This is a genomic window from Parabacteroides sp. AT13 (assembly GCF_002272965.1).
Taxonomy (GTDB): domain Bacteria; phylum Bacteroidota; class Bacteroidia; order Bacteroidales; family Tannerellaceae; genus Parabacteroides; species Parabacteroides distasonis.
Map to the genome: position 1 here is coordinate 1,740,761 of NZ_NQMH01000001.1, position 115,343 is coordinate 1,856,103.

Annotated in this window: 87 protein-coding genes and 1 pseudogene (2 of these 88 running past the window's edge); 21 read left to right on the forward strand and 67 right to left on the reverse strand. The window is 42.4% G+C overall.

Translation table 11 applies throughout. From position 1 onward, the window contains the following. On the forward strand, positions 1–2,692 hold the 3' portion of the coding sequence (locus CI959_RS07345) for a pitrilysin family protein (protein WP_057317235.1). The gene continues 131 nt to the left of window position 1, outside the view; only the last 2,692 of its 2,823 coding nucleotides appear in the window; its start codon lies beyond the left edge, outside the window; it ends in the stop codon at positions 2,690–2,692. Between the two features lie 39 nt (positions 2,693–2,731). Here CI959_RS07345 and CI959_RS07350 read toward each other — a convergent pair whose 3' ends face one another. The 4 genes from CI959_RS07350 to CI959_RS07360 all read right to left on the reverse strand — a co-directional run bounded on the left by CI959_RS07350 (position 2,732) and on the right by CI959_RS07360 (position 5,871). Then, positions 2,732–3,634, reverse strand: coding sequence for a YitT family protein (locus CI959_RS07350; RefSeq protein ID WP_005860273.1), 903 nt, complete (start codon positions 3,632–3,634; stop codon positions 2,732–2,734). 696 nt (positions 3,635–4,330) lie between these two features. After that, entirely contained in the window at positions 4,331–4,549 is a 219-nt protein-coding gene (locus tag CI959_RS21775; RefSeq protein ID WP_255223111.1) for a hypothetical protein, read from the reverse strand. Positions 4,550–4,561: 12 nt separating this feature from the next. Then, a complete protein-coding gene (locus CI959_RS21780) occupies positions 4,562–4,786 on the reverse strand; it encodes a hypothetical protein (RefSeq protein WP_255223112.1) in 225 nt (74 codons plus the stop codon). Between the two features lie 293 nt (positions 4,787–5,079). Beyond that, positions 5,080–5,871 carry a prolyl oligopeptidase family serine peptidase gene (locus CI959_RS07360; RefSeq protein WP_005860277.1) on the reverse strand — a complete coding sequence of 264 codons (792 nt, stop codon included), beginning with the start codon at positions 5,869–5,871 and terminating at the stop codon, positions 5,080–5,082. Positions 5,872–6,057: 186 nt separating this feature from the next. On the opposite strand from CI959_RS07360, the gene CI959_RS07365 reads away from it, so the two are divergent. Next, on the forward strand, positions 6,058–6,333 hold the full coding sequence (locus tag CI959_RS07365) for a DUF2442 domain-containing protein (protein ID WP_005860279.1): 276 nt from the start codon (positions 6,058–6,060) through the stop codon (positions 6,331–6,333). A gap of 75 nt (positions 6,334–6,408) precedes the next feature. On the opposite strand, the gene CI959_RS07370 is transcribed toward CI959_RS07365, so the two are convergent. The 31 genes from CI959_RS07370 to CI959_RS07525 all read right to left on the reverse strand — a co-directional run bounded on the left by CI959_RS07370 (position 6,409) and on the right by CI959_RS07525 (position 50,255). Continuing rightward, the gene (locus CI959_RS07370) at positions 6,409–8,202 is read right to left on the reverse strand and encodes a family 43 glycosylhydrolase (protein ID WP_005860281.1); all 1,794 of its coding nucleotides are present in this window, start codon (positions 8,200–8,202) and stop codon (positions 6,409–6,411) included. Between the two features lie 18 nt (positions 8,203–8,220). Next, positions 8,221–10,497, reverse strand: coding sequence for a beta-glucosidase BglX (gene bglX, locus CI959_RS07375; protein WP_005860283.1), 2,277 nt, complete (start codon positions 10,495–10,497; stop codon positions 8,221–8,223). A gap of 14 nt (positions 10,498–10,511) precedes the next feature. Beyond that, a complete protein-coding gene (gene bglX / locus CI959_RS07380; protein ID WP_005863643.1) occupies positions 10,512–12,767 on the reverse strand; it encodes a beta-glucosidase BglX in 2,256 nt (751 codons plus the stop codon). Positions 12,768–12,779: 12 nt separating this feature from the next. Next, on the reverse strand, positions 12,780–14,174 hold the full coding sequence (locus tag CI959_RS07385; protein WP_057317233.1) for a glucoamylase family protein: 1,395 nt from the start codon (positions 14,172–14,174) through the stop codon (positions 12,780–12,782). Positions 14,175–14,183: 9 nt separating this feature from the next. Then, complete coding sequence (locus CI959_RS07390; RefSeq protein ID WP_057317232.1) at positions 14,184–16,340, reverse strand: family 43 glycosylhydrolase; 2,157 nt, start codon at positions 16,338–16,340, stop codon at positions 14,184–14,186. Positions 16,341–16,480: 140 nt separating this feature from the next. Further along, positions 16,481–18,646, reverse strand: a complete 2,166-nt coding sequence (locus CI959_RS07395) for a glucoamylase family protein (RefSeq protein WP_036651640.1) — start codon at positions 18,644–18,646, stop codon at positions 16,481–16,483. 115 nt (positions 18,647–18,761) lie between these two features. Continuing rightward, positions 18,762–20,258, reverse strand: coding sequence for a RagB/SusD family nutrient uptake outer membrane protein (locus CI959_RS07400; RefSeq protein WP_008773159.1), 1,497 nt, complete (start codon positions 20,256–20,258; stop codon positions 18,762–18,764). Between the two features lie 24 nt (positions 20,259–20,282). Beyond that, a complete protein-coding gene (locus tag CI959_RS07405; RefSeq protein ID WP_005863650.1) occupies positions 20,283–23,324 on the reverse strand; it encodes a TonB-dependent receptor in 3,042 nt (1,013 codons plus the stop codon). A 334-nt stretch (positions 23,325–23,658) separates the two neighbouring features. Continuing rightward, positions 23,659–26,517 carry a triple tyrosine motif-containing protein gene (locus CI959_RS07410; RefSeq protein ID WP_008773160.1) on the reverse strand — a complete coding sequence of 953 codons (2,859 nt, stop codon included), beginning with the start codon at positions 26,515–26,517 and terminating at the stop codon, positions 23,659–23,661. A gap of 91 nt (positions 26,518–26,608) precedes the next feature. Further along, a complete protein-coding gene (locus CI959_RS07415; RefSeq protein ID WP_008773161.1) occupies positions 26,609–27,439 on the reverse strand; it encodes a family 16 glycosylhydrolase in 831 nt (276 codons plus the stop codon). 413 nt (positions 27,440–27,852) lie between these two features. Further along, the gene (tyrS, locus tag CI959_RS07430) at positions 27,853–29,145 is read right to left on the reverse strand and encodes a tyrosine--tRNA ligase (protein ID WP_008773162.1); all 1,293 of its coding nucleotides are present in this window, start codon (positions 29,143–29,145) and stop codon (positions 27,853–27,855) included. Between the two features lie 103 nt (positions 29,146–29,248). Beyond that, positions 29,249–29,920: a TatD family hydrolase gene (locus tag CI959_RS07435; RefSeq protein WP_049762359.1), complete on the reverse strand. Its 672-nt coding sequence runs from the start codon at positions 29,918–29,920 to the stop codon at positions 29,249–29,251. Then, positions 29,904–30,125, reverse strand: coding sequence for a membrane protein insertion efficiency factor YidD (gene yidD / locus CI959_RS07440; RefSeq protein ID WP_005863660.1), 222 nt, complete (start codon positions 30,123–30,125; stop codon positions 29,904–29,906). The genes CI959_RS07435 and yidD overlap by 17 nt, the downstream gene beginning before the upstream one ends. Further along, positions 30,125–30,511 (reverse strand): ribonuclease P protein component, encoded by a 387-nt coding sequence (rnpA, locus tag CI959_RS07445; RefSeq protein WP_036630613.1) that lies wholly within the window; start codon positions 30,509–30,511, stop codon positions 30,125–30,127. The genes yidD and rnpA overlap by 1 nt, the downstream gene beginning before the upstream one ends. Continuing rightward, entirely contained in the window at positions 30,511–31,266 is a 756-nt protein-coding gene (locus CI959_RS07450; protein WP_029257164.1) for a uroporphyrinogen-III synthase, read from the reverse strand. The genes rnpA and CI959_RS07450 overlap by 1 nt, the downstream gene beginning before the upstream one ends. Next, the gene (locus CI959_RS07455; RefSeq protein ID WP_008773164.1) at positions 31,263–31,988 is read right to left on the reverse strand and encodes a DUF4271 domain-containing protein; all 726 of its coding nucleotides are present in this window, start codon (positions 31,986–31,988) and stop codon (positions 31,263–31,265) included. The genes CI959_RS07450 and CI959_RS07455 overlap by 4 nt, the downstream gene beginning before the upstream one ends. Before the next feature lie 36 nt (positions 31,989–32,024). After that, positions 32,025–33,371, reverse strand: a complete 1,347-nt coding sequence (lpdA, locus tag CI959_RS07460; RefSeq protein WP_036630615.1) for a dihydrolipoyl dehydrogenase — start codon at positions 33,369–33,371, stop codon at positions 32,025–32,027. A 10-nt stretch (positions 33,372–33,381) separates the two neighbouring features. Next, on the reverse strand, positions 33,382–33,786 hold the full coding sequence (locus tag CI959_RS07465; RefSeq protein WP_005860302.1) for a PH domain-containing protein: 405 nt from the start codon (positions 33,784–33,786) through the stop codon (positions 33,382–33,384). A gap of 151 nt (positions 33,787–33,937) precedes the next feature. Beyond that, entirely contained in the window at positions 33,938–34,642 is a 705-nt protein-coding gene (locus tag CI959_RS07470) for a hypothetical protein (RefSeq protein WP_005860303.1), read from the reverse strand. A gap of 142 nt (positions 34,643–34,784) precedes the next feature. Further along, positions 34,785–35,348, reverse strand: a complete 564-nt coding sequence (locus CI959_RS07475; RefSeq protein WP_005860305.1) for a DUF5025 domain-containing protein — start codon at positions 35,346–35,348, stop codon at positions 34,785–34,787. Between the two features lie 100 nt (positions 35,349–35,448). Then, positions 35,449–36,372 (reverse strand): hypothetical protein, encoded by a 924-nt coding sequence (locus tag CI959_RS07480; RefSeq protein WP_005860307.1) that lies wholly within the window; start codon positions 36,370–36,372, stop codon positions 35,449–35,451. Between the two features lie 24 nt (positions 36,373–36,396). Then, the gene (locus CI959_RS07485; RefSeq protein WP_010182623.1) at positions 36,397–37,350 is read right to left on the reverse strand and encodes an outer membrane beta-barrel protein; all 954 of its coding nucleotides are present in this window, start codon (positions 37,348–37,350) and stop codon (positions 36,397–36,399) included. 380 nt (positions 37,351–37,730) lie between these two features. Continuing rightward, positions 37,731–38,276, reverse strand: a complete 546-nt coding sequence (locus CI959_RS07490; protein ID WP_005860310.1) for a hypothetical protein — start codon at positions 38,274–38,276, stop codon at positions 37,731–37,733. Between the two features lie 359 nt (positions 38,277–38,635). Continuing rightward, a complete protein-coding gene (locus CI959_RS21500; RefSeq protein ID WP_154396539.1) occupies positions 38,636–38,788 on the reverse strand; it encodes a hypothetical protein in 153 nt (50 codons plus the stop codon). Between the two features lie 9 nt (positions 38,789–38,797). Beyond that, positions 38,798–39,154 carry a hypothetical protein gene (locus CI959_RS07495; protein ID WP_005860312.1) on the reverse strand — a complete coding sequence of 119 codons (357 nt, stop codon included), beginning with the start codon at positions 39,152–39,154 and terminating at the stop codon, positions 38,798–38,800. A gap of 68 nt (positions 39,155–39,222) precedes the next feature. Further along, complete coding sequence (locus CI959_RS07500) at positions 39,223–39,600, reverse strand: barstar family protein (RefSeq protein ID WP_005860314.1); 378 nt, start codon at positions 39,598–39,600, stop codon at positions 39,223–39,225. 69 nt (positions 39,601–39,669) lie between these two features. Next, positions 39,670–45,840: an RHS repeat-associated core domain-containing protein gene (locus CI959_RS07505; protein WP_057317229.1), complete on the reverse strand. Its 6,171-nt coding sequence runs from the start codon at positions 45,838–45,840 to the stop codon at positions 39,670–39,672. Positions 45,841–45,868: 28 nt separating this feature from the next. Continuing rightward, the gene (locus CI959_RS07510; RefSeq protein WP_008778959.1) at positions 45,869–46,255 is read right to left on the reverse strand and encodes a hypothetical protein; all 387 of its coding nucleotides are present in this window, start codon (positions 46,253–46,255) and stop codon (positions 45,869–45,871) included. Between the two features lie 47 nt (positions 46,256–46,302). Next, positions 46,303–47,340, reverse strand: coding sequence for a tail fiber domain-containing protein (locus CI959_RS07515; protein WP_227211263.1), 1,038 nt, complete (start codon positions 47,338–47,340; stop codon positions 46,303–46,305). Between the two features lie 177 nt (positions 47,341–47,517). Beyond that, a complete protein-coding gene (locus tag CI959_RS07520) occupies positions 47,518–48,456 on the reverse strand; it encodes a glycosyltransferase family 2 protein (protein ID WP_057317228.1) in 939 nt (312 codons plus the stop codon). A 134-nt stretch (positions 48,457–48,590) separates the two neighbouring features. Then, on the reverse strand, positions 48,591–50,255 hold the full coding sequence (locus tag CI959_RS07525; RefSeq protein WP_255223113.1) for a tetratricopeptide repeat protein: 1,665 nt from the start codon (positions 50,253–50,255) through the stop codon (positions 48,591–48,593). A 665-nt stretch (positions 50,256–50,920) separates the two neighbouring features. Between CI959_RS07525 and CI959_RS07530 the strand changes: the two genes are divergently transcribed. After that, a complete protein-coding gene (locus CI959_RS07530; protein WP_005863698.1) occupies positions 50,921–52,297 on the forward strand; it encodes an MATE family efflux transporter in 1,377 nt (458 codons plus the stop codon). A gap of 44 nt (positions 52,298–52,341) precedes the next feature. On the opposite strand, the gene CI959_RS07535 is transcribed toward CI959_RS07530, so the two are convergent. Both CI959_RS07535 and CI959_RS07540 read right to left on the reverse strand, forming a co-directional pair. After that, positions 52,342–54,009: a RagB/SusD family nutrient uptake outer membrane protein gene (locus tag CI959_RS07535; RefSeq protein WP_036616454.1), complete on the reverse strand. Its 1,668-nt coding sequence runs from the start codon at positions 54,007–54,009 to the stop codon at positions 52,342–52,344. A gap of 16 nt (positions 54,010–54,025) precedes the next feature. Continuing rightward, positions 54,026–55,531 (reverse strand): annotated as a pseudogene (locus tag CI959_RS07540) (TonB-dependent receptor); the annotation flags it as partial. Here CI959_RS07540 and CI959_RS07545 point away from each other — a divergent pair. Together CI959_RS07545 and nadB are read left to right on the forward strand one after the other, a co-directional pair. Then, positions 55,517–55,723 (forward strand): hypothetical protein, encoded by a 207-nt coding sequence (locus CI959_RS07545; protein WP_009016546.1) that lies wholly within the window; start codon positions 55,517–55,519, stop codon positions 55,721–55,723. The pseudogene CI959_RS07540 and the gene CI959_RS07545 overlap by 15 nt on opposite strands. A gap of 153 nt (positions 55,724–55,876) precedes the next feature. Next, complete coding sequence (nadB, locus tag CI959_RS07550; RefSeq protein WP_005860322.1) at positions 55,877–57,448, forward strand: L-aspartate oxidase; 1,572 nt, start codon at positions 55,877–55,879, stop codon at positions 57,446–57,448. Between the two features lie 61 nt (positions 57,449–57,509). Here nadB and rbr read toward each other — a convergent pair whose 3' ends face one another. Continuing rightward, positions 57,510–58,088 carry a rubrerythrin gene (gene rbr / locus CI959_RS07555; RefSeq protein WP_005860325.1) on the reverse strand — a complete coding sequence of 193 codons (579 nt, stop codon included), beginning with the start codon at positions 58,086–58,088 and terminating at the stop codon, positions 57,510–57,512. Positions 58,089–58,377: 289 nt separating this feature from the next. Between rbr and CI959_RS07560 the strand changes: the two genes are divergently transcribed. After that, the gene (locus CI959_RS07560) at positions 58,378–60,057 is read left to right on the forward strand and encodes a SulP family inorganic anion transporter (protein ID WP_005860327.1); all 1,680 of its coding nucleotides are present in this window, start codon (positions 58,378–58,380) and stop codon (positions 60,055–60,057) included. Positions 60,058–60,110: 53 nt separating this feature from the next. On the opposite strand, the gene CI959_RS07565 is transcribed toward CI959_RS07560, so the two are convergent. The 3 genes from CI959_RS07565 to CI959_RS07575 form a co-directional block, all read right to left on the reverse strand. Then, the gene (locus CI959_RS07565; protein ID WP_057317226.1) at positions 60,111–61,556 is read right to left on the reverse strand and encodes a PA14 domain-containing protein; all 1,446 of its coding nucleotides are present in this window, start codon (positions 61,554–61,556) and stop codon (positions 60,111–60,113) included. Between the two features lie 331 nt (positions 61,557–61,887). Further along, on the reverse strand, positions 61,888–62,343 hold the full coding sequence (locus CI959_RS07570) for a hypothetical protein (protein WP_057317225.1): 456 nt from the start codon (positions 62,341–62,343) through the stop codon (positions 61,888–61,890). A 112-nt stretch (positions 62,344–62,455) separates the two neighbouring features. Next, the gene (locus tag CI959_RS07575) at positions 62,456–63,010 is read right to left on the reverse strand and encodes a DUF5025 domain-containing protein (protein ID WP_008773181.1); all 555 of its coding nucleotides are present in this window, start codon (positions 63,008–63,010) and stop codon (positions 62,456–62,458) included. A gap of 261 nt (positions 63,011–63,271) precedes the next feature. Between CI959_RS07575 and CI959_RS07580 the strand changes: the two genes are divergently transcribed. Beyond that, positions 63,272–63,703, forward strand: coding sequence for a hypothetical protein (locus tag CI959_RS07580; RefSeq protein ID WP_005860338.1), 432 nt, complete (start codon positions 63,272–63,274; stop codon positions 63,701–63,703). A 78-nt stretch (positions 63,704–63,781) separates the two neighbouring features. Here CI959_RS07580 and CI959_RS07585 read toward each other — a convergent pair whose 3' ends face one another. From CI959_RS07585 to CI959_RS07595, 3 genes are all read right to left on the reverse strand, one after another. Continuing rightward, positions 63,782–65,362 carry a hypothetical protein gene (locus CI959_RS07585; protein WP_005860340.1) on the reverse strand — a complete coding sequence of 527 codons (1,581 nt, stop codon included), beginning with the start codon at positions 65,360–65,362 and terminating at the stop codon, positions 63,782–63,784. 79 nt (positions 65,363–65,441) lie between these two features. After that, positions 65,442–65,795: a DUF3244 domain-containing protein gene (locus tag CI959_RS07590; protein ID WP_005860342.1), complete on the reverse strand. Its 354-nt coding sequence runs from the start codon at positions 65,793–65,795 to the stop codon at positions 65,442–65,444. A gap of 173 nt (positions 65,796–65,968) precedes the next feature. Then, positions 65,969–67,714, reverse strand: coding sequence for a hypothetical protein (locus CI959_RS07595; protein ID WP_005860344.1), 1,746 nt, complete (start codon positions 67,712–67,714; stop codon positions 65,969–65,971). A gap of 321 nt (positions 67,715–68,035) precedes the next feature. On the opposite strand from CI959_RS07595, the gene CI959_RS07600 reads away from it, so the two are divergent. Together CI959_RS07600 and CI959_RS07605 are read left to right on the forward strand one after the other, a co-directional pair. Next, positions 68,036–69,142, forward strand: coding sequence for an acyltransferase family protein (locus CI959_RS07600; RefSeq protein ID WP_008773184.1), 1,107 nt, complete (start codon positions 68,036–68,038; stop codon positions 69,140–69,142). Between the two features lie 6 nt (positions 69,143–69,148). Next, complete coding sequence (locus CI959_RS07605; RefSeq protein WP_005860350.1) at positions 69,149–69,826, forward strand: ORF6N domain-containing protein; 678 nt, start codon at positions 69,149–69,151, stop codon at positions 69,824–69,826. Between the two features lie 78 nt (positions 69,827–69,904). Here CI959_RS07605 and CI959_RS07610 read toward each other — a convergent pair whose 3' ends face one another. The 5 genes from CI959_RS07610 to CI959_RS07630 are packed head-to-tail and all read right to left on the reverse strand — an operon-like array spanning position 69,905 to position 77,785. Further along, positions 69,905–73,528, reverse strand: coding sequence for a discoidin domain-containing protein (locus tag CI959_RS07610; RefSeq protein WP_009275467.1), 3,624 nt, complete (start codon positions 73,526–73,528; stop codon positions 69,905–69,907). 32 nt (positions 73,529–73,560) lie between these two features. Continuing rightward, positions 73,561–74,340, reverse strand: a complete 780-nt coding sequence (locus CI959_RS07615; protein WP_008778938.1) for a radical SAM protein — start codon at positions 74,338–74,340, stop codon at positions 73,561–73,563. A 33-nt stretch (positions 74,341–74,373) separates the two neighbouring features. Beyond that, complete coding sequence (locus tag CI959_RS07620; protein WP_057317224.1) at positions 74,374–76,434, reverse strand: helix-hairpin-helix domain-containing protein; 2,061 nt, start codon at positions 76,432–76,434, stop codon at positions 74,374–74,376. Between the two features lie 13 nt (positions 76,435–76,447). Further along, positions 76,448–77,257 (reverse strand): hypothetical protein, encoded by an 810-nt coding sequence (locus CI959_RS07625; protein ID WP_057317223.1) that lies wholly within the window; start codon positions 77,255–77,257, stop codon positions 76,448–76,450. Positions 77,258–77,278: 21 nt separating this feature from the next. Then, positions 77,279–77,785 (reverse strand): BRO family protein, encoded by a 507-nt coding sequence (locus CI959_RS07630; protein ID WP_011967105.1) that lies wholly within the window; start codon positions 77,783–77,785, stop codon positions 77,279–77,281. Positions 77,786–77,904: 119 nt separating this feature from the next. Between CI959_RS07630 and CI959_RS07635 the strand changes: the two genes are divergently transcribed. Continuing rightward, positions 77,905–78,510 (forward strand): DUF4294 domain-containing protein, encoded by a 606-nt coding sequence (locus CI959_RS07635; RefSeq protein WP_008773191.1) that lies wholly within the window; start codon positions 77,905–77,907, stop codon positions 78,508–78,510. Here CI959_RS07635 and CI959_RS07640 read toward each other — a convergent pair. Next, a complete protein-coding gene (locus CI959_RS07640) occupies positions 78,502–79,032 on the reverse strand; it encodes an RNA methyltransferase (protein WP_005860365.1) in 531 nt (176 codons plus the stop codon). The genes CI959_RS07635 and CI959_RS07640 overlap by 9 nt on opposite strands. A gap of 695 nt (positions 79,033–79,727) precedes the next feature. On the opposite strand from CI959_RS07640, the gene nadA reads away from it, so the two are divergent. Beyond that, a complete protein-coding gene (nadA, locus tag CI959_RS07645) occupies positions 79,728–80,714 on the forward strand; it encodes a quinolinate synthase NadA (RefSeq protein WP_008773192.1) in 987 nt (328 codons plus the stop codon). 581 nt (positions 80,715–81,295) lie between these two features. Beyond that, positions 81,296–83,716: a TonB-dependent receptor gene (locus CI959_RS07650; RefSeq protein WP_057317222.1), complete on the forward strand. Its 2,421-nt coding sequence runs from the start codon at positions 81,296–81,298 to the stop codon at positions 83,714–83,716. Between the two features lie 153 nt (positions 83,717–83,869). On the opposite strand, the gene CI959_RS07655 is transcribed toward CI959_RS07650, so the two are convergent. The 6 genes from CI959_RS07655 to CI959_RS07680 all read right to left on the reverse strand — a co-directional run bounded on the left by CI959_RS07655 (position 83,870) and on the right by CI959_RS07680 (position 92,311). Continuing rightward, a complete protein-coding gene (locus tag CI959_RS07655) occupies positions 83,870–84,943 on the reverse strand; it encodes an acyltransferase (protein WP_005860380.1) in 1,074 nt (357 codons plus the stop codon). 4 nt (positions 84,944–84,947) lie between these two features. Continuing rightward, positions 84,948–87,278 (reverse strand): T9SS type A sorting domain-containing protein, encoded by a 2,331-nt coding sequence (locus tag CI959_RS07660; RefSeq protein ID WP_057317221.1) that lies wholly within the window; start codon positions 87,276–87,278, stop codon positions 84,948–84,950. 1 nt (position 87,279) lies between these two features. Beyond that, the gene (locus CI959_RS07665) at positions 87,280–87,861 is read right to left on the reverse strand and encodes a non-canonical purine NTP diphosphatase (protein WP_009016536.1); all 582 of its coding nucleotides are present in this window, start codon (positions 87,859–87,861) and stop codon (positions 87,280–87,282) included. Positions 87,862–87,948: 87 nt separating this feature from the next. Then, a complete protein-coding gene (locus CI959_RS07670; protein WP_011967102.1) occupies positions 87,949–88,827 on the reverse strand; it encodes a YitT family protein in 879 nt (292 codons plus the stop codon). Beyond that, a complete protein-coding gene (gene leuS / locus CI959_RS07675) occupies positions 88,824–91,664 on the reverse strand; it encodes a leucine--tRNA ligase (protein ID WP_057317220.1) in 2,841 nt (946 codons plus the stop codon). Before leuS ends, CI959_RS07670 begins: the two co-directional genes overlap by 4 nt. A gap of 89 nt (positions 91,665–91,753) precedes the next feature. Continuing rightward, a complete protein-coding gene (locus CI959_RS07680) occupies positions 91,754–92,311 on the reverse strand; it encodes an ORF6N domain-containing protein (protein ID WP_022193008.1) in 558 nt (185 codons plus the stop codon). 406 nt (positions 92,312–92,717) lie between these two features. Here CI959_RS07680 and CI959_RS07685 point away from each other — a divergent pair, with 406 nt between their 5' ends. The 8 genes from CI959_RS07685 to mutS all read left to right on the forward strand — a co-directional run bounded on the left by CI959_RS07685 (position 92,718) and on the right by mutS (position 102,991). Continuing rightward, entirely contained in the window at positions 92,718–94,427 is a 1,710-nt protein-coding gene (locus CI959_RS07685; protein ID WP_005860394.1) for a lipopolysaccharide assembly protein LapB, read from the forward strand. A gap of 182 nt (positions 94,428–94,609) precedes the next feature. Further along, on the forward strand, positions 94,610–94,972 hold the full coding sequence (locus CI959_RS07690; RefSeq protein WP_005860396.1) for a DUF3244 domain-containing protein: 363 nt from the start codon (positions 94,610–94,612) through the stop codon (positions 94,970–94,972). Between the two features lie 20 nt (positions 94,973–94,992). Then, a complete protein-coding gene (locus CI959_RS07695; protein ID WP_005863763.1) occupies positions 94,993–96,066 on the forward strand; it encodes a DUF4848 domain-containing protein in 1,074 nt (357 codons plus the stop codon). 6 nt (positions 96,067–96,072) lie between these two features. Further along, entirely contained in the window at positions 96,073–96,699 is a 627-nt protein-coding gene (locus tag CI959_RS07700) for a hypothetical protein (protein ID WP_005860400.1), read from the forward strand. Positions 96,700–97,029: 330 nt separating this feature from the next. Beyond that, positions 97,030–98,307 (forward strand): DNA cytosine methyltransferase, encoded by a 1,278-nt coding sequence (locus tag CI959_RS07705; RefSeq protein WP_009016533.1) that lies wholly within the window; start codon positions 97,030–97,032, stop codon positions 98,305–98,307. 1 nt (position 98,308) lies between these two features. Further along, positions 98,309–99,460, forward strand: a complete 1,152-nt coding sequence (locus CI959_RS07710; protein ID WP_009016532.1) for a hypothetical protein — start codon at positions 98,309–98,311, stop codon at positions 99,458–99,460. 203 nt (positions 99,461–99,663) lie between these two features. Continuing rightward, positions 99,664–100,320 carry a fructose-6-phosphate aldolase gene (gene fsa / locus CI959_RS07715; protein ID WP_005860406.1) on the forward strand — a complete coding sequence of 219 codons (657 nt, stop codon included), beginning with the start codon at positions 99,664–99,666 and terminating at the stop codon, positions 100,318–100,320. 58 nt (positions 100,321–100,378) lie between these two features. Further along, on the forward strand, positions 100,379–102,991 hold the full coding sequence (gene mutS / locus CI959_RS07720) for a DNA mismatch repair protein MutS (protein WP_036632384.1): 2,613 nt from the start codon (positions 100,379–100,381) through the stop codon (positions 102,989–102,991). A gap of 35 nt (positions 102,992–103,026) precedes the next feature. Here the strand turns inward: mutS and CI959_RS07725 are convergent, their stop codons facing one another. The 7 genes from CI959_RS07725 to CI959_RS07760 form a co-directional block, all read right to left on the reverse strand. Next, positions 103,027–104,193: a 6-bladed beta-propeller gene (locus CI959_RS07725; protein ID WP_009016530.1), complete on the reverse strand. Its 1,167-nt coding sequence runs from the start codon at positions 104,191–104,193 to the stop codon at positions 103,027–103,029. A gap of 75 nt (positions 104,194–104,268) precedes the next feature. Continuing rightward, positions 104,269–104,733 carry a DUF4252 domain-containing protein gene (locus CI959_RS07730; protein WP_005860412.1) on the reverse strand — a complete coding sequence of 155 codons (465 nt, stop codon included), beginning with the start codon at positions 104,731–104,733 and terminating at the stop codon, positions 104,269–104,271. A 4-nt stretch (positions 104,734–104,737) separates the two neighbouring features. Next, on the reverse strand, positions 104,738–105,130 hold the full coding sequence (locus CI959_RS07735; RefSeq protein WP_005860413.1) for a hypothetical protein: 393 nt from the start codon (positions 105,128–105,130) through the stop codon (positions 104,738–104,740). Beyond that, on the reverse strand, positions 105,123–105,635 hold the full coding sequence (locus tag CI959_RS07740) for an RNA polymerase sigma factor (protein ID WP_005860415.1): 513 nt from the start codon (positions 105,633–105,635) through the stop codon (positions 105,123–105,125). The genes CI959_RS07735 and CI959_RS07740 overlap by 8 nt, the downstream gene beginning before the upstream one ends. Positions 105,636–105,646: 11 nt before the next feature. After that, complete coding sequence (locus CI959_RS07745) at positions 105,647–106,102, reverse strand: DUF4252 domain-containing protein (RefSeq protein ID WP_057317289.1); 456 nt, start codon at positions 106,100–106,102, stop codon at positions 105,647–105,649. Between the two features lie 211 nt (positions 106,103–106,313). Further along, positions 106,314–107,261 carry a fimbrillin family protein gene (locus tag CI959_RS07750; protein ID WP_011967097.1) on the reverse strand — a complete coding sequence of 316 codons (948 nt, stop codon included), beginning with the start codon at positions 107,259–107,261 and terminating at the stop codon, positions 106,314–106,316. A 502-nt stretch (positions 107,262–107,763) separates the two neighbouring features. Further along, positions 107,764–108,732, reverse strand: a complete 969-nt coding sequence (locus CI959_RS07760; protein WP_005860423.1) for a fimbrillin family protein — start codon at positions 108,730–108,732, stop codon at positions 107,764–107,766. 204 nt (positions 108,733–108,936) lie between these two features. On the opposite strand from CI959_RS07760, the gene CI959_RS07765 reads away from it, so the two are divergent. Continuing rightward, a complete protein-coding gene (locus CI959_RS07765; RefSeq protein WP_005860425.1) occupies positions 108,937–110,082 on the forward strand; it encodes an AraC family transcriptional regulator in 1,146 nt (381 codons plus the stop codon). Here the strand turns inward: CI959_RS07765 and CI959_RS07770 are convergent. From CI959_RS07770 to polA, 4 genes are all read right to left on the reverse strand, one after another. Beyond that, the gene (locus CI959_RS07770; protein ID WP_022193005.1) at positions 110,074–110,988 is read right to left on the reverse strand and encodes a TolB family protein; all 915 of its coding nucleotides are present in this window, start codon (positions 110,986–110,988) and stop codon (positions 110,074–110,076) included. The genes CI959_RS07765 and CI959_RS07770 overlap by 9 nt on opposite strands. A 95-nt stretch (positions 110,989–111,083) precedes the next feature. Next, entirely contained in the window at positions 111,084–112,187 is a 1,104-nt protein-coding gene (gene ychF / locus CI959_RS07775) for a redox-regulated ATPase YchF (RefSeq protein ID WP_005860429.1), read from the reverse strand. A 206-nt stretch (positions 112,188–112,393) separates the two neighbouring features. Continuing rightward, the gene (gene araJ / locus CI959_RS07780; RefSeq protein ID WP_005860430.1) at positions 112,394–113,542 is read right to left on the reverse strand and encodes an MFS transporter AraJ; all 1,149 of its coding nucleotides are present in this window, start codon (positions 113,540–113,542) and stop codon (positions 112,394–112,396) included. 210 nt (positions 113,543–113,752) lie between these two features. Further along, positions 113,753–115,343, reverse strand: the 3' portion of a protein-coding gene (polA, locus tag CI959_RS07785; RefSeq protein ID WP_022193004.1) for a DNA polymerase I. The gene runs 1,175 nt beyond the window's last position; the window shows 1,591 of its 2,766 coding nt (coding positions 1,176–2,766); its start codon lies beyond the right edge, outside the window; it ends in the stop codon at positions 113,753–113,755.

Below are 115,343 nucleotides of genomic sequence, written 5' to 3' on the forward strand. Positions count from 1 at the left end.
TAACGGATTGACCTACTACATCCGTCACAACGATCAGCCCAAAGACCGGGCAGACTTTTACATCGCCCAAAACGTAGGCTCCATCTTAGAGGAAGAGAATCAACGAGGTTTGGCTCACTTCTTGGAACATATGGCTTTCGACGGCAGTAGGAACTTCCCGAATAACGGGATGGACGAATATATCGAGAGTGTAGGTATGCGCAGCGGGGAAAACTTCAACGCCTATACCTCCTTTGATGAGACCGTCTACATGATTACCAACGCCCCTGTCAACAAAAGCGGCGTGGTTGATTCTTGCTTATTGATCCTTCACGATTGGTCCGGGTTCCTAGCCTTGACCGACTCGGCTATCCAGAAAGAACGTGGGGTCATCCGTGAGGAATGGCGTACCCGACAGGATGCCCAGACTCGTCTATGGGAGCAGCAACTACCCAAGATGTACCCGGGAAGCCGTTACGCGAACCGGATGCCGATCGGTTCGATCGACGTGATCGAGAACTTCAAGCCGGACGAGTTGCGGGCTTACTACAAAAAATGGTATCGTCCGGACTTGCAAGCGATTATCGTCGTGGGAGACGTAAATGTAGATCAAGTGGAGGCAACGATCAAAAAGATGTTCGCCGATGTCCCTGCCCCGGTCAACCCGGCAAAACGGGAACAAGTATCGGTTCCCGACAATGATCTACCTCTGATCTCGATCGCCAAAGACAAGGAGGCATCCAATACGATCCTTTATATCTTCTATAAACACGATAAATTGCCCAACGACTTGAATCGTACGATTGCCGGATTGGTAAAGGACTATATCCAGCAAATATGCGCATCGATCATGGACGAACGTTTCGATGACATCTTGCATCAAGCGAATCCTCCGTTTATCTATGCGGAAGCCTACGACGATGATAATTTCATGATCGCAAAGAGCAAGGGAGCATGGACCGTAGCCGCTCTTGCCAAGGAAGGCGAGATCGATTCCACACTGACCACGCTTGTCAAAGAGACTCAACGGGTAAAACAATATGGCTTTACGCCATCCGAGTATGAACGGGCACGCATCAACGTGTTGAAACAATACGAGTCCGCTTACAACGAGCGGAATAACCAAAAGAACGACGCTTATGTCCGTGAATACGTGAACCATTTCACCAACGGCGGTTATATCCCGGGCATTGAGATGGAATACACGCTATTGAACCAGATCGCCCAGAATATCCCGGTAGAGCAAGTCAACCAATATATCCAAGATATGATCGGAGAGGATAATATCGTGATCGGGTTAACCGGACCGGATAAAGAAGGTATAAAATATCCGACCGAGGAGAACCTGCTCCGTACATTCCTCAAAGCACGACAGATGCCGGTAGAGCCTTATAAGGAAACTGTCTCCAACGAGCCTTTAGTCCCGACCTTGCCGACCCCGGGCCAGATCACGGAGACAAAGACCGGCCAGCCCTTCGGAGCGACAGTATTTACCTTAAGCAATGGTATCAAGGTGGTATTAAAGCCTACCGAATTCAAGAAGGACGAGATCATCATGACCGCTACCAGCCCGGGAGGAAGTACCTTATTTGGCACGAAGGATATTGATAACTTAAAAGTTTTCAATGACGTGATCGAGATAGGTGGATTGGGCAATTTCTCCGCCACGGATCTAAGTAAGCGTCTGGCCGGAAAGAAGGTATCTTGCGCCCTATCGCTCAGTCAAGATAGTGAGAACGTGAACGGAATGGCCGCTCCTTCCGATTTGCGAACCTTATTCGAGTTAATTTACCTTAGCTTCACGGCTCCCCGCATGGACGAGGAGGCCTACGCATCTTTCGAGACACGGACAAAAGCGCAATTGCAGAATATGGAGTTAAATCCGATGGTCGCTTTCAGCGACTCTTTGTCTAAAGCGGTTTACGGAGATAATCCTCGTGCGTCACGTCTTCGTCCACAAGATTTCGAACATATCAGTTATCCTCGTATCATGGAGATGCGCAAGGAACGCTTCTCGGATGCTTCCGGTTTCGTATTCACGTTTGTAGGTAATATCCAGATTGATAGTATCCGTCCGTATATAGAGCAGTATTTAGCGACATTGCCATCCCAAGGAAAAATTGAGAAGGGAAATCCGGCGGAGGTTCCATCGATGCGTAAGGGAGACTATATGAATCGATTCAACCGCTCCATGGAAATCCCGAAAGTAACGGTAGCCAACCTCTATACCGGACAGATGGAGTACAATCTGGAGAATATCATCACCGCTACCGCATTGAAACAAGTTATGGACTTGGTATATTACGAGAAGGTACGCGAGAAAGAAGGAGGAACGTATGGCGTCGGTGTATCCGCTAGAATCTCACCTTTCCCGGAAGGAAGAACGACATTACAGATATTCTTCGATACGGACCCGGCCAAGTGGGAGCAGATGAACACGATTGTCCGCAATGAGTTGAAACGGCTTTCCGAGGTAGGCCCTCGTCAAGAAGATTTCAAGAAAACACAGGATAACCTGCTGAAACGTCATGCGGAAGTCTTGCAGGAGAACAGCTATTGGTTGAACGTATTGGATGATTATTATTACAAAGGATTTGATACTGATACGGATTATGAGTCGATTGTTAAGGCGCTGACTCCCGAGAAGATAAAGGCATTCGCCCAAAAGCTTTTGGGACAGGGTAACCGGGTAGAAGTTATCATGCAACCCTAGTTACTATTTTGAGAGGATGAGACGGGGCGTGCCCCGTCTCTACTTTGATTTCTTTAGTTTAAAATGATCGAATCCTTCCCCATAAACCCCGATTACGGCGCTTTGGGATACAAAGGCGGTCGGATCAATATCATTAATGATACGGAAAATCGTAGTGGATTGCCGTTTTTTAGCGAGCACGAACATCATCTTCTGTTCTTGCCCCGTATATAACCCGGTAGCATCGATCACCGTAACCCCTCGGTGCAACGCATTAATCTCCTTACCAATCTCTTGATACTTCTTCGAGATGATAAAGAATTGCACGGACTGGCGGGCACTGTTCACGATCTGATCCAGCACGAAACTACAAACATATAACGTTACGAAACCATATACCACTTTCTCCCAATCCTTTAGCACGAAATAACTGGAGGTGATAATAATCATATCGCAGATCATCATGACCCGTCCCAGCGTTATATCCCGGTATTTATTGATGATAGCGGCAATAATATCCGTTCCACCCGTACTACCGTTCGAGGAGAAAGCGATACCGATACCACTTCCGCAGAAGGAGGCTCCCAGCACACATGCCATAAATGGTTGATCTTGTAATAAATGCATCCCGGCTGTCAGCTCCTGGATAAGGGACAAGAAAAAAGTAAGCGTAAACACGGCGAAGATCGTCTTGATACTGAACTTAAAACCTAATATTTTCAAGGCAAGCATCAGCAAGACGGCATTAATGAGGAAGTAAGTGTACTGAACGGGAAATCCCGTAGCCCAGAAAACAATGGAAGCGATACCCGGCACTCCACCTGTCGTAATGTCATTCGGCAAAAGGAAAACGGTCCATCCGATACCGTAAAGGATCATCCCAAGAGCGATCATTAAATAGTCCCGTGTCTCCCGAAGCAGGACTTGTCTGGATAAGGAAGAAATTGATAAAGTAGATTTCATCTCATTTGTTTATTTTTAGCGGGCGCAAAGGTAATGAAAGTTATTGATAGGAAATGCTTCACCTTATATTTAGCCGGAAATATAATGGTTCACTTTCCCCTATTTACAGAGACGTAAGCAAAAGCCAAGGAATGTTAACTATTTATTAGTAATAACCCCTTTTATATAACATCACCTTTATTTAGAAAAGCTCTATAAACGAGAACATGAAGGAGAAAGCAGGCATTTATACGCCTTTTCCACGCAAAAAGAACCGTTTTTTGATAAGAATACCCTCGTTAGATTACACATATAGTCCCGTTCACCCACGCCTGTACAGGCGTAAACCCACACATATAGTCACGATAGGCTACACATATGGTCATAATGGGCGACATGACTACCTTATAATGGGCATTGTTGCCCCCTAACGACTGGGCCATAAGGCATAAGATATGAGATAGGATGAATTAATTTCGCTAGAATAAAAGCCCGTTTTTCAACAAGTCACTAGCGGATAGACGATTGCTGTTTTTTTCTTTCGTTTTTAGGAGCGAGACGTACTTTGGCCCGAAATAATCGATTCTCAAGGACTTTAGTTTACAAATTGTCACATTGATATTCTAACCGGAACACGCATAAGCCCTTTCACCCAATTGTAGAGACGGGGCGTGCCCCGTCTCTACAACCAAGTATGTATGAGCTGCAAATATAGACTTACAATCTCACATTCTCCATTTCCTCACACTTCTCTTCCCGCAAGCGTTGAATATCCTTGATCTGGCGATCGAAAAACGTGAGCAAGTCATTGATGAGCCGTCCGTTCTGGGATAAAAGCAAAACCCCATCCATCAATTGCGTTGACAGGTAGCGAACTTTCATATTACTTACATGCTGATCGGGACGCTGCAGATAAACGGCCATACATCTGTACAAAATTGGTGCTATTTATATCCACGGCAGTTTTAGACCTACCAACAGATTTTTAACGCTTTGCAACTGATGGTTCAGATAATCAAGGTCATCCGCATCTCTCTCAAAACAGAAAGCTTCTTTCAAGCGTCGTGCCTCTTCCTTAAAAAATACATCACTCAACATTTCCATGTTCGAAACCGGAGCGTCTTGCTCTGAACCGACAGGTTCAGTTACGGAATAGATCTTTTCCTCTTCCATAATATATTAGTTGTAAGCAGGCAGAAAAAAGAACGGTCCCGCCTGACCCGTTGATCAACACTTTACCAGAAAGCTGGAGGCACATTAATGCACTCCACGGGGGTACGGAACCGTCATATCGGATCGGTTACAGGCAAAAAAATGCCTGCAACCGAATAGAAGCAGGTATTCTACTCTGCTTTCTGGTTTTAAAATGTTGATCACAGCAAATATACTTCTTTTTCCGGATATACAACCTATAAAGGATAAATAATGTCTAGTAAGTAAAAAATCCGGAGATGATACCTCTGTTTTTACAAGCTATGCTGGAACATCCAAGCCAGATAATCCGGTTCGGCGAAAGCGTTATCCCAACTGTTATGGTCTACACCGGGAAATTCCTTATAACGGACATCAGCTCCTGCTTTCTTCAATGCTTCATTAGCGTCACGGGAGAATTGTACATCGACTACGCTATCGGAGCCGCCATGATAAATACTGAAAGCCGTCTTGCCCTTAAAGTTTGCCAAACGTTGCAAATTTGCTCCACCACAGATCGGGGTGGCAGCGGCAAACAGGTTCGGGTAACGCATCACGATATCGAACGTGCCCATACCTCCCATTGATAGGCCGGTTACGTAAATGCGTTTCGTATCGACCTTACCTTCCGCTATATAACTATCCAATAATTCCTTGACGGCGGCCATCGATTGTGTGGCCGGAGCATTCAACGGATAGAAACGCTTTCCTTCTTTTCCGGCGTTCAATCCCTTATATTCAGACCAAGTCTTCTCGGCCGGGCATTGAGGCGCTATAATGATAGCCGGATATTTGGTTTGATTCTCGAAAGAAGCGAACATATCGCCACCATGTATTAATTGGGCCTCATTATCCGACCCTCGTTCGCCCGCTCCGTGCAGGAACAGGATTACCGGGTATTTCTGCGCCGGATTATAATCTCGGGGATACAGAACCCGATAATTCAATTGATAACCATCACGAGCCGTAAACTGCTTTTTCAAAAAACTAGCCTTATCACCAGCATATCCAGCAACGGAGAGAAGAAGGCAAAGAGACAGAAAAAAAATACTTCTAAGTGTTTTCATAATCATATATTCAAATGTAAATACTATCTACTTAGATCGATAACTTCCGCAAATATAATTAAATAGTCTGTTAAGGCGTTGTATAATATCAAGATTAAAATTACTTTTGCAATAATAAGGATATAGGATATGAGTCCAAAGGCTATACTAATAAATGGATTTGATTAATTCAAACAATAATTGAACATGAGCGAGTTATCAAAGACAAATGGAACAACCACTTCGGCAAATAATAGAGCTGAGGTAACACATATTTCCCGCAATGGCTTAATATTGTGGGTAAAGGATCGGGAATATTATTTACCTTACGACAAATTCCCATGGTTCAAACGTGCTGCCGTAGATGACGTGTTTAATGTCCAACTATTAGGACGTGAGCGGATTCGTTGGGATGCTTTAGATGTAGATTTGAGCTTGTCTATCATAGCAAATCCAGATAAATACCCGTTAGTAAGTAAATAATCGAATATTGTATGTATTTTGTAGAGACAGATTGTCCTATCTCTACAAAATACATTTGAAAATGATACCGGAAGATTATTGGGCTTCCTGTATTTTTGTCGCTTCTGATACACCGTTCTCGTTGAATGCCTCGATGGTGAAATAATAAGGCTGGTCGGTGGACAGACTCTTTAAAAGTAATTCATTCTTTCCGTATAGGAGCCATGAGTTGTATAGTTTATCGGGAGCGATGCCCCAACGGATGTTGTAGCCTTGGCTGTTTTTGACAGCGTCCCAAGTGATCATAGCGTCACGGCGATCCGCTTGGCGAACGACCTTGAAGTTCTTCACCGTCGCAGGTTTCTTGCCCTCACCGATACCGAACACACGCAAGTCCGAGATCGCCAGATGAGGCGTCGGGACCTCTATATTCTTATAACGGACATAACGGACACGAGCCGGATTATCCACTTGTACGTAGTCATTCGGGACATCCTTATAATTATTCCGGCGATCCACCAACGTTACCCAATCCTGCCCGTCCAAAGAGCCTTCCACCGCATAACGGTGGCGTAAACCGGGAATACGTCCATACATATTCGATTGATGATCGTGATAATTCACTTGCACGGCATATACCATAGCGGGAGCCTCCAGATCGATCTCTACCCATTCGGTATCTCCATTCGTGCGAGCCATCCAGAATGTCTTACATTCCTCATCCGTCAAGTTGGCCGGAAGGAAATTGGCGGAAGTCTTGGGACGGTTCGATTCCGTGAATCCTTGCGCGGCGGGAGCGGAACCCTCCGCATACGAGGAAGCTTTCACCGGCTTTTTATAAGAAAGCAACATCCACCCCGTAAACTCTCCTTTCTTTCCCGGCTCGGCGGGAGCGTAATGCGGATAATCACCGAAGTTATTATCACAATACATAATGCCCTCCTTATCGAAGAAAGTAGGATACATGCAGAGGCGACGCTCCCAATTCACCGTAGCCGAGAGAGACATAGAGGCGAAATGCCAATAATTACCTCCCGGCCCCACCAAGGTACTTCCGTGTCCGGCACCATTCATGAAACCACCGGGCTTATAGCTTACCGGGTTATGCGATTGGTATTTATACGGACCTAATGGGGAGTCCGCCACATAAACACCATCGGCATATACGTTGAATTCCGTACCGGGGGCGGCATACTGCATATAATATTTACCGTCGTGCTTGGTCAGCCAAGCACCTTCCATATAGCCCCCCAATACCGTATCGGTATGGTTCTCGCCAAAACGTTCCCAGCCATGCTTCGGCATATCCAAGCCGAAAAGCTCGACCGTCTCACCCTCGATCAAGAAACGGTCATCCTTATTCAGTTTCTTGCCCCGAAGCGGATAAACATTGGAAGAGCCCCAGAATAAATAAGCTTGCCCGTCATCATCGATGAATAAATCCGGGTCTTGTAGGTCGTGGAGTATAGCAGGAGTAGCGTTCCAATTACCCGATTTCGGATCATCGGTATAAAGAACGCTCATGGAGCCGGACGGATCACCCATCACATAAAGCACGGAATCCTTATAATTATGAGCGGCGGGAGCGTTGGAACCCTGAGGATACCAGTTTTTACCGGGAGTGATAAAATCCCAGTTCAACAAATCTTTCGAATGCCAGTAGCCATGCGAACGGGTTACGAACATATAATACTCGCCCCGGAATTCTACGACAGCGGGGTCCGCACCCGAACGGTAAGACAGGTTGTTCGATGAGTTATAAATCATATACGTATAATCCACATTAAGCGGATTACAATACGTATTCGCCCGCATGGATTGAGCGGTGGCGGAACCTCCGGAAGCAGCCAAGAATAGAGCGGAAAAGATATATTTTGATAATAGTTTCATGTTGATATGTATTAATTTTTACCGCAGAGAGAAAGAAGACTGATTCGTCTCGTCGGCAGAATTCAAGCCTACCCAAACCGTGAAATCACCCGGCTCGGCTTTCTTCTGCATATCGATACCATAGAAAGCCAGCAAAGCTTCGTCAATCGTGAAAGAGACTTGCTTCTTCTCGCCCGCTTTCAAAGCCACCTTCTCGAAACCTTTTAGCTCTTTAACCGGACGGGTCACGCTACCCGCCAAGTCGCGGATATACATCTGGACGACCGTCTCGCCATCCACCTTACCCGTATTCTCTACCTCAGCCGTTACCGTGATCTTGCCCCCTTTCGTGAAAGAGTTCTGATCCAGCTTCATAGAGTTCACGGCGAAAGTCGTATAGCTCAAGCCATAACCGAACGGGTACAACGGTGTGTTAGGCACATCCATATATCTGGATTTATAATCCGTATCCGGAGCTTCCGGAGGAACCGGGCGGCCTGTCGGTTTCTGGTTGTAATACAGAGGCAATTGACCTACCGTACGAGGGAAAGACATCGTCAGGCGAGCGGACGGATTATAATCGCCACTGATCACATCGGCCATACCATGACCTGCCATCGTACCCAGATACCAAGCCTCCAAGATACCGTCGACATGCTGATCCTCCCAAGAAAGATCCAAAGGACGTCCGTTCACCAAGATCAAACCTAGAGGTTTACCCGTCTTTTTCAATTCTTTCAACAAGGCTTGTTGAGCGCCCGGCAATTTCAAGTCCGTACGGCAAGCGGCCTCACCACTCCAGTTGAAATCCTCGCCCATAGCCGCCAATACGATATCCGCACGGCGAGCCGTAGCGATCGCCTCAGCGAATTTAGATGAATCATCAGTCAAGAGATCACATCCCTCGGCATAAATGAACTTCACGTTCGTACCGGCATATTTCTCGGTCAGACCCTCGAACAAAGAGATACTCTCCTCACGCTCACCCCGGCCGGCCCACTCGCCATTCTGGTTGATCTTATCTTTTACCATCGGGCCGATCAAGGCTACCGTAATATGCTTATCCTTCGAGATCGGGAAGAAGTTATTATCATTCTTCAAAAGGACGATCGAGCGAGCGGAAGTCTCACGAGCCTCTTGCAAGAACTCCGGCTTCATGATCGTATTCTTCTCACGCTCATTGTCCAAGTAACGATATGGATCATCGAACAAGCCCAAGAGGAACTTCATCTCCAAGATGCTCGCCACGGCACGGTTGATATTCTCTTCCGAGACTTTACCCTCTTTCACGGATTGTACAAGATATTGGTTGTAGATGCCACCCGTCATATCCATATCGATACCGGCGTTCGCAGCCAGTTCCCCAGCCTCCTTGTCATTTCGCACGATACTATGGGCTACCATCTCATTGATACCGGTATAATCGGTAACCACGAAACCATTGAAGCCCCAGTCCTTACGTAACAAATCGGTCATCAACCATTTATTACCCGTGCTGGGCACTCCGTTGATCTCATTGAAGGAGGCCATGAACGTAGCGACTCCCGCTTCCTTAGCCGCTAAATAAGGCGGCATATAATAATTCATCAATGTATTTTGCGACAACTCGGACGTATTATAATCACGTCCGGCCTCAGCGGCCCCATAAGCGGCAAAGTGCTTGCAACAAGCCAAGACCGTATTCACGTCGGCCAACGAACGCCAATCGTTTCCTCCTTGGAAACCCTCGACACGGGCCTTCGCGATCAAGCTTCCCAAATACGGATCCTCACCGGCACCTTCCATTACACGTCCCCAACGGGCATCCCGGGAGATATCCACCATCGGGGCGAACGTCCAAGCGATACCGGAAGCGCTCGCCTCATCCGCCGCGATCGCCGCGCTTTTACGCATCCGCTCCAAATCCCAAGAGCAGGATTCCGCCAACGGCATCGGGAAAATCGTACGATAGCCGTGCACGACATCATAACCAAACAATACGGGTATCTTCAAACGGCTCTCGGACAGAGCCATCTCTTGCATTTTACGTACGCCATCTACCGTATATACATTAAACAAGCTTCCTACAAGACCTTGTTTCAGCAAAGTCTCATAATCCCCCGTCATAACCGGGCCGGTCACATCCCAGTTACAGGAGTATTGGGCCATCTGCCCCACCTTTTCCTCCAAGGTCATTAAAGAGAGCACAGAATCTACACGGCGTTCAATATTTTTGTCGCCGCTGAAGCTTTTCCAGCCACTTACAGCGGGTTGCTGGCATCCACCTAAGGTAGCGGCAACGGCCGCACCAGCGATAAAAGTCGTTAACCTTTTCATTATTCGTATCTGTATTATTTGTTCCAAGTTACCTGCGCCGATTTCACGTCCCGGGAGTTCGTACCTACGTAAATATTGAATAAGCCCGGTTCCCAGATGTATTCCAATGCGCTGTTATAAAATTTCAAGTCTTCCGGCGTAATCGTAAAAGAGACTTTTCGGCTCTCACCCGGTTTCAAGGAGATCTTCTGGAAGTTCTTCAACTCTTTCATCGGACGGGAGATGCTGGCAGCCGGATCGCCGATATATAACTGTACGACTTCCTCGCCCTCTAGCTTGCCCGTATTCGTCACCTGTACGCTGGCGGTCAATACACCGTTCTCTCCTTGCACACTCGTCTTATCCAGCTGAAGATCACCGTAAGAGAAAGTCGTATAACTCAAGCCATAGCCAAACGGATACAAAGGATCGTTCGTGATATCCAGATATTTAGAAGTGAAATGATCATCCGGATTCATTGGGCGGCCTGTTTTCTTAGCATTGTAATACAAAGGAATCTGGCCTACGCTACGAGGGAATGTAGTCGTCAATTTACCGGAAGGATTCACGTCGCCGAACAATACGTCCACCAATCCGCGAGCCGCGGCGGAACCTCCATGCCAAGCCTCAACGATCGCGGAGAATTGGCTATCCTCCCACTCCAAGGTCAACGGACGGCCGTTCGCCAAGACCAACACCACCGGTTTACCGGTCTCCAACAAAGCTCTCAACAGCTCTTTCTGGCTCTCCGGCAAACTAATATCCGCACGGCTGCAAGCCTCTCCGGACCAGTTATTCGGCTCACCCATTACGGCGATGATACGATCCGCATCTTTCACTTGCTCAACCGCTTCCTTCACCAAACGGGTATTCTCCACCGGATCAACCTTCAAGCCACTGGCTTTCGCCAACATCGGCTCGTTCGTCAAATTACATCCCTTGGCGAAGATCACACGGGCCTTATTGCCAACCATTTCCTTCACAGCCTGCACTACGGAAGCCGACTTCGCCGTATCGATACCACACCATGTCCCGAACAACTCAACCTTCTTATCCGCCAACGGGCCTACCACGGCGATCGTCCCTGTCTTTCGCAAAGGCAACAAACCCTTGTCATTCTTCAACAGGACAATGGATTTACCGGCGATATGGCGAGCCGTATTCATATGCTCATCCGTGAATGTATTCTTTTTCGCACGATCTGCGTCCAAGTAGCGATAAGGGTCCTCGAACAAGCCCAATTTATATTTTGCCTCCAATACACGGCGGCAAGCCTGATCGATATCCGCTTGAGACACACGGCCCTCTTCCAGCGACTTCTTCAAGGTCGTGATATAGCCGTTCGTCATCATATCCATATCCAAGCCGGCATGCAAAGCCAAGGCCGATACGGTCTGCGTATCACCCAGACCATGATTGGTCATCTCGCCGATCGAATTATAATCGGAAACGACAAACCCATTGAATCCCCATTGATCACGAAGCAAATCGGTCAACAACCAACGGTTACCCGTAGCCGGAATCGCCTCCACCAAATTAAAGGAAGACATAACCGTGGCACAACCAGCCTCTACAGCCGCTTTATAAGGCGGGAAATACTCATTAAACATCTTGATACGGCTCATATCCACCGTATTATAATCACGACCGGCCTCGGAAGCGCCATACAAGGCAAAGTGCTTCAAGCAAGACAAGATCGTGTTCTCTTTTGTCAAGTCATCTCCTTGATAACCTCTCACCATGGCGGCGGCGATCTTTCCACCCCACCAAGGGTCCTCTCCACTACCCTCGGCGATACGTCCCCAACGAGCGTCACGGGCGATATCCACCATCGGGGAATACGTCCATGTCACACCGTTTGAGCTGGCCTCGATAGCGGCGATACGGGCACTTTGCTCGATCAACGTCGTATCCCAGCTACAAGACAAAGCCAATGGGATCGGGAAGATCGTATGATATCCATGAATCACATCCAGTCCGAACAAAAGCGGAATTCCTAAGCGAGATTCCTTAACCGCTATCTCCTGCAATTTACGGAACGTCTCCAGCTCCGAGCCTCCCGTAGCACCCAGCCAGCCCCGACGAATCGTCTCGTCCGCTCCTTCCGAACCACTCAAGATGCCGGGAACACCCCCACCGGACAAGTTCAGCTGTCCGATCTTCTCATCCAAAGTCATTTTACCCATCAACTGATCGATAAACGTATCCATCGCTCTCGTATCTTGAACGGGCTTTTGTCCGTATGCCGCAAGTGCCAAACAAGCGGCGAATGATAATATAATCTTTCTCATGTTATTTAAATATTAAGATTCTCTCGCATTATGGATCGTGAAACCCAATTTCTTCAAACCGTCCTGGATTTCCGGACAGCTCATAAACAAACGCCACAGAAGGCCCGTACGGTAATTCTCGATCATCGGGGTGATCGTACATTGGTCTATCGCCAGATAACGACGCGGATACCAATTCTCGCCTTCACTGAAAGCGTCGTAAAAACCATACTTACCCCAGATGCTATCTCCCAGATTGAAATAGAAATGCTTCAATGCCTTCGAGGATTCCTCCGGTGTATACGGATAACTGCTCAAGGCGGCTGTCGGCGTAATTACCCCATGATCGTTGGAGGGCATATGCGCGTTATAGCCTTTCACGGAATAGCTGGCGGTCAATCCCCAGCAAGCGTCGCTATATCCTTTGAAGCCCTTCGGATTCTCCGCGCAATAACGGTAATCGATCAATACGTGATTCCGGTTCAAGTCCCAGTAGTTAGCGTATCGATCCGACAAGCCTACCGGACATAGGCCGATATAAGAATAATGCGCCCAAAACAACGGGCCGCCGTACTCCTCGGCATAATTATGTTTCAAGATCAAAGGTAAATCGTAAGCGACCGCATCGCTCTTGATCCCTCCTTTACGAGCCCATCCGTTATGATAAGCGGAAGCCGGGATCGGATACGTAGGCGAAGACGCCGCCAAAATATAAGTAATCAGACATTCATTGTAACCTTCCAAAGGGAAATTCATCTCCCACGCATAATTCGGGCTCCAATGCCAATACAATACATCCTGCCCGTTCAAATACCAAGTCCATTCCATCTCACGCCATAGCTGGTCAATCTTCGCGGCCAACGCTTTCTCGCTCTCATTACCATCCTTGAAATATTGGCGTACGCATAAGAGACCTTGCATTAAGAAAGCGCTCTCTACCAAATCGCCTCCGTTATCCTTCTGGCCGAAAGGCTTTACCTTACCCGTAGGTCCATGCATCCAGTGAGGCCAGACCCCGTGGAAACGATCGGCCTTCGCCAAGTAATCAGCGATTTGATGAAAACGGGCCACACCTTCCTCACGGGTGATAAAGCCACGCTCAATACCTACCAACAGCCCGGCGATGCCAAAACCACTACCTCCGGTGGTCACGATATCAGCGTCGTTCTCAGGATACACGCCATCCGTATGGATACGCTCACAGGCCAGTCCGGAGGTAGGCTCCGCACCTTCCCACATATAATTAAAATGAGCCTTTTGTATATAGGTCAAGAATTCATCATCCGACTGAAAATCCAACTTACGCTCACTGGCCGTAGACTCTGCGGATGTGTCACTTTTCTTGGCCTCATGACAAGCGGTCAACGAAAAGCCAAGCAACAGGGTAACAACGCCTGTACGGAAATAGGTATTCATAGATATATACATTTAAAATAGTTATCGTCTCAATACTTTACTCATCGGTGAACGACCGCTCTCTCCCAATGCCTCGATCGAGAAATAATAGTCCGTATCCTTATCCAAGCCCCTAAAATCGTACATCGTATCTCCCAGTACCGTGATACTGTTGTACAATTTATCCGGCGCTATACCATAATAGATATTGTAAGCGTACGCCTCTTTTACCGGCTCCCAAGTGATCATCGCATTCCGCTTATCCGCTTTTGAGCGTTCCACCTTTAAGTTCTTAACGGCGGCGGGAGCTTCTCCCAAACCATTTCCAAAAATACGAAATCCGGACATAGCGAAGTTGCCCGAAGGCACATGTTCGTTCACTATTTTCAAATAACGGGTTTTCAAAGGCTCACGCAACTCGATATAGTCGTGCGGAACGTCCTTGTCGTTATCGCTCTTATCGACTACCAATTCCCAATTTTGTCCATCTATAGAATGATAAATACGATATTGATGATACAAGTCCATCGCCTTATTATGCTGTACGGCTCTATGCTCGTAATAGTTCAACTGGATCGCACGTACCTCTTTCAATCCCTCTAAAGAGATCTGGAGCCATTCACCCGGCTCTCCCGAGCGGGCGGACCAGAAAGTACGCATGCTCTCATCCGTTACATTCTCTGGTACTAACGTACTATCCATGGAAGAGGCCATCACCGGTTTTCCATACGATAGCAACATCCAGCCGGAAAACGTATTCGCGATATCATCTACCTTCCCTTTCGGCGTAAGCAAAGGATAGTCCCCGAAAGCGGTGTTCGAATACATCACGCCATCCTTATCGAATGCCGTAGGGTACAAACCAATACGACGCTCAAACTTATATTTCAAAGAAAGCATGCAAGTAGCCACATGCCAGTAATTACCATACGCATCCTCGAAAGTACCACCATGGCCGGCACCTTGTACGAAACCTCCCGGCTTATAGCTCATCGGGTTATGTTTCTGGTAGGTGAACGGGCCCATCGGTTTGTCGGATACATAAACTCCATCCGCATAGACCTTGAACTCCGTTCCCGGCGCACCGTATTGGAAATAATATTTACCGTTATGCTTGGTCACGAAAGCTCCTTCCGTAAAAGGCGCTAAAGTCGTACTATCGTCATTGTTCATCCCGAAACGTTCCCATCCGTGTTCTTCCGGGCGCAGCATCATGATCTCTTGGATCTTGCTGATCGGGTGGAAATCACGGCGATCCAATTCCACTCCCTTCAAAGCGAACTCATTACTTGAACCATAGTACATATACAAACGTCCGTCATCATCCAGCAAAAATGCCGGGTCCCAGCTAGGAAGAGCCGTTTTCTCCACATACCGCTTGAACTTTCCGCTTTTCGGGTTCGTACTATACCAAATAGGCAATCCCACATAGGTAGAACCGGTATAGAACAAGGTATCTCCACTTACGAAAGCGGCCGGAGCGCACAAGTCGTCATCTTCCGGATAACGTTGGAAACCGGCGAATACAAACTCCCAATTACTCAAGTCCTTGGAATAATAGAATCCGGCTTGGTTCGTGGCGAAAAGGAAATATTCCCCTTTATACATGACCATCATCGGATCGGCCGTAGAGCGGAAAGAGCCATTCTTCACCAAATCCGGCAGATTCGCCCGGAAGCAGTAGCTCAAATTCATCGGGTTGCAATAGGTAGAGGGATGATCGGCCGTAGCGTCGAACCAGCGGGTGGCTTGCTGAGGAGCTTTTACCCGTACATCACGAGGATCGGCCTCCATCCGGATATCTATTTTCGTATCGTTATCGCCAAACGTGCGATAAGCGTACTTCATCCCCGGATAATACACGAATAACTCATGATCGTAGCGGCTTGCTTGTATCTTATAATAGCCTGTCGCATCGGTGGTATAATGAACCGGGCTAGCCGTGAACATCACTGTAGCGCCTTCCAAGGGCTTGCCGTCCGGTCCGGTAATCGTACCTTCCAGAAAATGCTCTGGGGATACGGTAATATAGTAATCGCTTACCTGCCCTTTGATCACGATCACGGAATCTCCCCGCTCGTTTACTTGAGCGTTTACGGTAGAGACCGCGAAGAAAGAGGCAAGGAGTGATACGAGCATACACTTATTGTAGGCTTTTAAGGAAGCGCTAGAAACTCCTACGTCTTTCCGGAAAAACATGTACGTGTTTTCCGAAAAAGACGTACATGTTTCCGAGAAAACACGTACATGTTTTTTCCAAGAAGCGATAGCCCTATTTATTCTATTACATGCCAGCATATTATGTTCAAGATAAGTTATTGTTGTTTTTTGTCGCATTATTATTTTATGGATTGAATCTTTTGGATACCTTTCTGGACATCCGGATGGCTCATGAAAAGGTTCCACAACAGATTCGTACGGTAATTCTCGATCATAACCGTTACAGGCGCTTGATTCAATCCCATAAATAAGGGAGATACCCAATTTACAGTCAAGTTGAAAGCATCCCGGAAACCGTACTCACCCCATAAGAAGCTGCCGTGGTTACGATAATAATTCCGCAAGGCTTTCATGGAAGCGTCCGGCGTATAAGGGAAAGAAGCCAGAGCGCCCGTAGGTGCCATCGTTCCGTTATCCCTGTGCGGCATCGGCTCCTGAGCTTGATAGTTCCAAGCGAAATCGCTGGCGGTCAATCCCCAACAATCTTCTCCATAACCAACATACCCCCCTTGATTCTCGATACAATACCGTTGATTGATCTTTGCCATTTTCTGGTTGTTCTCGAAATAATTCGTGTACTTATCCGTGAACTTATGTGGGTCCAGCCCGAGATAGGAGTAATGGATAAAGAAAAGAGGACCTCCATTAGAGACACCTACTTTCAAGTTCTCCCCATAATAAGTATTGCCATTCGTATACATCTTACCATCTTCTACACGCCCCCAATCGGCACGGTATTCTTGCGCATACTCCTCTTGGCTGGCCCAGCCGCTATAATACATCTCCGGAGAGATTCCGTATTTCGGCCCCATGATAGCCAACATATAGGTAATCATGGTCTCATTCCAGCCGATCAATTTATGATTGATCACCCACGCCTGATCTGGAGACCAGTGCCAATATAGATATGGGCTGTCCTTAAATTGCTTATACCAGCTCCATTCCACGTTTTTCCATAGATTATCGATGCTCTTACGGATTTGTTTCTCCTTGTCATTCTCTTGGTTGAAATATTGACGAGCCGTTAACAGCCCTTGGAATAAGAAAGAGGTCTCCACCAAATCACCTCCATTATCTTTCGGGCCGAAGAAAGCGACTGTCTTCCCGGTTGTCCCATCGATAAAGTGAGAGACCGCCCCATGGAATTTATCCGCTTTCTCCAAGAAAGAAGTGATTTTCAAGAAACGCTGTACGCCCTCTTCCCGGGTGATAAATCCCCGTTCGATACCCGCCACGATCGCCATGATACCGAAGCCGGAAGCCCCGGTAGCGATCATATCATTCCGTCCGGGAATATTCTCACGGGCAAGACCGCTGTTCGGCTCCGCTCCCTCCCAATAATAACGGAAGTTCGCTTCCTGTACCATATCCAGCAATTGCTCGTCCGTCATTGGATAGGTAGTGGCCGAGACTGTCTGGGAATCATTGGATTCATTCAGCGCATAATCCACGGCCGTCACCTTATAATAAGCCTTTTTACCAACCTCTCCCAAGAAATCAGTATAACGATTCATCCAAGGGCGGCGGACAGCGACCGGCTGGTAAGTGATCCCGTCGAAAGAACGGTAAATGCGATAGTATTTTATATCCTCCTTCGATTGAGGAATCCATTTGATATCGATATGACGCTCATACGCCTTGGCTTCCTGCAAGACCGGAGCGTTTAAGGCACTTACCGACGGGAGGGAAGCCGGCAAAAGCTCTATATCGTCCAGATAAATCGTATATTCGTTTCCATCGGCCGTACCGGGACGAAGGGCTACGGCCGCTAATTTCTTGATGTTCGTATCGTTCACGGCGTTTAATCCGAAATCCTTCAAAGGAATAGATACGGAATGCCATACGCCGGGACGTGTATCTTTCAGATAATTTCTCAGGTTTAGGTATTGGGTATACGTGCTGTCCGCATAACGAATAGCGATATTGGGAAGAGCGGCAGCATTCATGCTCTCTCTCAACCGCACTTGCATAGAGAGCGTAGAGGGCTCACGAAAGAAGTCATTGCCACGGACCGGGCAATATTGTATCTCGCTATACCAATCTCCACCGGGAGCGGATACATAGGTAAGCTCCAAGGAATTGCCGGGCGTAAAAGCGACAGAGCCGGCAACCGGAAGATGATGTCTCGCATTTTTAATCCAAGAGGGTGAGGTATATTTCGCTTGAGAATAAAAGTAATCCCCTTTCATCAAGCTATTCTCGAAGAAAACATAGTCGTAAGGTTTCTCCACCGCTTGCAAGCTGGCGGACAATAAGAGAGTAGTTAGTAATGCGATGTGTTTCATGATGCTGATATTTATATAAATAAACGATATGATTTGAGATAAAATAGGCGGTGCCAAACGGGTTGACACCGCCTTGCCAAACTACAAAGGTCTAGTAAATAATGAGAATCTTATATTACTCTGTTACTTCCGGCTCAAAAGGCACAGGCTCAGCTTCTAAGTTAGGATTCAAGTCAATTTGATCCTGTGGTATCGGATAATATTCGCTTTCTCCTTTCACAAAACCCGGAAGTTCTTGAGTGGCTCTGTCCGTACGGACTAAATCGAAGAAACGTTCGCCCCATTCCAATGCCAACTCAACTTGACGCTCTTCCAGAATTTGATCCAAAGTCGCATTTGCAATCGGAGCTAAACCAGCACGTTCGCGAACCAAGTTTAATGGAGCGTCTCCATTTTGTCCCTTACGAACTTTAGCCTCAGCGTTCATTAACAACACATCAGCATAACGGAATACACGGATATTATTATTATCGCCATATCCAGTACGTCCCGGAGTCATTTGATTAGCCGGTGTATAAGCCTTTCCATTATAAGCAGTCGGTTCACCCGGTTGAGCGACAGGAATATAATCACCGTCACGAGTAGTGGCATCCGTCATGAGGAACGTTGTTTCCGCACGAACCGATTCACCACGTTTAGAGAATAAATTACGGATTTTCTCAGTCGGCTCAATAAATGCCCATCCAGAGATAGGAGCCTCTCCACGAGGACCTTGGAACGCAAACCAGTTGTCAGAAGAAACGATATCACCACTTCCATTTCCAAAGTCAGTAAATTGATACTCTAGCAAAGACTCATTACACAATTTTCCCGGAATCTTAAACAACTCATAGAAGTCATTATACAACTCAAACTTTCCGCTATTGACGATATCCTCGGTCAAGGCCAATACCTCATCCCATTCATTATCATACATCTTCTGTTTCGCTTTCAACATCTCAGCGGTATATTTTGTAACCGCTCCCGGATGCTCAGACTCATTCGGACGAATAGCCGGTAAGTTTGCTATACAATAATCCAACTCGTCATAAATGTACTTCTTTACATCCTCTTTCGTATTCTTGAATACATTCAGTTCTTGATTGTCTAACAAAAGAGGCACATCGCCAAATAAATTTACCAACTGGAAATAAGCATATGCTCGGAAAAAGCGAACTTCAGCAGCATATTGAGCGTTTAATTGCTTGTCTGACTCACTCGTCAAATGTTTAGCATAATTCTCTAAAGACTCCAATGCTGAATTAGAAGTAGAGACAACATAATAGCAGTTTCCCCAAAGGCCACTTAATGCCCAGAAAGTAGTCAAACGATCATACTGGAATTTACTAGCATACTCATACTCAATCTGGTCCGTAGGAGATCCTCCTTTATTCACATCGTCACCGCGAACTATGATACATCCATACGAGGACCAAGACCCCAGATAACCACGAGCGGTCGCATATACACCGGAAACAGGCATATACATATTCGATTTATTCGTATAATCAATACCCTCTACCTCTACAGTATTCTCTGGAAGCTTATCCAAGTAATCACTACAACTGGATGTCAGCAATGAAAAGGCTAAAGGGATAGCCCATAAAATCTGTTTTTTTAATATATTTTTCATATACTTCTGATTAGCATTTAAAGATTAATAAATAATACGAAGACCTAACGTATAAGAAGATGCTAAAGGATATACACGCTCATCAAATCCATAAGAAGAAGATGCTATCTCACCTTTCTCGTTCTTACTACCCAACTCTGGGCTGAAGCTGTTTGCCTTGAAAACAGTCAAAGGACGATCAGCAGTCAAGCTCAAACGAATGCTCGGCATCTTGAATTTTCCAAAGTCTTTCTTCGGGAATGTATAAGCAACTTGTACATTCTGAATACGGAAATAAGAACCATCTTCTACATAGAATGAGTTAAAGTTAGAGATATTCCAAGGTTTTACAGAACCTTTCGCAGACATATATTCGTTAGTAGAGCCCTCACCTGTCCAACGATTCTCGAACTGATCTAAGTCATAGTTCAATTCAGAGTGCCAACGGCGGTCACCACGTTTACGGTTTACGATCTGGTTTCCAGCTACACCTTGCATAACCATAGAGAAATCGAAATTCTTGTAAGAGAATCCTAAGTTGATACCGTAATTGAAGTTCGGGATATAAGAACCCAATGTTACACGGTCTTTATTATCAATCTTACCATCCTTATTTTGGTCAACATACTTGAAATCTCCGGGCTCCAAACCATTTGCTACAGCAATCGGATCAGCAGCGATCTCTGCGGCATTCTGATAAACACCCTCAATATCATATCCATAGTAAGCATTCAACTCACCACCAACTTGAGAAATCGTACGGAACTCCGCAGAACCACCATATAAATAAGATAAACCATTCAAATCTTTTACCTCATTGTGCAAGGTTGTCAAGTTTGCTCCAATGTAGTAAGAGAAATCTTTACCGATCTTATCAGCCCAGTTAAAAGACAACTCAACACCTGTATTCAAAATCTCACCTCTGTTACCTAATAAGTTACCGGCACCCATTGGCAGAGGAGCGTCGATCACGGCATTTTGAGTCAAACGATAATACCAGTCTGCCTCTATTGTCAAACGGCTATTCAACGTACGAAAATCTAAACCGACGTTCGTCTCATTCACGACTTCCCAACCTAACCAACTAAAATAAACCAAGTTCGTATAACCAGGAACAGCGCTTCCTCCAAATATACCAGAGGTACCCATATCTTGCGTAATGGAAGCGAAACCATCACTAGCCGCAACCTTATCGTTACCTAACTTACCCCAGCTCGCACGTAATTTCAGATAATCAACCCATTTCTGATCTTTCATGAATCCTTCTTCTGAAATATTCCAAGCAGCACCTACAGAAGGGAAATAACCCCATTTTTCTTGGTATTTGGAAGAACCATCAGCACGCATTGTAGCAGACAATAAATATTTGCCTTTATAATCATAAGATACACGACCGAACCAAGAAACACCACGATAAGTCGTACCGTCATCGCCAGTTTTACGTCCATCCGCATTACCTTGATTCAAATAGTAATATTCCTCGTGTCCGCCCGGAACACCTGTAGCTTCTCCCCATAGGTTACGCCAGTTCTCTTCACGTACGGATTGACCCAACATCGCAGTTAAACCATGATCACCGAACGTATCTGTATAGGTCAATGTATTATCTAAAATCCAACTGTGATAAATATCATTCTTCTTATTCAAAAGGGGAGTCGAATTCAACTGAGTTCCACCAACCAAAAATTCTGGAGTATAAGCTCTTGTCTGGATAACATTGATATCTTGACTATAAGCCGTTTTAAAGAATAACTTATTCTCCGGCAAGAAGTCGAATTGCGCATAGAAAGAAGGCATTACGCGCAACATTGAATTTTTAGAATCATAATACTCCGCTTGAGCAACCGGATTGTAGTAATACTCACTCAAACCGATTTGGGCAGGAGAACCATATTTCGTAGGATACGGATTCAAGGAGCTATTTTCATCATATACAGGAATAATACCCGGTGTACGGAAAGCTGCTAACCAAACCTCGCCGTTTGGCAAGTTTTGCGTAGAGTTGCTCAAAACAACGTTAGCTCCTACTTTCAACCAATCAAAAGCCTTATAATCCGCTTTCGTACGCAAATTGAAACGAGAGTAATCATTTTTAGAATCCAAGATACCATCTTGATACAAATAAGAGGTACCCACAGAATAAGTAGCTTTTTCAGTACCTCCAGAAATGTCTAAAGAATGGTTGTGAGTTAAAGCTGTATGTAAGATCTCATCATACCAGTTTGTATTCGGAAGTGTTCCCCAAACATTTTTAGCGTTATTTACAACAGCCTGTAAGGTTTCATTACCCATCTCACTGATCATAGTCGCATATTGCTCACTATTAGCCATTTTCAATACATTCGTAGCCTTTTGAAAGCCAACATAACCATCATAAGTAACCGTAGCAGGACGATTCAACGCACCTTTCTTTGTCGTAACCAAGACTACGCCATTCGCCGCACGTACACCATAAATAGAAGCGGCAGAAGCATCTTTCAAAATAGACAAATCTTGAATATCACTATTATTCAAGAAATCAATATTATCAAAGAACATTCCATCTACAACATACAAAGGTTGGCTATCCGTATTCATAGAACCGATACCACGAATACGTACGGAAGGACCGGAACCTGGCTGGCCACTATTCGTAATCTGCACACCCGGCACTTTTCCTTGCAAAGCACTCATCGGAGATGATGTCGCATGTTTCGTAATCTCATCAGCCTTGATCACGGCAATTGGAGCTGTCAAATCCTTAGCCTTACTCGTACCATAACCGATAACGACAACCTCTTCCAAGTTTTGCGTATCCTCACTCATAAGAACATTTACTACAGTCTGTCCGTTAACCGGAACTTCTTGTGTAGTCATACCTACATAACTAAATACTAAAGTCGCATTCTTGGGAACATTACTCAAAGTATAGTCTCCATCCATAGAGGTTATGGTACCATTCGTCGTACCCTTAACCAAAACACTCACCCCGATAGCTGGGTATCCTGTGGCCTTTTCAGTTACCACACCGGTAACTGTCAGATTCTGCGCAAACATTGTTGTCGCGGCAAGTAACAGGCATAAACAAAGCATTAATTTAGCTTTCATTCATTCTAGTTTTAAAGTTGAACATTTGTTTTTACACTCATTATTAAATTTGAAGCAAATGAACACCCAAACCTAAAAAAGGGCAAATTTTTGTATACTTCAACACTACTGCAAGCCTTGCGCAAGCAGAAAATTACTACTTTTATACTACTGCAATACATATTAATTATCTTATTTTCAGTTATAATACATTTGTTAATTCAAAAGGAGAACATTATATGTTATTAAACACATCTCACTAAATATGGGAACACAAAAATGACAAGGAAAACTCATAGTTATGATTTTCTTATTTCATAGTTATGATATTTTTCATTCATAACTATGAAATTTCTTAGTGGAACTGGATCATGAAATCTACCAAGCTTTGCCCCTCCGGTAGATTTAGTTTTTTACGCAATCGATAGCGCGCCGCCTCGATACCACGTACGGAAAGATTTTGCATACGAGCCATATCCTTAGTTGGCATATTCAAACGTAATAAAGCGCATAATCGTAAATCGCCCGGAGTCAAATCGGGATACCGCTCTTTTAGATTCGTAAAGAACTTTTCGTGGATACGATCGAAATTAGTCTGGAAAATGGCCCATTCATCCTCGCCTGATATATTCTCTTCGATCATGCGGATGAGCTTATCGAAGAATCGTTTCGTATAACTTCCCGATAATTGTTGAGCTTGTATTTCCTTTTTTAGACCTTCAAGGAAATCATTATGAGAGATAACAGACAAAGTAGCACTGGCTAATTCCTTACTCTTATAAGTAAGGTCATTTTCTAATTTTTCATTCTCTAGCTTGACAATTAATTGCTCTTGCGCCCTCAATTGCTCTTCTTGCAATCTCTTTTGCTCCTCGTTAACTTTTTTCTCACGCATGACAATCCACATCGTATACATTCTCACTAATACGACCAGTATACATAAAAACAAAGCAAAATAGATGATCAGCGCCCACCAAGAGCTATAAAATGGACGTTCGATCTTGAATGGATAAGACAGAGAAGATAGCTCTTTTCCTCGATCGTCTTTCACAACCGCATGTAACACAAAATTACCATACGGTAAATTAGAATAAGTCCGTTGAAAATTACTGGTGCCTTCTATCCATTCATTATCAAACCCGTCCAGTTTATAATAGATCAGGAAACGGCGCCCCGTAAAATCCGGATACGAAAACTTAAAAAGAATCGTATTATAGCTATAACTCAATACGGACGCACCGGCTTCCGGTGCGTCCGCTCCCTTGCAAGGGAGCGGAGCGAACTCATTTTCATGCCGATTATAGGCCCTTACCTGCGACAAACTTAATGGAACTCGAGTCGTATCCACATAATTCCGGTATCTGTCATAACGAGCGATCCCCCCGTTTAGACAAAAATAAGACGTCCCGTCGGAAGCCACATAAATATTTCCCCTATCCTCTATGGTCGGATTATCAAACAAAGTAAAAGGAATACGCTGTTTTAACTGGAATCGCCCAGACTCATATCCTAACAATACATATTCCGAATTCCGGATAAACCAATATAAATCATTATTCAAGGAAACAACCCGATAGGTATCGCTTAACTCGGGAAAATCCTCATTCAACAAATCATAAGGAACGATCTTTCCAGTCAAATCCTCATAAGTATAAAACTTACTCCCATCCGAGAAAACAATACGTCCGCGTAATTTCATTACATTAATCGTACCACTCTCATTACCTTCCTCCAGTTTTCCGATATACTCCATCTCTTTCACGCTCCTCAAATCCTCATTCAAGCGAAGACGATAGATACCTTTATACATATGGCTAGCCCATATATTGCCGGTAGGGTCAACCTCAAACGATTTGATCAAATTAGAGAATCCTTCTACATTATGGCTAAATTTCCAACGATTAGTAACCATATCCCGGGTGAAAACACTGAGTGGACGGTAAGACATCTGGAGTAAAACTTCCTTTCCATGGATAATTGTCTTACGTAATGCGGTACCCCCTCCATTGGGCCCCGGTATCTGAGTAGCTTTTCGGCCCTCTAGCTGTAAGGTACCTGTATTATGTCCGGCAATCAGTTGATTTCCGACATCGGAGATATACCATGTCTGTTCTTGAGTACCGGGAATCAAGGTTGGATAACTATCATTCTCAGATAACGCATAAAGACCTTGGTTCGTAGCTAAATAAACAATACCCTTCTCTATCACCATATCATGCACCATACCAATCTGGGCCTCAAGCGGTTCATAAAAATAGATCGGAGAATTCACATGTATCTGCGCGATACCATTATCCAATGTAACCCATAAATTATCCGAATTATCAGCAAATACTCTCAATACCGTATTATTAATCAAGCCATTCTCCCGGTTGATATGCCACAAAGTTTCCCCCTGCTTATTAATCGCTACAACCCCATTAGAAATCGTACCCACAATAAAAGTAGAATCTTTCATCATGACTCCCCTGTTTGCGATCCCTTCCTTTAATATCTCATTGGCTGGTGTATTCCACACAGACAATTTTTTACGCACCTCATCATAGATAAAACATCCACTACGAGCCGAGACCAATAATAGCTGATGATCAAATGGCAAGACCGAAACCACATCATCCTCCAAAACCTTTTTCGATAGTAACTCTGTAAACTGGCCGTCATCCATTCGACAAAAGCTTCCTCCCTCCATGAACTGAACGTATAGATGATCGTCTAATGTGAAAATATACAATGGAGACAGGTCGGATACACCTTTTCTTACTTTTTCCCCGTCATAAATAAAAAAGCTCCGGAATGATTGAAAATAAATCTCACCCTTATATTCATTAATCGTCCAGAACTCATCATTATTAAGATAGACGTTCATCTCAGACGAACTGAGTGAATGATAAATCAGATCATTCTCGTCATCCATCTCAAAATACCCGAACTCCTCGAAAGAGCCAACATAAATACGTCCGTCCTTCGATATATACAAAGCACGGACACCTAGATTATTCGGTAATTTCACAAGATCCCAGTGAATACCGTCAAAAACCAAAAGCCCCCGGTTATTCCCAATATACATCTTTCCTCCCGGACCTTGGGAGACGGCCCAATTCTGGTTTCCCGCTTTGTAATCGCTTACGGAATAATTGATGATTTTAGGAATATAGGGTACCTTCGCATTCCCCGTTATACAAAACAACAAGGCAATAACGCAACAAATCAACATACGAACCAACGTCCTCTTAAGTATCTCCTTCACTATATAGTACAGAATGTTATGTACCACAAAAGTAAATAAAAAAACATCACGTTACACCCTACTTCTTATAAACTCTCACATAATCAATCTCAAACACATGTGGAAAAAGAGAATCATCAATACCCTTTTGGCCTCCCCAATTCCCACCGATCGCCAGATTCAGCAAGATATGAAAGCGTTTATCGTAAGGCCAAACCTCATAGCCTATCCCCTCGTTCTTAAATGTAAAGTATAATTGATCATCTACATAAAGCCGGTACTCATCTTCCTCCCATTCCAAGGCATACACGTGAAACGCTTTATAACAATCCGGACACGCAATTTTAGCATTTTTTTGAGTTCCGATCGCATGATTATATTTTTCCGTATGCGAAGAACCTACGATCGTATCAGGATCATAGCCCACATTTTCCATAATATCTATTTCCCCGCTTTTTGGCCAATCCCCGTATTCCCAATCCGTTGGAAGCATCCAGATGGCCGGCCATGTCCCTCGTCCGGTCGGGAGTTTCGCCCGAATCTCAAAACGTCCGTACAACCAATCCCCTTTTCCTTTCGTAATCAGACGAGCCGATGTATATGAACGACCTTCCATCGGTTCTTTCAAGGCCGTAATCCTCAATACCCCATCCGAGACCCAAGCGTTCTCCTTTCTGCCGGATGTATAATATTGAGCCTCGTTATTTCCCCATTGATATACATTACCTTCCGTATCATAAGACCATTTCGTAGAATCAGGAAATCCCGTATAGTCAAACTCCTCACTCCATATCAATTTCCACCCGCCTTTATCCATGGGTGCAGACAAATCGATATCACTAGCATTCGCCAGACTGCTCAAGAAAACACTATATAGGATAAAACCAAACAAAAGAAATGACCGTGACATAACAATATTGATTTAAATCAGAATTTCCACAAATATATAAAAAATAAATAAAAGTGTAGATGAAAAACACATCGCAAGGTTATCCCCGCAATTATACTGCGAATACCACAGGAGATATACTTCAAGTGGCAGAGAAGATATACTTCATGGCCAAAGTAAGTACTACCCCATTTTCCCTAGGGATTAATCGGATAAGCTATCTATACGAGAAAATGTCACAAAATAAAAAAGGGATGCCACAATTGACATCCCTCTCTCTGGATTGTTGAGTTGTCTCACGAGGATTCGAACCTCGACAGACAGAACCAAAAACTGTAGTGCTACCATTACACCATGAGACAATCCGATTGCTTTACTAAAGCGATGCAAAGGTAAGAATAAAATCTTACCTTGCAAATTTTTTGATTATTTTTTTACTTTGCGATCAACAAATAATAATTTTTCTTACCTCTTTGAACCAATAAATACTTATCGTCAAGCAGTGAAGAACAATCAATTACAGTATCAACCTCCGCTAATTTCTCTTTGTTAAAACTTACGCCACCACTTTGTACCAATTTACGCATCTCACCTTTTGAAGGGAAGATAGCGGCTTTTTCAGTACACAAATCAACAGCCTTGATTCCTGCGGCCAATTCATCACGGGAGATATCGAAATGAGGAACACCCTCGAATACGGCTAGTAATGTGTCCTCATCCAATTTCAACAAAGCCTCGTGAGTGGAGTTACCAAACAAGATATTGGAAGCCTCGACAGCGGCCTCATAATCTTCCAAAGAGTGAACCATAACAGTCACTTCTTTCGCCAAACGTTTCTGCAACGGACGCAAATGAGGAGCGGCCTCTTGCTCCGCCTCCAAAGCGGCGATCTCTTCTTGGCTCAAGTCCGTGAAGATCTTGATATACTTGGCGGCGTCAGCGTCGCTTACGTTCAACCAAAATTGATAGAATTTATACGGAGAAGTATAGCGACGATCCAACCAGATATTACCGGATTCCGTCTTTCCGAACTTACCACCGTCAGCCTTCGTGATTAACGGGCAAGTCAAGGCATAAGCCTCCCCTCCCAACGTACGACGGATCAATTCCGTACCAGTCGTGATATTACCCCATTGATCGGTACCACCCATCTGTAGACGGCAACCCTCATGCTCATACAAATACAAATAATCGTAGCCTTGTAGCAATTGATAGGAAAACTCGGTGAAAGACATACCTACACTGGATTCGCGGCTCAAACGCTTCTTCACAGAATCCTTAGCCATCATGTAATTCACGGTAATATGCTTACCGATATCGCGGATAAAATTTAAGAAAGAATAATCCTTCATCCAGTCATAGTTGTTCACCAACTTAGCGGCATTAGGAGCGTCGGAGTCAAAATCAAGGAACTTAGCCAATTGTTTCTTGATGCAATCCTGATTGTGACGAAGAGTAGCCTCGTCCAGCAAATTACGCTCAGCAGACTTCATAGACGGGTCACCGATCATACCGGTAGCGCCACCCACTAAAGCGATAGGACGATGACCGGCACGTTGGAAATGCTTCAGCATCATCACACTTACTAAGTGTCCGATATGCAAAGAGTCTGCCGTTGGATCGATCCCCACATAGGCCGATGTCAACTCTTTCTGCAATTGCTCTTCCGTCCCGGGCATCATATCAGCGATCATGCCCCTCCATCTTAATTCTTCTACAAAATTCATCGTATTAATTTATATCGTATTACATTAATATATTTGTCACTTTATCTCATACGAGGCAAAGGTACGACTTTTTAATTGAGAATCGAAAATTGATAATTGATAATTATCCGTTTAGGTGGAAGATAGAAACGTTTTTAGCGATTTGAATCCGCAGCTTTTCTTCCGGAATATCCAACGCTTCCGCTACATTTTGGTAGACCCCGCGGATATCAATCGATTTATCATCGGTCTCCAAGAAAAGGAAATCAGGCCATGCGGCACGCAAAGCCGACGGATTAAAACGATCTCCAAAAGAGAGATAAAACCCCAAGCGAACCAATTGGGAGGCAAGTTCACCATTACCTCGAAAGCCATGGATAATCCAAGGCATCTCCGGTTTCACGGCCTTTTTACAGGCAATGAGATCCGCCCACGCTTTTACGCAATGGATGATTAATGGCTTATGTGTTTCCTCCGCTAAATTGGCTTGTGCCAGAAACACCTCTTTTTGCAAATCCATTGGAGATTCGGCCAGTGTATCAAGTCCAGCCTCTCCGATCGCCACGACTCCCGAACCAGACACCAATACCCTAAGTAGATCCATCTGCTCCTTTACATTATATATATACCACGGATGAATACCATATGAGCGAATAACCGTATCAGGAAGTGAACCCGGCTGCATATCACCCATTGGACTCACGATCCTATTTATAATCGCGATATCCTCCTTATGGAAAGGCATCTGATGCGTATGTATATCATAATAACCCATGGCGTTACGGAACCGGATCATAACCGCTCCCACCCCAAGGATGGCAACGAAGTATTCGTTTAACCGCAAGATACAATCCTTTCACAGGGCCATATTTCTTCAAGGCTTGCACCGCATATTCGGAACAAGTGGGCGTATACCTGCACGAAGCCGGTGTCATAGGAGAGATACAATATTTGTAGAAATAAACCGGCAATAAGAGTAATGTGGTAAAAAAGCGTCTCATTATTCTTTATCCCGAAGGATATGGATCGCTTTCTTCATTGCCTTTTCCATCACAGCGTACGGATGGATCTCTTTATCGAGGTACAGGAAAGCGATTAACATGCCCTTATTCTTCGCTTCCAACGGTTCCAGTAAATCATATTTACGAACCCGGTAAGCCTCACGTACCTGTCGTTTGATCAAGTTACGCTTTACGGCTCTCTTAAATTTTTTCTTCGGTACACTCACTAAGAAGGAAGCACGGGCAGGCATCTCTTCCTCCATCGGTAAATAAACGACCCGCAGTGGAAACGCCACGAACGATTGTCCTTTTTCGAATAATAGGTCAATGTAACGTTTCCACGACAGGCGTTCTTCTTTTGAAAGGGTATACCTTTTTGTCGTCATTATTTTTTACCGTCTTGCTGTTTTTTCAGATATAAATCCAAAGCAGCAGTCATAGAAGGGGCTTCCACCGTGGGAGCCTCAACGTCCAAACGCAGACCCGCATCTTTAACAGCCTTTGCCGTAGTAGGGCCAAAACAGCCGATCTTTATATCGTCTTGCTTGAAATCCGGGAAGTTCTTCAATAAGGAAGAGATACCCGACGGACTAAAGAAAACCAACATATCATAATCGAATTTCTCGTCCTTCGCGAAATCATTGCTCACCGTACGGAACATCACCGCTTTCGTATAGTTGATTTTCTTCGCGTCTAACAAAGCGAATAGATCATCTTTATGTACATCGGAAACAGGTACTAGGTATTTCTCCTTCGCATGTTTGGCGATAACAGTCACCAAATCATCTGCCTTACCGGTCTGACCATAAAAAATCTTACGTTTTCTATAAACGATATACTTCTGGAGATAAACAGCGATCGCCTCTGTCATACAGAAATACTTCATCGTTTCCGGGATAGCCACACGCAATTCCTCGCATAAATGAAAGAAATGATCGATAGCCGTACGAGCCGTAAAAATAACGGCGGTATGATCCAAAACCGAGATTCGTTGCTGCCTGAACTCCTTGGAAGATAAAGGTTCAACCTTGATGAACGGGCGGAAATCTATTTCCACACCGTATTTTTCTGCAATATCGAAATATGGTGATTTCTCCGATGCAGGCTTCGGTTGTGATACCAATAATTTTTTAATATTCAATGCCATAGAGTACTTGACTCGATAAAGTTATACAAATAAATAATGCCTTCATACAGAAAAACTAAAGGCAATATTTCTTGGCCGCAAAGGTACAAACTAATATATAAAAAACTGCTATTTTTCCTGTGAAATATCCGTATGGTCTTATAAATTATCACAAAACGACACAGAATATAGAAAAATACAAACAACAAAACAGGAATCTGTATACTGCTCCCCACGAATACCAACCAAAGTGCCGGAATGTATAAACAGATCCCCCACGCTCCTATAATAGCGTTATAATTAGTCTTCCAAAACTTGTATTTCGGAGCGTCCGTAAAAACAACCCCCAATAAATAATAGAAACAGCGCTTACACCAATAAAACAGCATCAATACCATCATTATCAACCCAATAGATATCAATACCGTATTTTCTAGCAAATGGTTGAAATACCCATATGCCCTAGCGATAGCAAAAAGGCAAACGCTACAAAGAAACAAGGCTTGAAACGTCATGAAATTCCGGAAGAGCCATTCGCTCCCCCTCGTTACCTCAAATAAATTTTGACGTTCTTTCACATATACCACATCACGCATCATCTTCAGGAATAAACGATAATTGGTACGGAACACCAACGCAAAACACATAAATAAGACGAACAAAAGGCTAAAGACCACATCGTCCACCAATTGTCCGTCCCACAAACGAATCCCTACATATCCTTCAAATGTACCCATGTGCCGCTATTATCGGCACAAAGGTACATAATTATTTCAATAAAGCGCTTCCTTAATAATCTCTCCTACCGTAGGATGCGGGAACACAAACGACTTTAACTCATCCGATTTCATCCCCTTCTCAATAGCGATTCCGGCGATCACGATCAACTCCGAGGCCGGATTACCCAACATATGGGCACCGATCAACGTCTCATCCTCCGACAAGATCAACTTACAAACACCATTCCCCATCTCATTCTCCGCGACAAAACGCCCAGAGAATGCCATCGGTATTTTCTTCACGGTATACGAAATACCTTCTGCCTGCAACTCCTCCTCTGTCTTCCCGACACCGGCGATCTCCGGATTCGTATAAACGACACCCGGAATAGCCTTATAACTCATCGGGCGCAATTTGCCCAAGAGATGATCCACGGCCACCTCCGCCTCGCTAACTGCCGTATGCGCCAGTAAGGAGAAAGCGGTAATATCACCGCAAGCATATACATTTGGCAGGGAAGTCTGCATGTACTCATTCACCTTCACCCCATTACGGAAAGGCTCCGGAGCCAGTGTCTCCAAGCCAAAACCTTTCGTAACCGGACGACGCCCTACACTCAAAAGGACTTTATCGCCATGCAACGTGAATGTCTCCCCGTCTTTCTCTACAGAAACCTCGGTTCCATGCACCCCGGTCACTTTATGACTTAGATAGAACTTGATCCCCCGTTTAGTGTATTCCGCTTGCAACATTTCGGACAGCTCACGATCCATCGGGCCTAATATCTTATCCAACATCTCCACGACATGTACCTCTACCCCAAGGCTATTGAAGAAAGAAGCGAACTCCATACCGATCACGCCTCCACCGATTATCACCAAAGAGGCCGGAAGCTCCTTCGATTGCAACGCCTCCCGGCTCGTCCAATATTCCGTCTCCGCCAATCCGGGTATAGGAGGAATTACCGTTTCCGATCCCGTACAGATCAAAAGGTTCGCAGCCTCGTATAGCTCTTCTCCGGCGGCGATCGTAATCGTCCCGTCGGCCGCACGCCCTTGGATACAAGCTTCCGCCGTAACCATCACCACGCCATGCTCCGTCATTTTCATACGGATACCGGCTGTCAGCTTTTTCACGACCTTATTCTTACGGGCGATGATTTTCGGGAGATCAAAAGAAGGATTCTCCGCTTTCACCGCATACTTGGAAGCATGCTTGATATTATCATACGTCTTAGCGGAATAAAGAAGCGTCTTTGTCGGCACGCATCCCTCATTCAAACAAACCCCGCCCAATGCGTTTTTCTCAAAAAGAATCGTGGAAAGCCCACCCTGCGCCGCTCTCTCCGCGGCAGTATAACCGGCAGGACCTCCACCGATTATAGCGACATCGTATTTCATACTATTAGATCTATTTAAGTTGTATATTAGGATTTATCTTTCTCAACTGTTTGATAAAATCAGCCCGGTTGGTCGGAGATATGAGCATCCAAGGTTTCCCATTGCTCCATATGATCAGCCGATCCAACGAAAGGGCGTAGCTGGACACCGGCATCACGGTAGATTCCAACGCCTCTATATCAGCGATAGCGATCTTCTTCTCCGGGAAAATACTACAATGCGCTATCAACACATCATCTTCCGTTATCCGGTAATACGTATTAAAGAAAACATGAAGCACCCCCAACGCAGCGACCATCATACCCACTATAGCCGATATATTGGTACGCAAAAACGCAGCCACACAACCAATTACCACCATGATAATCACCAGATGATACCACCATCCCACTTTTGATTTATATTCTCTTTCCATTTTCCGAAATTTGCCGCAAGTTAACGAAAAACGTCAAACAAAAAGAAAATTGCCCAATCTTTCCCATAAAAGAAAATACGCTGTCACTTCTCAGCAACAGCGTATCCACTTAAACCGGTTAATACAAATCATAAGATTGTAGTCGCCTTTTTTATTTTAATTCTTCCAATACCGTATAGGATTGTAATACGTTATTCTTATCATATTGTTCTGTACGCACTAAGCCTACATTCGGGCTGTACCACTCATAGCCATACCCAGTGATTGTCTCCTTTGATTTAGGGGAACGTGTAGCGATATTATATTTTACCTTAGCGCAATCGAACGTACCGGCAGGAGTTGTTATGCTTTCCGTTTTAATAAACTCACGGTCCTTAATGGCCATATCCTTACGATTCTTCCGGTTCTTCTTATCGTAGATCTTTACGGAAGCCTCGTCGAAATACACGTTATTCTTATCGAAATTAGCCGCATACGGATTTGGGTAATTTATAAAGTTCTCCGTGATATCCACATTCGTATTCATTTCCGATACCACTCCCGGATAAGAGAGCGTCTCTTTCGAGTCGAGGAAAAATTCTCCATTCTGGCAGTATGCCTTGATATCTCCTTTGTTCACGATCGTACCGGAGGGATTAGTATATACGTAGTCCGCTTCCACCTCTTGGCCGGAAGGCAATGTTTCCACCTCATCCACTTGATAACTCATAACAGATTGTAAGTTTCCCTTCGCGTCATATCCTTTACGGACCCATACCGTTCCCTCTGTTTGCGGAAAGAAGAACGTACAATCTTGCGCCATCGCTCCTCCCGCGATCAATGAGATTAAAGCCGTGTATAATATTTTCACCTTCATAATTTTGACGTTTAATTAATTCACTACTAAATACATGCCGGATATCCAATGCTTTGTTAGAACAGAGTGAACCACTAAATGTTCAGAAGGTAAAAATTAAAAATAGCCAAAATATCGTAAGGCAGCGGTATATCATCCACTATCAATGGATACCGAATATAGCATCTTTTACGACGATAGAATCATTTACATCGTACCTATTATATAAAGTCCCTTCCATCTTTCCCTCAATATATGGCATCATGGACGATTCATGGTAACGAACACTATCCACATAGACCTTAAACGGTTTTTTTAAAGGACAATATTCCACCTTATTTAGTGAATCCGTTATCCGGATATAAGACGTTATCTCCTCTTGTGTCCGAATCCCCTTCTCTATATTATATTCTCCTTCTTGTAATGGGAGCAATACCACCTTCATCGCATAACGGCTTGAATGTTCGCGATCCAGTGGAATCGTCCAATGCGAACATCTCAAGACCTCCCATTCTCCCCTCCTTACTTCCGAATAAAATCCAGCATCTATATATCTCCATGAAGCCGACTTATTCCTAATAGAAATATCCTGTCCGTTTACCGCCCCCTCAAAATATCCCAGATAATAGGGTGTTTCTTTAGGTGTATCCTCTATTATCTCTTCTTTCTCGCAAGAGATAAACGCCAACTGCAAAAGAAATAGTGAAAAATAAATTAGGTATCTCATAACGCATATATTTTAGAAGTAAGACACTTATATTCAGAGCTATTTCCAAAGATACAAACTTTATCCGGATTTCAAACTAAAAAGACGTAGAATTGAAGTTCTATAAACCAAATACACACAAATCACTTCCTACATATGTACGAACCTCTTTACTATACAAGTTTCCATATATTATATTATCAGTTACATTTTTCTTAGATAAATTCAATCCCCAATGATATCTAAACATTAACCTATTCTCGCCTTCCTTAAACAATGGGGATGATACAATTACGGGGTAGTTAATCTCATAGACTAAACCGGACGGTATATTTTGTAACTGATCCGATTTTCCCTTCGACAATATGAAACTAGGAGGCATTATACTAGAACTCATTCGCATAGATTTTTCGTATATCATAATCACTCCTCCCGGATAAAACAGCTTATCCTTATCCGATATATTCTTAAATCGCAAGCTTACCCTTACAGTATCACCCATCAAAACAGTGTCTCGATCAGTTGCAATCACAAGGCTCATATTTTCTACGATATTCCCATCCGGCAATAATTTATCTTGTTCTTTCTCAAACATCAATGACTCCGAATAATGCCATTGTCCACTGTCCTTGCTTCTTTTAAGAACAAAATTATAGAAACTTTTAGCGGCCAAATCTCCATTTTTTGCTGAGATGAACCTAAATGATTTTGACAATTCCTGTATAGTATTCCTATCCTCTCCATCCATACCTTTCTCCCAAGAAGACGAGCTACAATAAGGTATCCCATTCTCATCTATCAAAAATGTTATAAAAAAATGGGTATCCTCATAATTAATCTCCGATAACTTCTCACAAATCAAATCCGCATATTTACCGGACGATCTCATCAAAACTGGTGGGACACCCCACCATGTCACTAGATGATTTTCCATCCATCTTCCATACCTATCGTAATATTCTTTATCACAATCAGAAGAAGTGTCTTGAGCAAATGCAGTTACACTGATAGACAACATCATCCATAAACATCCTATTTTCAACATCTTGATAACATTTTTTCGTCAATACTAGAAATGGAATCGTACCCCCGCATCAAAAGTCAAACGAAATAAGCCAGAGTAATCTCCTTTATCGTAAGAGACATTCTCTTGCTTGGGTAAGGAACCTCCTACATAACCGATATTCAAGCCCACTCCCACATGCTTTGACAAAAGATATTCTGCGCCTAATGAGAAATTATATCCTACACCGGATAAGGACTCGCTTATCCCCCTCGCCGATTCCCGGTAACTAAAATATCCTATACCTATTTTCTCTTCCACGATCCATCGGTTTATGATTTGTTTCATCACAAATTGAGGAGCGACATAAGTAAGCCCCACGTTAATATCTATTCCCGAATAAGTATAAGACGATTTATATCCCGAATACAATAAGCCAGCACCGAAACCGCTCCTTGATATCCAATCATACCCAACTTGCCAATCCAATCCGTTTTTAGGATGGCCAGACCCACCCGGTGGCAAATAAAATTTACTGGTCACAAAAGCGTAACCTATATTCGCATAAATCGTGTTATGCTCAAATGAAGACTTCTCCACGACAGCCTCTTCCTCCAAATCCAAAGCTTTCGATAGAGGAGCGGCCCGAAACGCCGCCGTGTCCGACACTAAAAGCATACTACCGGCTATCTGATGGCAACTACTACCCAATAATGAAGGTTTCCGATGGTCTGTCAACGCCAATGCGTTACCTCCCGCTTTTGCCGTTTCTTGTTTCGCCAACCAAACAACCTGATCATAATTACATTTAGTAGACACTCCGTTATCCACTACAGAAACATTGCCGATCCTCTCTGCCGAGGCAGGAACAGCCTCCCCCAGCTCATACAAACGAACCTTATCCGCAGTTACGCTTGCCGGGTAACTTTTAGAGATATTTGTAATGACTTTGGGCGCACATCCTGTCATTAGAAACAGAAAAGAGACAAATAAGACAGACAAACATTTAATCATTTTCATTTTTCATTTATAAGTTCAACATCCACTTTCTAAACTCCTCATTCTTTCTAAGTACCTAGATTTAATAATAAAACGTGCTTAGCCACAAAAAATTATTTATCACAAACCATTCTATCCAAACCATTGAACAAGCCCTTACCTTTTGCTGTATGAAACCAACATATCAATATACAAAAGTTCAAACAAAAAATAGGCTGTCTCATTTTCACTATGAGACAACCTATTCCTTTTAATTATCTTTCAAAACCGCTACCATATCATTCCCGATACCACCCGAAGAGCAACACCGAAAATACCTTGAACACAATCCTCCAAGCTCATCAACTGATCTCCTAAATACAGGGATATCTAACCTTCTATTTTAACAGAGGTTTTATTATTCAAGCAATTTGCTCAATACGACTTTCTTGGCACAAGGGATATGTTGCGACAAAAGGCTCTATTTTCTGTTTCATTTCGGAATAAGAATTTCCATAAAAATACAAGGCCGTGTATGCATCGCTCTCCCAATAGCTATATAAACCGCCGATTCCCTTCATTGCCAACTCCATTTGTTCAACCACATGATTAATGTCACAGGTTTCGTAGACTACATCGGGTAAATCTGTATTATTAAGATAATAAGCCAATCCCTCCAAAGTCCCAACTTCCACTCTAAATTTACGATCTATCCCTAGCAAGGCAGAACCATTGGGGATACCCAAGCGATTTAGTAAATTTACCAAAAAACTTACATGATCCCACTTATCACCAGCTAGATGGATATCTATATCACAACTTACAATCTCGCCGTCTGGATTTTGAACCGTACCACCCCCTGTTACTTCTCCCATTTGCTCCTTCTCAAGTACACCTTGAATCGCATCCTCTAATTCATGTCTATGCATCGGTTGCAAACGTGCGTTTAGTTTTAATACAACTTCCATATTCTTTCACTTTTATGAGATAGATGTGAGTTTTAGATACGTCTACAAATGTATACAAAATCTATGATTCCTATACTTAAAACGATAAAGTAGATTATCTCTCCCTCTATTTAGCCTGTTTTCATACTAGAAGTATGCTTTATACCTTTAAGGATATGATCATCCATAATCAAAAGCCACACCTAAAGTACCAACCCTAGACAGGACTACCCAGAATACCCAAGCCATAATTCTTCATACTCATGAGATGAACTCGATATCAGTACATATACAAAAACTCAAACAAAAAATAGGCTGTCTCATTTTCCATCACGAAACAGCCTATTTTTAAATAAACCCCTTCTTATTACCGCTTAAAATCAAGAGAATAACTCTGCATACATTTTGAGGTAGCGCTCCCGAAATTGCAACGCTATGCCTTTTCCCATCGCTCCGGCGCAATTACAACCATGAGCGTAACTGCGAACTCCATTCAGATTGAATATATCACCTTGCTTTATAAAATTAACCATAAATCACATCTATCTAATTTTCTCCAACACTCCATCATCAAATCCTACAGTTATATACTTAGTATGTAATAACCAAGCACTAACCTTCTCCAATGAAATAATGTCCAATAAGATCGTAATTACCTCATTTAAGAACTTATCCGGATCCACATCAACACCTTCAATATTTAGATACTTATCGACCGGCTCATAATCAACATCACAAGCCCAATCATCATCGTCCACATCATAACTTTCAGAGCCTATCAAATAAACACAATATCCATTTTCAGACTCAAAAATACCAAAATTCAGTGCTACTATATTTTCTGGTATCACTTCATTATGGCTTAATTCCAAAAGCCAGTCTTCTATCTGTTTCTTCATAGCATTTATTCTTTTAAAAATACTTCAAACATATAAAGCACATTCGATAAATTAAGTTAACACAAAATTTATTTCATTAAATCAACGACATCCATTATTCGTTTTTTATCTTTCTCTGAAAAAATAAAACATACAGAATGATCATTAAAACCAGCCCAAAATGAAAGAGTTATTTTAATTATTTTCAAATACATTCTTAAGTCATACTCATCTAACAATGATAAATCTTCATGTATTATTACAATATCATTATTAGATATCCAGTCAAAATCCCTATAAACTTCACAAAGAGCATCCCAATTTTCTCCAAAATAATTAGGAAACACTAGAGCTTTTGATAAGTTAAGGAATAAATCCATTTTGTCTCGTACTTTATATACATATCCAATAAATGTATCCTCCACTAGATACATTCTAGGATACTTTACAAAAAATATATTCTCCATCTAATAGTAGTTTTAGAATACAAATGAAAGAATAATATTATATATTCACATACTTATAACGAACTTTTTTCAAAATTTGATTTGAATCATTGTTCCATAATGATCTGGAGTAAACCACATCTTACTTCCTCCTGTGATAACTCTCATAGGCCCTGCTCCTCTTGTCAAACCAGGCGTAGGATGAACATACTCTTTATAAACACCATTTGATAAATTTGGCAACTTTCCTTCATTATTATAATAGATCGCCCCATCATGACGAAACGTAAACAACTTTCCAGACCGTATTCTATCAATAGTCGGTTGTAAATCATGAGTTACCCCATCTGGAGTTGTCACAAAACGAGTCGTACCCGAAGATTGACTAGAAGAAGCGACCTGAGATGATGTCTCTACCGGATTTAATTTAGGGGTATTACTAATATCCGGTTGCGTCACATTTAGCCCACTTCCTGGAGCCTCCATCAACCTCATCTCCGGTGCCGGTCTTGTTGCCGTGTTCTTGAACGAGAAGATTGTCCGTCCGAATTTAACGTCCTTACCTGTCCAGAAGTTATTACCTTTCAAGGCAGCAACCGTACCGTTTCCGATTCCACCTGTCAAGGCTCCACCCAGAATACCCAAACCATAATCCTTCAAGCTCATAAACTGATCCCCGAAATACAACGAGTTACCCGCACTTTGGACCGGCATCATCACCGCTGTACTCGCCGAACCTGCGGCGGCTCCAGCCAGAAAGCCTCCGATTCCCCCGGCGGCACCTCCGGCGGCGGCAAAGGCCAATCCCCCCGTAGCAGCACCTAAACCTCCGGCGGCGGCTCCAATACCAAATGCGGCAAATCCATCTTTGAAACTATGAAGTTGACCCGATACAGCCTTATAGATCAAATTTGCTGTTCCTCCGATAACCGCACCTATTATAATATGGATAAACTCTCCATCCTCGTCCACATACCTCAACGGGTTGTTCATGGCATAGCTGTAACGATTGAAGTTCTGGGACAAGTCCGGCATCTGGACAAACGGATCAGGAGCGAGGAAACGACCCAGAGCCGGGTCATACAGGCGAGCGTTCATATTTACCAAGCCAAACTCCTTAAGATGCTCATGGCCACTGTAGCCACGACCAAGGAACAATTCTACCTCCTGCCCCGAAGGGATGTAAACGTGACTGGATGAGTTACGTTGGCGACCCCATGCGTCAAAATTATAACTCGCGTATTTCGTCCCTGCCTCCGTGATGATATCCGTGATACTTCCCAGATAATCACGACCTATATAATAAAGTTTCCAGCTATTCGTATGATCCTTCACCAATACCGCCGAAGCGTCGTAGTAATTCTCTCCCGCCAAATACAACTTCTCCTTATTACCCGAGGGAGTCTCATCGATCTCATAGCAATCCCCCAAATAATAGCGGGTCAACAAACGGCTACCCCCTTTAGCCACCTGCATCTTCACACGCTGCTGATTGCCGTTATAGGTAAACGAGGCCACGTTACCATCTTGCGTAATAGCGTTCGGACGCTTGAAAGAGGTATAGCTAATAACCTGTGTGGCGGAAGACATAATACCATTTGCCACGCTAGAGGAAGATATGGCGTAAGGCTTGCCACTTGTATTATATGCGAATGTACCACTGACATCCCCTTTGGTTAAGATATTTCCTTTCGCATCATAAGTTGCCATAAGCCCTTTGTAGGAAGTCAGACGATTAAGATTATCATAAGAGAATTTCTCTTCTTGGGATACATTAATGTCTTTCCGGTAAGTCAAGTTCCGTTTAACAGGATCAAAAACATACTCCATATTCTGGAGGAATGTGGTCACCCCTGTTTTCTGTATCTTCCTGGAAGTAGGGAATCCATAACTGTCATATCCATAGGTACGAGATAAGGCACCGGAGCGTACCTCGGTAGGTAACCCCATGTCATTCTCTTTCGTGAGCTTAAATATGGATGTTTGGTTATTCAGCTTGGTCTCAACTAAATGACCATTCGCATAATTATAATTCTCGGTTGTCAAAACTCCGGATTGAGACGTATACTTAATAGAGCTTACATTTCCTCCGTTATAGGTATAATCCTTTCGTAAATATTTATTGTCTACCGCCGTCTCTGTCTGGCTCGACAGACGACCCAACGCATCATATACATAATCAATGGAAGTTCCGACAGAAGAAGAGACCTTCGTCAACTCATCGTAGCCATTATAAGTATATGTAGTCGTAAACTCTGGTAAAGTCGCCGTTTTAAGGCGATTATACGTATCATACGTGTAATTGATAACCTTATTATTTGCGTTCGTCTCTTTCAATAGGTTGCCGGATGCGTCATAAGCATAAGTTGTCGTACCAGAGCTAGGATCGCCCAAGCTAGTCCGACGGCCGAAACCATCATAACCAAATGAAGTAGTCACGTTACCCGGTGCGACGATAGAAGAAGGTTGTCCATCCGGACGCAGATTATAGGTAATCGTTCCTGCTGGGTCTACCACAGATATAAGATTGCCCAACGCATCATACGTCCGCTTGACAGAGATTCCATCCTCCACCGTTGTTATACTATTGCCGCTATAACCATGAGTCGTTTTTCTTCCGGAAGGTTCCGATATAGCGGTTAAGCGATCATACGTATCATAACTATAGATATTCCAAGCCGTAGCCGAACTACCGGCAAACGGACGAGAGACTTTTTGCACCCTTCCATAACTATCATAAATTTTATCCGTTTTTAGAAAACTGCCATTAAAACGAGTCTCGGCCGTTCTTACCTCTCTATTCAACGCATCATATACACTTTTAGTAGTAGGTTTACCCGTCACAGAACGGGTTATGGCATACAAAGCGTTTGTCCCTTCCTCCGACCATCCGTAAGATACAGTAGCGGTAGTATTATCAGGGAACGTGACACTTGTCTCCCGACCAAATGGATCATACGTATGCGCCGTAGACTTTCCCCGGTGGTCCTTCTCAGAAGACATACGCCCCTCCGTATTATAAGAAAACTCATTTGCAAGTCCTAATGGGTTTGTCACCTTTTTCAATCGACCGTTCGTATCATAAGCATATTCGGTCTTCAGCCCTTTATCCGAACCATACAAGAATAGCGTCTCTTTTGTGATATTACCCGGAGTATCATAAACATACTCGTAAGTTTTCGCTTTATTTCCATTCTTATAGAACACCTTGCTATTCGCATAGCCGTTCGTATGCGAAGGAATATTCATTCGCTCGGTATAAGTACTGCTATTACGAGTAGTAGTCACGCTCTGATCGGTCAAGAAACCAATAAGATATCCACTCTCTGCCGTATTGTTATAAAATGTGTTCGCCTTTTTTACCGTAATACCCCCAGTGTAAGTGATAGTCTCTTGCGTCGCATTTCCATAAGTATCATATACAAAAGCGGTAGTAGCCGTAATACCCTTAAGCAAGTCCTGCTCTGTCTTATTGCTTAAACGTATCTTGACCGTTTTATTGGCTTGAACATTAACGGCAAAATTATAGGTCAATTTCGCCTCAGGTGAAACCTCACTCTTCAATACGCCATATTTATAAGGATCAAAATATTGCTCCGTAAGCTGCCCTTTCAAATTCGTACGGAATATACTCTCAAATCCCCTAAACCCCAATCCTTGGCGGTGAATAACACCACCTCGGTACGTGAAAGTGAAATTATCAACCCGGCTACCTTTCATATAAGTACTGGAAAAGGCTATGACAGGAATAGACTCTTGAATGTCCACATACGGGAAAACAGCGTTCGCACCCTTAGCATAAGTACCGGAAGATATGGCCTCCTCATTCATCAACAGGTATGTGTTCTTTTCGACCACTCCCAAACTATTCGCCATACCCGTGGCCAAAACGCCTTTATTGTCATTCCTCTTGAATGAATATTTTGTAACCACTCCATTCTTCAAGCTGACCAATTGACTAAAATAATTATGACTGTTTATATTAGTCGGGATCAAGATTGATTTCGATGTATAATTTTGGGCACATTCAACCGAACCCACGTTATTTTTCTTAGCGAGGTAAGTGAAGAAACCGGAGCTATGATACCGGATCAAGTCTGTCATACCATCCCCGTTTACATCTTGTAGCAAAAAGCCATCCGTAGAAATCCCCGAGTTTTGAGTACCGGCAAACGTGGATTTATAAAATTGTCCATCTCCCATCGAGTTATAAGCGGCCCACGTATAGACTGGATCCTTTTTTTTCGGAGATACCAGCAAATCCATAAGCCCATCTCCGTTGATCTCCCCCAGCAACAGCGAGCGATCTTTTAGATCCACCTTTTTTAATCCGGTATAAGTAGAGACTTTTCGGCCCGTCCAAGTACTACCGGAAACATCAAAAGTATATATATTTATCCCGGAGTCATTAATAAGAGCGATGTCACTTTTCCCGTCTCCATCATAATCTAATACCAGAAGTCTATCTGTTTTCTGAAATGCGTCCTCAGGATCAGGCTGCTCCGTGCCTACAAAATTAACGTTATAGGGAAACAAGTAACTCTGATATAAGACCTTACCACTTTCCAAATCAAATATATAGCATTTAGAGGTCTTACTGGTCTCTCCAAAAGGATGATGGCAAGAGACCGCTAGTACTTCCTGTTTTCCATCCCCATTGAAATCCCCTGTATAATAAAACTTAGGATGTATGCTCTTTGCCCCATCCGCATCGGTCAATACGGTCGGGAAATTAAAAGTCCGTGTATATTTAGATACCAATCCCACAGTCAAACTGGCCCTATATACACGGAAAGTCACTTGATCATTATCACCGGAAACGCCATTGTTTACTTTTATGATATGCTCTTCTTGCTTTCCCTCCAAATCCGCACAAAAGATATCGATAAAATTAGCTCCGGTCGTAAGATTGGGCATGGGGGAAGCGTACTCGCTATTCAATCCGGCATAAAGATAGATTTTCTCTTCTCCGGTGAATTTATTGTCATATCTATTCTGGGAATGCTGAAAAGCCGTCGAATGTCTGTAATGCTCCCAATAGGGATTCTCATTAGGCAAAGAGATCAAACCATCTGCCCCCGACGCATAATCATACCTTCCTTTCACTACCTTGATACGAGCAGGATCCGTTGATTCATACCAATTATATAGCTGTGTGACAGAACCATTATCATAAGACCCATCTGTTATGCCTTCTCCATAGTAAAGCTTTATAGGGTTCAGAGATTGCCCGGAGGCGGAATAATCTATCTGGCTTAAAACTGAGCTATTGTTCTGGTTTTTATAGCTCAAGCTATACGTACAAAGCGCAGTAGAGCCTAATTTACTGATGATTTTAGCCAGCAAGTAGCTTTCCCCTGTCTTAAGCCCTCCTATAAAAGAGACCAAGGGGTCCGGTCGTGAGGCTTGATACTGAAATTCCACAGAGGCACCATTATAAGCAACTTTTGTCAATCTGTAATGGTTTTCTTGCTCGACATAAGTATATAGGATCTGATTATTTCGCAAGTCAGACAAAGAAACTATCGGATAAAAGATCTTATTGCTTGTATTTGAGGCATATCCAAATATGCCCTTGGTTCCATTAGGATAAAATACCTCAAAATATTTCACGACATCGCCGGACAAAAAAGCTTTTACTTTTATATTGCCTTGCTCGGACTCATAATTAATAGTTGTCGCATTCTCTGAGATCTTTATAAGACGCATCCCGTCTAACACGAACGCATCCGCTTTCGTACGTAAAGCTCCTTGGGGCTTACCATCATAATAAATATTCCTACTCGTACGCATGATCGATTGCACACCGCCAATACCCCATCCAATACCAACGATGCCATTTCCTTGCTGGCTATTATAAGCCAATGATAATTGGGGTTCAAATCCATTTATACCCGGATAAACCTGTATGGGAACCGTATAGGTTTTAGCTCCAGTCGGGGAAACACCTGTTTGTATCGGTATCTCTCCTACAGCTTTCGATTTATCTATTGTAACTGTAGTCGGAACGTAAGTATTATCAGATATGGCTTTAGGAACAAAAGCCTGAGGTTGCTGTGAAAACCTTTCCGGATTTTCTGCAGTTTTCGCTATAACCGGAGGATATAAAGCCTTCAATAAAGAATCCTCATAAGCCTTGTAATCACTTTCCTTCCAATCGAAAAATTGATTATTCTCAGCAACTCCTTGGGCACATAAATAAGAAGATGGGGACATAAACATGATAAATATCCCTATCGTATATAAATATATTAATTTCATCTATAAGTATACTTAAATTATATTTTGATCAATCCTCCTCTTGGTCTACGGGAACGGCCTCCAAAGATGAAGCCATCGCACTAAATTGCCGTGTTGTTCTATTTCCTGACGCATCATAAGTATAAGTAAATATCATTTGTTGGGATTGCCTAATATTCAAAATTCCGCCAGACTTTACCTCAAAAGGCCCATTAATCGTAATTTGCGCCGGAGCGGAAAGAGATAAATTACCATTACTTGCCACGGTTACATTTTGGACAGCCAACGTATTACAGCCCAAAACTGATACACTTGATGAAACTGTCTGATTTGTATAAGTACTCACACAGCTTCTCGTGTCAACCTCTTGTGATGATAACGGGGAAAATAAGCAAGTCAAAACGATACATGTAAAAAAGACGATTCTCTCTTTCATATCAAAGAATTTATGATTCTGTTATTTCTATTTTTAATTCCTTGAGATTACAGACTTACATACTTCTTCAAAGTATCCGCTTTCTTCCCATCCACAAAAAGAGTATAAATAAACGTTCCATAACCAAGTTCCGAACGGCTTACTTCTACCACATTACTACTTCCATTATCCAACTTAATAACTTTCACGGGTTTACCTGTGACATCAAATATCTGTAGACTAGCAGACACAAACGTCGCCGGTAAGGTATAAGAGACAGAAGCACCTTCCCTATTATATAATTTTGCGCCATCCAGAGCACTTATATTACTTGTGGAAGTCGTGTTCGAACGTAATTGAGATTGTACCTCCGGCGATAGTAGAGCTTGCAAATTATCAATCACCTCATTCTGTTGTTGGATCGTTTGTTGCATCTCCTTGATACTTTCTACGATAAGCGGAATAAAACCTATATAATCTATAGACATCATCCCGTTTTCATCCGTTTGTACAAGTTCGGGTAATACCTTTTGTATGTCTTGAGCCAAAAAACCAATTCGTTTACGACTAGCCTCCGCTGCCTCTCTTCGATCTATCTCTGCTTGGATTTGTTTGTCTCTATTTATCTTTGCGATAGTAGCGGCATCCATAATCTCCTCTGAATCGGAGGAACTTCCCGATATCCCATTATCCAATGTGGCAGAGAACTTAGACTCATCCTGCTCCCTATTCTCCTCAAGTGTAGAGAGGTTGTATGAATAAGAGACCCCATTCACTTGCTCTAAAAGAGCTAATGGATTTTGCAGCGACTCTACATTTTCCTTCAAGCGAGCGTCTGAAGTTATATTCACTCCATTCACACGAAGATTCGTATTGAACACGAAATTAGTATTACTAGCCGGATTGTAATACGCCACGACATTGTTAGCATAACCATTTGTAGTCATATAAATACCCAATTTCCCATGCAACCAAAGTTGATCCGTATCCGTGGTTCCATATTCTCCAGCAAACACATTCCAACCTTGATTCGCATATTGTCCAAAATCACCAAATGTTAATTTCGAACCTGCGCGTGCATCCCCTATCCGACCATATATCTGCATAGAGGTTACATTTCCTAAGTCCTCATTATTGTCTTTTAAAAGGCCTGCTTGTACTCGTCCATTTGAAAGAACCCGGAGTTGAGCATTTGCGTTTGATACTAAACTAATTAAAATTAAGAAAGAAAAAAGTCTTGTTGTTTTCATATAAGTTGTTCTAAAATATAAATAGATAAACATTCAAATAATACTTCTAAGGAACCCTGTACCATATCCAAACAATTGCGTAAAAGAGGCTATTACGGATAGCGATCCTACACGTAAATCACATTTATTGCGGAACATTGCGTCTACAAACAATAAAAGGGCATAAATAATAAGAGGCACCAGAAACAAGCGGAAAAAGAATGAACTGATAACCAATAGACAGACTGAAAACGTGAATAATGCCGGTAAGCAATGTACCAATTTCAATGAGCCGGGATGTTTCCGGTTCAACGCGATCCGGGCCTCCCCCGAATGACGCACCTGACGGAAGAACTGCATGAGATCCGTCCGCCTTTTATGATAAACCCATGCCGAAGGAAATAGCCGGGTCCGATAACCAGCCTCCATGATCCGTATGCTAAAATCAATGTCCTCACCATATCGCATGCCGGAAAAACCGCCCAGACGCTCATATACATCCCGCCTTATTCCCATATTAAAACTACGGGGATAAAATTTATCCAACTTTTTCTTCCCGCCGCGGATACCACCGGTCGTCAGGAATGAGGTCATGGCGTAATTGATCGCCTTCTGGATCGGGGAAAACGAGGCATGCGCCTTATCCGGACCACCGAACGCATCCACCGGATAATGATTCAACGAGTCGTGTATATGCTCAAGCCATGTAGTTGGCAATACCACATCCGAATCTAGTATTAACAAATACTCGCCACGCACTTGCCTAGCGCCATGATTACGCGCCATACCCGGGCCGGAGTTCGAAATCACATAATAATGAAGATCCAACCGCCCTTGGTATCGCCCAACAATCTCTTTCGCTGGTATCTCCGAACCATCCTCCACCACGATAACCTCAAAATGGACATAGGTTTGCTTGCAAAGGCTTGATAACAGATCATCAAGCTCATCCGGCCTGTTATAAACAGGAATAATAATGGAGTATAAACGCATATCTTTTGTATAAAAGTCTAGTACAAATGTAGACTCATTTTCATACATAGTCAAGGAACACACATGGACAAATCAAGACCAGATAGCACTGATAATCAATAAATTAAAAACACGCATATGGACATCCCCTGTTTTTAGTACTCTTTGAGATATTGATCTAGCAAGAAGCTTACGTCGGAAGGCATTCGTTTGCTTTTTTTGATTCGCTGTTTGATTCGCTGTTTCTGTTTGGATACAGACTCGGGGAGAGAGTTAGCAAAAACAGCTATTTGGGAAGAACTGAACCCCATCTTGATTAAACAGCAATATCGCTTATCTAATTCAGAGAAATCGGGGAAATCTTTCTCTAACCGTGTATAGAACTGATGGTATTGCAAGTTTGTCCAGTTTATGATTAATGACCAATCTGCATCCTTCAGATATCTAGGATGCTCTTTTAGGTCTTTCAATTTATCGAAATAAGGCAATTGCTCATCTAGTTTCTTATATGAGGATTTCAGTAGCTCTTCATATTTCTCTATCTCTTTATGGGACTCCGCATTTTGATCCAATAAACTTTTATTCTCTGAAACAATCTCATCGATTTCCTGCTGTTTATTATTTAACGTGGCGATCAATTGCTCATTTTCCTTTATACGATTCTCATTCTCTTTTATCGATTCCTTGTAAATTCGTATTTGCTCTCTAGCATGCGCTAAAGATTTTTCCTTCCGCAATACACGATATTGATAGACGATTATAAGAATCAACAGAACCGCAGTGACAAACAAGCCGATTATCTCTTGATTCGTTTTTTCTAGTTTTAGCTGGTTATTTATGTTCAACAATCTCTCATGATCATACCGAGCCTGAATTTCAGCCAATTCTCCAGCATGATTTATTACCTGTAGCGAATCTGAGTAAATAAGATATTGGTTATTATATTCTATGGCCTCCTTGTAAAGTTTTTGTTCTACACATATATAATATAACACCTCATAGGCTTCATTTAGCGTATATAAATTGTCTGTTTCTAACGATTTCTGAAAGTAAACCTTTGCAGAGTCTAGTTGCCCCAAACTCCAAAAAGCACTACCTATCTTGTAATATACTTGAGGAAGCTTATGTAAGGAAGATATTTGTAAACATAAGTCAAGCTCTTTTCTAGTGTAATGTAAAGCTTTTTCTCCTTGACTTAATTTATTATAAACAACGCCTAGCTCTCCCATAGCCATAGCTTCGAGCTCTATATTACCTAACCTTTGAGCATTATCTAATGATTTACCAAAATAGAACAAGGCACTATCCATTTCATTTTTATGCACATAAGTTCTTCCCAGCTCCGATAGAGCATAAGATATCCGTTCTCCATTTCCTGATCGTAATGCGTATTGATAAGCATCCTTTAATTGTACCAACGATTCTTCATAAAGATCTTGATAACGATACGTATTTCCTAATGATTGGCAAATCAGATAAGTAAAAAGCGGCTCATCCAACTTTGTCATCATTTCTTTAGATTTTAGAAAGAAAGGCATCGCTTCCGTTATTTTTTTCTGATCCTTCAATAACTGTCCCTTATAATAATACGTTTGCGCCATTCTTTTCAAATTTCCCTCCTTCTCGAAATAATCCATCGCATCTTGAACCAACTTATCCGAGGAAGGGATATTCAACGAATCCGGAAGGCGTTTACCATATACCTTATCCCGGGCTTGTGCCAACAATAGTGCCCAAGTAGCATAGTTCTTTCCGCTTGAAAGTGATGATTGAGGCATAGAACGTAATATAGATAGAGCGCTATCCGGATGCTCCCACATAACAGATTCCGCACGAGATAATTCCGCAGGTAATGGTTTTTCTTGGCGCATACAAGAAAAAAGGGTAGCGAAAAGTAGCAAAGTCAGTCCTAGTGTTCTCTTCATTTAGATTACAGTTTACAACTTAAACGCAAGTTATAAAATTTATTTTATAAATACCACTAAAATATTTGTTTTTCAATAGTGATTTTGAGATACAATCAGCCAGTAGGGAGATGCGGCACACTACGTATCTACTAGTTGTATTATGTATTTAAAATATTAGCATATAAGCATTTGCAGTTTTTATGGTAAAAAACAAAAGTTTATCAAGCAGAAAACTTTTGTTTCCCTATATAGAAACTAAAGTTTCTTCAGCACGAAACTTTTGTTTTCCCTAATAGAAACTACTTTTACATATATAGGCACTACGACACACGAACCTAAACGATAATTTGGTTTCTTGCGTTTTCTATCAAAACATGGTAGATAAAGAATGATAATTGTAGATATTTTCTATCTACAACCACTATATAAGATGTTTATTTATAAGGCATATAAGAAGGAATTGTAGATGTGGTAGATATTAAGTGTTTTTTATTAACTGGTAATTTATGGAACTCGATTATATAATCCAACAAGTTCTTGTAACTTTGCAGCCATTTTAATTGAAATCCCGATTGAATATGAAGAACAAATACGAGGCTAGGCTAGGTACGGAACGTATGCTACCGCTGGTTTTCAAAATGGCGCTTCCGGCGGTAGCGGCCCAATTTGTCAACTTACTTTATAATATCGTAGATCGTATCTATATCGGGCATATTCCCGAGATCGGGACAAACGCTTTGGCCGGTATAGGGGTGACCACCTCCATCGTGATCTTGATCTCTTCTTTCTCCGCTATCGTGGGAGCGGGCGGTTCGCCGTTAGCGGCTATCGCTCTCGGACAGGGCGACCGGGAACGGGCCGGAAAAATAGTGGGAAATGGATTTATATTGCTTATCCTATTTACTATATTCACTTCCCTCATCACCTATACCTTCATGGAACCGATCCTGCTTTTTACAGGAGCATCAAAATATACGTTAGGATATGCGGTGGATTATCTCTCTATTTATTTACTGGGCACTCTGTTTGTCGAGATATCCACGGGCTTGAATGCCTTTATCAACGCACAAGGGCGTCCGTCTATCGCTATGTGCTCGGTTTTGATCGGGGCTTTATTGAATATCGTATTAGACCCTATCTTCATTTTCTGGTTGGATATGGGGGTAAAAGGCGCCGCGCTCGCCACGATCCTATCGCAAGCTTGCAGTGCCATATGGGTATTGAGCTTCCTTTTCTCAAGACGTGCCTCCTTGCCTTTGGAAAGGCGGTATATGAGACTGGACCGAAGAATCGTACTCTCGATGTTCGCTTTGGGAATTTCTCCGTTCATCATGGCCAGCACGGAGAGTCTGGTGGGTTTCGTCTTGAATAGTAGTTTGAAAAATTTTGGTGATATCTATGTGAGCGCATTGGCTATCTTACAGAGTGCCATGCAATTCGCTAGCGTACCGCTGACCGGTTTCGCCCAAGGATTCGTACCGATCATAAGCTATAATTACGGACATGGAGACAAACAGCGGGTGAAAGATTGTTTTCGTATCGTGCTAATCGTTATGTTCTCTTTCAACTTGATACTCATGCTATTCATGATCTTATTCCCCTCAACCGTAGCCTCCGCTTTTACAAGCGACGAGGAGTTGATCGATACCGTCCGTTGGGTCATGCCCATCTTCTTGGCGGGTATGACGATTTTTGGCTTACAACGAGCTTGCCAGAATATGTTCGTAGCGTTGGGACAAGCTAAGATATCTATCTTTATCGCCTTGCTTCGTAAAGTAATCCTCTTGATTCCTTTGGCATTACTATTACCTCATTTTATGGGGGTAACCGGCGTATATGCGGCAGAAGCCGTATCGGATGCCACGGCCGCTATTTGCTGTACGTTGTTATTTATATGGAAATTCCCGAAGATACTAGGGAAAATCAAGCAAAAAGAAGAAAGGGCTGCCCAATAACGGACAGCCCCCTGATAAAGCCTTAAAGATTAAAATGAATCGTATTAATATCCCGGATTCTGTGTCAAGTTAGGATTCAGGCTAAGGATATCGGCATAGATGGAGAATACCGTTGTATATCCCGTCTTATCCTCTTGATAATCCAGTGAGCTGGCGGAATGTTTCACGCCTACATAGCGGTCTACCGTAGCCTCGGTAAACTTGCCGAAACGGATCAAATCCTGCCGGCGTACGCCTTCCCACGCTAATTCAAGCATACGCTCGTCTAATAGCGTATCCAGCGTTACGTTTTGTAGCGGTTTGGCGCCTACACGGTTGCGAACTTGGTTCACCTCATCGTCTCCATTCTGTCCCAAACGAATCTTGGCTTCCGCCTTCATCAGCAACGCATCGGCGAAACGGAAGATCACGCAGTCATTTCCATGCAAGTTTCCACCATCCTGAGCATTCTGGTCGAACTCATATTTAGCCATACGAGCTCCGGCGGTCTTCACCAACAAACCATCGGAGGCATCCATATATACCTTCGGGGCGTTCGGCTCATATTTCAAAGGAACTTTCTGTCCGTCCCATTCCGTATAGATCGTCTTTCCGTCCGGGCCGGTCACCTCGCCCGTAAAATAAGTAAGCTTACAACGAGGATCCTCATCCGCCGTACCGAACTTAAATACGTTCATCGCCTTCACCGTAGCGCAAGAGCCATTCCATCCGGATTGGCCGTAAGCGGTTGCATGATCATAATGGCGGGTACGTACCAAATTGTAGTCCTTAGCGTCCGGATAAGCGACCGGGTCCATAGGAACCGTGAAAATATTCTCAACCGAGGTCTCGTTCGCTACGGCGAAATTCTCCGAGAAGTTTCCCTGCAATTTATAGCCCAAAGCCTCCAGCTTATCCACATAAGCGATCGTAGCTTCCCAAGCGTTCATCTCTTTACCGTCAACGGTAAACTTGATGTTCTTTCCAGCCGGACGATTGCCGTCCGTCCAATTGTCGTCCGCATAAACCTCCGCATTCAACGCCAACTTAGCCAAGATCATATAAGCCACCGGCTTGGTAATACGCCCGTAATACTCGCCCTTTTGGTTACTGCGGTTATCTGAAAGATAAGGCAACGCCTCCTCCAACTCCGAACGGACAAAGTTAAATACAACGCTACGCTCAGATTGCTTTACCTCAGACATCGGTGTCGTAGAGGAAGTTACCAACGGAACACGAGCGAACAAATCCAACAACTCATAATAGAAAAACGCACGGACCGCACGGACCTCTTCCAGATAAACCTTGAAATATTCCACGTCCGGTTGTTCCTCGGCAAAGGCTTGCAACTTATCAACACTCTGGTTGCATTTTCCGATCTGCTCATACAAGAAATCCCAAGAGTTCTTGGTCAAATCATTCATCGTGCCCCAACGGTGTAAGAAAATATTCTGCCATAAACCGCCATCTTCCCAGTCGCCGATACGACAAGGGAGCATAGCCTCATCGCTGGAGAAGGTATTCAAGTCATATACATGACGGTCGTTACCCATGATCTTAAACATATTATTGTACAAGCTCGCAACCGTGTTTACATAGACCAACGTAGGGCTTTGGAACGCGGTCTCCTCATCAAACGCGTCTGTAGGACGCTCTTCCAAAAAATTAGAACAGGAAGAAAATGCCGCGGCGGCAGCGGCTATCATAAAGCTATATATAAATTTCTTTTTCATGACTCTTTAAATGGATTTAGAAGTTAACACTCAAACCTAATGAATACGTACGGGATAACGGATAGAAACGTTTGTTATCCATACCTAGGTCATTATTATCTTTATCGACCGTCGTACTGTTAATCATCGGAGACAAACCGGAGTAACCCGTGATCGTAGCTACGTTGTTCACCGAGAATGTCACACGGATATTCTTCACGTATTTCTCGATCTTTTTGCAATCGATGTTGTAACCCAACGTAATATAATCGATATTCAAATAATTACCCTTTTCCAACCAATAATCAGAGATCGACTGGTCGTAGATCTTGCTTTCCGGAGCCTTAGCCAATGCGTTGTATGTAGGGAACTGGCTCAAGTTCATATAAGCTAGCGATGTACCGTTGAAGATCTTATGACCGAAAGCGCCGTTCATCTGCGTCATCAAGTCAAAGCGTTTGTAGCGGAAGCTGAAGTTCATTCCCAGATAATATTTCGGCATGGCTTGTCCGGCGATATAACGGTCGCCACCATCATTGGTATCCAAACCCTCTTTTCCATCGATCGTCTGATCCAAGTTGTAGATATAGCGGCCTTCGATAGCGTTTCCATTCTCATCCAAAGCCGGAGTCAAGCCCAAGCAACGAGGAATGTAGAACACTCCGACAGGATAGCCTACCATCTGATAAACCACACGGTTGTTTCCTACGAAACCGGCACCACTCATACTGGACAGATCCATATATTGTTTCGCCTGCAACTCTTGTCCCATATAAGAACCGCTCAAGGAGTTCAATTTATTCTTCTGGTAAGAGAAATTCACGCCCATGTTGAAATCGAAATCCTTTGTCTTCACGATACCACCGCTTACAGCCAATTCCACGCCGGAGTTGGTCATCTCTCCCAAGTTCGCCAATAATTCCGGATATACGAACGGAGGAACCGGAACCGCGTATTTATACAACAGATCCGTAGTCTTGGAAGTATACCAATCGGCAGTCAACGTAAAGCGGCCATCGAGGATACCGGCGTCCACACCCACATCGAATGTCTTTTTCACCTCCCAACGCAAGTCCGGGTTCGAGTTACGTGTAAAGCCATAGGTAGCGGTAGAATTTCCATTGACGGAAGTCACACCGTTCGGGCTCATCAAAGCCAACGAGTTATAAGCCTCGATAGCATCTTGGTTACCGGTCAGACCATAACCCGCACGTAGTTTCAACTGGCTCAGCCAATCCACGTCTTTCAAGAAAGCCTCCTCATTCAACACCCAAGCGGCGGAAGCGGAAGGGAAGAAGCCCCATTTATTATTCATACCCAATTTAGAGGAACCGTCCGCACGTAAGTTCACGGTGGCGATAAAACGGTTGTCATACATATAATTGAAACGACCCATGAATGAGGCCAGACGATTCTCGTTTTGGAAAGAAGTCACGTCTCCGTATTTCACTGTACCACCCGCTTTCAGGTTGTTATAACCGAAGTAATCCGTCTCAAAGCCACGGGCACCGGCGCTAAATCCCGTATAATGATATTTTTGTCCCCTCTCCCAGACAATAAATGGATTCAATCGTTACGCTGCTATTTCTCGGTAAATAATGTATTTACACTTACCGGATATACCGGAGGCGATCCCGCTAATATCAACGTGAATGGCGTAGAACCCGGTATCGAGACCACTTCCATCTATCCTGTAGCCCGTACCTTCACGTTGGGATTATCCGTCCAATTCTAAAGACCTCCACTGCAAGCCGGGTTGCAGTAACACAACCCGCAAGGCTCTATCCGGAAAACCTGTAGTCTATATTTATTTTGTACGAAAAGCAAGCGCAAAAGGAACAACCTAATCAGTTAATCCCTAACTTTGTGAGCCTAAACAGTAGAAAACATGGTACAAAGATTCGATTACTTAGTGATAGGCTCAGGAATCGCCGGTATGAGTTTCGCTCTGAAAGTAGCCAATGAAGGCAAGAGCGTAGCACTTATCTGTAAAGCCGGACAAGAAGAAGCCAACACATATTTCGCGCAAGGAGGTATCGCTTCCGTAACCAACTTGAAAGTAGATAATTTCGAGAAGCACATAGAAGACACGATGATCGCCGGCGACTGGATCAGTGACCGGGCAGCCGTGGAGAAAGTCGTGCGCGAGGCCCCTGCCCAGATCGAGGCGCTTATCCGATGGGGAGTTAATTTCGATAAGAAAGAAAGCGGAGAATTCGATCTGCATAAAGAAGGAGGACACTCCGAGTTTCGTATCCTGCACCATGCCGACAATACAGGAGCCGAGATACAGACGAGCTTGATAGAAACGGTAAACAACCATCCCAACATCGCCGTATTCACGAACCATTATGCGGTAGAGATTATCACCCAGCACCATATGGGCATTATCGTCACCCGCCATACCCCCGGTATCAAATGTTTCGGTGCCTATGTATTGAACGAGGATACGGGCGAGGTACATACTTTCTTGTCAAAGATAACCGTTATGGCGACAGGCGGTTGCGAGGCCGTTTACCGGAATACGACAAACCCGCTGGTAGCTACCGGAGACGGTATCGCCATGGTTTACCGTGCGAAAGGCTCCGTAAAAGATATGGAGTTCATCCAGTTCCACCCGACCGCCTTGTATCATCCGGGCGACCGTCCCTCTTTCCTCATCACCGAGGCGATGCGCGGATATGGAGCTGTATTGAGAAACCTTGGCGGAGAGGAGTTCATGCATAAATATGATCCCCGTCTTTCCTTGGCTCCCCGTGATATCGTAGCCCGTGCGATCGATAGCGAGATGAAACAACGGGGTGAAGACCATGTCTATTTGGACGTGACGCACAAAGATCCGGAAGAGACGAAGAAACATTTCCCCAATATCTATAAAAAATGCCTCAGCTTAGGGATCGATATCACGAAAGATTACATCCCGGTAGCCCCTGCCGCCCATTATTTATGCGGAGGTATCAAGGTAGACTTAAACGGGCAATCCAGCATCCGCCGGCTATACGCAATCGGAGAATGTTCTTGTACCGGCTTGCACGGTGGTAACCGATTGGCCTCAAACTCATTGATCGAGGCAGTTGTATATGCCGATGCCGCAGCGAAACACTCATTAAGCGTCATGGATCGCTATGAGTTCAACCAGGATGTACCGGAATGGAACGATGAGGGAACGATCACCAATGAAGAGCGTGTATTGATCACCCAAAGCATGAAAGAGGTAAACCAGATCATGGAAGCGTATGTAGGTATCGTTCGTAGTAACACACGTTTGATCCGTGCGTGGAACCGTTTGGATATTTTATATGAGGAGACAGAGAGCCTTTTCAAACGTTGTAAGGCATCCCGTGAATTATGTGAGTTGCGTAATATGATCAATGTAGGTTATTTGATCACTCGTCAAGCGATGGAACGGAAAGAGAGCCGGGGATTACATTATACGATTGATTACCCACCGATTAAATAATTGAAAATTGAGAATTGAGAATTACTAGCTATGTTAATTCTCAATTCTCAACTTTTAATTATCAATAGTTCTGTTTCATCGGTTCAAAGTAAGCTTGCGGATGAGCGCATGCCGGACAATTAACCGGAGCCTTCTTACCCTCGAATACGAAACCACAGTTACGGCATTGCCAGAAGATAGCCTCATCTTTCTCGAATACTTTACCTTCCTCTACGTTAGCCAACAATTTACGATAACGTTTCTCGTGTTCAGCCTCTACCTTTGCGATCATCTTGAAAGCTACGGCAATAGCGGGAAAACCTTCTTCCTCCGCAATCTTAGCGAACTCAGGATACAATTCAGCCCACTCCTCATTCTCACCAGCTGCCGCGGCTGCCAAGTTCTCAGCGGTTGTTCCGATTACGCCTGCAGGATAAGAAGCGGTAATCTCAACCATTCCACCTTCCAAGAATTTAAAGAAACGTTTAGCGTGTTCCTTCTCTTGCTCGGCTGTTTCCATGAAAACACCTGCGATTTGCTCGTAACCTTCTTTCTTGGCTACGCTAGCGAAAAATGTGTAACGACTTCTTGCCTGAGATTCTCCGGCGAATGATTTCAATAAATTCTGCTCGGTACGTGTACCTTTAATACTTTTTTCCATAATGCTAATTTTATGTAGTAAATTAATGAGTCTGTTTTGTATATCGTTTTTCTCATGACCGATCAAAAGTAAGAATTTGTTTCCAGATATCGATTACGCAAACATTAAATAATATCTATCTCTCAATAGATATCACTTATTTATCAAGGAAAAACTTCTCCTCCTTTATACAATGAAACAACAAATCCTCCTAAATTGTTTACACAAAACCGGAATGCGTCTTTAGATTTTTTGCATCTTCTTTATTTTATTAACTTTGCATCCTCAAATCAAACAGGCAAGAAGAAAAATGAAGAACAAATTTGATTTTCAGCCCAAACTCTTTACGGCGCTGAGAAATTATTCCAAAGAGAGATTCATGACGGATCTCATGGCGGGTATAATTGTCGGCATAGTTGCCCTACCACTCGCCATCGCTTTTGGTATCGCCTCCGGGGTAAGTCCGGAGAAAGGATTGATCACGGCTATTATCGGTGGATTCATTGTCTCCCTTTTAGGAGGCTGCAACGTACAGATCGGCGGACCTACCGGAGCGTTTATCGTGATCGTTTATGGCATTATACAGAACTTCGGTATCGAAGGGCTTGCCATCGCTACCGTCATAGCGGGTATTATTCTGGTATTGATGGGCGTGCTGAAGCTCGGTACCGTGATTAAGTTTATCCCCTACCCGATTGTCGTAGGTTTCACGAGTGGTATCGCTATCACTATCTTCACGACACAAATGAAAGACTTATTTGGATTGACTATGGATAAAGTCCCCGCCGATTTCATCTCTAAATGGATCGCATATTTCGGGGCGTTCGATACGGTTAACCCTTGGGCATTCGTTATCGGTATCATTAGTATCCTGATCATTACGTTAAGCCCGAGGCTAACGAAGAAAATTCCGGGTTCCTTGATCGCTATCGTCATCATGACGATCGTTGTTTACATTATGCGTAATCATTTGGGTATTACAGGTATCGAGACGATTGGAGACCGGTTTACTATTAACGCTTCCTTGCCAGCCCCGGCTCCGATCACGTTTAATATGGAGACAATCAACTTATTGCTTCCCTCCGCCTTTACGATCGCTATCCTTGGGGCTATCGAGTCTTTATTATCCGCTACGGTAGCGGATGGTGTGACAGGCGACAAGCATAATTCAAATACGGAACTAATCGCCCAAGGTGCGGCGAATATCATCGTTCCTATTTTTGGCGGTATTCCCGTGACCGGCGCCATCGCCCGTACAATGACCAATATAAATAATGGTGGACGAACTCCGGTTGCCGGTATTATTCACGCCATCGTATTATTATTGATTTTGCTTTTCCTCGGACCGCTTACCAAACACATTCCAATGGCTTGTCTGGCTGGCGTATTGATCATCGTATCCTATAATATGAGTGAGTGGCGTACGTTCCGTTCCTTGATGAAAAACCCGAAAAGCGACGTATCCGTCTTGTTGGTGACTTTCTTCCTGACGGTTATCTTTGATCTTACGATCGCTATCGAGATCGGCCTTCTGATCGCCATGTTATTTTTTATGCGCCGTGTGGCTGAGACCACGCATGTATCCGTCACCACGGATGAGATCGATCTTTCCGACGAGGGCGAGATTCATCATGACGAGGAAGTCCTCTCCCTGCCTAAAGGTGTAGAGGTATACGAGATCGATGGTCCGTTCTTTTTCGGCGTAGCGAATAAGTTCGACGGCATCATGAAAAGTATGGGAGATAAACCGAAAGTCCGCATCATCCGTATGCGTAAGGTTTCGTTCATAGATTCTACCGGTCTGCATAACTTGGAAAGTCTTTTCCGTCTTTCCGAGGCAGAGCATATCCATATGATACTTTCCGGGGTCAATGAACATGTACACCGTGTATTGACAAAATCCGGATTCGATAAGAAGATTGGCGCAGAAAATATTTGCAGTAATATCAATGAGGCGGTAGAGAAAGCGAAAGCTGCCGTACAAGACTAAGATACTATCAGACAGTGGGAGACGCAGCATGCTGCGTCTCTACAACTGGATATTTATTCCGGTAAATAATACCAGTCCTCTGGTAAGACAGCTTCCTTTATTTTACGGCTGGAAACCCCGACCTCCAAGGCCTCGCCCATATAATCCTCGAAATACAAAACACGTAATTCGTGGAAACCAGCGTCTAACGCTACCTTTCCTTTCGCTATACGAGCATTATGAGAGCCATCATTATCAACAATAGCTTTACCGTCTATAAATAGCTTGGAACCATCATCCGAATACGTATAAAAGCGATATACACCTTTTTCAGGGATATTTATCAACGTACGGAACTCATAAGCGAAATGATCCTTGGCCGGAGCCTCCTGAATGGAGATATTTTTCATCGTACCCTCTTTCACTTTTGTCCCGGAAGCGATCTGATCCGTATGTTTAAACTTGCCTTCATAATAGGTATAAGCTACCCCGTGCTTTTTAGGTTTTACCGTTTTGGCGGGTAAGAATTCCATCGTTTCCTCATCCTTAGAGGTCAGGCCAGACGGATAATAATACGTATATTCCTTTCCGGACGAGGTACGAATCCATGAATCAAACTCAAACTTGCCCTCACGCAATTCAATGATACGGCCACCCCGCTCGAAATCTCCATAAGCGTCCCATCCGGATACACGCCCGAAAGCTAGCCCCACATTATATAACATTCCTATATAATCGTTATCATGATCGTGCCCGGCGAAAGTAGCCATCACATCCTTCATTTCCACCAAGGAAGCGAAGAAGCCCGTGTTGATCTTGGGAGAGGCGATTCCCTCTTCTTTCTGTCCTAATGTAGTCTCCGCCCCAACGATCTCATTATATTCCAACAGAGGAATATGGAAAAAAGCCAAGGCTGGCAACGGTTTGCCGCCATTTTCCTTGGTATAGCGCATACTTTGCTCACGATACCAATGGATCTGGTCGAAATGAATCCAATCATACGTGCCATAATCCTTCAGCGTAGGATAATCATTGGAGTCGATACAATACAATAAGGCCGCCGGTTTCTTTCCATCCGAACTGTAGACCGGTATCACATAGTTTCCGGCTCCATGGATATCACCCGGTCCCTTCTCGCCCATAAAATAAGGTGATTTACTAAGCATGGCATAAATCTCGTCCTTGGGGACGATCTCCGCGTCATGATTTCCCATCATGACCGTAAACGGTATCTTGGCCTCCTCAAAGATCCCGATCACTGACTTCCATCCTTCCAAACCGGGGCTTGCTGTCACCACGTCGCCCGTCAGCATTGCCACATCCGGATTCTCCGCCTTTAATACGGATTGTATCGTAGCGACTGTCTTAGCGCATTTAGATGATTTCTGATCCCAATGAATGTCTGTAAATTGGACGATCTTGAATTTCCCATCCTTGAAAGCAAGCTGTTTTTGTGCGAATAAGCTCATCGGAACGCAAAAGCACAACAAGGCGATCGCTAATAAAAAAGTCTTTTTCATGTTCTTCGATTTAGTAATTGGGGGCTAAGTTATAAAAAAAAGAGAGCGATGTATAAAAACAGGCTCTCTTCCTTATGTTAAATGCCACAATGAAACCCTTGCTGTCAAACAAAAGCTATATACATATCCGCAAGCCGGGTTTTCCTGTCAAAATGCGGGATCTCTTTTACTATTTTCTCACAATCCTCAAGGCTCATTCCTCCTTTAGGTTCCCCCCAGTACCAAAGTTTAGGGGTATTCTGTTTTTTACTTGTTGACTCCATAATTCTCGTTGTTTTTATCGTAAGACAGGAAACGCTCAAATACCCCTATCCTCAAAATATATAAAAGATTAAAATAATGTGAATTTATATCCAACCGACAACCCCAATTTCAAATCCCGGTCATTGACACAATTCTGGAAATAGTTCACTCCCACATAAAATCTTTTTACCTCTATACCTACCGCCGCCGTAGCTCCCAGATTCCAAGATTCACCACTACCGGTGTAAGCACCCGCATTTAATCGGAGATTCACTTTATCGCTCAACGGAATATGAAAAGAAGCATACACGGGTACAAAAAAATCAATATTCCAATCATCTCCATATGAAAACGAATTCCCCGCGGTATGCAACAACAATCCCGTTTGTATAGAAAACAACCGTGATTGCGGAAAGTTTATATACGCCCCGGTTTGAAGTCCCCATCCATCTCCTCCTAATATACCGGTACGAGCCTCTATATCAGTTGCCTGCGATCGGCCAAAAAATAAAAGCAATATCAACAGAACAAATAACTTCTTCATTACTTACAAGGTATTAATATTAATATTTAGATTGAATAAAAGTTCGACATATCATGATATAGAACTCCCATTCAATCTAAATATTGCTTCTATATCATTATTCGGCTCCAAGTTAGTGTATTCCGAATATAGCGTCTTTTATGACGATCGAATCTTCCGAATTCTCTATATTATATAAAATACCTTCCATCTTCCCTTCAATATAAGGGGTACCACTTCCCTCATGAAAACGAATACTATCCACTTGTATCCGAAATGAAGATTTCAGTGGATGATACACTATTTTAGCGTCATCTTTCGTGATCCTAACAGTAGATTCTATCTCTTCATTCAATAATTTACCCTTATCGATCAGATATTCTCCTTCTCTCAATGGAATCAATGAGATCCTCAGCATAGGATAAGGATAGTCAGAGATATGCACTCCTAATGGTATCTCCCAATAGAAACCGCTTAAATCGGTATTTACCTCCTGCCAAAAATTTCCATGATCAATGAAAGAATGAGAGTTCGACTGATTAGCTATAGAAATATCTTGACTATTCACCTTTCCTTCAAAGTACCCCAAATAGTAAGGAGTTTCTTCAAAAGAAGTATCCTCATCCTTGTCACAAGAAACGAATGAGAATAGTAAAAGAATGAATAAAGAAAAGATGAAACCTGCCATCATTCCTTTTTTAGCTTCATCCCAGTAAAGCATAGAGATATTCCGTTTTTCAGTTGTTGATTCCATAATGACTATTGTTTTCTTATAAGACAGGAAACCATCAAATACCCCTATCCTCAATGTATATAAAAGATCACAATAAAGTAAACCGTATTTTATTATTTCTATTTTACACAAAAAGACATTAATTATATTTTTACATATAGCCTATTACAATATATTCACTACATTTGAAATATTAATCAACATAAAATATAAGCCATGCAAAAATCATCATTTAATAAACTTAGCATTTTACTATTTATTATAGTAATTCTATCTTCTTGTAATAAAGATAATGGCATAGAAGAGATTAGTGAATCATATATTGAAATAAAAGTACTTAGAATTAGCAAAGATAACACAAAAACACCTATTTATAATGCAATAGCATACATTTATTATGATATAGCACCTATTGATCTCGCAAATTACACAGATAAAGGGAATGGTATATACTCTAATGGTAAAAATACAATTATACCTAATCAAGTAAAAAGAACAAATATAGATGGCTATCTAGAAATAAAACCAGAAGAAACTATTCATTCTATTACAGTTTTCATCCATGACACTAATAGTAATATGATTTCTCACTCATATTGGTCAAACCGTCAAAATCAAATAAAAGAAACTATTACATTTTATTACTAATTATATTTAAGATATGAAGTAAATAGTTATTTATAAACTATTTACTTCATATTTAGCTTATTCATATAAGCATATCCATTAATACATTTTCAAAGGAGCCAACTCTATTTTATAATAACCATTATAATATTTACTATTTAATGGAATTGAATATGCCGTATCTCTACGTCCTGCATATTCAATCCAATCACCAGAAAGAACAACAGGATCATAAAAATTAACAATAACATCCCCCAATTCATCATTACCCAATGTAAATGTTTTTTCAAATGTAGTCGTAATTGTCTTTTTCGCACTTGCACCAAATTTCAATCCTACTTTTTCAAAAACTCCTTTTACAGGATTAAGTTCAAAATTTCCTGCAAATTCAGCAGTAGTTTGGCTAAGCGTCCTTTGAGTTTCTGTACCATCAATTTCTTCTATAGAAATTTTTATTACACAACTAAAATTTTCTATATTCCATTCAAACAGAGGTAAATCAAGAGGAACAACTAGGCATTCTTTTACACCATCAACTTTAGAATTACCTCCTCCTATATCTTTGTAAGATACTCTAAATAGATCTTCTGGTTTTACGCCAAAAGAAAAAGTTTGTTCTGTCCCTATAGGACTTTTTGTTCCAACATATACTTTAACTAAAAAATCAAATTTACCATCAGTCCAAGGAGTAGCTTTATAAGATTGCCTAGGATTAAATATTTGATCATAATCTAACTGTGCATCTCCTGTTTGATCTGATATCTTTTGGAAAGCTATATTTGGATCCCCTTTCATTTGGAAAGAATATAGTGTTTCTTTATAATCATAAACAAATACACCTTTATCTGAACCTGGAACCATATCATAATATATATAGTCCCTATGCCATCCATCCTTATTTTTATAAATATTATATGCATCAACTGATTTTTGTAATCTATCTTTCATACTTTTATTTACATTTCGAGATCTTAAAATGTTTTTTTGTTTCATATTATTAAAAGATTCTCCAAGAAAAGAATAAGTTATTCCCGATTTAGAAGAAAAAGTAAAATTAGTACTACTAAAATTACTTCTAGACAAATTACTATATTCATTCGCTACGATTCTTTCATTATCCTTTAATACAACAATAGGATACATAGGAATGAGATCTGATTTTATAATTTTTTCTTCCCCATCCTTATCATATATAGGAACATCGTTACTGATACAAGTTCTAACAGCAACAACTGGTATTTCTTTATCAGTATTCCAAAGAGCAGCAGAGAACGAATTCTTAGGTAATTCTGGAACAAAAATTGTTAGAGTAGGAAACTTTTCATTAATAGATAATAATTTATCCATTTCAATATATTTCCCTATATACTGTTCAAATGTAATATTATCTTCCAGCATCTCATCTTTTACTAATTGATAAAGAACATCATAATCATTATCAATCATTTTTAAAGCCTCGTTTTTAATCAAATTTCTAGCCATTAGGCTTTCATTAAAAACTTTTGATAATGCTTTAGCAAAATCTTTTTTCAAAACTAAGTCTTTATTCATTAGAAGAGAATCATGAATAGAAATTTCTATATTATTTGTAGATAATATATCATTTCTTTCCATCACTAAATCATCATTACAAGATGATATAAAAACTAAGCAAATAAATAATAAATACACCTTTTTCATAATACTACTTTTTAAAAGGTAAAACAATAGAAAATTATATTTTTACTCCTATATCATTTACAAATACAAAAGTTTAAATTTAAAAATCCCCAAATACATGATTATAATCATTCATTATATGTAATACTCCTTTTTCTTGATCTCTTACTTTTAGAGGTATTACTAAATATGGCATAGTACTCGTTTGTACCTTTTCATTATAGATCACTTCTCCCGTAGAACTAGTGACGATAACACATACATCACCAAGATCCTCGTGAAAGTTTACTATCAGTTCTCTATTAGCCTCCTCAATCGATGCATCCATTGGCAAACCTATTGGAATGGATTTTTTCTTATGTTCCCATTTACCATGTAGATCTATAGGCTTACCCCAGCATGGCATAGCCCATAATAAAGCTATTGCCGCTAATAACAATTTAAGCTGTCTCATTTCGTTTTTATTTTTTCAACGTAAAGATCAAGCCTATAGAAGAAACAAGCAAATATAACGCTAAATAATAAGCGACAAACGAAATTCATAATCAACTAATATTTAATTGATTATAAATCAACTAGCAGGACAAAGGGTAAAGCCAATATTAATAGAAGCTATTGTTTATCAATCTATTGTACACTATTAATAAGATAAGCACATAAATCAAGCTCTTTCGCTATGATTCCCAGCCTTTGGCGTACACGCTGCCGACGCTTGTTTACCGAATCCGGCTGGATATGTAACAGGATAGATTCACCTATCGAATCCAAACCCAACAAGCTCAAATAACAATAACGCAATTCGGCGGCAGATAAATTAAACGCAGCGAGTCGATCCGCTAAAAAAGGATAAACCTCATTCACTTGCGTAATAATATTTTGCCAGTCTTTTTCTGATAGTGGAGATTTGGTAGCTCCCGGTACTACTTTTTGGGATAGCTTGATTACTTTCTTGGCTATAGCGGATGATAAGAATAGATCCTTACGCCGTTCCGCTATCCGAAGGACGAGGGTTTCCTCTTCTTTTTTTATTTGTTCATATTCTTTCTCCAGTTTCTCTCTTGAATCAAGTTCATTCAGTTTTTCATTTTTTTCAGACAATTGAATAGATAAAGCCTCTAATCTATCTTGTTTGTTACGTAAATTATCCCGTAGTCTGAATAATTCATTACTCTTATTCGACAAATCGATTTCCTGCTTAAGAAGTCTTTTATTTTTTCTATCAATTCGTATTTGAAAGACCCATAATAATATTAAAAGAATAGATACAGATATTACCCAATAGATAAAATACTTTTGTTTATCCGATTTTAATCGCATATTTTCCAATGATATTTTTAAATGCTCATATTCCTTTTCTATTTTTATTATGTTTTCCCTATTTCGTATCGTCAAGATCGAATCTGAGGCACTGTTATATTCATCCAAGTAAAACCAAGCCTTTTCCCAATTACCCTCCGCTTTCTCTAACAAAGAATAACCATAAAGTACCGAAAAACGGGTCATATCATTAAAACTAGGTACACTTGCTTTCTCCAAACAAATACGTGCATTCTTAAAATCGCCTTCTTCTATATATATACCAGCCAATGTCCTGTAACTTGGTGCGTCATCAAAATCTGACATATTGACATTTTTCCACAAATACAATTTAGCTAACTCTTTATTACCTAACATATTATAAATATTTCCTATTCCATTATATATAGTCCCTATATCAGAAGAGTCACCTACTTCAACTATAATAGTATCCGCTTTCAACAAAAAAATTAACGCTATATCCAAAGAATCCGAAAACGCATACATTCTTCCCACATCCCGCAAGGCGAAAGCCGAACTTCGCATATTACCCGCTTTTCGAAAATAAGATTCCGCTTCCTTATATTTGTCCTTTCCTAACAGATAATTACCCTCGAAATCATACAGATCTCCCATATAGCTACAAATATATCCGGCTTGATTATAGTCTTCACTGCGTAAAGCGATATCCAAAGCTTGCAAATAAACCTTCATCGCTTTCTCGTTCTCTTTATCTTCCACATACGAACGCCCCAAATACAAACCAATCTTCGCTTGTTCTTGCTTTGTCCCGTGTGACTTATAATAGGCTTGCGCACGTAGCAATTGTTGTACATAGGGCAGATCCGTATATAACGTGTCCGCCACTTTACCGGATAGCATACACCAACGAGCCAATAATTTATCACTCAAATTATCGGGCACGGCTATGCTATCCAATAGGATATGGGAACTATCCGGATCGGATTTCAACAAGGATTCCGCACGATCGATTAGGTATATGGCATCGCTCTCATCTCGACAACCTATAAATGAGAGTGTGGATAATAGCGATATCAAAATAAGCAAATGCCTCATTGGTTCCTATCTTTAGATTCTATGCGCAAGATAGGCATATTTTTCATCAAACCTTAAAGAATAATTGATTATTAGGCTTATTGTATAAAATTCTTATCGCTTGGATATCTCCATCATCTTTTTGGAAAAACACGTACGTGTTTTCATAAATTCTCGTACGTGTTTCCGAAAAAAGACGTACGTGTTTTTCCGAAAACATGTACATGTTTTTATACATCTGATTTTCAATATACTAAAAACAGTATTCCCGAAGGCAGGGATATTGTAGGAAATTCAATTATCTTTGGACTTTTATTGGTAACTTTTTAATCTACTATCAATATGGCACAACAATCCGGAAGATTGCTATCCCTCGACGTGATGAGGGGAATTACGATTGCGGGGATGATTTTGGTAAATAACCCCGGGTCATGGAAGTATGTATATACGCCTTTAGAGCATGCACGTTGGAACGGCCTCACTCCCACCGATTTGGTATTTCCGTTCTTTATGTTCATCATGGGGGTCTCCATGTTTTTCTCGCTTCGGAAATATAACTTCAAGCTGTCGAAAGAAAGCGTGACGAAAGTATTGAGACGCACGGTATTGATATTCCTCGTGGGATTAGGGCTGAATCTGTTCGGGCATGTTTGCTACAATGGATTTACCGATTTCCAGAATTTACGTATCCTTGGGGTGATGCAAAGGTTGGCGCTGGCATACGGCTTCGGGTCGTTGATAGGATTAGCGATTAATCATAAGTATATTTTGCAGGTAGCCGCTGGTATATTGATATTTTACTGGGCATTACTAGGTTTCACGCATAGTATGGAAATGTCGGAGGATAGCATTATAGCGATCGTGGACAGAACTTTATTCGGTACATCGCATATGTATCACGATGATATGGCAGATGGTACACGGATCGCCTTTGATCCGGAAGGGCTCTTGAGCTGCATCGGTAGCATAGCGCATGTATTACTCGGTTTCTACGTAGGAAAGGTAATACAGGATTGTAAAAAGAACAATGAGTTGATTATCCGTAATATCTTCATTTTCGGTACGATTATTCTTTTTGCCGGTTTCTTGCTAAGCTATGGTTGCCCTATCAATAAAAAGATATGGAGTAGTACGTTCGTATTGGTTACTTGCGGATTCGCCTCCTTATTCCTCGCTTTATTAATCTGGATCATCGATATAAACGGGAAGAAGAAATGGACGTTATTCTTTGAGTCGTTCGGTATCAACCCGTTGTATCTGTATGTACAAGGGGATATATTGGCCGTATTGCTGGGAATGAGCGGTATCTCCGCCTTTATGTATATGGATCTATTCAGGCCGATATTCGGCGATTTCGGAGGCTCATTAGCATGGGCTATCTTCTTCGTGGTACTAAACTGGATACCGGGATATTTCTTGTATAAGAAGAAGATTTATATCAAGTTGTAAAAAGAAATGATCTATGCTCTGTATATAGAACAAAAAATCACTATATTTGCTCTATATACAAAGCATAAATACAAAAATCAAATTAATAATTTAACTATGGAAAATGAACTTCAAGTTATTGGAACGAAAGAAGTAGAGGAACGTATTATTGAGTTAAGAGGACAAAAAATACTACTAGATAGAGATGTAGCAGAATTATATAAAACAGAAACAAGGGATATAAACAAAGCCGTGAGAAATAATCCTGAAAAGTTCCCCAGTGGTTATTTTTTCACATTGAAACCCTCTGAGAAACAGTATGTGGTGGAAAATTTCCACCGGATGGAAAACTTAAAAAAATCAACAGTAGAACCTAAAGCTTTCACTGAAAAAGGACTTTATATGCTGGCTACTATATTAAAAAGTCCAAGAGCCACACAAACAACTATCGCTATAATAGATTCTTTCGTAAAACTACGTGAGCTTATCCGAAATGTAGATGCGATTCAAAATGAACCTGACCTAATAAAACAAAAAGGTATTGTGAAACGAACTGGCCAACTCTTATCTGATCTGTTGATAGATGATGCTGATACAACTGAAATGGAATCTACCATAGAGTTGAATCTTATGGCCGTAAAACTTAAACATACAGTAAAACGTATTAAAAATAACAATAAAACCGAAGATAAATCTGAAATTTAGAATTGCAAAAAAAATCCAACCACTCTCCTATTCATATCGGAGAATGGTTGGATTTTTTATAGGTATCAGCCTAGCTGACTAGTTCACGTTATAACCGGAGATAACCACCTTCGGGGTCTCGCCTCTCGTATCTACATCTTTCCAATGGATGTTGATCTCTTTCTTCTCGCCCGGAAGCAAGGAGAAATAGTTGTCGCTATAGAACATCGGGAGGAATTGCTCGCCATCCTTCTCGCCCACTACATTCACACGGATCATCAGAGCCGGGGTGGATGAAGTATTCTCTAAGGTAGCGGTAGCGGTCCAAGTACCGTCATTACCCTTATTGGTTGCCACGTTGGATCGTAAAGTAACCTTTGGCATCTCACGCAAAGCTTGGTAGTTGCCTTCCTCTACGCCACGCAGATAGAAGTTATCCGATACGATCTTGCCATTCTCTGTCAACGTCAACTTGACGAAATGAGCGCTGGATACGCTAGCTGGGAAATCCAGTTTCATACATTTGTTGGTAGTATCTTCTTTACTATCCACGGAAACCTCGTTTTCCCATGAAATAGAACCGTCCATATTGATGATTTGAGCCTTTGCCGTCAAACCATTACGTACGCCGGCGCTATAGTTCACTACCTCGATCTCGTCCGTAACCGGATTCCATTGAATGTGCAGAGGCTCGGAGGCCTTCTTGCAACCAAAGTAAGCGGCGGTAGGCTCGAAATAATAATCGTAAGTCTGCCATACCATAGAAGGCCATGCCGGATGCGTCATCCACAGCAATAATCCCTTACGGTTCAAGCTTCTTGATTCGAACATACCCCGGTAACCATCATAGTTTACCCACTGAGCCAGATCGGCGAATTCCTTGGCGTTGTTCGGCTTACCGAAGCCCTTTTCGATGATAGCGTTGAAAGAAGCGCAAGACTGGGCGCCTTCCATCGTATAATCGTGTTGTCCCCATTGAGCGTTTTGCGGCCAAAGCGCTTCCGGAGAGAAAGTACGAACCAAGCTCTCGTAATTCATCACGTTGGGCATACCCCGCTCACTATGGAACTTATCACTACCATTCTTCAAGCTAAAGTATTCTTTAACAGGAAGCGCACGGTACGGGCCATGGCCACTTACCACCTCATCCGCCGAGCTGGAGATATAATGTAAGCCCGGATGATCCTCTTTCACGATACGGCGTAAAGCCTTGTCGATCTGCTCCGGCGGGAAGCCCTCGTTGCGCCCGCAATAAATACCGATAGAGGCATGGTTACGGAAACGTTTCACATAATCCTCAGCATTGGCGATAAACATCTCCGGATCATAAGGATCGGGTCCGTCGGAAGGATTCGCCAACCAGAAATCTTGCCAGATCATGATACCATGACGGTCGCAAGCCTCATACAATTCCTTGTCGCCGATTTGTCCTACCCAGTTACGCATCATCGTAAAGTTCATATCAGCATGGTAAGCCACGGCGATGTCGTACTCACGACCCCGGTAATTCAGGTTAGACTCACCGAATCCCCAGTTACCGCCACGGCCGATAAAACGACGCCCGTTGATAAAGAGACTCAAGATGCTATTATTCTCGTTGAAGGTCATTTGTCGGATACCTACCTTGAAATCCTCAGAGTCGGATACCTTATCGCCTACCTTAAAGGTGAAATTAGCGTCGTATAAATAAGGAGATCCGTACCCTTTAGGCCACCACAGACGTGGGTTCTGAACCTTCAATTGGCTGAAGCTATTTGGATCGAAAGTAACCGTCTTCTCCTCGTTTGCGGCCAATTCTACCGGTTGCTCGAAAGTGATATCGCCGATCTTCCCTGTCAATACACCCTTTACAGGAGCAGCATCATGGTTCTTCACGATCACTTCCGGAGTCAAGGTAGCGGAAGTCGTATCCGGCAACGGTAATACAACCTGTACGAACGGGTCTTGAATCGTTACCTTGCCTGTAGAAGTCAAGTACACATCATCCCAAATACCTATATTACGACCACGGATCGTCGAGATCCAATCCCAACCGATCGAAGCGTGGAAGGTTGGGTTATCAGCGCCTAAGATACCACCGTTGAAATCCGTATTCTTCTCACATTTCTCCTTGATAGCACCGATATGCTCATTCTTGATGATCTCCACTGCGACAACGTTCTTACCCGGTACGACCCTGTCTGTAACGTCAAATACACCTCGGATAAACGCTCCCTCGATACGGCCGATCTTGTTACCGTTTAAATATACATTCGCTTTCCAGTTGATACCATCGAAATTCAAGAACAAACGATCTTGCTTGAATCCTTCGGGTACCTCAAACTCATCCCTATACCAGAAATTAGAGTTGAAGAATGACTCGGATATCTGCATCAGGTTATCCGCGTAATTCGGATTCGGGATAGCTCCGATATTCTTATAACTACTCAATACCGTTCCCGGCACAGTCGCCACGATCCAATTTTCCGGAGAGAAAGAAGGTTTCGATATTTCCTCGCCGGAAGCGGTTACCTCGGAAGCTCGTTGTACTTTCCAGTTTCCGCCCGATAAACGGATCTCGTCTTTTGTAGCAGCCGGAGCAGCAGCCGGTTGGGCAAGCAAGCCACCTTTACCCATCACCTCTATCTCGCTTAAGATATAGCGTCCGTCATTAGCCGGTTGCTCCATCCATACCCGTACGTAGCGGCCTTTTCCTTTTAGCTTGATCTCATCCAGATTAGCATCTCCACCCGGAAGATTCGCTATGTCAACCCATTGTTTAGCGTCGTCGGAAACTTGAATCTTACCCTTGATCGCTTTATTGATCCAATGTAATTTTACTTTGTCGAATTCGGATTGGCTACCCAAGTCCACATAGACCCACTCCTCTCCTGTCGTGGCACTCATCCAAGCGCTATTAAAGAATTTGGAAGGAAGCAAATCTATCAACTTATCTTGGTTATAGAAATTCATCTCGAAGAATGCCCAATAAGCGGCACCTTCCATTTTCAATCGCATCCGATAATAAGCATATTCACCCGGTTGATCGAATGTCAAAGTCTCATTCAACATACGGGTGGGCAACGTACCCGGATCCCAGCTATTCTTGTTCGGGTCTGAATGGGCCTTATACTTGCTGGCCTTACCCGGCATACCTTTACCCTTTAAGGCAGCCAATTCCGTCCAAGTATTTCCATCATTCGATCCCTCGCAAACAATCTCATATCCATCCTTAATATTATTCTCATCATAAGCCACGCTGCCGCGAAATTGTACCTTGTCAGCTTTCTCTTTCCAGTTATTCAGCGTGAACAGGAAATAGGCATCCTCGCCCGTAACCGCATTACGAGAATAAGGACCTTGATCGATCATCCACTCACGCTCACGACGAGCTATATCCCCATTTTGCGTGGAGAGATCGAGATACTGAGGTTGTTTATCGCTAATAACACCATCCGTCACCAGTTGAGCCGTTAGATTGTAATCATAACTGGAGGAGTTGTAAGCGCTACGCAAAAGAGCTATGTTACGATACGTGGAATAATCCGGACGTAATGAAGGAGAAAAATCCTCCCCCGGATCTCCCGGATACGAACCGATACCTCTGGTATAATAATCCGACCGATCGAAAGATTCCGCCGGAACACCGCTCTGCCCACATCCTCCTAGCAATGCTGAGACCGCTACCGCTCCACAAAGCGTCAAGAGTCGAGGCAATTTTTTCTTTTTACTGAATGTTCTCATACTACTTATTGTGTTTCTCTAAATTAGTTAGTTTAATAAGATACCGTCACGTCAAAACCCTCCTTCCGGGCCCGTTCTGCAATCGCATCTAATTCTTCTTTAGTAGCTTTTTTCAAAGCTTTAACCGGGGTCTCCCTATCTATCGTATAAATCATGACTTGTTTCGGACGGATTTGTTTTAAGGCGGAGATCCAGCCCGCTATCTCCTCTTCTGTCATATTATTAACCGATTTCCCATTCACTTCCCCCTTCAAGAACATGGTCTGTATAATCAAGTTTCCGTTAAAACGACATAATTGCTTTAATAAAGACTCGAAATTAAACGCCGGAGAATTAGGTACGTCTATCTGCCGAATCCGACTGTCTAATACAGAATCCAGTTTCAATATGTTATCCTCTATTTTATTCAAGGCTTGAAAGACCTCCTCTTTCTGGAGCATCGTAGAATTAGAAAGCACGGCGATTTTAGCATCAGGGAAAAATCGATCCCGGGTAGCGATCGTATCATCAATGATTCCACCGAATTCCGGGTGTATCGTAGGCTCTCCGTTTCCGGCGAATGTAATTACATCCGGAGCGATCCCTTCCGCTTTCATGGAACTTAGTTTTTGCTCTAAGGCTTCCCTCACTTCCGTACGAGTAGGCAGTTTACTATGGGTCCTATGATTCTCATTCAATCCACATTCGCAATAAATGCAATTAAAAGAGCATAATTTCCCGTCTGTAGGAAGTAAATTCATCCCTAAAGAGACACCTAGACGCCGACTATGTATCGGGCCAAATACTATTTTATCAAAAAGAATTGTAGACATAGCGCTGTTTGTTTTTACCCACGCAAATCTACTCTAAAATTTCCAGCGAAGCAAAGCATAAAGATCTGTTTTATCAGAACCGCTTATCTCCTCCGTATCAGTACCTATCAAATCCCTGTCCCAATAATGGGTGTAAGCCAGTTTCGCAGATAAGGATAAACGTTTCCAAATATCCAGACGAAAGGTAAGGGCAAACCGCATCCCATCCCCATAAAAAGAGGGCATATTAAAGGCATACAATATATTCTTCTCATACGAACTGACCCGGCTATTGTAATCATCCGTATGAAACCACGCTAGATAACCATCCATTTGAAGAGGTAGGGTAGTGGGCTTCCAGCCTATACTTTGGGAGATCATAATTCCTTTATTAAGTTTCTTTATAGGATCATCGAATAGAATACCATCTAAGGAAGTCTTAAAAATAAAAGGAGAAGAAAAGTTATAAACCTGTTGAAAACGAATACGATGTTGTTTATAAGTATTGATTTTCAATAAATTATCATTTTCAAAAGTTCCATTCTTTTCTTTTTGTCGATATTTATAACGAAGATAAGCTGAATAGTTTCTACTAGGGGTATAATCTATCTGAGCCATATATTCCTGTCCTCCGGAAGGAGCGTCTATCCCGTATTTCAACCAAGGAAAACGGAATAAGTCCGCATAAATGGATAATTTCCAGCGGGCGATCGGGGTTAATTGCAATCCCATATAAACCCCTTGCTCATTCTGAACCGTAGAGCCTTGCGAGAAAGCGTTCCCAAACAAAGCTTGATAACGGCGATCGTAATAGCGGTATAATACCAAGAAAGATATATAAGAAGCGGGTGTTAACTGCAAGGCATTCAAGGTAGAAATAGCTCCGTTTTTCGAAAGAGCGGTCTCGCCATAAAACTTAATACGGTTACTTTTCAACATATAGTCAACACCGATGTTGAAATTGTTGGAACCTCTGAAATAGAACAAATTATAAGGTTTTGGATCGGGGTCCATCTTAAACTTACCGAATGAATAGGAGAGAGCCGTTAAACCTACATGAAAATGAGATGTAGCATAGCGGATATTTCCTCCATATACCTGCATCGTTATCATTTTCCTCTTTTCCCAATCCCGTTGTAAACGATGAAGTCCATCCGTTTTTAATGAGGTGAATGTCAAGCTATCTACGGCCGCATCCATTTTTCGGTACGAATAGAAAACACTTATATCCAAATTTTTAATCGTGATCGTACTAGCCACCCCTCGGAAGAAATCCTGTTCATTGGTTGAGAAGTGCCTACGGAAGCCATTTGTCCTTCGCTCCGCTTGAGCGACTACTGCCGTACGACTAGGAGAAAAGTCATTGCTAATCACCAGACCTTGTCCGAAAGACATCTTGTAATCCCCTATAGCCAAGCTTTTTAACCAGTTGATATCTTTTAGGAATAGATGTGCGGAATAAAAGTCATATCCTTTATGATATGCGTTCCAAAAAGGTTCACCCGCATCTTTCTCGGCTATGAAGCCTGCTTGTAAACGATCCTCGAAAGTATAGGAATAACGTAAGGAGTGATAGAAAGGTTCTCCTCTATATTTACGATTCGGATATAACGAAAGTATGCTGTCCGTTTGTTCACCATATCCCTTTTTCTGTTGAAAACATTGATCATACCTGATTTGTAATTCATTACGACCATATTTCAACAGGTTCTTAACCGTAAGCAACCGTTTTTCAACAAGATTATCACCTATATAAACAAATGGAAGGAGAAGAGATATCGTCTGAAAATCGATATCCTCTATATTCTTCAACTCATAGATGCTAACCATATTTCCGTATCGTTTCCGATAGGAGAGGAGCTGCTCAATTTGGCGATCGGATAGAAAAGGTAATCGCTTCAGTTGTTCTTCCGTCACGGCATTCAAATCAAAAGGATGCTCAATTAAATAAGATAAATCGGCATACAAACTTTCGATACGCTCCGTATCCTCGGTTTCCAAGGCTAGTTCCTCTACATACTCCATCCACTTATCAACAGAATATTCTATTTGAGAATTAGCGTAATAACTATTTATCAACAGGATTATCGACAAGATTATAAACAATCGTTTCATAGCTAAGTATCATTTAAAAAGAGAATGATAAACCAAGACCGGTACTCATCCCTAAAATCGGATGGTAAATAGAGGCTACATCTATCGTAAAGCAAGAAAAGTTATAACCAATTCCTAAAGAGGGCAGGAGAGGAGCGGTCTGTATTCCGGCACGAATAAAAAAAGAATCGAAAGCAGTGTATTCAAGACCAAAGTTTCCAACAACTAGGTTTTCATTTTCCGTTCCTACACTTCCTGTAATTAACAGACTGTTTATAATCTCCCATTGAAAACTTATTTGAATTAAGTAATAATTAAAATCTTCTATTTCAATATCTTTATCTCCTATATAAACAGAAGGAAAATTCATTATTAACATTCCTATTAACAACTTATCAATAGGAGAGAAAGTGATTCCAAGATCTGTTGACAGTCTGGATCTTGTATTTTCCAATAGATCAGTTTGCAAGAAACTATAGTGAACTCCAAGCCCTAACGCCCATTGATCCCCCAAGCGTTTTCCTCCCAGCACACGAACCATCATCTCCCTGTATTTATCAAACCCGAAAACAGAGATATCAACACCTGCGGATAATAGTTGATTCGGATAATAAAAACTACCGGACATCGTACCCAGTTCTTTCAACATGTACCGATTAAAGTATTCTAAATGAATGGACTTTTTCTCTTTATCGACAATAAGGGCCGGATTGAATAAAATAGATTGCGTCGCCACATTCCCTCCCATTCCCACGCTACGGACATCCGGTAAACGTAAGTTATCAACACCATGTACATACAATGAAAATACCCCCGCAAACAGGGATAACAATAGATATTTCATAGTTAAGATTTTGTATGGTTTCTACTTATTCTTCAAGTTTTTCTTATTATCCTTATTTATCCTACGCTGTACCTTTTTAATATCCTCATCAGGGGAGAGTCGTTCAGGCTTAATTCCCCTTTGCAATAGCATATCACAATCCAATAGGCGTTGTTCAATTACCTCGGCCTTACGGGTTTGTACCGCAAAATAAGTCTGAGCGAAAGCTACTTGTAGTTTACGACTATCACCATTTTGTGCGATTAAATAGCATGCGTAGCGTGTTAATAAGATGTCATCTATTTGTTTTTCAACACCATAACCTATTGAAACCATTTTCCCGACGTCGGGAAAATGGTTTTGTACATCTTCTCCCGCATTCCGGCACGCTTCTTTGGCTTTCACCACTACATTATTGATAAAGTTATCCCATTTGGCATATCCTAATAGGGGTTGCAACTCTCTGGCACTCCAGCATTCTATGCCTTCTACCTCACATGAAATGGATTCGAATTTTCCGAATAGGGCGGTAATTTCTTCTTTCTTCATAGTTAATATATTCTTAAGTTGTTGTCAATTGCGCAAATGTAATGTTTTATATTCATTTAGCAAGTTATTAACAGATAAATGATGCTGAGAGTCACGCAGTATTTATATTTTCGCGGTATATGATACGAAAAGGGATATATTGTGTTTTGGCTCTACTTGTTCTCTGTAGCTTTAAAGGGATGGCGCAGGCGGTAAAGACAAATATTGTTCCGGAAGGTTATCAGAAAGCTCAACTGTATGAAGGTGATACAATGGCTGTCGTCAACCTTCGGGAAGTTTTTATATATCCTCAAGTTAAGTTTAAGAATAAGCGTGAACAAGCCAAGTACAATAAGTTGGTACGAGACGTAAAGCGTACTTTGCCCTATGCCAAAATGGTGTATGATACGTTGATAGAGACCTACGAATACATGGAAACCTTACCGAATGACAAGGCCCGCCAAGCCCACTTGAAACGGATGGAGAAAGAGTTGTTCGCCCAATATAAACCGGAACTAAAAAAATTATCCTTCTCGCAAGGCAAGCTACTTATCAAACTGATCGATAGGGAATGTAATCAATCCAGTTACAATTTACTGAAAGCCTATCTGGGAAGTTTCCGTGCGGGCTTTTGGAATTTCTTCGCAGGCATGTTCGGAGCCAGTCTGAAATCGGAATACGACCCGAAAGGTAAAGATGCCATGACCGAACGGGTCGTCGTATTGGTTGAGAATGGTTTAATCTGATAGTTGCTTGAAGAAATCCCAGATCACGATACCGGTAGTAACCGATACGTTCAAGGAATGCTTTGTACCGTATTGAGGTATTTCAATACATATATCACAGTTATCAACCACATTTTGTTGAACGCCTTTTACTTCGTTACCCATGACGATAGCGTATTTCTTTGTCTTGTCTAACTGCAAGTTATCTAACATGACACTACCTTCCGCTTGCTCTACGGCACATACCGTATATCCCTCTTGGCGCAGTTTATCAACAGCCTCCGGGGTATCCTTGAAATATTCCCAATCTACGGTTTCTTCCGCTCCTAAGGCGGTCTTATGGATCTCCGCGTTCGGAGGGCAAGCCGTAATACCACAAAGATAAATAGCCTCTACCCGGAAAGCATCGGAGGTACGAAACACGGAACCTACGTTGTTAAGACTTCTAATATGGTCTAAGACAACGATTAAAGGTATCTTCTTACTTTCCTTAAAAGCCTCGGGAGTCAGGCGGTTCAATTCGGTTACTTTTAATTTTCGCATAACAAATATCTTTGACCGCGAAAGTAGCGAATATCCGTGGATATGCCGTTGAAAAGCTATTAATAAGTAGTGGACATAAAATGAAAAATATTTCTTGCTTTATTCAAATACTTGTCCATACACCCCCCTTTCTTAAATTAGCAAATGAATAAGCCACTTATTTATTACGCGCTATCAACAGCCCTTATACACTATTGACAGCCTTGCTGGAGGATCTATTTTTTCACAATCAAGGTTATCAACAATAAACAACTAAATATTCATAAAGTCTATAACTATAAGAATTACAATCTATAGATAGACATCCATGCTGTTGGTATCCTTTTGATAAACCGTTCACAGACTTTAATAAGTCAATAACCAAAGATTGTAACAAAAATGTATTAACCATTTCAACAGCCTATCATATTCATCATATTTATTTTTAAAATTAAAGATTAATAAGAATATAATATAATGATTGTGGATAACTCTTGATGGTTCACGACAGCTCATCCATCGATGGCAAAGATAAGAATCTTTCTTGTTATTTCTATAAATGAAGAAAGTTTATACCTTTGTGCTTTGTGAACAATAGGTTGATAAACTAGATAAGATGAAGATTATCAGTAATACTTTCTGTGGATAATATTGTTTATATATAGTGAAAAGCCTATTGGGAGCAGTAGAAACAGGAATCATTAATATATAAGGCTATGTTGACAAACCAATCAATCGGGTACATGGATGCGCCCGTTCCTAAGGATTTAGACCTTAAGGAAGCGATCGACAAGTTACGTAAAGAGAAGAATGCGATTATTTTGGCGCATTACTATCAAACAGGCGATATACAAGATATAGCGGACTATGTGGGAGACAGTCTGGCCTTGGCACAATGGGCGGCTAAGACGAAGGCGGATATCATCGTGCTTTGTGGGGTTCACTTTATGGGAGAGACGGCGAAGATCCTCTGCCCGGATAAGAAAGTGCTGGTACCGGACTTGAATGCCGGTTGCTCCTTGGCGGACAGTTGTCCGGCTCCGGAGTTCGCCGAGTTTGTCAAGCAACATCCCGGTCATACGGTAATCTCTTACGTGAATACGACCGCCGCCGTGAAAGCGGTCACGGATGTGGTGGTTACTTCCACGAACGCCCGCCAGATCGTGGAGAGCTTCCCGGAAGGTACACCGATGATTTTCGGCCCGGATCGTAACTTAGGTAATTATATCAATAGCATCACGGGACGTAATATGTTGCTTTGGGATGGTGCTTGCCACGTGCATGAGCAATTCTCATTGGAGAAGATCTTATCTTTGAAGAAACAGTACCCGAACGCGGAAGTGATCACCCATCCGGAATGCAAGCAGCCGGTTATACAGGTCTCAGACTTCGTAGGATCGACCGCGGCTTTGCTGAAGCATACCATTAAGTCCGATGCGAAACAATTCATTGTAGCGACGGAAAGTGGCGTTATTCACGAGATGCGCAAGCAGAGTCCGGATAAGGAATTCATCCCGGCTCCTCCGAACGACAGTACTTGCGCTTGCAACGAATGTAATTTCATGCGCTTGAACACGATGGAGAAGCTATATAATTGCTTGAAGTTCGAGATGCCGGAGATATTCGTGGACGAGGAGGTACAGAAGAAGGCCATCAAACCGATCAAGAAGATGTTGGAGATCTCTGAGAAGCTGGGACTCTGATCCAAACAAATGCGGGATAGGTCTCAACCGATAGGCCGGACTTGAGTGATATAAAAGCTAAGCCCGGTCTATTATATGTAAATAATCAAAATTATGTACAATATCTACAACTATCCTTATAATCATTTGATTTTAAAATATTTATCCTATTGTTGTAGATAGGAAAACATCTACAATAGTAAGTCTTTATCTACCATCATTTCCCGCTTTTAGTAAGTGTCTTTGCCATGCCGTCAAAGGAATTTTCTACACTCTACGTATATAATCAGTCCGTTTTTCTTCCTTTCTTTATATAGATAAAATATTAATATATAAGTATTTGTGGTTTTTTATGGTATAAAACAAAAGTTTTACACATGGAAAACATTTGTTTTCATAGAAGAAAACTAAAGTTTTGTACTGAAGAAACTTCTGTTTTCCCATATAGAAACTTTTGTTTCCCTAGGAAGAAACCATCTGCTTCGCTACTCGAACTCGGACGATCCCGGGAAAGAATATATCAAGAATGATCGCTATTAATTACCGTAACATTCTGAATTTAGTTACTTTTGCGTAGAAATCTAATTGTAATTCTCAATATCATGAAAAAGATAGGACTAATGTTGGCCTTATTATGGGTGATTTGTGCGCTCTCGTGGGCTTCTTCTCCGGATGCCCGTATTAAGGGGCAGTTAATAGATGCCTCTACGAATCAAGTGATTAATTATGCGGATATCTTTCTGTTTACGATGGGAAGTGAAAAACCTTTGCAACAGACTTTTCCGGACGATCAAGGACGTTTCTCGTTTACTAAGGTGGCTCCGGGTAATTATGTGGTCATGGTCCGTTTGATGGGATATGATGTGTTTACAAAGAATGATATCATCTTGGATGCCTTGTCTCCGGTGGATCTAGGTAAGTTGATGATGAGTCCTTTGGAGGTAGGTATCGCCGAAGTGGAGGTAGTGGCTGAGAAACGGCAATTGGTTTATAAGCTGGATAAGAAAGTGGTCGAGGCCTCTTCCAATATGATGGGAGGAGGCGGTTCCGCCGTGGATATATTAGAGAATACGCCTTCCATACGGGTAGATGCGGAAGGCGATGTTACTTTTCGTGGAAGCAGCGGCTTTTTGGTTTACATAGATGGTAAGCCGAGTGTCTTCTCGGGTACACAGGCTTTGGAGCAAGTCCCGGCCGGGCATATAGAGAATATAGAGATTATCACGACACCTTCCGCCAAGCATGATACGGAAGGCGACGTGGGTATCATTAATATTATCACGAAGAAGCATTCCCAGCGGGGATTGAGCGGGATGGTGAATCTCTCGGGAAGTACGTGGCTTTCCCGCCATGTCGATTTCTTGTTGGCACAGCAACATCAGCGTTCCCGTTGGTACATCGGCGGACAGTGGACAGACCGGTTGCGCAAGAGTGATTTCGACCAAGAGAAGATGACGGTGGTGGGCGATCAGACCACTACCTCGCATTCCGTCGGGCCTCGTACGGGAAACAGCTATCATTATACGATGAAAGGCGGTTGGAGCCTGAATCTTCCCAAGACAACCATCGCGTTGGATCTGGAGGGCGGCTATGGCGGAAATAAGCGTAAGGGAAAAATGAACTATAAGGAAACCCGTTCGGTAGCGGGCGGCTCTCCGGTGACGGAAGATTATCGAAGCATAGATGATTATGATAATGATGAGAATATAGGTTTGGGAAGTCTGGCGGTACAGCATAAGTTCAACGATAAGGGGCACGAGCTTTCCGGTAGTGCCTATTACAAATATGGCGGTCATGCCTTGGAATATTTCTTTAACGACTTGATGTCCTTGGAAGGGCAACGCCAACAGGGGCACCGTGCTTATGAGGCCGAGCACCGGGAAACGATGCGTATCAATCTGGATTACGCCTTGCCTTTCGGAAAAGGAGGTAAGCTAGAGGCGGGTTACCAATATTATTCTTATCTGGAAGACGGCGATTACAATATGGAATGGTGGGACCCCAAGGGACAAACGTTCTTTTGGCGTGACGATATCTACAACACGTTTTATTTTCAAGAAGGGGTGAATTCTATCTATACGATTCTTTCCCATACGTGGAAGAATTTAGAGGCGCAAGCCGGCGTTCGGGGAGAGCATACGCATACGGTCTTGCGAAGTTCCGTGGAGGGAGCGGATCGTACGAAGAATCGTTTTGAGTTTTTCCCATCGGTGCATTTGGGCTATACGTTCCCGAATGAACATCGTTTGTTGGCTTCCTATTCCCGTCGTACCACACGTCCGCAGCTTTTCTATATGGAGCCTTATATCACGTATCGCGACTTTTATACGGCCGAGATCGGTAATCCGGATATACGTCCGGAGTACATCAACTCCTTTGAATTGAACTACCGGAAGAGTTTCGGGGAAAACACGGTATCCGCCACCGCCTTTCATCGGTATCGGAAGGATAAGATCGAGCGGTTGCGTGTTCCCTATTCAGCTGGTGTAACCTTGGATTCGATGGCGAACGTAGGACATGATTACTCGACGGGTATCGAGCTAAGCGTCAGCCTGCATCCGGTGCGCTGGTGGAATACCACGGTCAATGGAAACGTTTATCACTATAAGGTGAAGAACGAACAGGCCGCCGGTGGAAATACGACCTCTAGCACCAATTACGATATCCTATGGAATAACCTGTTTAATCTGGGGAAATACACACGTATCCAATTGGATGGTAGTTTTGTAGGCCCTTCCGTAACGACGCAGGGCCGTACGGACGCTTATTGGTACGCGAACGTAGCCGTCCGCCAGCAACTATGTAACCGAAAACTAACCGCCACCTTAGCTTTCCGGGATATTTTCCGTTCCGCCAAATATATCAGCGATATCCAAACGGCAGATTTACGCTCCCTGACACGTATCAAACCCAAATATCCACAAATCACGTTGACGTTGAGTTGGACATTTAATAGTTTCAAGGCCAAATCCACCCAAGCGAAAGAAGATCGCTCGGAGATGTTCGAGGGTATAAAGCATTGATATTGTATCTTTACTGTATTGGTTTGTCTTCGGGAAACAACTACGACTACAAATAAATTCTGCAATCGTAGTTGTTTCCCTCTTTTACGGATGGTGGGATTTGGTTCTTGGCATTAATCGCTGCGAAAGGAGCGGAGAAGATAACAGATCAGATCATCCGAGCATTGCGTTCATCTGGTTTTTCTTTTTAGGATGATATAAACAAGGTTTCTCTATGTATTTCCAGGATAACATACCTAATCCGGTGCTAAGGATAGTGGTAAGAGCCAATGTCAATATAAAGCTATATTGATCAAGTCCGTAATGAATGAATATCTGGATGATCGGGAAATGAATCAAGAAGATACCATACGAGAAATTTCCCATCCGGTTGAATACATGTAACCACTTGAATCCGTAAGCTACCGTGATAATGATAGAGGCTAGAGCGATAGGCTCGAAAATACTCAGCAACAGATACTCTCTACCCAATAAAAGAAATAGGCTGACAGGGAACAAATATCTCATATATTTTCGAAAAATAGGGAAATAGGCAAGTATGATAATACCAGAACAAAAGTACATCATTTGTCCGGGGAATTGTCTTTTCATGAATTCATAAATAGGGTTGTGTGTCATATCATCTAAATAATTACACGTTGTCGAGTAGATGAAAGATAAGATATAAATAAGAAGTAGGCATACTAATTTGTTATATCTTTTCAGTAACCAATAGATAATGGGTATGGTGATATATAGCATGAATTCAACCTTGATAGTCCATAAAGACCCATTCATCGCTTGTAAAGGATTGGTATCGAATACGCCGGGTAAATCCGGCGATAAAAAGTTAAATGTAAGTAAATTACAGATAAGATAGGTGTATAAGCTAGAAGAGGTGAGGTATTCCCTGCAGGATAAGGAAGTAAGGAATAATCCGATTAAGGCACATAATAAAATAGTCAAGCTGTAGGCGGGCATAATACGTTGAATACGTTTACGGAAAAAAATCCGGGTATTAGGCGTACGTAAGAAGCTAAACATAACAAGAAATCCACTAATAATAAAGAAACCTTTCACTCGAAATCCTCCGCTAACAAACCAAAAAGGATCTGTCTCTGTCAGTGTGCTGAAATGGTTGAACATGACAGAATACGCAAGAAAGAAGCGAATAAAATCAAAATTATTCGCTTCTTTTACTTGATTTATTAATCTGGAGTTGAGTAAAACTTTCTCTGATTGATTCATTGTTCTATTTGACTACAATGATTTTTGTTACGACGCTCTCTGAGGCTTCCTCCGTGGAAGCTAGTACAAGATATACGCCTGTCGCTACACGTGATCCGTTTGCGTTCCGGCAATTCCAGATAGCTTGCCCCCCCAAGGATTTAGTTTGATAAATAATATTTCCGTTTAAATCCGTGATTTTTACATTCGAATTATCCATTAATCCTACAATCGTTACTTTATCCATATGTTCGGGACGTACCGGATTAGGATATGCGTAGATCTCCGAGTAATCAGATTTACCTTCCGAAGCTTCTCCTTGATAGGAATTTAGTCCTTTATCGGTACCGATAAAAACTTCACCGGTCTTATCGTTTATCTCTATATCGTATATGTTATCGGAAAGGAGCGGGCTATTGGTCGTATTAAATTGATAAACGATTGTCTCATTATCATTATCTAGAACATAGACGCCATTTCCTTTGGTTCCAATCCATTTTCGATTACCTGCGTCTACTTTTAGGGTCGTGACGACAACGTTATCTAAGAAATAAGCGAGATTGCCAGTTTCCTCATTGGTATATTTTACCCTTGTACAACGTGTAGCGGCTTTATCCTCAGCGGAAGAGATCCTAGGTTTAGTGAAGTATACGGCTCCCCGATTCGTACCAACCCAGATATATCCATCCTTATCCTCGGCTACGCATGTATAATTACTAGGAGTCAATTCTTTTCCGTCGGTATCAATAAGTGTAGTAAACTCATACGAGGAAACTTCGTCTAAAGACTCGCTATTCGGTATCATTACAAGTTTAGGGGTGTTACGAGGCACATAAATCCATTTGTCGTTAGTGGAGGTTATAAGTATATCGTTTATTGTATAAACTCCTCTAAGTTGCTCGATATCCAAACGATGCCATGCTCCTGCTTTGTCAAGAACAAGTACCGCATGGTTAACCTCTGAGCTTGTCATCCACAAATTTCCATTTTTATCAAAGGCCAGTCCATCTATATAACAATAACCGGACCCATAGCCTCCTGCGGTTTCTTTAAAGGCATTCTTTTCATTGTATGACTGGACGGGAGTTCCATTCTTATATTGGATAACGCCATCACCCATGGAAGAGGCGTATACGATCTCATCATTAGAATCATCGGTCGTTACGGCTATACTTGTATAGTCTCGTGGATTTCTTGGTAAATTGAGTTTCTTTTGGGCTTCTTTAGGATCGATAAAAGACCATTTATCATAATCGTATGTAAGAATATAACCTCCTTTGTCGAAGCGCTTACCATTTAGGAGGTCTTTACCTCCTATGATCATATATACTTTATCATTTTTACAAACAATATCGAATGCGCTATTGCTGTAAGGTCCGTCTAAAATGATAGGTTCATTAAGAGCCTCAAAACTATTTGAGCCTTTCCGTTGGATAGAACGTAGCCCTTTACTTCCTTCCGCTATCCAATATTTGTCTGTTTGATAGGTACTGATGTCATTGATACTTAAGTTTATTTGGTCAAACTTTTGTGTATCGGATACGATGAAAACCCTTGAGTTATCTATACATGCTAATTTTTCGCCTATTACTTTCATGTATTTTAGGGTTGAGCTATTTATTATTTGGGAAAGCTCTCCATTGTTTTCATAGAAGATACCTTGCTGACTGACCAAGTAGAACAAGGTATTCTTGAATGAAGCGATAGCTGAGATCGTATGATTATCGGAAAGGTTTGATAATCCATAAGGTTTCCAGTTTGCTTTATCCAGCAGGTTCTCTTTTAATGAAGCATATATAATTCCTGAAGATATTTCTTCTTTATTGGTTGTGGAAGCATATATATTCCCATTCTGTATAGCGCATGATGTTATATTTAAGGAAAGATTATAAGTATCCTTAATTTCCTTTTTGGCCATATTGACTACGACGATACCAAATGCAGTCGATAAATAAGCATATTCATCATGTACCAATATCGAATTGATTTGTTTGTCTCTTATGGACGTACTGGTCGACAGATAAGGTAGATTTGTCGCCACTCCTCCCTCAAGTATATCTATATTTGAATTATCATAGATAATAAGGAGTGATTTTACTTGTTTATTATAGCGGATCAAAGAAATCGTATTATCATTTAATCCATTTCCTTTATAATATTGCTTAATACTATTATCTTCTTTTCCATACGTATAAAGAGATCCTTCCGCTACCACAAATACTTGGTCGTTCGATTCCTCTACGCTGTTTGTGTTATTGTAAGAAAGATACGTTTTCCATCCGGTTGTATTAAAATTAGCGGCTAATACAGTGAATGAAAAAAATGAAAATAGAATGATAGTAAGTATATGTCTCATATTAACAATTATAATCAGATAAAAATGATGTTAACTTCATGACGGCTTTCGCACGATGGCTGATCTGGTTTTTTGTATCGTTACCCATCTCGGCGAAAGTTTGTGTATAGGTATCAGGCATGAATATAGGATCGTATCCAAATCCGCTATCTCCGCGTTTTTCGGTAGTGATAGAGCCATTCACGATACCGTCGAAGGTATATTCTTTTCCGTCAAGGACTAGAGCTATGACCGTGCGGAAACGTGCTTTTCTGTTTTCTTTATGATTCATTTCGGACAACAGCTTGTTCATATTAGCTTCCGAGTCGTGCCCTGTTCCTGCGTAACGAGCCGAATAGACTCCCGGAGCATTATTCAATACCTCGACTTCTAATCCCGTGTCGTCAGCGAAACAATCATATCCGAATTTCTCCTTGATATAGCGGGCTTTTAGCAAAGCATTTCCCTCTAAGGTATCTGCCGTCTCGGGGATATCGTCATGGCAATCTATATCGGATAAACTTATGATTTCCGCGTATCCGGCGGTTATCTTGCGGACCTCGTCCAGTTTGTGTTGATTATTTGTCGCGAATACAAGTTTCATATTTCGTAATCTATTAAATAAGAAAGCATTTCTATACGGTAGATATATAACGTATGGAAATGCTTTAAATTGTTTGTATATTCTTTTTTAAGTCTTTATCTGATCGAACCCCTCACCATATACCCCTCGGACGATACTTTGGGAGATGAACGCTTGGTGGTCTATCCGCTTCACGATCCGGAAGATGGAGACGGATTCGGATTTCTTGGCGAGTAGTACGACTACTTTGACGGGTTTGCGGGAATAACCGCCCTCACCGTCTAGTATCGTGCAGCCACGGCCTAACTCATGGATGATACGATCTGCTATCTCGTCGTACTTCTGGGAGAAGATGAGGAATTGTACGGATTGGCGGTTACCGTTCAATACCATGTCGAGAACGTAATTGCTTATGACCATCTCCACGAAACCGAAAACGATCTTGTCCACGTTATGGAACAGGAAGAAAGAGGAACTGATGATGAAGAAATCGCAAAACAGAAGGATACGTCCGATCGATATATTCTTATATTTATTGATTACCGCACCGATAATATCCGTACCTCCGGTACTACCGTTCGCCGAGAATACCAATCCTAGTCCGGCACCACACATGAACGCTCCGATTATGATAGCCATAAACGGCTGGTCGTGCAGTATAGGTTGTCCTTTCAGCAGCCACTCGAAGAGAGAGAGAGAAGCCGAGAGTGAGAAAACTCCGAAAATAGTTTTTATCAAGAATTTTAGACCAAGGATCTTTAAGGCTACCACCAACAAGGCTACGTTGATGACAAAATAAGATACGGATACCGGGATCAATCCATTGGAGGCAAAGAAGATCAACGCACAGATACCACTTACCCCACCTGTCACGATCTCGTTGGAAAGGATAAAGGCGTTGAATCCGAATCCGTATAATAAAGTTCCGAACAGGATCATTAGATAATCCTGTACGGAAAAATAGATTTTTGTGAGTTTTAAGTTCATCCCACTACGATATTAACGATTTTGCCGGGAACGACAATTACCTTCTTAACGGTCTTGCCTTCCATCCACTTCGCTGAGTTCTCATGGCTCAAGGCCGCCTTCTCAGCGTCTTCACGGGAGATATCTGCCGGAAGTTCGAGGTTGAAACGGGCTTTACCATTGAATGAGATGACGTAGGTAACTGATTTTTCTACCAGATACTCTTCGTTATGTTCCGGCCACTGGGCATCGCAGATGGTCGTATCATGTCCTAATTGATGCCATAGCTCTTCCGTGATGTGGGGAGCGAACGGAGCCAATAAGGTGATCAGCGGCTCCAAGATGGCGCGCTTGCTGCATTTTAAGCTCGTTAACTCGTTCACGCAAATCATGAAGGCGCTAATGGACGTGTTGTATGAGAAATGCTCGATGTCGAACGTTACTTTCTTGATCAGCTTATGCAAGGATTTCAATTCGTCGGCCGTAGGCTCGGCATCGGTAACTTGTAGGGTATCCGTATTGCCGAAGAACAAGCCCCAAAGCTTCTTTAAGAAACGGTGTACGCCGTCGATACCGTTCGTATCCCAAGGCTTGGATTGCTCCAGCGGGCCTAGGAACATCTCGTACAAACGTAGGGTATCGGCACCATATTTCTCAACGATCATATCCGGGTTCACTACGTTGAACATGGATTTGGACATCTTCTCGACTGCCCATCCGCAGATATATTTACCATCTTCCAATACGAACTCCGCGTCGTTGTATTCCGGACGCCAGTTCTTGAAAGCCTCTATATCCAACAGATCGTTAGATACGATATTTACGTCTACATGGATAGGGGTGACCTCGTATTGGTCTTTCAAGTTCAAGGAAACGAATTTATTGGTTCCGTTGATGCGGTACACGAAGTTCGAGCGTCCTTGGATCATACCTTGGTTGATCAATTTCTTGAACGGCTCTTCCTCGCAAACGATACCCAAGTCGAACAAGAACTTATTCCAGAAACGGCTGTAAATCAAGTGGCCGGTAGCGTGTTCCGTACCACCGATATATAAATCCACGTTTCTCCAATATTCATCCACGTCTTTAGCTACCAAGGCTTTATCATTACGCGGGTCCATATAGCGCAAATAATAAGCGGAAGAACCGGCGAAGCCCGGCATCGTACAAAGCTCCAGCGGGAAGATCGTCTGGTTATCGATCTTCGATACCTCGGTGACTTTTTGGTTTACCGTGTCCCAAGCCCATTTAACGGCGTGTCCTAATGGAGGCTCGCCCGTCTCGGTAGGCAAGAATTTATCTACTTCCGGCAGCAACAAGGGCAGACATTCTTCCGGCAACATCTGAGGCATGCCATCGGCGTCGTAATATACCGGGAACGGTTCGCCCCAATAACGCTGGCGGCTGAAAATAGCGTCGCGCAAGCGGTAGTTTATCTTCACACGTCCCAAATCGTGATCTTTTACGTATTTCTTGGTAGCGGCTATCGCTTCCTTGATCGTCAGTCCGTTCAAGGAAAGATCGCAATAAGGAGTAACGCCGGCTCTCGGAGAATTGCATACGATACCTTCCTTGGCATCGAAACTTTCCTCGCTTACGTCGCAACCTTCCACCAAGGGGCGGATTTCCAGTCCGAAATGCTTCGCGAAAGCGTAGTCGCGGCTATCGTGCGCCGGAACCGCCATAATTGCTCCCGTACCGTAGCCGGCCAATACATAGTCGCTGATCCAGATGGGAACCGCCTCGCCCGTAAACGGGTTAATAGCGTAGGAACCACTGAATACACCGGTTACCTGACGGTCGGCGATGCGCTCGCGCTCGGTACGTTTCTTGGTGCGATCTAGGTAAGCGTCTACTTCCGCTTTTTGGTCTGCCGTAGTTAATTGTTGAACCAATTCGCTTTCCGGGGCTAATACCATGAAGGTTACACCAAACATCGTATCGGCACGGGTCGTAAAGATCGTGAATTCCCTGTCGCTGTCTTTTACCTTGAAGCGAACCTCGGCACCTTCGCTGCGTCCGATCCAGTTCTTTTGGGTCTCTTTCAAGGAATCCGTCCAGTCGATCGTATCCAATCCGTCCAACAGGCGTTGCGCGTAAGCGGATACACGTAAGCACCATTGGCGCATGATCTTTTGTTCTACCGGATAGCCTCCACGCTCGGAAACACCGTTCACGACCTCATCATTCGCTAATACGGTACCCAAGGCGGCACACCAGTTTACCATGGTCTCGCCACGATAAGCGATCCGGTAGTTGAGTAATATCTCTTGTTTTTCTTTATCGCTCTTGGCTTTCCATTCCTCGGCGGTGAAACTAAGTTCCTCTCCGCAAGCTACGTTCAGACCTTCCGTACCACTTGTCTCGAAGGCTTGTATCAACTCGCTGATCGGGCGGGCTTGCTTCTCGTCGTTGCAGTAGTAGCTGTTGAACATCCGGATGAAGGCCCATTGCGTCCATTTGTAATATTCGGGATCACAGGTACGGATCTCACGGCTCCAATCGTAGCAGAAACCGATCTTTTCCAATTGCTCCCGATAACGGGCTATATTATTCTTTGTCGTGATCTCCGGATGTTGTCCGGTTTGGATGGCGTATTGCTCGGCGGGTAGTCCGTAAGCGTCGTAACCCATCGGGTGCAATACGTTGAAACCTTGCAAACGTTTGAAACGCGAATAAATATCAGAAGCTATATAACCGAGCGGGTGGCCAACGTGTAATCCCGCACCGGAAGGATAGGGGAACATGTCCAATACATAGTATTTAGGCTTATTCGTGTCTTTTTCGACTTTATAAACCTTTTCGGCAATCCAGTAGTCGTGCCACTTCTTCTCAATCTCTCTGAAATTGTACTCCATGATCGTTTATCGTTTTTGTATCGTTTTCTATTTAAGGCCACAAAGTTAGTGAATTTATTTATTTTATATGAGTTATTTACATGAACTGTTTATTTCACGTAACCAATCCGGGGGCGAGATTGATTCTCGGTTCTTTTCGCTTGTAACTCAGCGAGTGACAGATTGATTAGCTCAAGTTGCGTACGGGTATCTTCGTTGATGTCGTTGTAATCGGCAAATGCTTCTTCGATATACGCTTTGAGTTCCTTTACTTCTTGTTGGAGTTCAAGCAAAGGGGAGGAAGAACTTATTATTTGTCGTATGCCGACGAAAGCACGCATGATAGAGATATTGACTTTAATGGCTGTATCGGATCTGAGTACAGAAGAAAGCATTGCTATACCTTGCTCCGTGAAAGCGAATGGAGCATATTGGTTACCTCCTTTCTTTGAGATGCCAATTTGGCATACCATATTGTTTTTCAAGTTGTTAAATTCTTGAATTGTTAATGTGAACATAAAATCATCAGGAAAGCGTTCTATGTTTCGTCTGACCGCACGTTTCAGTTGGGCGGTTTCTGTTCCATACATTTCCGCCAGATCAAAATCCAGCATGACTTTTTGCCCTCTGATCTCGTGAATCTTGTTTTGTATCGTTTGTAATTCCATAGTAAAGATTTTAGTTTAATATTATGTTCGCAAAGGTTTGTAAAATAATTGAGATAAGCAATAAGCTAGTTGGATATTAATGATTGGTTGCATTTGTAAGTTGTACAATGAGTTATTGCTGATCCGGCTTATTGTCTATTTTTTATGTGTTCTTATTTTCCTTATAAGATTTCCGGGAAAAACACGTACGTGATTTATGAAAAACACGTACGACTTTTCGGAAAAACATGTACGTGTTTTCCGGAAAACATGATGATGTTTTTATATCACTGATATTCATGTATATATAACTTGATACCTTTGCATGGACTTATTGTGTGTTTTTTCTTCTTGTATTTGTTATTTTGTTGTTCTATCGTTTGTTTATGAATTAAAAATATTTAATTTTGCTTATCTATAATAAAGGATGAAGTCATTTATATATATACTATTAACTTCCTTGACTTTCCTTGTGGTAGGATGCCAAAATGAATCTGAGGAAATCCGTTTGATCAATCAGGCGGAACGCCTGTTTGATGCCTATCCGGATAGCGTAATCACTACATTGGATTCCATTCCGCTCCCGGAAGAGATGAGTCCCCGTCTGATAGCCCGTTGGTGTATGTTGTACGCACGTGCCGCCGATAAAATAGAGGACGAAATGCCTTATACGAACCAGCTTGAGATCGCCTTGAAATACTATCAAAAGAAAAAGATGCGGGAAGAGGAGGCTGAGATCGGCCTTTATCTGGGGCGTTCGTATGTGGAGGATAAGGAGTACGAGAAGGCAATGAGGGCTTACTCCGATGCGCTGGAGGTAGCGTTGGCGATTAAGAACTATAATCGTGCCGGGTATATTTGTAGTTATATGGGGGATTTGTATGAACTGGATGATCGTTATGTGTTAGCTGCAAAAAAATATAAGGAGAGCGGACGGTATTTTCGATTGGCCGGTAATATGAAAAGCTATGTGCGTTCGTTTGTGAATGAGGGAAGGAGTTATATGGATGTTGATTCTAATTATTTAGCTTTAACTATATTGAAGCGAGCAGAAGTGATAATAGATTCCTTGAGAGTAGATGAGGTTAGAAATTATGTATACAATGGTCTAGGTAATATATTTAATGTTTTGGAAAAATATGATTTAGCTGAAAAATATTTATTGAAGAGCATAAAAGAGGATTCGAGTGATACTGCTTCGGATTATTTGACCTTATCAGATCTTGAGCAAAAGCGTGGAAATTTAGAACAAGCGGAAAATTATCTTCAAAAGGCTAATAGTGTATCCATAGATAATGATTTTGTACCGGCTACTATTGCTTATCATTATTATAAAATAAATAAAGAAAGAGATGATTATAAAAGAGCTTTGTCTTTTTATGAAGAATATGTAGCAGCAGAGGATTCCCTTATGAATATAAGTAAATCTGTCGATATATATGATACAGAACAAAAATATGAACATTTGAAATTGCATAATGAAAATATAAGATTACTATTAAAGGGGCAAAGGAATTATACTTTTATATTGATATTGTTATTTTTATGTGCTTTACTCATTATTGTCTATTTAGCTACGATAAGAAGAAAGAATCGTTCACTTTTAAAACAACAAGAAAAAATTAATACTTTGAATCAAAGCATATATCAATTATATGCAGAACTTCGGAGAAAGAGTGATGAACTAATCCAATTGCAAAATACTCAGTATTCTTCGGTGAAAATGCAAGTGGAATATGAAAATGTACAGAAAGAGGTAGATAGCTTGAGATCTCGATTATTCGAATTAAGAGAATCTAAAATTCTCAATAGTAATTTAGCTAAAAAAATAAAGAAAATATCTCAAACTGTGCAGCCTAATCATTCTGAAGCACCCGTTTCCGAAAAAATGTGGATTGATATTGAAGTTTTGATGATGGAAGTTTACCCTAGTGTTATAAAGGTACTGAAGGATGCAGGCTTGTCACCATCGGAGATGCATCTTTGTTTCCTTACATTATTTAAACTTGATTCAACAGCTATATCTATCCTTTTAAATATTATTCCTACTTCCGTCGATCGTACACGTTTGCGAGTACGAAAGAAATTAAATTGGGAAGGTAAACAAGGATTGTATGAATCTCTTGTTAATATTTAGTATGTAATAAACCTTCATTTAAGGGGCTCTACGATTGTTTGTCTATGTATTTGTTTTTATAGTATTTGATTGTCAAGTGTTTACGTTTTTTTCTTTGTCTATGTGGATTACATAATTTAACCCCTTTAGATCATATATAATCTCTAGATTTGCAACCGAAACATAACAAAAAAAGAGAGATTATGAAAAATGTAAAATGGCTACTAACAGTGTTGTTTATTTTTTCAATTTGTATTCCATCTTTTGCAGGTCATGTGCCTTTACATGGTCATCTTAAGAAAAAACAGCGATCTGTAAATTTGGATGTACCTATAAAAGCAGACATAGATGAAACTTCAAAAGTTTTGTCTTTGGAGTTTTTAGAATATATAGGAGAGGTACGAGTATCTGTTGTGGATGCGAATGGAAATATCGTTTATGAGGAGATAGTGGATACACAAGATGTTTCTTCTAGTATTATCTCATTAGATGAATGTACTTCTGGATCTTATGGACTTTATATATCAGATTCAGAAAACTACGCAGAAGGTTTTTTTAATTTATAAATAATTCAAATTTTAGAAGTATGGACAAAAAGACAGTGCTTTTAGCATCTGCATGTACTTTATTGATGATATCATGTAGTAATGATGCGGAATTGATTAATGTTGCTGAAACGACAGGATTACAAACAAAGGCTTTTGTTGGTGAAGCAGATTTCCAAATTGTAGATTATGCGGGAGATAAATGTATTCAGTTCAAGAATGATTCCGTCTTTAATGCGATGCTTTGGGAGATGAATGATATGTCAGAAGAAGAGAGAAATAATATTTTCTCGGGGGCAGGTTTCGTAAGTCAATGGCAACTTATGCAAGAAGCAGATCAAGAACAGGAGCTTATTGTAGACAATTATGAGAAAGATCTTAGCCAACCTTGGCCTGCTCATCAAATCAAAGAATTCAAACAAAAATATGATGATGTTTTCATGTTTGAACCTTATGATTCTACAGATTTTATTGCGCATTATAAATTAAAAGGTTCTACATATAGTTCTTTTGTGAATAGAAGGGGGGTGTTTTTGATAGGAGATAGTGTAGCACATGCTCCTGTATATAAGGCTTTAGAGGAATATTTCGGATCAGGGATATCATTGTATGGTAATAATGAAGCTACAAATGAAAAGAATGATATAAACCTAGCTGAAAGTAAATATCAAATACCAGGTGGTGATTATGTAAAGGTTCGAGCTATTCCAAGATTTATAGAGTTACAAACTATTGAAAATAAAAATTATTTGTCATTGGGCTTTGATTATCTTAGTCAAAAAAAGAAAGTTTTATGGAAAAAACACCGTACAATGATTATACTACGTCTTACAGCTTCAGGGTCAGGAAGTGGTTTTGAAGTATATAATGTTTCAATTAAAAATTATCAGAATAAAAATGGGGTAACAATTCTTTTACATACAGATGTATATAATAAACTTTTAGCTAAGGATCAAGGAGGTATGTTAGGGCATGTTGGTGAAAATCCAAGAAACTCAGTTACAATCGTAACTCCTCCTCGATTTGAGTTTTCTGGACGAATGGAAATTTGGTCAGATGAAATGCCTGAAAGTAATAAAGGGACTGCAAAAATAAGTTTAAAAGAAGACTGGTGATAATTTATGAAAAAAATTTTATTTTTACTGTTATTGGTTTCTACTTCTACTTTCGCCCAAATTGAGCATGGCTTATTAGTAGGTGCCGGTGTTGGATTTCCTTTACAAGATAGTTGGAAACGAACTACTTGGGGTGATGAATCAAATTGGTCTTATCGGCACGATTATAAGTTAAATAGTATGATCGGTTATCGCTTTCGATTCCTTCCGGAACAGAAATTCTTTTATGATTTGGATATTACGATGGGATTTCAGAAGATGGAAACGACGAAGTATTTTCCTTATTATGAAAGTATAGAGGATGGTATATATGTTTCTAAGAAAGCTGATGTTTTCGATGAGTTTGTGATGCCTATCTCCGTAGCCGCTAGTTGGAATTGGCGTTTTACCAAGAAATTCCATTTAGGTGTCGGTATCGCTCCTACGCTTTATGTACAGCCACAAGCCGTGTTTGACCTGTCCGTGATGGCGAAGGTGGGATATCGTTTAAGCAAGCATTGTGAGTTCGGCCTTTCTTATCAGTATGGCTGTTTCAATACCTTGAAGCATTTCAATAACGGACCGGCTAATGGCCGTCGTGGACATCTTTCGGATTTGATGCTCTCTGTATATGTTCCTTTTGTTTTGAAATGATAGAATAATAAAGTATAGAAACACATAATGTTTTATTTGGAACCAAAACAAAGATGAATAACTGCCTATAAGAAAAGAGTACGTGAAAAGAGCCATGTGTAGAGAGATAATTCTATGCATGGCTTTTGCTTGTATAATGTATATAGATTCTCAAGAATTATTGAGGCATTTTTTGTTTGCGATATTGTCTCTCTCGTGATTAAGAACTATCTTTGACAAACTATCCAATAGTGGATGCCGAATCAAAATCAATTGACTATGAAAACAAAAAAATTGAAATTCTTCGTAAATTTGTGGTTCTTTAAGCATATCTTATAGTAAGGATCGAATATGAAAATGAGTGAAAAGGAGGTTGATACATCAAATGAACTACGGGTCTTGTCCCTGTTCTCTGGATGTGGGGGCATGGATTTAGGATTCGAGGGGGATTTTATATGTCATCGTAAGTCTATATCTCCTCAAAGTACCTGGGTTCAAGAGGTTATCGATGAACACTGGGTTCGTTTACAGAAGAATCGTTTTCGAACGGTCTTTGCGAATGATATATTGAAAGAGGCACAAACCGCTTGGCTTCAATATATGGATCGATTCGGATATGATAAAAACGTTTATAATACAAAGAGTATCGTAGACTTGGTGAAAGAGCATCGAGCGGGGAAAAAAGTTTTCCCTAAAAATATAGATGTCGTCACGGGAGGTTTTCCTTGCCAGGATTTCAGTGTCTCTGGTAAACGTCTGGGATTTGAGTCGAATAAGGATCATACCGGGAAATTGCGTGAGGACGATGAGGCCTCGGAAGAGACGAGGGGTAAACTTTACTATTGGATGAAGCAGGTGATCGATATTACGAGACCCAAGATATTTATCGCGGAGAACGTGAAGGGACTGGTGAATCTGGGAGACGTGAAAAGTATTATTCAGAGAGACTTCGCCCATGCGGCTGGGGATGGATATATTGTTTTAGATCCTCAAGTTTTACATGCGGGCAATTATGGGGTTCCGGAGTCTAGAGAGCGTGTGATTTTTATCGGGATACGTAAGTCCGCGTTAAAGGTTAAGGCTTTAAGAGCGCTTCAAGAGGAGAAGATACCCAAAGCTTACGATCCTTATCCGAGTCCGACACATGCTTGCACCGTGGAAGATAAGAAACTATTGCCACCGGTGGTTTGTCGGGATGTATTTGTAGGATTGGAGGAACCGGATAGGACAGAAGATCCATCCCAGCGGTATTATTCACAGGCGAAATATATGGGAGCTCATTGTCAAGGTCAAAAGGAGATCGCGCTGGATAATATTGGCCCGACGATTCGTTCCGAGCATCATGGAAATATAGAATACCGTCGTTTATCCCGGGAGCATGGGGGCGTTATTACGGAAGAATTAGACGCCGGTTTACAAGAACGTCGCTTAACTCCTCGAGAATGTGCTTTGATACAGACGTTTCCGCCGGATTATACGTTTGTCTCCCATAAAAAGAACAGTACACGTTTTGAGTTAAGTGCCTCAGGCGCTTATAAGGTGATCGGTAACGCGGTTCCTCCAGTATTAGCGTATCATATAGCGAATCGCATACAGACTTTATGGCCGTTGTATTTTAAAAAGAGATAATATGGAAGAGGAGAATATTATTACTGTGCGTAATAGAAATCTTCAAAAAGCGGATGAGGCTTTTGCGGATTTTATGTTTATGCTGGAATCATACTTGAATGAAAAAGCAGCTGCTATTCCGGGTACGTATTGCGATTGTAAGAGTAAGGAACTGGAAAATGTAGTAGTGAACGTGATGAAAGAACTTTGCGGTAGAACTCCTTTCCGTGTGGAGGAGATACGCTTGGTTTCCGCCCAATATTTTCCAGATATTATCGCGGAGAAATATTATGGGGTTGAGGTAAAATCTACAAAAGAGAACCATTGGACATCTACGGGAAGTAGCATCGTGGAGTCTACACGTGATAAGAATGTAGAAAATATCTATATGCTCTTCGGCAAACTGGGAGGTAAGACGGCGGAGTTTAAGTGCCGTCCTTATGAGGATTGTCTCTCCGATATAGCTGTTACCCATTCTCCCCGTTATTTGATTAATATGGAATTAACGAAAGAGCAGACTATTTTTAGTAAGATGGGAGTTGCTTATGATCAATTAAGGAATGCTCCGGATTCTATAGAGATCGTTCGAAAATATTATAGGGAAAAAGCCATTAAAGCCAAAAAGAAAGCTATGCCTTGGTGGTTGGGCACTTCCGCTGAGGAAAGTTTGGAGGAGCATACGGATATGAATATAAGCCTGTGGGTGGATAATGGAGAATATGCGGATCCGGAAAGGAATAAGAGACTAAAAGCGGAGATATTTATTTTATTCCCGGAAGTAGTGAGTGGGAATTATGAGAATGCTGCCTTATGGTTATGTACGCGCCGGTCTGTTGTTAATTTTCATATGCGGGACACTTTTTCCGCAGGGGGCCAACAATTGAAACTGAATGATGAACTTCTGCCTTTTCCTTTACCGCATGTGGTTGGTGAGTTGTTAGAATCTGCGACTTTAATAAAGAACTATCTTCTTAATAGTGATGATTTAGACTTAGATATATCGGAATTCCGTCCAGAACTTATGTTGCCTAACCGATATGAGGTCTGGCTTAATGATATTTGGAAACGTATTCATCAACTAAAACCTTATAAAAGGAAAGAGACTATCGAAGAATTGGGCGGTATTTCATTGGCCGAATGGATCGATAGGAAATATACTTTGTCTGTAAAATAAAATATATCTTCTTCTCGATCGTCTCCCTAAGATCATAGATCGTATCAAGAAGCATACCTATCCCGGAAAAATACGCTGTTTTATATCTCCACAAACGGCTTAACGACTTGTATATGGAATTAGTAGGGGATTGAGACGGTTGATTTAGAACTAATAGCGAATCAGAAGGGTTATACAAATACGTAACATTAAAGTTTAAAGCTATGAAGTTTTTTATTGACACGGCGAATCTGGACCAGATCCGGGAAGCGAATGAATTGGGAGTATTGGATGGCGTGACGACTAATCCGTCCTTAATGGCGAAAGAGGGAATCCGGGGGGTGGAAAATCAACGGAAACACTATTTGGAAATTTGCGAGATCGTGGGCGGGGATGTAAGCGCCGAGGTAATCGCTACCGACTTAGAGGGCATGATAAAAGAAGGGGAGGAGTTGGCAGCTTTACATCCTAATATAGTCGTTAAAGTACCTTGTATCGAAGCGGGGATTAAAGCGATAAAATATTTCACCAGAAAAGGCATCCGTACGAATTGTACGCTGGTTTTCTCTGTCGGTCAGGCGTTATTGGCGGCTAAGGCCGGGGCTACGTATGTATCGCCCTTTGTCGGGCGTTTGGATGATATTGCCAGCGACGGGATAGAGCTGGTACGTAAGATCGTGGAAATGTATGATTATTATGATTATGATACCCAAGTTTTAGCGGCTTCTATCCGTAGCACCCAGCATATCATCCAATGCGTGGAGGCCGGGGCGGATGTGGCTACTTGTCCTTTGTCCGCCATTAAAGGCTTATTGAAACACCCGTTAACGGATAGTGGGCTAGCTACTTTTCTAGCGGATTATAAGAAAGTAAACGGATAGAAAAAAAATAGTACCTTTGTGCGGATTAATTCGTAAACGCATTTAAAAGATTACTATCGTGGCAAAAGTTGTGGAAACCCCTTTGATGAAGCAGTATTTCGATATAAAAGCGAAACATCCGGACGCTATCCTTTTATTCCGGGTTGGAGACTTTTACGAGATGTATGGCGAGGACGCCGTGATTGGCGCGGAAATACTGGGTATCGTACAGACCAAACGTGCGAATGGCGTAGGGCAGCATGTTGAGATGGCGGGATTTCCACATCATGCCTTGGATTCTTATCTGCCGAAGTTGGTGCGGGCCGGAAAGCGTGTGGCTATTTGCGACCAGCTGGAAGACCCTAAGTTGACGAAGAAACTGGTGAAGCGGGGTATTACGGAATTGGTGACTCCCGGTGTTTCCATCAATGATAATATACTGAATCATAAAGAGAATAATTTCTTGGCCTCTATCCATTTCGCCAAGGAGGTATGTGGTATTTCTTTCTTGGATATCTCTACCGGCGAGTTCATGACAGCGGAGGGTTCCATCGATTATATCGACAAATTACTCAATAATTTTTCCCCGAAGGAAGTGTTGATCGAACGGGGAAACAAGAAGCGTTTCGAGGAGGCTTTCGGTCCTCGTTTCTTTATCTTTGAGCTGGATGACTGGATCTTTACGACCTCGGCCGCCGAGGATCGCCTGTTGAAGCATTTCGAGACGAAGAACTTGAAGGGTTTTGGCGTACAACACTTGAAATTAGGTATTATCGCTTCCGGGGCGATTCTGTATTATCTGGACCAGACCCAGCATACGCATATTTCCCATATCACCGCTTTATCCCGTATCGAGGAGGATCGATACGTCCGCTTGGATAAGTTTACGGTACGCAGCTTGGAACTGGTGGGTACGATGAACGATGAGGGAACAAGCTTGTTGGACGTGATCGATAAGACGATCTCGCCGATGGGCTCTCGTATGCTTCGCCGGTGGATACTATTCCCGCTAAAGGATGTAAAACCGATCCAAGAACGCCAAGAGGTCGTGGATTATTTCTTCCGTGAACCGGAGACAAAGGAGTTGCTGGATACGCAGTTGGAGCAGATCGGCGATTTGGAACGTATTATCTCCAAGGTGGCTGTCGGCCGTGTATCTCCTCGTGAGGTGGTTCAGCTAAAGGTCGCGCTTCGTGCGATCGAGCCGATCAAGGAGGCATGTATGGCGAGCGGGGAACCCAGCTTATGCCGGATCGGGGAGCAATTAAACGCTTGCGCCTTGATCCGCGACCGGATTGAGAAAGAGATTAATAACGATCCCCCTTCGTTGGTCAATAAGGGAGGAATTATAGCGAAGGGTGTCAACGAGGAATTGGATGACTTGCGTGCCATCGCTTATTCCGGCAAGGATTATTTGTTGAAGGTACAGCAGCGCGAGATCGAATTGACGGGTATCCCAAGCTTGAAGATCGCTTTCAACAACGTCTTCGGCTATTATATAGAGGTACGTAATACCCATAAGGATAAAGTCCCGGCGAATTGGATCCGTAAACAGACCTTGGTGAACGCCGAGCGCTATATTACCGAGGAGTTGAAGGAATACGAGGAGAAGATATTAGGGGCGGAAGAAAAGATCCTTGCTCTGGAGACCCGCCTTTTCAATGAGCTGGTATTGGCCTTGACGGAGTATATTCCGCCTATCCAGATGAACGCGAACTTGATCGGGCGTATCGATTGCCTTTTATCTTTCGCCAAGGCCGCGGAGGCGAATAAGTATATCCGTCCGGTCGTGAGTGATTCCGACAAGATCGACATAAAGGGAGGTCGCCACCCGGTAATCGAGAAACAACTGCCCTTGGGAGAACCTTATATCGCCAATGATGTCTATCTGGATGACGAGAAACAACAGATCATCATTATCACGGGTCCGAATATGGCCGGTAAGTCTGCCTTATTGCGTCAGACAGCCTTGATTACGCTCATGGCGCAAATCGGTTGCTTTGTTCCGGCCGAGAGCGCCCATATCGGTATCGTGGATAAGATATTTACCCGTGTAGGCGCCTCGGATAATATCTCGGTGGGTGAGTCTACTTTTATGGTCGAGATGAATGAGGCTTCCGATATATTAAATAATATGACTTCCCGGAGCTTGGTGCTTTTCGACGAGTTAGGGCGGGGTACCAGTACCTACGATGGCATATCAATCGCTTGGGCGATCGTGGAATATATTCATGAGCACCCGAATGCGAAGGCGAAAACGCTGTTCGCTACCCATTACCACGAGCTGAACGAGATGGAGCGTGCCTTTAAGCGGATCAAGAACTATAACGTATCGGTCAAGGAAGTAGGGAATAAGGTGATATTTTTGCGTAAGTTGATACCGGGAGGAAGCGAGCATAGCTTTGGTATCCACGTGGCGAAAATGGCCGGTATGCCTAAAAGCATCGTGAAGCGTTCGAATGAGATCTTGAAGCAGTTGGAGTCCGAGAATCGTCAGGAGGGTATTACGGGTAAGCCTGTAAAAGCGATCGCCTCTGCCGCCGAGGGGTATCAGCTGAGTTTCTTCCAGTTGGATGATCCGGTGTTGAGCCAAGTACGGGATGAGATCAAGAACTTGGACGTGAATAATCTTACCCCCTTGGAAGCCTTGAACAAACTGAGTGAGATTAAGCGGATTATTACGGGGAAATAATCCGCTTGATCGTATTACCGATGATTGGTAATCGTTTACTTTTTAGGTCTCACCAACACTACCACCCGGTTGTCATCCTCTTCCAATGTCGCGGCCACCTCTTTTAGTTTGCCTTTCAGCTTTCCCCTTTTATAGTCCTGGCAAAGTTCGGAAGCATTGATGGTAGAGCACAATTCGCCTTTTGAATTGATGGGAGGAAATGTCACCATATAGATTTCTTTCTTATAAGAATAATCATCGTTGTATGTGATATAGTTGAAAAATTTCTTTTCTTGCGTATCGTATGCGAAGTACTTTCTCGGGAAACCTTCTCCGGTGTTAAAATCATATATATTCGTTACGCTTTCCATGAAATAATAACGATCGGAAATCAATCTTAAGACGACGAAAACGCCCGGATCCATGGTGTGGATAGGGGGTGTTCGTGCGATAAGCGGGCGCAAACTGTAATCAGGCATTAAGGTGTATACCGTATCTGAAGAGGCCTCAAATAGAATCCAATTACCCTTAAAAGGAATTATACTGTTATACGGACCTGGTCCAGCTGCTCTTGTTTCTCCTTTATCATAAAGTCTTTCAACGATATGGAATAATTGCTTCTCTTTATATGGAACCGTGATTTCTTTCGTTATACTTCCATCTTGCTTCGACACAAGCAAGAACGGTACCTCAAAATTAAACTTATCATAGCAAATCAAGTTGTCCTTGTCATAATCAAGCATTTCCACGTAAAACGAACTTTTCTCGCTTCTTTGATTCAGACTTCGTTTGAAATTTCCTTCCAAATCATAGACCCTTATCTTTTTCGCATGAAAATCATTTACGAAAATCTCTTCGTTTTCTTCATCTAACGAAACCGATCTCATAGACACGTATTCTTCTCCACCTTGTCCCTTGCGATTTATTTTGCGAATAGCTTTTCCGTTCCGGCCATATACGAAAATATTGCCATCATCGTAAAAGTTTGTCACGATTATGTATTTCTCGCCAACCGCCTGCACGCATGCCCGATTGATAAACTCATCGTTTGTTTCCAGCGGAATATACTCCATATCCATGAAGTCTTGAAGGACCAACTCTTTTTTGGTTGAATAACTATCGTTTACATCCACGGTTATAAGACCATCGGTCGATGAATGGTCGCCTCCACATCCAGCCATTACAAACAGGATGATTATCCCTGTAAAAATGAATCTTTTCATACGCGTATGATTTTTGTTTAACTTATGGTGGTGAAGATACTATAAAAAGCCGATGGTTTTCACGAAATTATCCTATTATTTGTTGATCTCACTGGTAATTTCCTGCACATCTTGGAGCGTAAAACGCCCTAACAATTGCATGACGCTGAAGCTCCCGTCGTCCATGTCGGCTATCATGATCAACTCCTGTATCAGTTCTCCTTGTTGCTTGACGTAGAAATTGGCTTTGGTCTTTCCATCTTTTACTCGCATGAGTTCTTCATGATCCTTTCCGATCAAGGCTTTGAACTCACCTCGCATTCGTTCCCTTAAATCCGCTTTTTGGGTGGTGAGTATTTGCAGGGATTCTATTTTCCCTTTCAGGTTGGCAAGGTTGAGTCCGGCGGTTTCCATGACCGGCATCATCTGAAACATCTTTTTGGAGATATATACGGAAGTAACATCGTCCATATCCGCATATTTGTCGAAAAGCTTGTTCTGGGCAAAACAGATATTCACGCAGCAGAGAAGCAGTATTGTATATAGTTGTTTGAGTCTCATTGTATTAATCATTTAAATGTTTATTTACGATCTTGTTTATTTTTGTGATCTCTTGACTGGCTTCATTGACCTGCCCGAGACCTTTGTTTAAATTCCTAGACATGAACGCCAAGGCATTTTGGGCTACGACAGCTGCCTCTTCAGGATCGGTAAAGGTATCGGCCATAACGGGAGCCGGACGATTTGTCTCCGTGAAGATGAGGAATAGGGCGCCAAGAATAGCGGCGGCGATTCCGCTTATCCAATAGAAGGAACGTCTTCGTGAGACTCGGGGAGATATCTCTTCTTGGGCTAGGAAGTCGATTTGTCGTTCCAGCCTTTCGGAAAGTCCCTCCGGTAAGGCTAAATCCTCTTGGAGTGCCTTGTTTATTAGTTCATCTATCTTTTTATCATCCATGACAACTTGCTTTTTCTAGTTTCTCCCGGATCAATTTGCGTGCCCGGGAAAGTAATGTTCTTATATTAGAGGAGCTAAGCCCTGTAATCTGTTCAATGTCCTCATAGGAACAATCCTCAATACCACGCAGGCGGATTACCTGCCTCTGGTTCTCGGGGAGCTGTTCTATCAGTTCTTGTATACGCCGGATATCCTCTTTTTCTTCCAATTCCTTTTCCGGCGAGGAGTCGGTCGTTAATAGAACGGTCTCCAATGCCTCTTCGTTGTCTCTTCGGCTTGCTTTGGGCGAGCGCAGGAAATCCAGACAAAGATTTTTGACCAATGTTATGGAAAATGCTTCCGGATTCTGGATATCTCCCAGCTCATCCCTTTTATTCCATAATTTGCAATAGGCATCTTGAAGTATGTCTTCCGCATCCGCTTTATTGTCTAATAAGGCATAAGCGATCCGATAGAGTTTAGGATGAAAGGGTAGGAACCGTTGTTTAAAAACATCAACGTCCATCAGTATCGCCCTTAATGATTTCCAGTTTTGTGCTCATTGATTACCCGGTCTAGATCGGACGGGCTGATCTTTCCTTTGATACGGATTAACGCATTGTCGCTTCCTGTCGTGAATATGACCAGTTCACGGATCATATCCTCTTTTATTTTGACAAGAACTTTCGTGCGACTGTCCCTTTCATTTGCCGTGACCATCGTCTCGTAATCAGAATCTCTCAGGTTCCGTATGGCGGTAGACAGTCGGTCTTTCACCTCTTGGGCACAATTATCAAATTCAAGGATATCTATACCGTTTACTCCCATTGTCTCGGTGAACAGGCTGGCTAGCTTCATCGTTATGTTTCCGATATTTACGGAAGTAACATCGCTTTCACCCCGGAAAGCATTGAATAATTGATCCATCTTCTGCTGCCCGTATCCTACTTGGCTGATAAGGAGGATGGCCAGTAACGCTAGTAATCTTTTCATTGTAATTGACTTTTTCGTTAATACTATGTTTTTGGATCGCCCTTCGTCCGTGCGCCTTAGAGTGGGGGCTTTCACAAAGAAGACGGGATAAGGGATTTGTTTGTTACAAAAATAGGCAAAAAAGATTAGAGTCCGGGCGTATTTATTCTCGATAGGCTTTACGGTAAGAATGAAAAGTTCCATAGATTAGTACTCTTATTTTATATACTGATTATTTTTTCTTCAGTTTAGGTGTCCATATATAGGCGACGGAATCGTGTAACCTGATATCTTTACCATCGAAATATAACTTATAGGAATATTTATATCCTTTATTCCAGCAGGTGCCTTCCGGAATGATGTATTTGTAAGTTCTTCCATTGATAGTAAAGATCGCCTCAACTTCTTTTTCCCGGATAGGAGAGTAGGTAGGGACTATACGGATATTTTGCTCCTCCGCTTTCGCGTGTCGTAAAGTTACGGATGGATCTATTGTAAGTAAAGTGGCTTTATATGCCCCGGGAGTTCCTTTGATATTTCCGGTTACGATATCCATTGTCCCGGTATATTGCAAGGTATTACCTCCCGCACGGTTACCGATCTGTATGGAGGTTAGCTTGAATAGCCCGTTGATGTCCGAATCTTGATATATTTCGAATGAGAGAAGTGATAATGCATAATTCATGGAGAGTTTCGCGAGCGGAGATTTACGGTTGACCTCTTTTTGGCCTTGCGAGAGCCTCCCATATTCATAAGAGGGGGTTTCCGCCGCGATTGGGGATATTTTGATCGGTATGGAGGTAGGATCTAACGGTATTTGTACTTTATAAGGTGAGTAAGCGTAGATCATGACTGGTCGATTAGATCTAAGGAATACCTGCGGTGTTTGTTTCCATTTTAAAGAACCTTTTGATGAGCCTACAGCCTTTGATTTTACGTTTTTATAAAGAGATGCGCCTTTATATAAACTGTCTTGATTACCATAGGTTATAAATAATCCTATTTCGGACCCTTCGGGCAGAATTTCGGTGAATACTGAAGAACCTGCCGTATAGGACCGGGTGGTCATTTCAAGAACTGACTTTCGTGCGGTTGATTTCTCTTTGGACATCCACTGCTGATTTTCATGACATCCGGTAAAGATGATTAACAAGATCGTAATTAATAATAATTTGTTCATTTTGTCTAATGTTTTAATGGAACCTTTCAAACAATAAACATTTGAGCCAATATAGTTTATTATTCTATTACTATTAATTATTATTCCTGTTATAAAATGATATTTTTATATATTATATAGTAACGATTGTTTTATCCTCTTAATACGCAAAGTAACCTGCTTTATTGTATACTATAATAATCAATATATCCAAGAGATATAAAGTTATTATTAAACGGGTCTCGTCCTTGTAATAGTCAAATAGAAGAGTGTTTTTGGCGATAAGTTGAGAGGGAATGATAACCCTTGAATGTAAAAGGGTATTTGGACGAGACCCGTTGTTTCTCTTATTGAGAGAATATATAGAGTCGGCTGAATGAAAAACACATCGTACGGGTAGTGACCCCGATGGTCTAATTCGCCGGAATGATAGAGCCAATTGTTATTTTCAGTGTAGTTGCCGGTGGCAAACGGATCAAAGCTTGCCACGGCATTACACCTTAATAACCACAACATAAAAAACTTACATGATATTGCCAATCAATCCTTCGTCGTTACCCGGTAACCAGTCTGTGATAGAGACGTCTCGCAATTGTAACGACCTTCCGTTAAAGCTTAGCTTATATAAATATTTTTTCCCTTTTTCCCATTGGGTGTTAGCGGGTATGTCAAATTTGTAGGTTTCTCCGTTGATCGTGAATAAGGTCTCCACGTCTCCGGTTCCGATCGTGCCGGAAGGTGGAATTACCATGAGCCGCATAGGATCACAATATTTCTCGTTGATGAGGGTAACCGGATTCGTCAAGGATAATACCGTGGATGCGGACGTGCTACGGGCGGTAGAACCGATGATATCGCCCGTCGTGATATCGAGGGTTCCTTCGCTGACTAAAGTTGTTCCACCGGGCTTATTTCCTACTTGAACGGAACTTATAATAAAGGCACCTGTCTTGCCTTTGCTTAGGTTCAGCTGGAAAGATATAAGCGATAGGGCATGATTCATGCTGAGTAATACAAGTGGCGAGGTACTGTTGACCGCTTTTTGTCCGATCGCATGGGTTCCATACATATAATCATCGGTCTCCAATGCGTTCGGGGCCAGTTTAACAGGTATCTGCCGGGCGTTAAAATTTATATCTTCTTGATATGGATAATATGCGTATATCGTAGCTTCATTAGAGTCAAGGATCACTTCCGGACTCTGTTGCCACCGGATTTTTCCATTCACTCTATAAGCTTTTACGCTTACGTTTTTATAAGTGGATATGCCATTGTATAAATCGTCGACTGTACCGGACGTGATTTGTAGTCCGAGCATAGAGCCTTCTTTAAATTCTTGTATAAAATTGGTGGATTTTGTAGTTAGGATACGAGTCGTTATTTGGAGTGGTTTTTCATTCCAGCCGATATTCTCAAGACCTCCGAAGTCTTTGTCGTTGGAGCAACCCCAAAAGCTTAAAATCATACTGGTAAAGAGTACTAAATTTCTCATTATTTTACTTATTTTTGTGTGAAACTTCTGGATGCAAATATCGGGTGGTTAAGGGGAAAGGGAGGTGCATACGGTCTAAAACGTCGGTGAAATCGTATAAAATTAGATCGTTCAAATTGTCTAAGGCGTTCATATTGTTAACTGAGGGGTCAAAAAGAACATTCGGGGGGGCGTATTGTTTAATAGATAGGAGGTAGTGTTATTATGTTGGATAAAATTCAGTTTCTACTAAGCTTACAGATATTAGGCTTTTGTGTTTTTGGTGGTATTACCCTGCTACTACGGGCCCGTGAGAATAGGGCAAAACAGATTTTGGGGTGGAGTATGTTATTATGGGCGTTTTTAGCGGCGGTACGAGTATCGGTTAACCTGTATTTAGAGGATTCAAAAGAGATATTTCATCCGGATGTGCTGATTATGGGATGTATTGTGGTAGCTACATTAGCTTGTTACGTGATAGAAGTGTTACGACCTTGCTATATGACCGTTCGCCGTTTCTTTATTTTTACCAGTCCGATATGGGTATTGGGTATTTCTTTTTTGATTTACCGGCTATCCGGTGGAAATATTCATCGTTATAACTCTTTTGGCGAGGTATTCGATACCTTGAATCTGGATGTGGTTATAAGGCTTTTGATTTTATTTTTCACGCTTCTGTATATGATCGTTCCTATTTATCTGATCTTGCGCTATAGTGAGGGATTTAAGGTGTATTTAAGGGAAAATGTATCGGACCCGGAAGATTATGATCTGGACTGGTTGAAAAAGACCATGCTGATCCTTTCTTCTATGTATATTTTTTATTTGGTATTGTTGTTTACGGATCGGGTTAGCCTATATGTAATCGACAAAACGTTTTTATTGGTTTTATGGTACTATTTCTTTTATAAGGCCTTGTTCCTAAAGGTTATCCATTTGGATCACACATTCGAGAGCGGATGGGGATTACCCGATTTGGAGGAGGATACGGATGATGATCAAGGTAGTGAGGAACAGAAAGGCATCATACGCCAAAGGTATGTTGAGGAAGTACAGGCGTGGTTTGAACGTGAAAAGCCCTATCTACGGGAAGATTTACGCTTAACGGATTTACAGCGGATCTTCCCGATGAGCCGCTCTTATCTATCCCAATTGTTTAATAAAGAATTAGGTTGTTCCTTCTCGGATTACGTAAACCATTTCAGGGTAGAGGAAAGCAAACGTTTATTGGAAGCCGAACCTCTGGCCAGTATACAAGAGATAGCCGAACGTTCGGGCTTCCATTCTATCAGTACGTTCCGTCGTGCGTTTATTAAGCAGACAGGGGTTATTCCTTCCGAATACAGGAGAGACGGGAACGAGTCAATTTAACCGGTAACTGACGAAAGCGAATCGCTTGCTATCGGGTGCCCAAGAGTTTACGTTTATCGTACCTTGCCCGCCGAATAGTTTGACTAAAGTCTTAGGTTCTCCGCCCTCGGCTGGCATAAGGCGTAACTCTACGTTTTTATTGGCGAGGTGTTGTCCGGGTTCCAGATCACCTTTTGTATAGGTGATGAAAATGATTTGTTTTCCATCCGGAGAGATGTGGGGAAACCAAGAATTTCGGGTCTCATCGAATGTCATCTGGGTTTGTTCGGAACCATCCGCCTTCATGCGCCAGACTTGCATAAGCCCGGTACGTACGGAGTTGAACCAGATATATTGTCCGCAAGGGGAGTATTCGGGGCCATCGTCCAAACCTTCGGCTGTCGTAAGACGTTTTTCTTCTCCGCCTAGGGCAGGAATGACGTAAACATCAAAATTACCGTTTCTCTCGGCGCAATAAGCGAGTTGTTTTCCGTCGGGGCTCCATCCGTGTAGGTAGCTAGGACCGAGTGGGGTAATCAACCGGGGAACACCTCCTTCGAAAGGCAGGGTATAAACACGCGATTTACCATCTTCTTTTGTTCCGTTACTGATCGCTATTTGCTTCCCATCCGCGGAGATCACATGGTCGTTGTTGCAACGGGTCGCGTAGTCGCTATTGATTAATTGCGGCTCTCCCGGAGATTTCGGAGAGAGCTTATATAATTTTCCTCCACTATTATATACAAGCCAATTACCATCCGGAGTCCAGTTAGGTGCCTCGATCAAAAAAGGGAATTCCTTGACAACGGAACGTTGCCCGGTCGTAATGTCCATCACTTCCAGCACACTAGTCACATTCTTTTTTTGGGCATGCGTACAAAAAACGGCGATACACATACAAAGTACAGAATTGAGAAAACGTTTCATATACATATAGATTTAAAGGATATAAGAAAACCGGGTAAAATTAGCTTTACGCTATTTTACCCGGTTTCAAAGATATAATTTATTTCGATTACTCCTTATACATTGAAACGGAAATGCATGATATCTCCATCTTGCACAACATATTCCTTACCTTCAACGCTCATCTTTCCGGCCTCTTTAACAGCAGCCTCGGAGCCATAAGCGATATAATCCTCGTACTTGATCACCTCGGCACGGATAAATCCTTTTTCGAAGTCCGTATGGATAACACCGGCGCATTGAGGAGCTTTCCAGCCTTTATGGAACGTCCACGCACGACATTCGTCCGATCCGGCGGTCAAGAAGGTTTGCAGATTCAATAATTTGTAAGCCGATTTAATCAAACGGCTTACGCCAGACTCTTCCAATCCGATTTCTTGTAAGAACATCTGGCGTTCCTCATAGGTATCGAACTCAGCGATCTCGCTCTCGATCTTAGCGGCGACTACTAGAATCTGGGCATCCTCGTCTTTAACCGCCTCGCGTACGGCATCTACATATTTATTGCCGTTTACGGCGCTAGCCTCATCCACGTTACAAACATACATGACAGGTTTATCCGTCAGCAAGAATAAATCGTGGGCAATGCGTTCCTCGTCTTTCGTATCAAAAGAAACGGTACGTGCGCTTTTTCCTTGTTCTAAAGCCTCTTTGTATTTACAAAGTACCTCGTAAGCGATCTTGGCTTGCTTATCACCTCCAGTTTGCGCTTGTTTTTGCACCTTGGCGATACGGCTGTCTATCGTTTCCAAATCCTTGATCTGAAGCTCATAGTCAATGATCTCCTTATCACGGACCGGGTCTACACGTCCGTCCACGTGCACGATATTATCGTCGTCGAAGCAACGCAATACGTGCAAGATAGCGTCTGTCTCACGGATATTAGCCAAGAACTTATTGCCTAATCCCTCGCCTTTACTCGCTCCTTTCACCAATCCGGCGATATCCACGATCTCTACGGTGGTGGGGATCACTCGCTGCGGATGTTCGATTTCCGCTAGTTTATTCAGTCGCTCGTCGGGTACGGTGATCACGCCTACATTCGGTTCGATCGTACAGAACGGAAAGTTCGCTGATTGTGCCTTCGCGTTGGATAGGCAATTGAAAAGGGTAGACTTTCCTACGTTCGGAAGTCCCACAATGCCACATTGTAATGCCATATTATTATCGTATTTTTTATTATCAATCTGTTATATAGTCGCTTCAAGCGACTTGTTTTGAGTTCGCAAAGATAATCAATTTTAGGCTGATACGGTTATTTTCTTAGGCTTTCTCTTCATGCTTAACCGGTTGCCTCATCGATTGTTTGTTTAATAATGTTTTAACGAGTTTGTTCATAGGCTTCTTTACTAATGTTATTTTTTACTTAGGTTGTTCTCTCATATTTCCGGTAAAAGAAAGTCAATAACAAGAATCCGATAAAAGCGAATCCGGAACCTATCAAGGCCGGATATTTATAACCAAGGCCGACCTCCAATGGTAACCCACCACAATAAGCTCCGATAGCATTTCCTAAATTGAACGCAACTTGTACGCTGGCGGCTCCCAGCATCTCTCCACCTTTGGAGTAACGGATCAATAATACTTGTTGAGGGCTTGAGACGGCGAATAATCCCGCCGTACACAGACACATCAGCAAGACATTTAACCAAGATATTTGTGCCAAGAAGAAGACGAGCAGTAGGGCTACGCAAATCATGCCTTGCGCTATGGCCGCTACCCGTCCGGGCATATATTTATCGGATAGGCGGCCACTGATCAAGTTGCCCGCTACCATACCGAAACCTGCCAATACCATTAGAACAGTAAGGCTTTCGGCCGAGAAGCCGGATACTTGTGTCAATAGCGGGCTGATATAGCTATACCAGCAAAATACACCTCCGTTACCTAGCATTGTCGCCCCTAGGATTAACCATGGCGCTTGAGTCTTAAGAAAACGAAATTGTCCTTTAAAGCCAGTATCCGGAAGGTTCTCTACCATAGGTACCCATCTCCAGATGTAATATAAGATGGCTATGCCCCAGCAACCAACCAGTAAGAAAGTCAGACGCCACGAGAGCATGGTGCTGAGGGCCGTCCCCAACGGGACACCGAATAGGTTGGCGATCGTCATCCCCGCTATCATGATAGAGACAGCCTCGGAGCCTCTTCCTTTATCAGCAAGCTTTTCGGCTACGATGGAGCCAACACCGAAGTAAGCTCCGTGAGGCAATCCAGAGATGAAGCGGGCTATCATCAATACCCAGTAATTAGACGCTAATGCGGCGCATAAATTACCGATCATCATAATCCCTACTAAAACAAGCAAAATGTGTTTTAATGGATATCTACGGGCGATAATCAACATGGGAGCGCCTACGCAAACCCCTAGTGCATAAGCTGAGATCAGATGCCCGGCTGTAGCAATGCTGATGTGTAAATCTTTCGCGATGTCGGGTAGGATACCCATCATTACGAACTCGGCAATCCCCAGCCCAAGGGTACCGAAAGCTAAAGCGATCAAACTTTTTTTCATAACCTAAAATGCTCAACAATCTTTTCGAGCGCAAATATAGTGTATAGTATACATTATTATTTGCTTTTCGGAATGTTTTTAGGGGAAAGTTTTGCGTTTCGTGATGGGCTGTTAGGGTCTTAAAAAAACATGTACGTCTTTCAAGAAAAAGTCGTACGTGTTTTCAGGAAAACACGTACATGTTTTTTTAAGGGGAATTCCGGCATTATTTTAATGCGCCTCCAACCAGTTTTCTCCCTCGCCGCAATCGGCGATCAAGGGGACTTGTAGTTTCATGACGTTTTCCATTTCCTCCAGCACGATTTTCTTTACCTCCTCGGCCTCCTCTTTGTAGACATTGAAGTTTAACTCATCGTGTACTTGGAGGATCATCTTGCTTTTCAATCCCTCTTCCTCAAAGCGTTCGTAAATGCGTACCATCGCTAGTTTGATGATATCGGCGGCGCTCCCTTGGATAGGGGCATTGATTGCGTTTCGCTCGGCATAGCCGCGTACGACGGCGTTGTGTGAGTTGATATCCGAAAGGAAACGCTTGCGCTTGAAAATGGTCTCTACGTATCCTTTTTCCTTGGCTACTTTGATGCTCTCCTCCATGTATTCCTTGATGCGGGGGTAGGTGCTGAAATAACCGTCTATCAGTTCCTTGGACTCAGAACGAGGGATGCCCAGACGCTCGGCGAGCCCGAAGACGGAGATGCCGTAAATGATACCGAAGTTGGCGGTTTTCGCCTTCCGGCGCATATCGCTGGTTACTTTTTCTACCGGGATTCCGTAGATATTGGCGGCGGTAGCGGCGTGAATATCCGCTCCGCTTTGGAAAGCCTCGATCATATGCGGGTCACCACTCAGGTGGGCCATGATACGAAGCTCGATTTGGGAGTAGTCGGCGGAGAAGAAGAGGCAATCCGCATTATCCGGGATAAACGCCTTACGGATCTTGCGGCCAAGATCGTCCCGTACCGGAATGTTTTGCAGGTTCGGATTGGTAGAGCTGAGGCGTCCGGTAGATGTTACCGCTTGGTTGAAAGAGGTATGTATCTTTCCGGTCTGCGGATTGATCAACTCGGGTAGAGCGTCGATATAGGTACTTAATAATTTTTTAAGTCCGCGGTATTCAAGAAGCTTGCCGATGATGGGATGTTTGCTGCGAAGTTTCTCCAATACATCCTCGCTGGTACTGTAACCGCCTGTTTTGGTCTTCTTCGCTTTCTCGTCCAGCTTCAAGCGGTCGAAAAGGATTTCGCCGACCTGTTTCGTGGAGTTGATGTTGAATTCCGTGCCGGCCAGCTCGTAAACCTCTTGCTCCAGTTTGTTCATGGAGGCGGTAAGTTCGCCCGAAGATTGCTTAAGCGCTACTGTATCCAGCGTGACGCCGGTAGCCTCCATTTCCACTAATACATATATTAATGGCATCTCGATCGTGGTGAAGAGGGATTCCAGTCCTTCTTTCTTCAACTCGGGTGCGAAATAATTCTTTAGCTTGAGCGTGATGTCCGCATCCTCGGCGGCGTATTCGGCGATTTGCTCCACGGGTACGTTTCGCATCGATAACTGGTTCTTTCCTTTTGGGCCGATCAGTTCCTCGATGTGGACGGTCTGGTACTTGAGGTAGGTCTCCGCTAGGTAATCCATTCCGTGCCGTAATTCCGGGTTCAGCAGGTAATGGGCGATCATCGTATCGAACAGAGGACCGGCTACCTTCACGTTGTATTTACGAAGTACCAAAATATCGAATTTGATGTTTTGCCCGATCTTTAATGATTTCGGATTTTGCAGGGCAGGGGAGAAGCGTTCCACTACT

Coding starts and splice junctions, on each gene's coding strand:
- CI959_RS07350 (WP_005860273.1), bottom strand. CDS start 3,634: ATGAAATCTACTTTATCAATTTCTTCCTTATCCAGACAAGTCCTGCTT.
- CI959_RS21780 (WP_255223112.1), bottom strand. CDS start 4,786: ATGGAAGAGGAAAAGATCTATTCCGTAACTGAACCTGTCGGTTCAGAG.
- CI959_RS07360 (WP_005860277.1), bottom strand. CDS start 5,871: ATGAAAACACTTAGAAGTATTTTTTTTCTGTCTCTTTGCCTTCTTCTC.
- CI959_RS07365 (WP_005860279.1), top strand. CDS start 6,058: ATGAGCGAGTTATCAAAGACAAATGGAACAACCACTTCGGCAAATAAT.
- CI959_RS07370 (WP_005860281.1), bottom strand. CDS start 8,202: ATGAAACTATTATCAAAATATATCTTTTCCGCTCTATTCTTGGCTGCT.
- bglX (WP_005860283.1), bottom strand. CDS start 10,497: ATGAAAAGGTTAACGACTTTTATCGCTGGTGCGGCCGTTGCCGCTACC.
- bglX (WP_005863643.1), bottom strand. CDS start 12,767: ATGAGAAAGATTATATTATCATTCGCCGCTTGTTTGGCACTTGCGGCA.
- CI959_RS07385 (WP_057317233.1), bottom strand. CDS start 14,174: ATGTATATATCTATGAATACCTATTTCCGTACAGGCGTTGTTACCCTG.
- CI959_RS07390 (WP_057317232.1), bottom strand. CDS start 16,340: ATGTTTTTCCGGAAAGACGTAGGAGTTTCTAGCGCTTCCTTAAAAGCC.
- CI959_RS07395 (WP_036651640.1), bottom strand. CDS start 18,646: ATGAAACACATCGCATTACTAACTACTCTCTTATTGTCCGCCAGCTTG.
- CI959_RS07400 (WP_008773159.1), bottom strand. CDS start 20,258: ATGAAAAATATATTAAAAAAACAGATTTTATGGGCTATCCCTTTAGCC.
- CI959_RS07405 (WP_005863650.1), bottom strand. CDS start 23,324: ATGAAAGCTAAATTAATGCTTTGTTTATGCCTGTTACTTGCCGCGACA.
- CI959_RS07410 (WP_008773160.1), bottom strand. CDS start 26,517: ATGTTGATTTGTTGCGTTATTGCCTTGTTGTTTTGTATAACGGGGAAT.
- CI959_RS07415 (WP_008773161.1), bottom strand. CDS start 27,439: ATGTCACGGTCATTTCTTTTGTTTGGTTTTATCCTATATAGTGTTTTC.
- tyrS (WP_008773162.1), bottom strand. CDS start 29,145: ATGAATTTTGTAGAAGAATTAAGATGGAGGGGCATGATCGCTGATATG.
- CI959_RS07435 (WP_049762359.1), bottom strand. CDS start 29,920: ATGATCCGGTTCCGTAACGCCATGGGTTATTATGATATACATACGCAT.
- yidD (WP_005863660.1), bottom strand. CDS start 30,125: ATGAGACGCTTTTTTACCACATTACTCTTATTGCCGGTTTATTTCTAC.
- rnpA (WP_036630613.1), bottom strand. CDS start 30,511: ATGACGACAAAAAGGTATACCCTTTCAAAAGAAGAACGCCTGTCGTGG.
- CI959_RS07455 (WP_008773164.1), bottom strand. CDS start 31,988: ATGGGTACATTTGAAGGATATGTAGGGATTCGTTTGTGGGACGGACAA.
- lpdA (WP_036630615.1), bottom strand. CDS start 33,371: ATGAAATACGATGTCGCTATAATCGGTGGAGGTCCTGCCGGTTATACT.
- CI959_RS07465 (WP_005860302.1), bottom strand. CDS start 33,786: ATGGAAAGAGAATATAAATCAAAAGTGGGATGGTGGTATCATCTGGTG.
- CI959_RS07470 (WP_005860303.1), bottom strand. CDS start 34,642: ATGAAGGTGAAAATATTATACACGGCTTTAATCTCATTGATCGCGGGA.
- CI959_RS07475 (WP_005860305.1), bottom strand. CDS start 35,348: ATGAGATACCTAATTTATTTTTCACTATTTCTTTTGCAGTTGGCGTTT.
- CI959_RS07480 (WP_005860307.1), bottom strand. CDS start 36,372: ATGTTGAAAATAGGATGTTTATGGATGATGTTGTCTATCAGTGTAACT.
- CI959_RS07485 (WP_010182623.1), bottom strand. CDS start 37,350: ATGAAAATGATTAAATGTTTGTCTGTCTTATTTGTCTCTTTTCTGTTT.
- CI959_RS07490 (WP_005860310.1), bottom strand. CDS start 38,276: ATGGAAGTTGTATTAAAACTAAACGCACGTTTGCAACCGATGCATAGA.
- CI959_RS21500 (WP_154396539.1), bottom strand. CDS start 38,788: ATGGTTAATTTTATAAAGCAAGGTGATATATTCAATCTGAATGGAGTT.
- CI959_RS07495 (WP_005860312.1), bottom strand. CDS start 39,154: ATGAAGAAACAGATAGAAGACTGGCTTTTGGAATTAAGCCATAATGAA.
- CI959_RS07500 (WP_005860314.1), bottom strand. CDS start 39,600: ATGGAGAATATATTTTTTGTAAAGTATCCTAGAATGTATCTAGTGGAG.
- CI959_RS07505 (WP_057317229.1), bottom strand. CDS start 45,840: ATGAAATTAATATATTTATATACGATAGGGATATTTATCATGTTTATG.
- CI959_RS07510 (WP_008778959.1), bottom strand. CDS start 46,255: ATGAAAGAGAGAATCGTCTTTTTTACATGTATCGTTTTGACTTGCTTA.
- CI959_RS07515 (WP_227211263.1), bottom strand. CDS start 47,340: ATGCAGATATATGGTCGGATAGGGGATGCACGCGCAGGTTCGAAATTA.
- CI959_RS07520 (WP_057317228.1), bottom strand. CDS start 48,456: ATGCGTTTATACTCCATTATTATTCCTGTTTATAACAGGCCGGATGAG.
- CI959_RS07525 (WP_255223113.1), bottom strand. CDS start 50,255: ATGTGGGAGCATCCGGATAGCGCTCTATCTATATTACGTTCTATGCCT.
- CI959_RS07530 (WP_005863698.1), top strand. CDS start 50,921: ATGAAGAACAAATACGAGGCTAGGCTAGGTACGGAACGTATGCTACCG.
- CI959_RS07535 (WP_036616454.1), bottom strand. CDS start 54,009: ATGAAAAAGAAATTTATATATAGCTTTATGATAGCCGCTGCCGCCGCG.
- CI959_RS07545 (WP_009016546.1), top strand. CDS start 55,517: ATGATATTTTTGTCCCCTCTCCCAGACAATAAATGGATTCAATCGTTA.
- nadB (WP_005860322.1), top strand. CDS start 55,877: ATGGTACAAAGATTCGATTACTTAGTGATAGGCTCAGGAATCGCCGGT.
- rbr (WP_005860325.1), bottom strand. CDS start 58,088: ATGGAAAAAAGTATTAAAGGTACACGTACCGAGCAGAATTTATTGAAA.
- CI959_RS07560 (WP_005860327.1), top strand. CDS start 58,378: ATGAAGAACAAATTTGATTTTCAGCCCAAACTCTTTACGGCGCTGAGA.
- CI959_RS07565 (WP_057317226.1), bottom strand. CDS start 61,556: ATGAAAAAGACTTTTTTATTAGCGATCGCCTTGTTGTGCTTTTGCGTT.
- CI959_RS07570 (WP_057317225.1), bottom strand. CDS start 62,343: ATGAAGAAGTTATTTGTTCTGTTGATATTGCTTTTATTTTTTGGCCGA.
- CI959_RS07575 (WP_008773181.1), bottom strand. CDS start 63,010: ATGGCAGGTTTCATCTTTTCTTTATTCATTCTTTTACTATTCTCATTC.
- CI959_RS07580 (WP_005860338.1), top strand. CDS start 63,272: ATGCAAAAATCATCATTTAATAAACTTAGCATTTTACTATTTATTATA.
- CI959_RS07585 (WP_005860340.1), bottom strand. CDS start 65,362: ATGAAAAAGGTGTATTTATTATTTATTTGCTTAGTTTTTATATCATCT.
- CI959_RS07590 (WP_005860342.1), bottom strand. CDS start 65,795: ATGAGACAGCTTAAATTGTTATTAGCGGCAATAGCTTTATTATGGGCT.
- CI959_RS07595 (WP_005860344.1), bottom strand. CDS start 67,714: ATGAGGCATTTGCTTATTTTGATATCGCTATTATCCACACTCTCATTT.
- CI959_RS07600 (WP_008773184.1), top strand. CDS start 68,036: ATGGCACAACAATCCGGAAGATTGCTATCCCTCGACGTGATGAGGGGA.
- CI959_RS07605 (WP_005860350.1), top strand. CDS start 69,149: ATGATCTATGCTCTGTATATAGAACAAAAAATCACTATATTTGCTCTA.
- CI959_RS07610 (WP_009275467.1), bottom strand. CDS start 73,528: ATGAGAACATTCAGTAAAAAGAAAAAATTGCCTCGACTCTTGACGCTT.
- CI959_RS07615 (WP_008778938.1), bottom strand. CDS start 74,340: ATGTCTACAATTCTTTTTGATAAAATAGTATTTGGCCCGATACATAGT.
- CI959_RS07620 (WP_057317224.1), bottom strand. CDS start 76,434: ATGAAACGATTGTTTATAATCTTGTCGATAATCCTGTTGATAAATAGT.
- CI959_RS07625 (WP_057317223.1), bottom strand. CDS start 77,257: ATGAAATATCTATTGTTATCCCTGTTTGCGGGGGTATTTTCATTGTAT.
- CI959_RS07630 (WP_011967105.1), bottom strand. CDS start 77,785: ATGAAGAAAGAAGAAATTACCGCCCTATTCGGAAAATTCGAATCCATT.
- CI959_RS07635 (WP_008773191.1), top strand. CDS start 77,905: ATGATACGAAAAGGGATATATTGTGTTTTGGCTCTACTTGTTCTCTGT.
- CI959_RS07640 (WP_005860365.1), bottom strand. CDS start 79,032: ATGCGAAAATTAAAAGTAACCGAATTGAACCGCCTGACTCCCGAGGCT.
- nadA (WP_008773192.1), top strand. CDS start 79,728: ATGTTGACAAACCAATCAATCGGGTACATGGATGCGCCCGTTCCTAAG.
- CI959_RS07650 (WP_057317222.1), top strand. CDS start 81,296: ATGAAAAAGATAGGACTAATGTTGGCCTTATTATGGGTGATTTGTGCG.
- CI959_RS07655 (WP_005860380.1), bottom strand. CDS start 84,943: ATGAATCAATCAGAGAAAGTTTTACTCAACTCCAGATTAATAAATCAA.
- CI959_RS07660 (WP_057317221.1), bottom strand. CDS start 87,278: ATGAGACATATACTTACTATCATTCTATTTTCATTTTTTTCATTCACT.
- CI959_RS07665 (WP_009016536.1), bottom strand. CDS start 87,861: ATGAAACTTGTATTCGCGACAAATAATCAACACAAACTGGACGAGGTC.
- CI959_RS07670 (WP_011967102.1), bottom strand. CDS start 88,827: ATGAACTTAAAACTCACAAAAATCTATTTTTCCGTACAGGATTATCTA.
- leuS (WP_057317220.1), bottom strand. CDS start 91,664: ATGGAGTACAATTTCAGAGAGATTGAGAAGAAGTGGCACGACTACTGG.
- CI959_RS07680 (WP_022193008.1), bottom strand. CDS start 92,311: ATGGAATTACAAACGATACAAAACAAGATTCACGAGATCAGAGGGCAA.
- CI959_RS07685 (WP_005860394.1), top strand. CDS start 92,718: ATGAAGTCATTTATATATATACTATTAACTTCCTTGACTTTCCTTGTG.
- CI959_RS07690 (WP_005860396.1), top strand. CDS start 94,610: ATGAAAAATGTAAAATGGCTACTAACAGTGTTGTTTATTTTTTCAATT.
- CI959_RS07695 (WP_005863763.1), top strand. CDS start 94,993: ATGGACAAAAAGACAGTGCTTTTAGCATCTGCATGTACTTTATTGATG.
- CI959_RS07700 (WP_005860400.1), top strand. CDS start 96,073: ATGAAAAAAATTTTATTTTTACTGTTATTGGTTTCTACTTCTACTTTC.
- CI959_RS07705 (WP_009016533.1), top strand. CDS start 97,030: ATGAAAATGAGTGAAAAGGAGGTTGATACATCAAATGAACTACGGGTC.
- CI959_RS07710 (WP_009016532.1), top strand. CDS start 98,309: ATGGAAGAGGAGAATATTATTACTGTGCGTAATAGAAATCTTCAAAAA.
- fsa (WP_005860406.1), top strand. CDS start 99,664: ATGAAGTTTTTTATTGACACGGCGAATCTGGACCAGATCCGGGAAGCG.
- CI959_RS07725 (WP_009016530.1), bottom strand. CDS start 104,193: ATGAAAAGATTCATTTTTACAGGGATAATCATCCTGTTTGTAATGGCT.
- CI959_RS07730 (WP_005860412.1), bottom strand. CDS start 104,733: ATGAGACTCAAACAACTATATACAATACTGCTTCTCTGCTGCGTGAAT.
- CI959_RS07735 (WP_005860413.1), bottom strand. CDS start 105,130: ATGGATGATAAAAAGATAGATGAACTAATAAACAAGGCACTCCAAGAG.
- CI959_RS07740 (WP_005860415.1), bottom strand. CDS start 105,635: ATGGACGTTGATGTTTTTAAACAACGGTTCCTACCCTTTCATCCTAAA.
- CI959_RS07745 (WP_057317289.1), bottom strand. CDS start 106,102: ATGAAAAGATTACTAGCGTTACTGGCCATCCTCCTTATCAGCCAAGTA.
- CI959_RS07750 (WP_011967097.1), bottom strand. CDS start 107,261: ATGAACAAATTATTATTAATTACGATCTTGTTAATCATCTTTACCGGA.
- CI959_RS07760 (WP_005860423.1), bottom strand. CDS start 108,732: ATGAGAAATTTAGTACTCTTTACCAGTATGATTTTAAGCTTTTGGGGT.
- CI959_RS07765 (WP_005860425.1), top strand. CDS start 108,937: ATGTTGGATAAAATTCAGTTTCTACTAAGCTTACAGATATTAGGCTTT.
- CI959_RS07770 (WP_022193005.1), bottom strand. CDS start 110,988: ATGAAACGTTTTCTCAATTCTGTACTTTGTATGTGTATCGCCGTTTTT.
- ychF (WP_005860429.1), bottom strand. CDS start 112,187: ATGGCATTACAATGTGGCATTGTGGGACTTCCGAACGTAGGAAAGTCT.
- araJ (WP_005860430.1), bottom strand. CDS start 113,542: ATGAAAAAAAGTTTGATCGCTTTAGCTTTCGGTACCCTTGGGCTGGGG.